Source organism: Neorhizobium sp. BT27B (assembly GCF_050455485.1).
Lineage (GTDB): Bacteria > Pseudomonadota > Alphaproteobacteria > Rhizobiales > Rhizobiaceae > Neorhizobium.
Genome location: NZ_JBCIYT010000006.1, coordinates 334,505 through 447,483 on the forward strand (window position 1 = coordinate 334,505; position 112,979 = coordinate 447,483).

Consider the following 112,979-nt stretch of genomic DNA (forward strand, 5'->3'; position numbering starts at 1 on the left):
GGCGGAAAAATTCTGCCACTCACACACGAGAGTGCAATACTGGCCGGCCAACTCCGCGCCCGCCGCGAAAACATTGGTCGTCCTCTCGGCGTGCAGGACGCCATGATTGCCGCCACCTGTCTTTCCCATGGCGCGACGCTTGCCACCCGCAATCGAAAAGATCTCGAGGGGCTTGATCTTCTTCTGGTAAACCCGTTTGAAGACCACTGAACAAAAACGGGCAGAACAGCATGTCGCTTCGCATCATCTTCATGGGGACTCCGGATTTTTCCGTGCCGACGCTTCGGGCGTTGAAGGACGCGGGCCATGAGATCGTCGCGGTCTACAGCCAGCCACCGCGGCCGGCAGGACGGCGTGGACTGGATTTGACCAAATCGCCGGTGCATCAGGCCGCCGAACTGCTCGGCATTCCGGTTCTGACGCCGCTGAATTTCAAGGCCGAGGAAGACCGCGAGACGTTTCGCGCGTTCGAGGCTGATGTCGCCGTTGTGGTGGCTTACGGCTTGCTGCTGCCGGTCGCCATTCTCGAAGGTACAAAGCTCGGCTGCTATAACGGCCACGCCTCACTTCTGCCGCGCTGGCGCGGTGCCGCCCCGATCCAGCGTGCCATCATGGCCGGCGACCAGAAAACCGGCATGATTGTCATGAAGATGGAAAAGGGCCTCGATACCGGCCCGATGGCGCTGACGAAAGAAGTCGAGATCGGCGCGGCGATGACGGCCGGTGAGCTGCACGACAAGCTGATGCTGGTCGGCGCCCGCGCCATGGTCGAGGCCATGGAAAAGCTGGAGGCAGACGACCTGCCGCTGACGACCCAGCCGGAAGAGGGCGTGCTTTATGCCGCCAAGATCGACAAGGGCGAGACGCGCATCGATTTTGCCAGACCGGCGCGTGATGTGCATAACCACATCCGCGGCCTGTCGCCGTTTCCGGGCGCGTGGTTCGAACTGGAGATCAACGGCAAGCCGGAACGCATCAAGGTTCTGGGGTCCGAATGTGGTGAAGCTCAGGGCAAGGCCGGGGAAGTTCTGGCCGATACTGCGTTGCTCGTGGGCTGCGGCGAGGGTGCCGTGCGGCTGACACGCCTGCAGAAGGCCGGCGGCAAGCCGCTCGATGCCGCCGATTTCCTGCGTGGCACGCCGATCGTCGCCGGCACCATTTTGCCCGTGCCCTCCGAGGTCGCCTGATGCCGCGCTTTCGCATGGTCGTCGAATATGACGGCACCGCCTATGTCGGTTGGCAGCGTCAGGATAACGGGCACTCCGTTCAGTCGGCCATCGAGAAAGCCATTCTCAAGCTGACCGGGGAGACGGTATCGATACGTGGCGCCGGCCGCACCGATTCCGGCGTGCATGCGCGTGGTCAGGTCATTCATGCGGATCTGTCGCGGCAATGGCTGCCCCACAAGCTGCGCAATGCCGTCAACGCCCATCTGATGATGGCGAATGAAGGCGTTTCGATCGTCGAGGTCATGGCGGTCGATGACACGTTCGATGCACGATTTTCGGCTCTGAAGCGGCATTATCTCTATCGCATTCTCAATCGCCCGGCGCCGCTGGCGCTGGAGAAGAACCGGGCATGGTGGGTGGCAAAAGAACTCGACCACGAGGCCATGCATGCCGCCGCGCAGACTCTGGTCGGCCATCATGACTTTACCACCTTCCGCTCCACGCATTGCCAGGCCAAAAGCCCGGTGCGCACGCTCGATCGGCTGGATGTGACGCGCGTCGGCGATCTGATCGAGATCCGCGCCAGCGCCCAGAGCTTTCTGCACAACCAGATCCGCTCCTTTGCCGGTACGCTGAAGATTGCGGGTGAAGGCAAGGTGACACCGGATGATGTGCGCAAGGCACTGGAAGCCCGTGACCGCAAGGAATGCGGACCGGTGGCGCCGCCGGAAGGGCTTTATTTCATGAAGGTGGACTATCCCGGCGATCTCTGACGCCGGGAGGAATGTCTATCAGGGCGAGACGCCCAGAAACGTCTGCAGCGCATCAGACAGCAGCAGCGACGGAATGATCAGCGTCATCGCCGTGGTGGCGACGATCAGCGGCTGAGGCCCCAAGATCATTCGCAGGATGCGCGACAGCGAAAACACCAGGCCCAGCAGCAGCGCCAGCCATAAAAGCGCAACAAAACCTTCGCTTCCCGGCAGCAGGAACGCGATGACGATCAGCAGCGCATAGCCGTAGGAAAACGGCACCGACAGCCAGTTCGAAATCACCACGATGGCCGGAAAACGCCCGCGCAAGCCAAGCACCATGCAGAGCACGGCGACCAGCACCAGCGGCACGATCCAGTTCATGCCGTCGATCAGCCCCAGTTTGGCGAAGAATGCCAGGCCCAGTCTTGTGCCCGGCGGACTGTCTTCCAGCACCGCAAGGCGCGCCCAGTTCCAGGAGATCAGCATCGGCGGCAGGCACCAGGCGATCGCCCAGAACGAGCGGTTCATGCCGCGGTCGGTCAAGTCAAGTCGGCGAAACCCTTGTGCGTCGCCCTTGATCAGCAGCCACAGGCCGGAGATGTAAAGTTGAATTTCAGCGAATGACGGCATCGGCAAACCACCGGGTGATGAAGTCGCCATATATGCGGGTCAGTGTTTCGAGATCGGCCACAGCCACACGCTCGTCCACCATATGCATGGTCTGGCCGACAAGGCCGAATTCCACCACCGGGCAATAATCCTTGACGAAACGGGCATCGGACGTGCCGCCGGTCGTAGACAGCTTCGGTTCTTTGCCGGTGATCTCCTTGACCGAGGCGGCGACCGATCCGATCAGCGCATCGTTGCGGGTGAGAAAGACATGGCTGGGGCGTTCAGCCCAGGTGATCTCGTAGCGGGTCGCATCACGGCCGGGGCGCAGCGGGTTTGTCGCCGCCGCAGCATCCAGACGGCGCAGGATTTCCACCTTCACCGTATCGGCCGTCCATGTGTCGTTGAAGCGGATGTTGAAGGCGAATGTCGCTTTGGCCGGCACCACGTTGGTTGCCGGATTGCCGACATCGATCGTCGTCACTTCGAGATTGGAAGCAGGGAATTCCGGTGTGCCGGCATCGAATGGCGGGTCCATCAGGGACGATGCCAATGCCAATGCGCCACGCACCGCATTATCTGCCAGATGCGGGTAGGCGGCATGGCCCTGCACCCCGTAGGCGACGACCTTGCCAGAAACGGAACCGCGACGGCCAATCTTGATCATGTCGCCGAGCACGTCCGGGTTGGTCGGCTCGCCGACAAGGCATGCATCCCAGCGCTCGCCTTTTTCGGCTGCCCATTTCAGCAGCTTGTCCGTGCCATTGACGGCCGGGCCTTCCTCGTCGCCGGTGATCAGGAAAGAGATCGAGCCTTCTGGCGCACCATGCTGTTCGATATGGCGGGCTACGGCGGCGATAAAGCAGGCAATCCCGCCCTTCATGTCCACCGCGCCGCGACCAAACAACTCGCCATCGGCGATCTCGGCGGCAAAGGGCGGATGGCTCCACGAAGCCTCGTCACCGGGCGGCACGACATCGGTGTGTCCGGCAAACATCAGGTGCGGGCCCTCAGTGCCGATACGGGCATAGAGGTTTTCGATGTCCGGCATGCCCTGTTCGCTTGCCACCATGCGCTCGACGGTAAAACCGAGCGGCTTGAGCATGGTTTCCAGTGCGGTCAATGCGCCGCCTTCCGCCGGGGTGACGGAAGGGCAACGGATAAGCGCCTGCAGGTTTGCGACCGGATCAACAACGGACATCGGATAGACCTTGGGATGATTGGGATCAGTCACGCAGCAGTTCGTTGATGCCGGTCTTGGAGCGCGTCTTTTCATCGACGGTCTTGACGATCACGGCGCAATAGAGGTGCGGCGCGGCAAGACCATTCGGCATGGTGGCATTGCCCGACGGCATCGAGCCGGCAACGACGACCGAATAAGGCGGTACTTCGCCGAAGGTGACTTCGCCGGTGGCGCGGTTGACGATTTTTGTCGACTTGCCGATGTAGACACCCATACCGAGAACCGAACCTTCGCGGATGATGCAGCCTTCGACGACTTCCGAGCGTGCGCCGATGAAGCAATTGTCCTCGATGATGGTCGGGCCGGCCTGCATAGGCTCCAGAACGCCGCCAATGCCGACGCCGCCGGACAGGTGCACATTCTTGCCGATCTGCGCGCAGGAGCCGACGGTGGCCCAGGTGTCGACCATCGTGCCTTCATCGACATATGCGCCGAGGTTCACGAAAGACGGCATCAGCACGACGTTCTTGGCGACATAGGCCGAGCGGCGCACGACGGCGTTCGGCACGGCGCGGAAACCGGCCGAGCGGAATTCGCTTTCGCCCCAGCCTTCGAACTTGGACGGGACCTTGTCCCACCAAGTCGAGTTGCCCGGACCGTTCTTGACAACTTCCATGTCGTTGAGACGGAAGGAGAGGAGAACGGCCTTCTTGAGCCACTGGTTGACGGTCCAGTTGCCGTCTTCGCCACGAACCGCGACGCGGGCCTGGCCGCTGTCGAGCAGGTTCAGCGAGGTCTCGACCGCATCGCGCACTTCACCTTTGGTCGAAACGTTGACGCTGTCGCGGTTGTCGAAGGCGGTCTCGATTGTCTTTTCGAGGGCGGCGAAGTCGAAGCTGCTCATGGGGAATCCTTAAACGTCACGCGATATCGTGAAGATGGAGATGGCCTTGCCGTCTGGCAAAAACATGGGCTTTGGTCTAAGCGACCACCGATCAGGCGTCAATGCGATTTGGTACTGAGGGAATGGAATGACAAAGACTGAAAACGAAGCCGCCCGGCGTGCGGACGGTTCATGGGATCCTCTGAAGGACAGCGGCACCGACAAGCGCAAGGCGCAGGCCGTTCCCAAAACTCCGCAGACGATGTCGCCCTCCTATCGCCTTGCCTATGCCGACGAGGACTTTTTGTGCAGCGAGGAACTGCGCCCGGTTCGCCTGCAACTGGAGCTTCTGAAGGTCGAACTGTCGCTCAAGGAAATGGGCATCAACTCGACCGTGGTACTATTCGGTGGCGCGCGTATTCCTGCTCCGGGTGTCGAACCATGGGCGGCGCGCAACGAGGTCCAGCGCAAGAACCTCACGGCTGCCTCCGTCTATTACGAGGAAGCCCGCAAGTTTGCCGGCCTCTGCGCCGAACAGTCGCGGCTTGACGATTTCAAGGAATATGTCGTGGTCACGGGCGGTGGTCCGGGCGTGATGGAGGCTGGCAACCGTGGTGCATCCGAAGTCGGCGCGCCGACCATCGGCCTCAATATCGTGTTGCCGCACGAACAGGCCCCGAACCGGTTTGTGACGCCCGAGCTCAGCTTCAACTTCCACTATTTCGCCATCCGCAAGATGCATTTCCTGACGCGGGCAAAGGCGGTCGTGGTGTTTCCCGGCGGTTTCGGCACGCTGGACGAGATGTTCGAGGCGCTGACGCTGATCCAGACCAAACGGATGGAGCCGATCCCCTTCATCCTGTTTTCCGAATCCTTCTGGCGCGGCATCATCGATTTCGATGCACTCGCCGATTTCGGCACGATCGCGCCGGAAGATCTTGCACTGATCAACTTTGTTGAGACGGCTGATGAGGCGTGGAAGGTCGTTTCGGACTTTTACGAGCTGTAAACCGGATCGATTGCGGCGCTCGAAAAATGCAACTAGGATAAACCGAGAGGTTTATCCCATGAGCCAGGACGTCATCGATCTGAATTTCATCGCCAAACTTCTGCAGCGCACGAATGAAGAGGTTCGTGCGTTACGCAAGGATGTTGCGGACATCCGCACGCTGACACTTCAGACCTATGATTTTTCCCGCCGGCTGGAGCGGAGAGAAGTTGAGCTCAAGGACGATCTGGAGGTCATGGTCAAGATGGAACTGACTGGTGCATTGGCGCATCTTCAATCGAAGCTCGAAGGCACGCTCGGTCGCATCGAGGACAAGCTGGATGGGGTGGTCGACAGGGTCGCCGATCTGGAAAGCCGGCCAAGCTGATCAGGGCGCAATCTCGAAAATATAGAACCCGCCCCTCGGGGGAAAGGGGCGGGTTCTGCAACGCTCTGCCGGAAATTAGAGGGGGCGGTTCGGCAGGTCGTCGATGCTGATGGCACCATCCTTGTTGGTGTCCATGAAGGCGAAGAATTTTTCCGTTGCAGCCGTTGCTTCTGCCTTGCTCACCTGACCGTTTTCGTCGGTGTCGGCGAAGCGGATGAAGCCCATTCCACCGCCGCCCTTGCCGTGGCGGCCGGGGCCGTTTGCGTGGTGGCGCTTGCCGTCCTTGCCTTCGGCGCGTTCTTCCGGCTTCTTGTCGCCGTCCTTCTTGGCTTCCTCACGCTCAGGGCGCGGGTTTTCCTTGCGGAAGGCTTCCATGGCGGCCTTGCGATAGGCGCGGAATTCGCCCGGCGTCAGTGAGCCGTCCTTGTCTGCGTCGATTTCGGCAAACTTCTTTTCCTCGAAGGCGGTCAGTTCGGCCTTCGTCACCTTGCCGTCCTTGTCGGTATCGGCGTTCTTCAGGAGGTAGATGAAAGCGCGGTCCTTCATCATCGGGCCGCCCATCTCGTGGCGCGGACCATGGCCCTTCGGGCCGCGATCGCCGGGAGCCGCAAAGCTTGCGGGGGCGGTGGCGCCGAACACGAAGGCGGCTCCAAGGGCAGCAAGTGCGATCTTCTTGGCGTTCATGATGTTTCCTTCCCTATTGCTTCTTACAGCCTCAAGGTAAGGGGCGGTGCCGCGCGGCACCACTTAAACATCTGTAAGGTGGATGAACTTTCGGTAAGGTAGGCGCAAACCCACCGGCCCTGTTACGCCCGAAGTGCCTGCAGGAAGCCGGTAAGGTCCTGCGTCAGGTAATCGATATGCACATCCTCGTCGCTGATCTTTTCCCAGCGTTCGATAACGATGTCTGCCGTCACTTCCGGTGCCAGAAGAACGGTGCGCATGCCCATCGCCTTCGGGGCGATCAGGTTGCGGGGCAGGTCCTCGAACATGGCCGCGTTCTTCGTGTCGACACGGTGCAGGATAGCGAACTTGTCATAGGTAGCGCTGGCCGGTTTGGGCAGGTAGTCGGCCGCGACGATGTCAAAAATGTCGTCGAACTGGTCGAGAATGCCCATAGCGCCGGCGGCCGCCTCCGCATGCGGCACGGTGCCGTTGGTCAGGATGAATTTTCGGCCAGGCAGCGCCTTGATTGCCTCGCCGAGATCCGGCTGCGGCTGCAGCAGCGAATAATCGATCGCATGCGCGCGTTCCAGAAAGGCGGCGGGATCGATTGCGTGATTGAGCATCAGGCCTTTCAGCGTCGTGCCATGCTCGTGGTAATATTTCTTCTGAAGCAGTTTTGCTTCCGCCGGCTCCATCTGCAGCAGTTCCGCCACGAAGGCGGTCATGTTGGTATCGATCTGCGCGAACAGATTGATGTGATGCGGATAGAGCGTATTGTCGAGATCGAACACCCATTCGGTGACATGGGCGAAATCGGCGGGGTCGGGCAAAGTCTTCAGGTGAGGCATGCCGGGGTTATGCACTGCCGCTGAAATAAAGGCCAGTGCGAAAAGGCGGGAGGGAGAGAGGAATGGAAGGGATCGGCCTGTCCGCGAAATGGTTCGAAACACCGATCGGCCCGATTCTCGCCGTCACCAGCGAGACGCATCTTGTTGCCGTCGAGTTTCATGACGAGAAGACAAGGGACAACGCGGTGTCGCAGCTTGAGCGCAAGCTGAAGACCAATGTCATTCCGGGCGGCAGCGATGCGCTCGAACAGTTTTCCGATGAGTTCGCAGCTTATCTGGCGGGCAAACAATTCGAGTTTCGCGTCCCGCTTCATTACGAGGGCACGGAGTTCGAACGTCGTGTCTGGCGGGCTCTGCTGGATGTACCGCTCGGGGAAACCTGTTCCTACGGCGATCTGGCGCGTGCGATCTGCGAACCGACGGCGTTTCGGGCGGTGGCTCAGGCCAACAATGCCAACCGCATCCCGATCGTCATTCCCTGCCACCGCTGCATCGGTTCGGATGGTTCGCTGACCGGGTTCGGCGGTGGTCTGTGGCGCAAGAAATGGCTCCTGCGCCACGAAGGCGATATGCGGCCGGTGGGCTTGTTCGCCCTCTCCTGACCGTGTCCGGGCTGATCAGGGAACGATCAGCGTGCCCGCACCGTGTTCGGTGAAGATCTCGAGCAGCACGGAATGGGCGGTCTTGCCGTTGAGGATGACGACACCCTGAACGCCTGACCGGATCGCATCGATGCAGGTCTCGACCTTGGGGATCATGCCGCCGGAAATCGTGCCGTCCTTGATCAAGGCCTGCGCCTGCGCAACGGTCAGTTCCTTGATCAGGTTCTTGTCGCGGTCCAGCACGCCCGGCACGTCGGTGAGGAAGAGCAGGCGGGTGGCATGCAGCGCACCGGCAATGGCGCCGGCAAACGTATCGGCGTTGATATTGTAGGTGGCGCCGTCACGGCCCGGAGCAACCGGCGCGATGACCGGGATCATTTCCGATTTTGCCAGAAGATCGAGCAGGGTGCGGTCGACTTCCACCACTTCGCCGACAAAACCGAGATCAAGCACGCGCTCGATATTGCTGTCGGGATCGATCACGGTCTTTTTGGCCTTTTCGGCAAACACCATGTTGCCGTCCTTGCCGCACAGGCCGATCGCCCATTCGCCGGTCTGGTTGATCAGCGCGACGATTTCCTTGTTGATCGAACCGGCGAGAACCATTTCGACGATCTCGACCGTCTTCTGGTCCGTGACACGAAGTCCGCCTTCGAACTTCGATTCGATGCCCATCTTGGTCAGCATGGCGCCGATCTGCGGGCCACCGCCATGAACGACGATCGGGTTGACGCCCGACTGTTTCAGTAAGGCGATGTCGGCCGCAAAGGCCTTGCCCAGCGCGGTGTCGCCCATGGCATGACCGCCGTATTTCACGACGATCGTCTTGTTTTCATATCGCTGCATGTAGGGCAAAGCCTGTGCAAGCAACTGGGCCTGGAGTTCGCTTTCGGAAGCCGTCATGGAAATATCCCTACATCTCGAGTGCGGGCCTTTTAACGCATGTTTTTGACGGTGAAAACAATTCCTGCGCAGATTTAGCAATCTGCCATATTGACATCGCGGCTCATTGGCCAACCTTTGCGGGATAGGGACATAAAGGGGATGCAAGCATGGCGGGTGAAGACCTCGCGGGGATGATTTCGCGCGTAAGCCTTGGCGACAGGGCCGCGTTTTCGGCGCTTTATAGTGCAACCTCGCCGAAACTTTTCTCCGTCTGCCTTCGTATTCTCAAGGACAGGACCGATGCCGAAGATGCCCTCCAGGAAATCTTCGTCAAGATCTGGCACCGTGCAGACCGTTTTGCTGCAAGTGGCATAAACCCGCTTGGCTGGCTGATGGCGATTGCCCGTAACCACTCGATCGACCTGTTGCGGGCGCGCCGACCGGTGGCCAGCAATATCGATGAAGAGGGATGGGACATCGCCGATAGCGGTGCCGATCCTGAACAGGCTGCCGTGCTGAAAGGCGAGGGCAAGCGCATTGACACGTGCATGGAAGAGTTGGAATCTGACCGCGCAGGCGCCGTTCGAAGCGCCTATGTGGAGGGTTTGAGTTATCAGGAACTGGCAGACCGCCACGCCGTGCCGCTCAACACGATGCGCACCTGGCTGCGGCGGAGCCTATTGAAGCTGAGAGAGTGCTTGGACAGATGACCACACCGGACCAGAGCGAAGGTGATAGAGCCCGCGACCAGGTGATTGCCGGGGAATATGTGCTCGGCGTGCTGTCGCTCGAAGAGCGCCGCAATGTCGAGGCCCGCATGGCGCGTGACATGGCCTTTGCCGCCATGGTCGGGCGCTGGTCGGAAAACCTGTCGAGCTTCAACGACGAATATGAGCTGACCACGCCGCGCGCCGGTGTCTATCCTCGGATCGAGGCACGGCTTTTCCCGGCGTCTGCAAAGTCAGGTTTTGCCGGTGTCTGGAGTTCGGTGACCTTGTGGCGTTCGCTGACGGCGCTTTCGATCATACTGCTCGCCGGCACGGTCATCTGGCAAAACCAGCCGTTCGGAAAGCCCGCACCCGGCCAGCCGCTGGTGGCGCAGATGTCGGGCGAGGGTAATGCCATCAGCCTCGTCGCCAGCTATCGGGCCGATAGCGGTCGCCTGTCGGTAACACCGGTCGCGGCCGGACCAAGCGACCAGAAATCGCTCGAACTGTGGATGATCTCCGGCAACGATCCGGCTGTGTCGCTCGGCGTTTTGCCGCAAAGCGGCGAGGGCGAGATCGAGATACCGGATGCCATGCGCAGCCGCATCGCTGCCGGCGTCACGCTTGCCGTCAGTCTCGAACCATATGGTGGTTCGCCGACCGGCACGGCAACCGGCCCGGTCATTGCGGCGGGCCAGACCCGCGCGCCATAAGGCCAACTTCTCGCATGAATGAACTTCGAAAAATCCGGCGCGCAATCGCCGGATTTTTTCTTTTATCTATCGCTCGGGTTGAAACTCTTTTCCGTCCACATCCGTCTCTTCTTATGTTCCGAGGATGAGGAACCAGCGCTCCGGCAGCCCGCCGAGACCGCCGGAACAATTGTGGAAGAGGACTCCTGAAATGTTGAAATCCGTTATTCGCGCGCTGGCGATCGTCGGCGTGGTGGCTGCTGCTGGCGTGGCGCAGGCCAAGAACCCGATGGTCGGCGGTGCCGCCATGTACGACAACAAGAACATCGTTGAAAACGCCGTGAACTCGAAGGATCACACCACATTGGTGGCAGCCGTGAAGGCGGCCGGTCTTGTCGATACCCTTTCAGGCAAGGGACCGTTCACGGTATTTGCGCCCACCAACGAAGCCTTCGCCAAGCTGCCGAAGGGCACGGTCGATACGCTGCTGAAGCCGGAAAACAAGGCACAGCTGACCAAGGTTCTGACCTGCCATGTGGTTGCCGCCAATGCCATGTCCACGGCCATCGAAAAGATGATCAAGGACGACAAGGGCACTCATGACGTCAAGACGGTCGGCGGCTGCGTGCTGAAGGCCAAGGAAACGATGGGCAAGATCACCCTGACCGATGAAAACGGCAATGTCGCAAATGTGACGATCGCCGACGTCAAGCAGTCGAACGGCGTCATTCACGTCATCGATGCGGTGCTTCTGCCGAAAATGTAAGTTCGGATGCGCATGGTCCGGCCGAAGATGAGTTCGATGTGAGCTCAGATGGCCGGGCCATCACTCTATGACGGCCGCTTCCGCCCCGAAGCCGGCCGTTCAGCCGGCCTGGCGGTGTCCCCCTGCCGTCCCCACAGCAATCCGTCAGGCCGGCTTCCCGACGGCAACACCGATGGCACGACGAAGATCGTCGATGCCCCCCGCCTTTTCCGATGAGGTCGCCAGCACTTCCGGGAAGGCCGCCGGCCGCTTGCGAATTTTTTCCGTCGTTTCCGCGAGCAGTTTAGCGACGCCGGGCGCCTTGATCTTGTCGGTCTTGGTCAGCACGACCTGATAGGACACAGCCGCCTTGTCGAGCAGGTCCAGCACTTCATCGTCGTTCTTCTTGATGCCGTGACGGCTGTCGATCAGCACGTAGACGCGCTTCAGCGTGGACCGGCCACGCAGATAATCGAAGACCAGCTTGGTCCAGTTGTCGACCAGTTCCTTCGGCGCCTGCGCATAACCGTAACCGGGCATGTCGACGATCGCCATCGGCGGCAGGTCGCCCGCCTGGCCGGAAAAACCATCGGGAACGAAATAGTTGAGTTCCTGCGTGCGGCCTGGCGTGTTCGATGTGCGCGCCAGTCCCTTCTTGGCCACCAGCGCATTGATCAGCGACGACTTGCCGACATTGGAGCGGCCGGCAAAGGCCACTTCCAGCGGGCCTTCCGGCGGCAGGAAATCCATCGAAGGCACGCCACGGATGAAGATCCAGGGGCGGCCGAACAGTGGCTTGGCGTCCATGTTTCCGTCAGTGGGCATTGGTGTTGGTGTCCTGTCTTTGATCCGAAGGCTCGGGCTTCGTGGTTTTGGGCCGCAATGTCAAGCTTTGCGGGTTAAGGGCAGCCGGCAACGCCCAAAGAAAAACCCCGCCGAAGCAGGGTTTCTCATGCTTATTTCTTGTCTTCGGCGGGCTTTTCCGCCGGTGGCTTTTTCTTGAACATGCTCGCCAGATTTCCGAACAGTTCGATCTTGGCGCCGTGGCGCTTCATGATGATCGCCTGCTGGGTGACCGAGAGCGTGTTGTTCCAGGCCCAGTAGATGACCAGACCGGCCGGGAAGCTTGCCAGCATGAAGGTGAAGACCAGCGGCATCCAGGTGAAGATCATCGCCTGGGTCGGATCCGGAGGCGTCGGGTTCATGCGCATCTGCACGAACATGGTGACACCCATGACCAGCGGCCATACACCGATCATCAGCGCATGCGGCACGTCGTAGGGCAAGAGGCCGAAGAGGTTGAACAGCGAGGTTGGGTCCGGCGCCGAAAGGTCCTGGATCCAGCCGAAGAACGGCGCATGGCGCATTTCGATGGTCACGTAGATGACCTTGTAGAGCGCGAAGAACACCGGGATCTGCAGAAGAACCGGCCAGCAACCCGCGATCGGGTTGATCTTTTCTTCCTTGTACAGCTCCATCATGCCCTTTTGCAGGGCCATGCGGTCGTCGCCATGCTTGGCCTTCAGCTCTTCCATCTTCGGCTGAACGCGCTTCATGTTGGCCATCGAAGCATACTGCTTGCTGGCCAGCGGGAAGAAGATCGCCTTGACGACGATAGTGGTGAGCAGGATGGCGACACCAAAGTTGCCGACGTGACGGAAGAAGAAGTCCATCAGCTGGAACATCGGCTTGGTGAAGAACCAGAACCAGCCCCAGTCGATCATGCGGTCGAACAGCGGGATCGAGAACTGGGTTTCATACTGCGAGATCAGCGGCACTTCCTTGGCGCCGGCGAAAAGCAGGTTCTTCAACTCGGTCGAGCCATTCGGCTGGATGGTGACATTGTCGGTCTTGAAGTCGGCCTGGTAACGCGGCTGACCATCGGTGAAGTGCGAATAACGCGACTCGTAGGCAACGGCCTGCGGCGGTACGAGAGCTGCTGCCCAGTACTTGTCGGTGATGCCGAGCCAGCCACCGGTCGCCTTCGGATGCGTGACGTTCTCTTTTTCGATGTTCGAATAGGTGTTTTCCGAAAGGCTGCCATCGGTGCCCGCGACGCCGAGGAAACCTTCATGGATAACCCAGACCGAAGGTGTTGCCGGCTTGTTGTAGCGGGTGACGCGGCCATAGGAGCCGATGTTGATGGCGGCAGCGGTCGGGTTGTCGATCTTGTCGTCAATCGTCAGCATGTAATGCTCGTCGACGGAGATCTTGCGGGTGAAAACCACGCCCTTGTCGTTGGTCCAGGTCAGGGTGACCGGGGTCTGCACAGTGACCTTTTCGCCGCTGGCGACGGTCCACTGGGTGCCGGGGCCCGGAACGCTGCCGGAATCGGCGCTACCGACAAAGCCGACTTCGCTGAAATAACCGTCCTTGGTGTCGGCCGGGGAGAACAGCGTGATGAGCGGGCTCGAGTCATCCACGGTCTCGTGGTACTCGCGCAGCTTCAAATCGTCGAAGCGCGCGCCGGTCAGGTTGATCGAGCCGGACAGTGCCGGTGTATCGATGACAACGCGCGGCGACTTGGCAAGCGATTCTTCACGTGTGGCCGTGGCCTGAGCCTGTGTTGCGCCCGGAAGGCCGGTGGTCGGCGAGGTCGCGCCCGGGCTTTCCGGGTTGATGGTCTGCTGCTGCGCCTGCTGGGCCTTGAGGGCCTCGTCGGCGCGCTGCTGGGCTTCCATGCGCGGGCCCATATAGAGGAACTGCCAGGCAAGGACGATCAGGACCGATAGTCCGATCGCGATGAAGTAATTACGGTTTTTTTCCATCATGCTTTCCTGGGGCGGAGTTCCTCGGATTGCCTTGTCTCGGGCGGCTCTCGATGCGCTGGGAAAGCGCGGCCTCCAAGTCGGCAAAATTCGCCGTCAGCACTTCGCGTCGGGCGACAATGACATAATCGTGTCCGTCTTTCATTGCAATTGCGGCACTGTGCCCGACGGCTGCCTTGAGCCGTCTGCGCATGCGGTTTCTCTCAACCGCGTTGCCATGCTTCTTGGTGACGGTGAACCCGACGCGGGCACCGGTATCCGGTTCCTGGCGGTCGAGAACTTCCAGAAGGAAGAATTTGCCCTTGCGGCGTTCTCCTTCCCGGACACGCAGAAACTGCGGACGGCTTTTCAGCCGCCCGACAGCGTTTTTCGGAGGTTTGTCGTCTTTGGTCGCCCGGTTTGTCATCGGGCAGCCGGCCTTAGGCCGAAAGACGCTTGCGGCCGCGTGCGCGGCGAGCAGCCAGAACCTTCTGGCCACCATTGGTTGCCATGCGCGAGCGGAAACCGTGACGACGCTTGCGAACAAGCTTGGACGGCTGGTAGGTACGCTTCATTTTTTTAATACCGCGGTGTGCGGCCCTTCTTGGGTTTGCTTCAAAGAGCAAGAGCGTTGCGAAAGAAACGTTCCGGCACAGGCCTGCGATGACGCGGGACCGGGTGGCCGGACGTTGGCGGGCTTATAAGGGCAGTAGCGCGCGAAAGTCAATCACCGAAGGCTTTAAAGCGCCATTGGGCGCCGCCGGATCGTTTGCTGCGATGCGGCGATTTTCAGCATTTGCGTTGTGCGCTGCAATAAATACTTCCGCTGGTTGAGTTTATGATCAAAGTATATCCTGGGATGTATTTGATTTAAAAGAATATATCTGTCCGAATTATTTATTGTCGAAAGTTTTTATTAAAATGCAAATGATAGTTCTGCCGGATCAGGTCCGGTTTTCCCAGTTTTGTTCTGCGTAGCGCCGTGTCCGTCGTACCTTGTGGGGGAGGTTTCATGAAAATCCGTGGCAGAATTAATTTACTCGTAGGCCTGATGAGCCTGGTCGCCTTTGCGATCGGCGGCCTGTCGTTGTTCACCATCCTTGAGTATCAGGAACGCGTCGATATCTCCGAGGCGGCTTCGGATCGTGTTTATAACGGCGAGCACCTGAACCGTATTGTTACGGCTGTCGTCATGGAGGCACGCGGTATCTACGCTGCAGACACCACCGCCAGCGCCGAGCCTTTTGCGAAAGGCGTTCTGGCCAACCTCGATGAAATGTCCAAGGTGATCGCAGACTGGCAGTTGCTTGTTCCTGCCGCACAGCGGGCTGATTTCGATGTGATCTCCGCCCAGTCTCGTGCCTTTATTCAGTTCCGTTCCGAAACCGTCCGGCTGGTGCGTGAACAGGGACCTGAAGCCGCTGCAATACAGGGAAATAACGAAGCCAATCGTGCAAATCGCAAGGCGTTTCAGGCCAGCATCGACAAGGTCGTCGCCGCGGATCAGGCGGAACTGGTGTCGATTGGCGAAGGGCTGCATGTCTTCAGCAAGACCGTTCTCCTGCTGGTATCTGCCGTCACCGTTTTCGGCGTCCTGATCGGTGCAGCATTCGGCCTGATCACCGGCCGTCGCCATCTCAGCAATCCGATCGTCGAGCTGACCGGCGCGATGACGCGTATCGCCGGTGGCGATTTCGGCACGCAGGTACCGTCGACCGGCCGCAAGGACGAGATCGGCGACATGGCAGCCGCTGTCGAAGTGTTCAAGCGCAATGGTCTCGAAGTGTCGCGCATGAATGCCAGCGAAGCCGATCTGCGCGGCAAGAACGAAGAATTCCGTCGCCGCATGGCCGAAGTGGTGACCGCCGCTGTCGGTGGTGATTTCACCCGCCGCATCAACCATTCCTTCGGCGAACCGGGCCTTGATACTTTTGGCCGCGATGTCGATCAGCTTGTCGGCAGTGTCGATACGGGCGTGTCCGAAGTCCGCCGTGTCGTCGCCAGCTTGGCGGAAGGTGATCTGACGCAATCCATGCGCGGCGAGTTCCGTGGTGCCTTTGCGGAACTGCAGCAGAATGTCGAAGGCGCCATGGGCAACCTGCGCACCACGATGAAGGACGTGCGCGGCGCAACCACCTCGATCAACGACAATTCCAACGAATTGCGTTCGGCAACCGACGACCTTTCCAAGCGCACCGAACAGCAGGCTGCGGCGCTTGAGGAAACCTCGGCGGCACTCGACCAGATCATGGCCGTGGTGCGTAATTCCGCCGATCGTGCCCAGGAAGCCAGCACGATGGTGACGGAAGCCAAGCACAGCGCTGCCCAGTCGGGCACGGTGGTGCGCAGTGCCGTCGATGCCATGGGCCGGATCGAACAGGCCTCGCGTGAAATCAGCCAGATCATCAATGTCATCGACGAGATCGCTTTCCAGACCAACCTTCTGGCACTGAATGCCGGAGTCGAGGCGGCACGCGCCGGTGAGGCGGGCAAGGGCTTTGCAGTCGTGGCGCAGGAAGTGCGCGAGCTTGCCCAGCGCTCCGCCAATGCCGCCAAAGACATCAAGGGGCTGATCACCAAGTCCGGTCAGGAAGTGTCGAGCGGTGTCACGCTGGTGCAGAAGACCGGTGAAGCGCTGACCGAGATCGAAAGTCGCGTTCACAGCATCAACGACCATATCCATTCGATTGCAACGGCTGCCCGCGAACAGGCCACCGGCCTTGCCGAGGTCAATACCGCCGTCAACCAGATGGATCAGGTGACGCAGAAGAACGCCGCCATGGTGGAGGAAACCTCGGCCGCCACGCACAAGCTGTCGTCGGAAGCCAACCATCTGTTCGGTCTGGTGTCCCGGTTTGACATCGGCGCGGGCGCCGGTTCAGGCAATGTCGCGGCACCACGTATTGCCGCCGCCGGCAATGTTCGCGCCGTTGCTGCGGATACCCGGCCGTCTGCGCATGTTTCTCCGGCCCGCCGCATGGTTGGCACGCTCGCCCGTGCCTTTGGTGGCGCAGGTGCCGCAGCAGCAGTCTCCGCCCCATCCGGCGATAGCTGGGAAGAGTTCTGATCGCCTGACAACGTCGACTTACCGATGCAACAAAACAACGGCGGCCGCCAAAACGGCCGCCGTCTTCGTTCTGCGCAGTCTCTCTTGGCAAAGGATTGGAAAAATCCCCATCTCCCGCTAATATGAAGTCTCGTCGGCGCAATGATTTTCGCCGGTATGCATGCCATGGAGAAACGCATGACAGACGATGCGGCGCTTATGCCTCGGGAAGCCGAGACGCGCCCAGCGGCCGATTTTCCGCTGGAGCCGATGCCGCGCGTTTTTGGTGGCCTGTCGGGGCGCCTTCTCTGGCTCACCGTGATTTTTGTCATGCTGGCCGAAATCCTGATCTTTGTGCCGACCGTTGCCAACATGCGCGATGGCTGGTTGCGGGATCGTCTGGATACGGCCGCTGCCGCCGGCATCGTCATCGATGGTCTCCAACCGGCAGAACTGCCGCGTGCCGTTCAGGATGATACGCTGCTTGCCACCGGCACCAAGGTCATCGCGCTGCGCAAGGATGGCACCTCGCGGCTTCTGGCCGCCATGGATATGCCGCCGCAGGTCGATGAACAGATCGATCTTGCCGCGCAGACGCCGCTGACGTCGATGCGTGATTCTCTCGAAACGCTGGTATTCGGCGGCAATCGCATCATGCGCGTTTACGGGCCGATCGGCGAAAGCGACATGATCATCGAGCTGGTGATGAGCGACAAAGCCCTGCACAAGGCCATGCTCAGCTTCTCCCGAGACATGTTCATCCTGTCCTTGATGATCTCGCTGATCACCGCCTTCATGATCTATGTCGCCATCAACCGCATGATGATCAAACCGATCCGCCGCTTGACGCGCGGCATGCAGATCTTTTCCGAGCACCCTGAAGATCCCGGCCGGCTGTTCAGTCCGGCCAAGGAAAAGGGTGAGCTGGCCGTCGCCGGCCGCCACCTGACGGCCATGCAGGTGGAGCTGCAGCGAACGCTGAAACAGCAGAAGAACCTTGCAGACCTCGGCCTTGCCGTCTCCAAGATCAACCACGACATGCGCAACATCCTCGCCTCCGCACAGCTGATGTCGGACAGGCTGGTGGATGTCGATGATCCGATGGTGCGCAGCTTTGCGCCAAAACTGTTGCGCACGATCGACCGCGCCGTCGAATATTCCACCGAGGTGCTGGCTTACGGGCAGGCCCGCGAGGCGGCACCAAAACGTCGGCGCATCCGTCTTGGTAGTCTCTGCCAGGAGGTGCGGGACATGCTGGCGCTCGATCCCGATGGCGAGATCGAATATCTGGACCAGATTCCCACAGACCTGGAAGTCGACGCCGATAGCGAGCAGCTGTTTCGCGTCATCCACAATCTGTGCCGCAACGCCGTGCAGGCGCTCGCACAGGCAGATGTCGTTGATCCGCTCGTCGGCCGTCGTGTCAGCGTCACGGCGCAGCGACTGGGCAGCGTCGTCGGCATCACCATCGATGACACCGGGCCGGGCATGCCGCGCAAGGCGCGCGAAAACCTTTTTTCCGCATTTCGTGGTTCGGCCCGCTCCGGTGGCACGGGCTTGGGTCTCGTCATTGCCCGCGAACTGGTTCTCGCCCATGGCGGCACGATCGGTCTGGTGGAAAAACCGGGACCGGGAACACAGTTCCGCATCGAGATTCCGGATCGTCCTGTTTCCTTCGAAGACTATCGGGCTCGGGCCTGATACGTTTTTCGCAATGAATTCAATGGTGCGTACGACTTATGTCGGTAAAATGACAAATCGGGCGGGAAAATCGCTTGCATTCGTTTCCGGGACGTTTTAGAGGATCGCCACGCCAGCGGAACACGCCGCTGACGAGGCGGGACACACCGCCGACAGACGCACCCGTAGCTCAGCTGGATAGAGCACCAGACTACGAATCTGGGGGTCAGGAGTTCGAATCTCTTCGGGTGCGCCATTTCTCTTTCCTTTGAAACAGCACAATAACACTGACAAAGCCGACCGCATTTATGCGTGGCATTGCAGGCTTGTTTCTCAAGTCTGCCGCCATATCTTGCCGGCGGCATAACCGAGCGCCAATGTCATCACTGCGACTGCTATGCCCGCGCTGATCACGCCCGCTGGCGTGATTCGGGCGCTGGCCTGCATGGTGATGTGTTTTCCGACCCGCATCTCGAAATCGGACCTGATCTCCTCGGGGTGAGGAAGAGGGGCGGGCAGAAGTGTTTCCTGAACCAATGACATTACGACGCTCCCGTTCGAATGTGGCGCGTTTCCGCGATAGCTGGCTGGATGGCCAAGCCTACATCATCGCAAGCGCTTTGGGGATGGCGGACGAGACTTGATCGAAGTCAAGGAATTGTCCGCAAGGCCGGCCTAATTTTCGGGCAAACAGGAGCCCTTCATGCACCCGGATCTCGTCGCCCGTTACGCTGCACCCGTCCCCCGCTACACCAGCTATCCGACCGCCCCGCATTTCCACGCCGGCGTCGGCCCGGACGATTATGTGGCATGGCTTGGTGAGCATGATGGTCCGCTCTCGCTTTACCTGCACGTGCCCTTCTGTGACCGCCTCTGTTGGTACTGTGGCTGCCACACCAAGCAGGTTAAGCGCTACGATCCGCTGGCAACCTATCTCGATGCCCTGCTGCTGGAAGTCGGCCTCGTCGCGGCTGCCTTGAGGAACCGCCGAAAGGTGATCGCCATCCATTTCGGTGGCGGCTCCCCCACCATGATCGCGCCGAAGGATCTGCTGCGGCTGCGGCAGGCGCTCGACAACCATTTCGATATCGCAGAAAACTGCGAGATCAGCGTCGAGATCGACCCCGGTTTCGTCGATGAGGAAAAGCTCACCGCCTGGCGCGATTTCGGCGTCACCCGTGCCAGCATCGGCGTGCAGGATTTCGATGAGGCCGTGCAGAAGGCCATCAACCGTCCGCAGAGTTTTGAGCAGACCGCCTTCGTGGTGCAAACGCTGCGCAAGCTCGGTATCAATGGCGTCAATCTCGATATCGTCTACGGCCTGCCGCATCAGACCATGGAAAGCGTGGCACGCACGATCGAGCTTTCGCTTGCCATGCAGCCGGATCGGTTTGCCATTTTTGGCTATGCGCATGTGCCGTGGATGAAAAAACACCAGACGCTGATCGATGAGCAGGCTCTGCCCGGCATTCAGGATCGGTTCGCCATGGCAGGCCTTGTGGCCGAACGGCTCGAGGCGGCGGGTTACCTCGCCATCGGTATCGACCACTTTGCCAGGCCCGGAGACAGCCTTGCCACAGCCCTTGAGGCAGGCGAGGTGCATCGCAATTTCCAGGGTTATACCACCGATGCCGCCCCCGGCCTTGTCGGCCTCGGCGCATCCTCCATCGGCAAGGTCGGCCGGGGTTATGTGCAGAACATCGTGGCGACCGGTGAATATATGCGCACCGTCAGGCAAGGCCGTCTGCCTGTTCTGCGCGGCAAGGAGCTGACGGATATCGATCGTGTCGTCGGCGCCGCCATCGAGGACCTGATGTGCAATTACGCGTTTTCCGTCAGCGATCTGGAACGGCGCTTCGGTTCGGCCGCGGCGGTGCTGCGGCCGGAAGCGGCGCAGATCCACCAGCAGGATGGTGACGGCATGACGGCATTCGATGGCGACGTGTTTTCCGTCACCCCGCAGGGCCGCACGTTTGTGCGCACCATTGCCTCACGCTTCGACCGCTACTTTGGTCAGGGCGCGGCCCGCCACTCGGTTGCAGTCTGAACGTCAGGCGGTCTCGGCCTTGCGGCCCCAGGCGATGAAGGAGGGGTTGGCAAAGTCGCTGTCATGGCTCTGGTTGCGTTTGCCGTAGAGGAGCGGTTTGCCATCCAGTCCAAGCGTCCTGCCGCCGGCGGCGCGTAAAATCGCGTCGCCGGCGGCGGTGTCCCATTCCATCGTGCGGGTGAAGCGCGGATAGACGTCGGCGCCGCCCTCGGCGAGCATGCAGAATTTCAGCGATGAGCCGATACTGCGACAGTCTTTCACCGCATGTTCGGCCACGAATGCATGCGTCTTTGCATCGCAATGCGAACGGCTGATCAGTCCCACCGGTGGTGTCACCACGGTGCGGCTGGCAATCGGCACGCGGATCGTCACCTTGCCCTCGTCGGATACCGCCATTTTCCACGCCGTGTCACCCTCTCCGGCATAGGCAACGCCGAGCGCCGGTGCATAAACGATGCCGGCCACCGGCACGCCATGGTCGATCAGGGCGATGTTGACGGTGAAATCACTGTTGCGGGCAATGAATTCCTTGGTGCCATCCAGCGGATCGACCAGAAAGAAACGGCTGTCTATATCCGGCACATGGCCGGCGGCGACAGCTTCCTCGGCAATCACCGGAATATCGGGAAATGCTTCGGTCAGCGCCGAGACGATGATCTCCTCGGCGATCTCGTCAGCCTGCGTTACCGGGCTCGCATCCGCCTTCAGCGACACGTCCATGCCGTTGCGGTAGACATCGAGAATAGCGGCACCCGCAGTCAGGGCGGCTTTTCCGAATATGGCGAGCATCCGACGCTTTTTCCTCGATTTGGTTGGGCGGCCCGGTCTAGAACTATCCGCACTACTGCACCCGATTTGCGATGCAGACAACGGCAAAATACACCTGCTCATATAAGGAAGACGTAAATGAGGTGGAAGCGCACGATCCAGTTGCTGGACGTCCACTGTGAAGGCGAGATCGGCCGCGTGGCGATCGGCGGCGTGCCAAAGATCCCGGGCGACACCACGGCCGCCAAGCTGGCATGGCTCAACAGCGATCCAAAAGGCCAGGAATTGCGCCGGTTTCTCTGCCTCGAGCCGCGCGGCATGCCACTCGGGTCCGTCAATCTTCTTCTGCCGCCGACCGATCCTGCCGCCGATGCCGCCTTCGTCATTCTGCAGCCGGATCAGGCGCATGCCAGCTCGGGTTCGAACTCGATCTGCGTGACGACGGCTCTTCTCGAATCCGGCATCGTCGAAATGCAGGAACCGGAAACCATCGTGACGCTGGAAACCGCAGCCGGCCTCGTGCGCGCCATCGCCACCTGCCGGGATGGACGCTGCGAAAAGGTCAAGCTGACCATGGTGCCGTCCTTCGTGCACGCGCTCGACCAGAAACTGTCGACGCCGGAATGGGGCGAGATCAGCCTCGATGTCTGTTATGGCGGCATTTTTTATGCGCTGGTGGATGTCGGCCAGATCGGGCTGACGATCGACAAGGGCAATGCCGCAGCACTGGTCAGCGCCGGCATGGTCATCAAGCAGCTTGCCAACGCGGAATTTTCCGTCGTGCATCCGGAAATCCCCGCCATTTCCGGCATTGCCTATGTGATGTTCAGGGACGTCGATGCGGATGGCGCGGTGCGCACCTGTACCACAATGTGGCCGGGCCGGGCGGATCGCTCACCCTGCGGCACCGGCAATTCCGCCAATCTCGCGGCCCTGCATGCACGCGGCAAGGTCAAGGTCGGGGATGTCTTCAAGTCGCGCTCGATCATCGGCTCGGAATTCGAGGTCGGCCTTGAGCGCGAAACCATGATTGCCGGCAGACCCGCCATCGTGCCGACCATCACCGGCAGGGGTTTTACCTTTGGTCTGCATCAGGTGGCGATCGATCCGTTCGATCCGTTTGCCAGCGGTTTCGCAATGACCGACGTCTGGGGACCGTCTGCCGGCGATATTCTGGACGCCTGAAACAAAGAAGCCCGGACCGGCTGGTGCCGATCCGGGCTCTTGAAAGCGCTTGGACCCGGGATGGAGCGGGCCGCGCCTCCCAGGGGTCTTTTCAGATATCCTTCGGCTTGGCACCAAACGGCTCGACATCGCCCTGCTTCAGCACCAGTGTGCTGACGCTTTCGGCCAGTTCGTCCTGCTGCGGGGCAGGCGGGGTCACGCCGTGATCTTCAAGCTGGGCAAGCTTGTAGGCGCCGAACACAACACCCTTGTCGGCAGCGGCACGAAACATCTCGGCGGCGCGTTCCGGGTTGGCGGCAATGCCTTCGCCGTTTTCGTACATCAGGCCAAGATTGATCATGGCATCGGTGCTGCCGCGCTGGGCTGCAAGATCATACCATGCAATCGCAGTCTGATTGTCTTCCGGAACCAGTGTGCCTTCATCATAGATGGCGCCGATGTTGAAGGCTGCCGTATCGTCACCGCCAACGGCAGCTTCTTCGAACCAGTGCAGCGCCTGCTGGCCATTGGCGTCTGTGCCAAGACCGTCGCGATAGGCCACGCCGAGGTTATACTGGGCGAGCACGTTGCCGCTCGCAGCGGCTTCGCTGTAGAGGTTGAACTCGGCCTTTACGTCGCCGAGGCGACCCATCAGCATACCAAAGTTGACCTTCGCGGCGGAATAGCCACCCTTTACGGCGGCCTCGTATGCCGACATCGCCTCATCCGGTTCCTGAACCTTGTTGAGCGCACGACCGAGCTGGAATGCGAAGCGCGGATTGCCGGTCGCCTCGAAGGCGGTGCGGCACACGCCGACAGCCTGCGCATCGATATTGTCGGCATCGACAGGAGCGAACGTGCCGTTGCGATCCTTGTCATAGGCGCTACCGGCCATACGATCGCAATCGCTCTGCAGGGCTGAGGTCTGTTCGATCTTGGCGCGCTGTTCGGCACTCAGGGAAACGGTCAGCATGCACAATGCGACAGCACTTCCTGTGGCCAGCAACATCATCCGATTGACTTTATTGGAACGGGAATTCATCCTCGCCTCCGGCTCATGATCACTTAAAGATTGATGAACGAACGCCGCAATTGGGTGTCGGTTCCGTATGGCTGCGCTGATTTCACTGGACTTGCCGGATGGAAACGGCGTGAAATTGGCCGAAAATGCCATCTAGTGATCTGAAATGGCTCCACTTTCCCGATAGTCGCGAATTTTAATCACGCTTTGGTGCGCAGTTGTTTTGACCGACCTTTCGATGGTAAGGCGAAAGCTCTCATCCACGAAAAAGGCCTGTTTCATGACCCGTATCAGCATCCGTCGCCCCGATGATTGGCACCTGCATCTGCGTGATGGCGACATGTTGAAGGGTGTGATCGGCGACTCGAGCCGGCATTTTGCCCGCGCCATCATCATGCCGAACCTGGTGCCGCCGGTGGTGACCACGAAGGATGCCGAGGCCTATCGCGACCGCATCGTGGCAGCTCTGCCGGAAGGCGATCGTTTCGAGCCGTTGATGACGCTCTACCTCACCGAACACACCGACGCCGATGACGTCGAGGCGGGCAAGGCAAGCGGCCTCATCCATGCAGTAAAACTGTACCCGGCCGGTGCCACCACCAATTCCCATGGCGGCGTGCGCGATATGGACAAGGCCATGCCTGTGCTGGAGCGCATGGCCAAGATCGGCCTGCCGCTGTGTGTGCATGGCGAAGTCACGACGCCCGAAGTCGACATTTTTGACCGCGAGGCGGTATTCATCGAAACCGTGCTCGATCCGCTGCGCAAGCGACTGCCGGAACTGAAGATCACCATGGAGCACGTCACCACGTCCAACGGTATCGACTACATCAAGTCGGCACCGGAAAACCTCGCGGGTTCGATCACCACGCATCATCTGATCATCAACCGCAACGCCATCCTGGTCGGCGGCATCCGCCCGCATTATTACTGCCTGCCGGTCGCCAAGCGCGAAAGCCATCGCCTTGCCCTGCGCGCCGCCGCGACCTCCGGCGACAGCCGGTTCTTCCTCGGCACGGACTCCGCACCGCATGTCGATCCGCTCAAGGAGTGCGGCTGTGGCTGCGCCGGCATCTACACTTCGATCAACACGATGAGCTGCCTTGCGCACGTGTTCGAGGACGATGCCGCGCTCGACAAGCTGGAAGCATTTGCGTCGCTCAATGGTCCGGCATGGTATGGCCTGGCGCCGAACGAAGACCGCATCACGCTGGAAAAGCAGGCCGAGCCGGTGACCTTCCCCGCCAAGATCGAAACCGGTGCGGGACCGGTCACCGTGTTCGACCCGATGTTCCCGCTACACTGGGCGGTTGTATAAATAGGGTAAAAATCCCCCCAGTAATGGTCGAAAAAGCACGGTATTTTAGCAATGCCGGTAATGTTTTGATCATGAATCAGGTCCTAGACTATTTCCCAACGTGAGGGCGGATCTTCGCCTTGGGGAATGGCGGGACATGATGCCCGTCGGGGACACGGCGAGGCATGATGCTCGATTACAATTCACTTCTTCTGGCGCTGGGATTCTCGGCGATCTGCCTGCTTGTGGCGCTGTTCGCCACCTGGGCATCGCGCCGCAGCGATAGCTTCATGCTCACCTGGGTGGTCAGCCTGGCGCTGATCATTGTCGGCATATTCAGCTACAGCGCCTATACGCTGCAGGCTGGGCTGGTCATCGGAGCCATCTCATATTTCTTCATCATGGCGGGGTTTTCCGTCATGTTTGCCGCCGGTTGCCAGTTCCGTACGGGCCGCTCGCCGCTGCGCGTTTCTATGGTTGCGGGATCCATCGTCATGGTGCTCGGGCTGCCGGCAATGCTGATGGGGTATGACGGCATTTCCATCATCATGATGAATGTTACGACGGCGATCCTGCTGACGGCGACCGCCCGCGAATACTGGCTTGTGCGCCACGAGGCGCCGGGCCCGCTGATCGGCATGGCGTCGCTCTATGCCACGGCAGGCGTATCGTTTGCGCTCTGTGCTTGCGTTCTCATTCGTGACCAGCAATGGGTGATCGGCCATGCGCCGCAGAACTGGGCGGAAAAACTCAATATCGCCATCTGCATTGCCAGCATGACCGGCGTCGGTGCCTTCTCGCTGGCACTGCACCAATGGCGTCTTGCCGCTTTCCATCGCCGTGAAGCGATGACCGACCCGTTGACCGGCCTTCTCAATCGACGTGCCGTGTTCGAAAAATTCGGTGCGGTCGATCTCGATCAGTCCACCGCCGTCATCGTCTTCGACATCGATCGCTTCAAGTCGATCAACGACCAGCACGGCCATGCCGCCGGCGATATCGTCATCCGCGCCTTCGCGCAGGAGATGAAGGTGAAGGCGGAAAAGGATTCCGTCGCCCGCCTTGGCGGTGAGGAATTCGTGGTCGTTATCAAGAACGTGCTGCCGGGACGCGCCGAACGCATTGCCGAACGTATCCGCCGCGGTTTCGCCGAACGGATGATCGATATCGGCGGAAAGACGGTCTCCTGCACCGCCAGCGCCGGCATCGCTTTCGGCACCAAGGAAGGCCGCAATTTCGATACGGTTCTCAATCTGGCTGATGGCGCGCTTTATGAAGCCAAGCGGGCAGGCCGCAATCGCATTGCGGTGGCCGGGTTCCTGCACGCCGTCGATCTCGACGAGGCGCGGACCACCGCCTGAAAACAGCAGTTTGTTTATAACCTAGGGCCGCGATCCACTGGATGCGCGGCCTTCTTGCTGCTATGCCGCCGCAACGGATCTAAAGGAGCAACAGACATGCACACCACATTTACCGATCGCACGGTCATGGCCGAACTCATGGCAAAGATGCTGTGGGAAATCGGGGCGGTGCATTTCAATGCGGACAAGCACTACAAGTTCGCATCCGGCATGATGAGCCCGGTCTATATCGACTGCCGCAAGCTGCTCTCCTATCCGCGCGTTCGCTCCACCATCATGGATTTTGCCGTCGCCACGCTGCTGCGCGATGCCGGTTTCGAAAAGTTCGATTGCATCGCCGGTGGTGAAACGGCTGGTATCCCGTTCGCAGCCCTTCTGGCCGATCGCCTCGGCCTGCCGATGATTTATGTCCGCAAGCAGCCGAAGGGCCATGGCCGCAATGCGCAGATCGAAGGCAACATGCCGGAAGGCTCTCGCGTCCTCGTCATCGAGGACCTGACGACGGCCGGTGGTTCGATGTTCAAGTTCATCGACGCTATCCGCGCGGCCGGCGGTGTTGTCGATCACGGCATGGCGCTGTTCTATTACGGCATCTTCGATGAAGGCGCGTTGCGTTTTGCCGATGGCAAGGTGCAGTTCCACCACATCGCCACCTGGCGCAATGTTCTGGCCGTCGCGCGTGACCAGAAACTGTTTGATGAAAAGACGCTGTCGGAAGTCGAGGCATTTCTCGATGCGCCGCTGGCATGGTCTGCCCGCAACGGCGGCATCAGCGAGTTGCCGCGCTAAACGCGCATAATCAAAGCGAGCTTTTGCTCTGGTCAATTGTCAAAAGCTCGCTTATTCCTGTGCCAAACAGGTTATTCCTCGGGAGGGAAATCCATGATCTTGTGCTGCGGCGAAGCCCTTATCGACATGCTTCCGCGTGAATCGACGCTCGGCGAACCGGCGTTTGCGCCCTATGCCGGCGGTGCGGTGTTCAATACCGCGATCGCGCTTGGCCGTCTGGGTGTCGATACCGGCTTTTTCACCGGTCTCGCCGATGACATGATGGGCGACATCCTGCGTGACACGCTGCGCAGGAGCAATGTCGATTTCAGCTATTGCGCACTCGCATCGCGTCCCTCGACCATCGCCTTCGTGAAGCTCGTCGATGGCCACGCCACTTATGCCTTTTACGATGAAGGCACGGCTGGCCGCATGATTACCGAAGCCGATCTGCCGACGCTCGACGACGCATGCGAGGCCCTGCATTTCGGCGCCATCAGCCTGATCCCCGAACCCTGCGGCTCCACCTACGAGGCGCTGATGAAGCGCGAGGCAGCCACCCGCGTCATCTCGCTTGATCCCAACATCCGTCCGGGCTTCATCAAGGATAAGGCGGCGCATCTGGCCCGCATCAACCGCATGGCGGCAATGTCCGATATCGTCAAATTCTCCGATGAGGATCTGGCGTGGTTCGGCCTGGAAGGCGACGAGGACACGCTTGCCCGCCACTGGCTGCATCACGGCGCAAAGCTCGTCGTCGTCACGCGCGGTGCCGAAGGTGCGGTTGGTTACACGGCGGCTCACAAGGTCACGGTACCAAGCGAACGCGTGACCGTTGTCGATACGGTCGGCGCCGGCGACACGTTCGATGCCGGTATTCTCGCTTCGCTGAAGATGCAGAACCTGCTGACCAAAACGCAGGTGGCAAGCCTGACGGAAGACCAGATCGCGAGCGCGCTGGCACTGGGTGCCAAGGCTGCGGCCGTCACGGTATCGCGGGCAGGAGCCAATCCGCCGTTTGCTGAAGAGATCGGGCTGTAAGCCTCAAAAATTGAGACAATAAAAAAGGCTCCACCGATTTTTATCGGCGGAGCCTTTTTTACAATTCGATTTGCGAGCTTACTTCTTCAGCCCCGCCAGCGTCTTCACCAATCCTTGCGTAGAGCTATCATGGCTCGCAGCGCTTTCCTTGCCTTCCACCACCGGCAGCAGGCCGGTCGCCAGTTCCTTGCCAAGCTCGACGCCCCACTGGTCGAACGAGTTGATGCGGAACAGCACGCCTTCCACGAACACGCGGTGCTCGTAAAGCGCCACCAGACGGCCAAAGGCAAACGGCGTCAGCTTGTCATAGACGAAGGTGATCGACGGGCGGTTGCCGGTGAAGACGCGATGCGGCGCGATGAAATCGGCCTTGTTGTCGTCCATGCCCTTGTCGGTCAGCTGCTTCTTGGCTTCCTCAAATGTACGGCCCTTCATCAGCGCTTCCGACTGCGCCAGCACGTTGGCGATCAGGAGATCATGCTGATGGCGCAGTTCCGGCTCAAAGCTGTTGGCGGCGATCATGAACTCGGCCGGGATGATGCTCGTGCCCTGGTGGATCAACTGGTAGAACGCGTGCTGGCCATTGGTGCCGGGTTCACCCCAGACGACCGGGCCGGATTCTCCCTCGACCGGCGTGCCGTCGATGGTGACGCCCTTGCCGTTGGATTCCATGTCCAGCTGCTGCAGATAGGCCGGGAAACGCGACAGGCGCTGGTCATAGGGCAGGATGGCGCGGGTCGGGTAACCCAGCGCGTTGCGGTGGTAATAACCGATCAGGCCGAGCAGCATCGGCAGGTTCTTTTCCGTCGGCGCGGTGCGGAAATGCGTGTCCATCGCATGCGCGCCGTCGAGGAAGTGGCCAAAGTTTTCCGGGCCGATGGCGAGCATCAGCGGCAGGCCGATGGCCGACCAGATGGAATAACGGCCGCCAACCCAGTCCCAGAAACCGAAGACGCGGTCCTGATCGATGCCGAAGGCGGCGACCTTGTCGAGCGCGGTGGAAACTGCGCAGAAATGGTGCTGCACGGCAGCGTCACCCAGCGCATCGGCCACGAACTTGCGCGCCGTCTGGGCATTGGTCATCGTTTCGATGGTGGTGAATGTCTTGGAGGCGACGATGAACAGCGTCGTTTCCGGCTGCACGAGCTTCAGCGTATCGGCGATATGGGCGCCATCGATATTGGAGACGAAATGCGCGCGCGGGCCGTCATGGAAGGGCGCAAGCGCAAGCGTCGCCATGACCGGGCCGAGGTCGGAACCGCCGATGCCGATATTGACCACATCGGTGATTGCCTTGCCGGTGGCGCCCTTCAGCGAACCGGAACGGATGCCCTCGGCAAATTTTCCCATAGCGGCCAGCACGGCGTTGACGTCAGGCATGACATCCTTGCCATCCACCAGAACCGGATTGTTGGAGCGGTTGCGAAGTGCGGTGTGAAGAACGGCGCGGTCCTCGGTAAAATTGATGGCGACGCCGGAGAACATCTCTTCGCGCTTCTCGGCCACGCCACCGGCCTCCGCCAGCTCGACCAGCAGCGCCAGGACTTCCGCATTCACCGCCGTCTTGGAGAAATCCATGGTGAGATCATCGGCGGAAACGCTGAATGTCTCGAAACGCTGCGGATCGGCCGCGAAGGCTGCACGAATATCGGTGGCCTTGGTGGTGGCAGCGGTGGATTTCAGTTTTTCGACGATCGCCTGCATGGCTTGCTCCTGACGGTGCGCACGGGGAGTGCGGAATGGGAGGTACGGATAGGTCGAACGGGAACCTATTCGCTTTCCTTGGCAAATCAAGCCTTGTTGCGCCCGCCATGTGACCTAAGCGGGCGCGTTTTTTGAGATGGGTAAGGGTATCGATCAGCGGCCGACGGCGGTCTCGACCGTGTTGCCGACGGAGCGGCCGAGACGATCGACCTGATCGCCGTAATTGCGGCGCGTGGCCGGATCGAAGATCGAGATCGGTGCATTGACGGCAACACTTGCCGCTCCGCCCACCGTCTGCGCCGTGCCCAGCGCCACCGCGCCGATACGGTCGCCAAGCCCGACATCGCTGTCGGTCACGGTCTGGCCGGCGATCAGGCGGTTGCCGAGCAGTTTCACCACTTCCGGGCTTTCGGCGAACTTGCCGTGGTTGAGGCGATCGCCGCCCTTCAAGGCCGTCAGGTCGAGCACGACGATGCCCTGTTTTTCGAATTCGGAACGATAGGGCTCGACGGTCGGGTCCACCTGACCCAGGCGATCGATATTGCCGGAAATCCGGCGCGACAGGCCGAGCGCGCGGTCGTCACGCGAAACGAACAGGGTGAAATGCGGGCCCTTCGGTCCGATTTCGGCGATCTGGCGACCGAACACATCGACGTCCAGATCGGGCGAAGCAAGGATGACGTTCTGGATTTTCGGCGACACTCTGCCGTCACGGATCGCCATCTGTCGCAGCGCTTCCACCGTCACCCACGAACCCATCGAGTGCGCCATCACAACCACTTCCCCCACTTCCGGGTTGCGGGAGATGGTGCGCAACATGTCTTCCAGCGCATCGCGCGAATAGTTGGTGCTTTCCTTGTCGTAATTATAGGCAAAGATGCTGCCGCGCGATGGCCATGTGAACAGGATCGGCGCCACGTCTGCACCACTGTCATGCACGATCTGCGCATAACGATAGATGGCGTCTTCATAACGGTTGTTGAAGCCGTGAACGAAGACCATCACCCGTTTGCTTTTGGGCAGGTGATCGTGCAGCCAGCGATGCGCCTGCGGTTTTTCCATCGGGGTCACCGAAAGCGTGGCGAACTCCTTGTCCGGGTTGGCCGGCAGTTTTTTCGGCCACTGGACCTGGCCGACTTCACGGGCGCTATCGGGCGGAATGGAAACGGCAATCTCGGTGATGGCCGGCTCGGCACCGCGCTCGCCGGAATAAAGCACGCCGGGTGTTTCCGAGGGGCGGCGGGTGGTGGCGACCAGAACATCGACCTTGGACGTGCCGGAAACAGATGCGGCAGCCGTCGGGATCAGCACGCCTTCGGGTCGGCCGGCGCAGCTCGAAAGAATGCCGAGCACTGCCGCCACGGCGACGAGACGATGATAAGGGGTGATACGCACGCACGCTCCACGTTGCCAGCCAAGGGCTACAGCTAGTTCACCTTGGCGCGCAGGTCCATTGTTTTGGGCAAGCGCTGGTCGGACTTGGCTGAGCGGTGTCGCAGCGATGCAACGCGTTTTCCGCTGATCCCAAGTCCTTCCGCTGTCACTCCCGCAACATCCGCCTCAAAATCTTGCCGACATTGGATTTCGGCAGTTCCGAACGAAACTCGATGAAGCGCGGGCGTTTGTAGTTGGTCAGGTTGGCCACGCAATGTGCCTTCAGATCCTCTTCCGTCAGGTTCGGATCCTTCTTGACCACAAAGATCTTCACCGCCTCGCCGGAGTGTTCACAGGGCACGCCAACCGCCGCGCATTCCAGCACGCCCGGATGCATGGCCACCACTTCCTCGACCTCGTTCGGATAAACGTTGAAACCGGAAACAAGGATCATGTCCTTCTTGCGGTCGACGATCTTCACGTAACCCTTGCCATCCATGAAGCCCACGTCACCGGAGCGGAAATAGCCGTCCGGCGTCATCACCCTGGCCGTCTCCGCCGGCTGCTGCCAGTAACCGGCCATCACCTGCGGTCCACGGATGCAGATTTCACCGACTTCGCCGTTCGGCAAAACGGTATCGTCGTCATCGCGGATGGTGATGTCGGTGGAGGGGATCGGCAGGCCGATCGTGCCGGTGAATTCCGTCGTGTCCAGCCGATTGGCGGTGGCGACGGGGGAGGTTTCGGAAAGGCCGTAACCTTCGGTCACCGGGCAGCCGGTCATCTGGAACCATCGCTCGGCCACCGGCCGCTGCACGGCCATGCCGCCGCCGAACACCAGGATCAGCGAGGAAAGATCGAGTTTCTGGAAATCGGCATTGTTCATCAGCGCGTTGAACAGGGTGTTGAGACCCGGAAATACATGGGGCTGGCTTTTGCCGAGTTCGGCGACGAAGGCGGGGATGTCGCGCGGATTGGGGATGAGGATGTTGTGGCTGCCGGTCGCCACCCCCATCAGCGAATTCACCGTCAGCGCAAAGATGTGGTAGAGCGGCAGCGCGCAGACGAAGTTCAAAACCTCCGGCTTCTGCTTGTTGATGAAGGCCGTTTCCAGCCAGTAGCCCATCTGCTCCTGATTGGAGAGAAGGTTGCCATGGGTCAGCACCGCGCCCTTGGAAACGCCGGTCGTGCCGCCGGTATATTGCAGGAAGGCGATATCGCTCAGCGACACCTCGACCGGTTTCAGTGTCTGGGCAGCACCCTTAGACAGCACGGACTTGAAGCTCAGTGCAGATGGTATCGACCATTCCGGCACCAGCTTCTTGACCCGGCGCACGACGAGATTGACGATATGGCCCTTGAGGCCAAGCATGTCGCCCATCGTGGTGACGACGACATGGCGCAGCGGCGTCTTGCCCAGAACCTGCTGCACGGTATTGGCAAAATTTTCGAGAACGAAGATCGCGGTCGCGCCGGAATCCTTGATCTGGTGTTCCAGTTCGCGCGGCGTGTAGAGCGGGTTGACGTTGACCACGATCATCCCGGCGCGCAAAATGCCGTAAACCGTCACCGGGTTCTGCAGGATGTTTGGCATCATCACCGCAACGCGGTCGCCCTTTTTCAGGCCTTGCGCCTGCAGGAAGGCGGCGATCTTGCGGCTTTCGCGTTCCATCGCCTCATAGGTGAGGCCCTTGCCCATGCTGGAAAAGGCGGTGCGGCCGGCAAAACGCTGGCAGCTTTCCTCGAACAACTCGCCCAGTGAGCTGTGGTGGAGCGGCGGCAATTCTGCCGGAACGTTCGGCGGATAGGATGCCAGCCAGATCTTTTCGACAGGCGTGCGGGCCGGTGCGGCTGCAAGGTCAGTCATTCATTCTCCCTCCCTTTTATCGGCGTTCCCGTTTCCGGCCACCTTGCGGGAACCGAAAGCCATACTGCCTCACTGTGACAAGTGCAAAGGTCCTCCACCTTTTCACTTGGCCGGCAGTATCGCACGGACGCGGCCTCATCGGCCAATCACGAGAAGATTAGATAACCTTGACGTAAACGTCAATTATGCCCGGTGCCGTCCACATCCGAAAGAAACTCGGGATTTTTCCGGAACCATGCCGGAGATGGCGAGTTTGATTCCTGTAATTCTGAAGTGCAATCAACAAGAGGAGGTGCATCATGTTGCATCAGGAACCCCGCGCCGGTCAGGAACCCCGCGCCGGTCAGGACCCTTACATCAAGGATAGCCACTCCCTGATTGCCAGCGACAAGGTCGAAGGCACCAAGGTTTACGGCGCCGATAACAAGCGTATTGGCTCTATCGAACGCATTCTTCTTGAAAAACGCGGCGGCCGCGTTGCCTACGCTGTCGTCAGCTTCGGCGGTTTCCTCGGTATCGGCGATGACTATTACCCGCTGCCGTGGGAAAAGCTGCGCTACGACGAACAGCTCGACGGTTACCGCATCGACCTGACCAAGGACCAGATTACCGGCGCTCCGCGCTACAAGGATCTGGATGACGACAGCTGGTACGGCAGCAACGACCGCAAGGTCTATGATTATTACGGCGTCCCGCCATACTGGATGTAATGTTCAGGTAATCCTGATCCGTTGATCTGGATAGTAATCTTGATTGGAGGCTCCGCTTGCGGGGCCTCTTTTCGTTGTTTAAGGCTCCATAAGCAAAACTGAACTGATCTTCGGACAAGATTGGCAATGGTACCGGCATGAGCGGACAAACGACCATCATACGCGATTTCGAACGCGGCGATATCGACGGCGTGGCACGTCTGTTTCAGCTCACGTTTCGAGGTGCCTCCAAGGGCAAGGTTTCTCCGTCCGTTTCGCTGAATGCCTGCCTCGAGCAATCGTTTTTTCAGCATCCATGGGCCGACCCCGGCATTTCCTCGAAAGTGGTGGTGGGCGAGGGAGGACATGTGTCCGGCTTCATCGGCGTCTTGCCGGCACGGCTGGAAATCGATGGCCGATCCATTACCGCGGCTTTTGCCGGTTCGATGATGGTGGAAAATCCCAAGGCCGATCCATTGGCGGGCGCCCGGCTTCTGCGTGCCTTTCTGGCCGGCCCACAGGATATCTCGCTGACGGAAACAGCCAATTCCACCGCACTCGGCATGTGGCAGAAACTCGGCCATCCGCTCGATCCGGGCTATAGCTTCAACTGGATGAAGGTGCTGCGGCCGGTTTCGACGGGCATGCAGTTGATGGAGCGGTCCTTGCCCGTCGCCCGCGTCTTGCGCCCGCTCGGCCGTATCGCCGATCGTGCCGTCTCGGTTATCCGCCCTCCGTCCTTCACCGGTGGTGAGGCGCGCCGGCTGGAGTTCCGTGATGTCACGATGCAGGAGTTCGGCAACGCGCTGCTGTCCTTGAAGGATGCCTATGCCATGCGACCGGCATGGGATGACGGCACGCTCGGCTGGTTTCTCGATCAGGCCGAGCAGAAACGCAATCTGGGTTATCCCGAATGGCGTGTCGCCCATGGTCCCGATGGACGGCCGGTCGCAGCCTATGCCTATTTCGCAAAGATGGGTGGCATTGGCTGGGTGTTGCAGGCCGTGTCATTGCCAGCCCGAGCGGCTGATCTCGTCGATGACCTTTTCGCCCATGCGCATGCTTATGGCTGCGCATCGGTGCGCGGTGCGGCGCATCCGTGGCTCATTCCATCTCTGATGCAGAAACGCGCCATCTTCATGGGCCGCGCCTTCTACGTCGCCCACGCCCGAGACAAATCGCTGCTTGAGCCGATCAAGGCCGGTCAGGCGTTGATCAGCGGGCTGGCCGGCGAAAGCTGGATGCGCCTGATCGGCGACCGGTTCGACGACTGACCAAAGGAACGGCCCGACAATCCGCTGAATTGCCGGGCCGGTATGTCTTGGAAATGTTGTGCCTTGGCTTATCAGTCGATCAGCTTTTTCGGGTCGGCATGCAGATATTCGGCGACCTTGCGCTTCGACGCGATATTGCGCCACACGGCATCCACCTGATCCGGCGTCAGGCCGGCAACCTCGCCGGTTTCCTCACGCGAAACGCCGTTGTCGAGCGCATAAAGGCAAAGGTCCATGCGGTCATAGGGCAGCGAGAAGTAATACTCGTCCTGACCCTGCGGCAGCGACCATGTGTCGGTGGTCGGCGGGCGGCGGCGGATTTCTTCCGGCACGCCAAGCGCTTCCGCCAACTGGTAGACCTGCGTCTTGTAGAGATGCGCGATCGGCTTGAAATCGGCAGCGCCATCGCCGTTCTTGACGAAAAAGCCCTGATCGTATTCCAGCCGGTTCGGCGTGCCTGCCACCGCATAGTTCAGCCGGTCGGCATGGTAATATTCTATCTGCTTGCGGGTCCGCTGCTTCATGTTGGCAGCAGCGATCATGCCGAGATAGACGTCGAGCGGCATGCGGTGGCGGCTCTGTTCGCCGGCCGGATTGGCAACCACCAGCCAGGAAATATTGTAACCGCGGCCGGTCAGTGCATCTTCCAGCACCACCTTGCAGCCCCAGCCTTCGGAAAATTCCGGCACGACCTGACGGATGAAACCGTCGCGGCGCGTATAGCAGCCGGCAGCGGCCAGCGCCGAGCCGATATCTTCCAGAACGGTCTCGACACCGGTCGCGGCGGCCAGCGCCTGTCCGAGACGCAGGCTGTCCGGATCACTGTCATGTTCGGGCATGAAAATGCCGGTCACCTTTTGCGGGCCGAAGGCGCGGGCGCAAAGCGCTGCCGTGACGCTGGAATCGATGCCGCCGGAAATACCCAGCACCGCACCGCGCTTGCGCAGATCCTTCGCCACCGTGTCGCGCAGCCAAACGCAGATGCGCTCGATCTCGGCCTCGGTATCGAGCTTCAGGCTGTCTGCGGAAAATTTCTTTGTTCCTGTCATCAAGCTATCCTGCCCTTTTCGTTGTCGCTGGCCTCTGGCGCCTTTGCGGCATTGAGGCGAATTTTGCCCGTTGCCGTCTTCGGCAGGGCATCGTGAAATTCCACCATTTTGGGAACCATGAAATCTTCGAGATGTGTGGCGCAGTGGCGCTGGACCAGCCGCTCGCTCAGGCCGGCCGCCGGGTCTGCCGCCACATGCGCCTTGATCACCTGCCCGAAAACCGCATCGTCTACACCTTCGACCGCGGCTTCCAGCACGCCGGGCAGGGCGTAGAGCACACGCTCCACTTCCTGCGGGCTGACCTTTTCGCCACGTGTCTTGATGATGTCGTCGCGGCGGGCGACGAAATAGAGAAAACCGTCTTCGTCGGCGCGAAACAGATCGCCGGTATGCAGGCGCAAGCCGTTGGAGCCGGGACGCAGGGCAGTTGTGGTCGCAGCGTCATCGCGCCAGTAACCGCGCATCACATGCGGGCCTTCGACCACAAGTTCACCGGTTTCGCCCGCTGCGACGGACAGACCGTTTTCATCGATAATGGAAACACTTGTGCCCGGAATGGCATTGCCGACCGAGATCGGTCGCGACGTCACCTCGTCCGGTGGCAGATAGGTGGTGCGCAGGCATTCCGTCTGGCCGTACATCAGATAGAGCGCCGCATGCGGCAGGGATTTTTGCAGGCGCTCGGTGGTGGTCGGCGGCAGGCCGGCGGCGGCATTGGTCATGTATCGCAGAGTGGGAAGCGTTTGCGCGCTCAGGTCCGGCATACCGGCAAACAGTGCTGCCATGGCCGGCACCAGCGGAAAGCCGGTCACCGCCTCGCTCTGCAGGCGCGACAGGATCACGCGCGGAAAGGCAAAGCTTTTCTCCAGAACAAGCGTGCCGCCCACCATCGCCATCGTCACCATCTGGGTGATGCCGTAACCATGCGACAGCGGCAGCACGCTCAGCACGATATCATCCGCGGAGTTCCGGAGGTAACCGGTGATCGAGGTGCAGGCGGCAGTGACATTGGCATGTGTCAGCATCACGCCTTTCGGCAGCCCGGTGGAGCCGGATGTGTGGATCAGCAGCGCCAGATCGTCTTCGCGCAGGCCTTGCGGCGGCTGGAAAACCGCGTCAACGCCGATCAGATCCTCGTAAGACAACGTATCGTCGATGGGGAAAGCCGCTTGCGCAACGATGATGACGGGCCTGTTGCCGAAAAGGTCGCAGGCAGCCTCGACGATTGGCATAAGCCGCGCATGAGCGATGATCGCCGCCGGTTCGATACTGCGAAAAATCTCCGCAAGCTTTTCTGCCTTGATCGATGGATGCAGCGGGCAGGCGACGCCGCCGACTTTCCAAGTGGCGAAAAACGAAACGACCGCTTCGCTGCCATTGTCGAGAAGGAAGACGAAGCGATCACCGGGCTTGAACCCCGTCGCTGCCAGACGTGCAGCGATACGGGAGGAGAAGCGATCGGTTTCGTCATAGCTCAGGCGAATGTCACCGGCGACGACGGCGGTCTTGCCCGGTCGCTGGATCGCATTCTGCGCGATGAAGGTTTCGATCCGCACGCCCGTTCTCCCGGCAGCGATGCGCCAAATCAGGCCGCAGCCTTTTTCGATGTCAGATAGGCGGTGACGCGCGAGATGCTGTCGAGATTGTCCGGTACGATCTCTTCATCCGCAACAGAAATGCCGTAGGTGCTTTCAAGATAGGCGATCAGCTCGAGAACGCCGGTCGAATCCATTACACCGCTGTCGAGCAGGGACTGATCATCGGCAATTTCGGCATCGGCACGAAACAGAAAGTTTTCGGCAATGAAGCTGCGCACGTTGTTTGCGTAATCGGACATAGGGTTGATACCTCTCATCAATTGAGCAGGGCAATAACGTCCCAGGTTGTCCTGACGTCCGGGGCCCCCACAGCACTAGCAGACCATATGCATCAACATCCCTGAATCTTTCGCTAATCAAGTTGCGGGCATTTGCCAGCGTCTTGCCATGCGTGCATGGGAGATGCTTCAGGATTCGGCGGATTTCGAAGTATCCGGTTTTTTCTGCAAGTTTTGGAACCGTTCGCGATCCGCGAGGTTACACTCTTTCTATCCATAAATATGGCAAAGGGAGACAGTGAATCATGCCTATGCGATTTGACAGCATTGTATCGCCCGACGAACATCTGCTGACGGTTCAGGAAGCTTTGGAGCCACTTTATCTCAAACTGGAGGTGGAGGCCGAGGCAAAGCTTCTCAAGGCCGCATTGCGTGCCGGATGGTCGGCAGATGAGGCATCACAGGCCATTGATCAGTTGCGGCGTCACGAACTTTCGTCCGCAGCCGGAACGCAGCACTGATTGATATTTTTGCTGCCTATGGTTAATATATTTTACATTAATCAACTATTGATTGCGGGTCTGGCCGCCGTCACTACACTCTCCGACATGCCGCTTTAACTTCATCGACAGGCAAGCCTGCCTGCGGTAGCGGTGTTTGGGGAGATGTAATGGGAAAGTTGCTTTCATCGAGCCGCCGTTCAATGGTTTATCTCAATAGTTTTGCCATCCTCGCTGGAGCGTTTGTCGGGGGAGGCGCTTTTCTTGGAAGCGGGCGGCAGGCCTTTGCCTGTGGTGACACGCCCTATCTTGGTGAAATATGCACGTTTGCTTTCGGTTATTGCCCGAGGGGATTTGCCCCCGCCGATGGCAGCCTTGTATCGGTCCAGCAGAACTCGGCGCTTTTCGCACTGCTGGGCACGGTCTATGGCGGCAATGGCACTCAGACGTTCGCACTGCCTGACCTGAAGGGGCGCGCCGCGGTCAATGTCGGCACGGGGGCCGGCTTGAGCGAGGTTGTCCTGGGCATGAAGTCTGGCGTGCAGCAAATCACGCTGACGCAGCAGCAGATGCCGCAACACACGCATGGTGCGGCTTTTACCGGCACGGGTGGCGGCAACCAGACGATCAATGTCGATGCCGTGCCGAGCACGCTTGCGGCGCAGCCGCATTTCGTCGCAAAGCAGGCGACTGGCGTCGCGGCGATTGCCGCCGGATCATATCTTGGGCAGAGCGGAACCGGCACGGGATCGGCGACAATCTACGTCCCGCAGAATTCAACCGCTGCCGACGTCGCTCTGTCAGGTGTCACTGTCGGCTTGACCGGCGATCCTGGGCGGCCCGCGTTCAACTTCACGGTGCAGTCGGGTTTTACAGCCGGCACAGTTACCGTGTCGCCCGCCGGTGGTTCTCAGCCGGTCGTCACCCAGTCGCCAACGCTCGGCCTGACCCAGTGCATTGCCACGGTAGGCGTGTTTCCTCCGCGCCCCTGAGAAGGGTTATGGGTCTGCGGCTCACGGAATATCACGCAGGGGCATCATTACATCGATTGAGTGATGCTGTCGATCAATGCACGCATATGTGGCATATTCGTCATATCGCATAAAAATATGATTAACACTCTTCTTTTCCTGTTGAGTTGTCTCAAAATGCAATAATAAGTTGCATTAGGATGATTTGATATGATGGTGAGGAGTGGTGTTGATGCAGGCTGATCGCTGGCAGGTGCTTCTAGGCGCGATTTTGCATCAATTCACCAATGTCTTCATTCCCTTTGTCGTGGTCATTCTGGCTCTGCTGTCATCCACGCAGCCGGCGCAGGCTCTTTCTACTGCCTGCATCGCCGTCAATAACGATTGGGGAGTACTTCAGACCTTCGGCCCCGTTTCTGGCGGTGACGCGCCGATGGAGCGCGAGTACGATCAGGGCTTTGCTGCCAATGAACGGCTATCGTTTTTCGCCAAGACAACAAACAGCACTCCGGAAGAAAAAACTACAGGCAGTCCGGAGAACAACGGCTCCGCCCAACTTGGTTTTTATGATTATTTGGTTTTGGATATGGCTTATCGCCCCGGTGGGGGTGAAGAGTTGCTGATCAACAGCACGTTGCAACCTGATACAAGCTCAACGCTAGGCATCACGGCAAGCGGCTCTACCAATGTCGGCTCAATGGGCACGATCGAGGTTCGCGTCAATTGTTATGGTGATACGCCGACAGTGACGGCACTGTCTCCTGCCTCGGGCAGTGTTCTCGGCGGAAACAGCATCACCCTCACAGGCACCGATTTCACCGGTGTGAGCGTTGTGTCCTTCGGCGGCACCAACACCACCTTCACGGTTCTCGATGATTCGCATATCAGTGCGACCGTGCCTGCCGGTGCCGCAGCTGGTCCGGTCAATGTCAGGGTCACCAGCGCCGGCGGTACCAGTGCCGTGGCCGCCGCCAACCAGTATACCTATCTGCCGCTGCCGGTGGTCACGTCTATCAGCCCAAATACCGGTCCGACGGCAGGCGGCAATCCCGTCGTTATCGATGGTACCGACCTCACCGGCGCTACGGTCACCTTTGATGGTAGTCCTGCAACCATCTTGGCTGCGAGCGCCACACAGATCACCGTCACGGCCCCGCTCCGGGCAACCGCCGGAACCGTCGATATCATCGTAACGACGCCAACCGGATCGAGCGGACCTGTTGCCGCGGCCAAGTACACCTATGTCGGACAGCCTGCCATCACCTCGCTCGCACCCGACCGCGGCCCGGTCACGGCGGGCAACACCGTCATCATCACGGGAAGCAATTTCATTGGTGTCACGGCGGTGAGCTTTGGCGCTAGCTCGGTCTCGTTCGTGGAAAATTCGCCAACCCAGATCACCGCGACCGCGCCTGCCGGGGTGGCCGAAAGCACGGTCGGGGTGACGGTGACCGGAACCGGCGGGACAAGCAGCGGTGGCGGCAACCAGTACACCTTCGCCGGCACTCCCAGCGTGTCCGGAATATTGCCGGCAAGCGGTCCGCTGGGCGGCAGTTCGGGCATCCTCATATCCGGCAGCAATCTCGCCTTTGCTACCGTTTTCTTCGATGGCGTTCCGGTCAGCGTCACGGCCAATACCGCAAGCCAGGTCACGGTCACGGCCCCGGCCCATGCCGCTGGCGATGTCGCGGTTCTGGTCAGCACCGCAGGTGGGAGCACGGTTGCCGGGAGCTTTACCTATCGGACCCTGCCGCTCGTTTCGACCGTGTCTCCCAATTCCGGACCATTGGCCGGCGGCAACAGTGTCACCATAACCGGTTCCGGGCTCGAAAACCCCGTGTCTGTGACGTTCGGTGGCATAGCCGGTGCGGTGACGGCCAGCAGCGATACGTCGATCACCGTCAACGTGCCGTCCCAGACGTCGGCGGTTGTCGTGGATGTCGTGGTCACCACTTCGGGCGGCATCAGCACCACCGGCACTGGCGCCTATACCTATCTTGCCGTGCCGGTCGTCGGCTCGATCTCACCGACATCGGGGCCATTGGCAGGCGGGACGACCGTGACGATTACCGGCACCGGTTTTACCGCCGATTCAACGGTCGTATTCGGCTCGGTGGCCGGCAACAATATTGTCTTTGGAAATTCGACAACGCTTACGGCGCAATCGCCGGGCGGGGCTGCCGGACCAGTCGGTGTCAGCGTAACGACACCGGGCGGCACAAGTGGCGCCGCCAGCCAGTTCACCTATCTTGCTGCGCCGGTTGCCACTAATTCCGTAGCCACCGTGGCGGCAAACAGCAGCGCTTCGCCGATAACGCTCAATGTCACCGGCACCGGCATTACCGGTGTGGCGGTAACGACCGCTGCGACGCATGGCAACGCTATAGCGTCCGGCACCACAATCAGCTACACGCCCACCGCCGGATATTCCGGCACGGACAGTTTTTCCTACACAGCGACAAATGCCGGCGGCACATCGGCACCGGCAACCGTCACCATCACGGTCACGCCACCGGTGCTGAGCCTGTTGCCGGCAGCGGGAGTGCTTCCCGCAGGCCAGACCGGGATCACCTATAGTCAGACCTTCACGGCAGCGGGCGGTACTCCCAATTATACCTATACGGTCCCTCCCGGTACTTTGCCGGCCGGCCTTTCACTGTCTCCGTCAGGAGTGCTCGGCGGAGTGCCCACAACCATCGGCACGTCGTCGTTTTCCGTCACGGCAATGGATGTCTATGGCGCGACCGGCACCGCCATCTACAATCTGACCATTACCGAACAGCCGCCGATCGCCAATTCCTTCACGGCGGTGGTGCCGATCAATTCCAGCGGCAATACCATCACGCCAAATCTCGCCGGTGGTAGCGCAGCCTCTCTCGACGTTTCATCGCAACCGGCCAACGGTTCGACTTCCGTCAACGGTTTGACGCTGAGCTACACGCCAAACCCCGGCTTTAGCGGCAATGACAGTTTTGATTATACGGCAACCAATGGCGGCGGCACGTCTGCACCTGCCACGGTCACTGTCACCGTCGTCAATCCTACCCTTACGCTTGCGCCCGCCACGGGCGCCTTGCCGGCAGCAATTGTCGGAACGGCCTATTCCCAGACGATCACCACATCGGGAGGGACCGGGACATATGCATATACCGTCACGGCAGGGGCACTTCCCGCGGGACTCAGTCTCTCTGCTTCAGGCGTGATCGCAGGCACACCAACGGCGGTCGCCAGTGCATCCTTTACCATCACCTCCACGGATACGGCCCCGGCCTTCGGTCTTGCCAGTTACACACTGACGGTCGGGCCTGCACTGCCGGTCGCATCCGATGTGTCGTTCAGCATCGCTGCCAATGCCGCGGCAACGCCTGTCCCGCTCGCCCTGTCGGGTGGTCCGGCAACTGCCGTGATGGTTTCTGCACCCCCCTCACACGGTGCTGCCACGGCTTCGGGTACCGGCATTTCCTACGCGCCGACGGCCGGTTATTCCGGTGCCGACAGCTTCACCTATATCGCCAGAAATGCCTCCGGAGACTCTGCTCCGGCAACCGTGACGGTCACGGTTGCCGCCCCGACCCTGACGTTTTCGCCCGTGGCCGGCGCGCTGCCGGACGGCATGGTGGGAGCGGCCTATAACGAGACCATCGTAGCTTCGGCCGGCACTTCGCCCTATTCCTATGGGCTCGGGGGCGGGGCTTTGCCAGTTGGCATCTCCCTTGATCCGTCCACCGGCGCACTCACGGGAGCGCCGACCACGGCCGGGTCCAGCAGCTTCACGATCACCGCAACAGATGCCTATGGTGCCACCGGAAGCAGCGCCTACACGATCAACGTTGCCGTGCAGCCTCCGATCGCCAATCCTGTCTCGGCGACGGTGGTGCGGGATGCGGTCAACACCCCGATCGCGCTGAGCATAACCGGCGGTCCGGCAAACTCGGTTAACGTCACCACGCCGCCATCGAACGGAACGACGTCCATTTCGGGCACCACGATAACGTACACGCCGACGGCCGGTTACGTCGGTGCCGACAGTCTTGCCTATACGGCCAGCAATGGGTCCGGCACGTCTACGCCAGCCACGGTCTCGATCACGATCACCAATCCCACGCTTGTGCTCGCGCCGGCGGCGGGACCGCTGCCGGATGGCACTGTCGACACTAGCTACAGCCAGATGCTGTCGGCATCGGGTGGAACCGCGCCTTACAGTTTTGCGGTCAGCGGTGGCAGCCTGCCGGCGGGTCTCGCGCTCGCGCCCGGCAGCGATCTGATTTCCGGCGTGCCCACGGCTACCGGCACCTACACCATTTCGATCACCGCGACCGATGCCGGCGGCGCAACGGGTGTCGTCGGCTACACGCTGCGTATTCTCCCTGCGGCACTAGTTCTGTCACCGCCGACCGGCAGCGGTCTGCCGCCGGCCACTATCGGAACTGCCTATTCCTACACCGGCATCAGCGCGAGTGGTGGTAGCGGGCCGGCAAGTTTTGCCGCAACGGGGCTGCCGCCGGGCCTCGCCATGGCCGCCAGCGGCGCCATCAACGGCACGCCCACGGCGGCTGGCAACTACTCGCTGAATGTCACCGCCACGGATACGGGCGGTGCGATTGCCACTGCCACCTATGAACTCACCGTCAATGCGGGTTCCGGCGCATTCGTCTTCTCTCCGCCAGGCGGCGCCTTGCCGCAAGCGATGGTGGGAGAAGCCTATAGTCAGGACATTTCCGCCACGGGCGGTGTCGCGCCGCTGATCTACAGCCTTGCCAGCGGCAGTCTGCCTCCCGGTCTCGTCCTCAATGTCTCCAATGGCGATCTCAATGGTCCGCTGACGGCCGATGCCGCGCCGGGCACCTACAGTTTCAGCATCGCAGTGCGCGACGCCGCCGGCGTGACCGGCTCCGCCAGTTTCACCCTGCAGGTTTCTGCGCGTGCCGTCACCGTTGCCAACAAGGAGGTCATCGTGCCGCCCGGTGGCACGCCGCCGAATGTCTATCTCAATGCCGGTGCGACCGGCGGGCCGTTCGTCGATGCGACGCTTGGCAGCGTTTCTCCACCTGCCGCCGGCACGGCAGAGATCATTCGCGGTGAACTGGCGCAGGCCGGGCCGGTTGCCCCAAGCGGTTTTTACCTGCGTTTCACGCCCAATCCCGGTTTCTCCGGAAGGGTTGTTGTCGGATACCAGTTGATCAGCGCCCTGGGTGCCTCCAATGTCGGCACTGTCGCCTATAGCCTCAATTTCAACCCCGCTGCCGTCGCCGAGGATATCGACGAACTCGTCCATGATTTCGTGCGCACCCGACAAAACCTCCTGTCATCGACCATCAGGGTGCCGGGGCTTCTGGAGCGGCGACGGATGGAAAACGCCCGCGATCCCGTCACCATCCGCATGTCGCCACAGGAAACCGGCATGCGTGCCGCGTTCTCGACCAGCCTGGCGCAGATGGAAGCGGCCCGTGATCGTGCCGACGGGCTGGATGCCGCCGGGCCGCGCCCGTTCAATATATGGATAGATGGGGCCATCCGCATTCACGGCGGTGGCGACAATGAAGACGATGAAGACGATCGCTGGGGCAGTTTTGCGCTTTTGTCGGTCGGCATGGATTACCTGCTCAGCGACCGTGCATTGATCGGCATCTCCGCGCATTTCGACAGGATGACCGATCCCGCCGATGAGGATGCGGAGCTGACAGGCAATGGCTGGTTCGCCGGTCCATACGTGTCGCTGGAAATCGCAAAGGGTGTGTTCTTCGATACCAGCCTGCTTTATGGCGGTTCATGGAATGATATCGATACGGCGTTCTTCGATGGCAAATTCGATACGACGCGCTGGATGTGGGATGGCTCCCTCAAGGGCGAGTGGTATCTCGACGAGGTCACGGTGGTCACGCCGAAATTGCGGGCCGTCTATCTGACCGAAACGGTCAAGGATTATGCCGTCAGCAACGATGCGGGTGACAAGCTGCTGCTCGAAGGGTTTTCCATGGAGCAGTTGCGCGCCAGCATCGGTGCGGAAATCGAGCGCCGGATCATGCTCAGCAACGGCATGGTGCTGACGCCGCGTCTGGGTGCCACGGTCGGCTTGGCAGGCCTTGATGGCGAAGGCACGTTTGCCACGGTCACCGCCGCTGCGTCGTTGCAGACTGAAACCGCCTGGATGTTCGATGTCGCACTTCTGTTCGATATCGAAGGCGAGGGGGATGTCAGCGTCGGCGCGCGGGCACGGATGTCCACGCGGTTCTGAACGGACAGTGGATTTCGTTGGTCGAGGCGGGCTGGCCGCCTCGAAAAACGCAATCAGACAATCATTGTCCCGGCAGGATGCGCATCGAAAACACGTAGATCGGCAGGCGACCGCCCAGCACATCGCTGTTGAGATAGATGCGGCCCGGCCGGTTCGGCGCAAGCGAGCGATCGAAATTCACCCGAAACAGTGCATCGGTCTTTTCCTGCGTGGCGCGGAAACGATGGCGCGAGCAACCGCCAAGGCTGCCGAAATCGCAACGCACGGCCACTTCGACCGAGCGGTCTGCAGCCGTCTGCAATGTCACGGCGACGGTCGATGTCTTGCCAGCCATTTCCCGCAGGATTTCCGGTGGCACTTCGATGGCGACCTCGCCATCCGGGCCGGGTGATTGTGAGGTGATGCGCACGGCCTGTCCACCTGAGGCGTTCACGGCTTCAACTGTCGCGCCGCCGGCCGGAACAACACCCTCCGTACCCTTTGGAATGAAAATCTCTGCCCATTCCTCGGAAAAGCCGCGGCCCGGCTCGAAGCCGGTCGGTGCCTGACTGTTGCCACCGCTGCCGTTGACCGGCGTGCTGGAAAGATCCGGCATGACGATAATGCCGTTCTGGGCGGCCCACCATACGCCCCATCCTGCGCCACCCAATACGATGAGTGGCAGAACCAGACCGGAAATCCAGCGCCGGCGCTTGCGCGGGCGTCCTTCTTTTCCAGCGGCGATATCCAGTCGCGCGGCGCGCGGCGTCTGCGGCTGTGCGGCCACCCGCGCCGGAGCCGCCTGTTTCTTGCTTTGCCACCAGCGGCGCGGGCGTGGCTGCTCGGTCTCGAGCTCCCGCCTTGGGCGCAGTTCCGCAGGTTGCTCGCGACCACCACGACGCGACACGCCGAGATCGCCAAGGCTTCCGGCATCGGATGGAACGGCGGCAGCATTGTCCCGTCGCGGACCTCCAACCAGAAGCGAAAGATCGTCCTGTGCATCCTGCGCAGTGGCGGAGCCGATGATCGGCGCATCATCGCGGTTTTCGGTCCGCTGCGGCGCATCGGCCGGCGGGCGGGCGGGCGGTGCCACGGTGTTGGCACTGGTGTTCGAATTCGGAGCCGGGCTGACCGGTTGAATGGCTGGCGTTTGGGCGCGTTCGATCGCCAGACGCTGGCGTTCTTCGAATTCGATTTCACGAATTTTGGCTTCCAGTCGCTGCCGCTGTGCATCCACGACATCAGGATTGGTCACGTCCTGCTTGCGCAGGCCTGCTTCCAGCGCCTGCCGGGCGGAATGGTAGATGCGCGCCCGGATATCTGCATTGTTTCGTTCGGATTGCGCGAGCGCGTTCCTGATGGCTTTTTCCAAACCGCTCACTGCCGGGCCCTGATATCGATACGTCCGCTCATATTAATCTTTCGGTAGACTTTTAGGGAATGAACTGCAAGTCGTGCATCCTGCAATGCGGTGAATAAGGCCCTGGGTGGGTGGCGAACGAACCACTGCCCTGCGGCAATTGCATGGCCGATTTGTGCGGTGATCCGGCCCTGTCTTGGGCTTTTGGCTGCGGCTGTGGATATCGCGTTGGCGGAAATGCACCGATCGATACAAATCCGTCTTGAAATCCTCTCTCTTTGCCTGTATCAGCCCCTTCACATCGCTGCCGGGTGCTTCCTGGCAAGCGAGGGCCGCTTTAGCTCAGTTGGTAGAGCACGTCATTCGTAATGACGGGGTCAGGTGTTCGAGTCACCTAAGCGGCACCATTTACCCTCCAATGAAAAACAGCTTTTGCACATGCTTTTTGATGTTCATGACAAATGTCATCGCATGCGCGTGCGATGTCTGGCGATAGGATCAAAGTTGAACGAGCGCTGGTTTGCCAACGCCGCATCGATGCCCCATATTCGCCTTCATCTCGCAACGAAGGCCGAGCGCCTGGAGACCCTATGACTGCCTCACATACTGCCGCCCCGGAGGCGACGTCGGAAACCCGCAAGTTCCTCGTCCTCCTGCTCGGGTGCATCGGCGTGGTCTACGGCGATATCGGCACCAGCCCTCTTTATGCCTTCCGCGAAGCGCTGCGACCTTTCGCCAAAAACGGCGCCGTGCACCATGCCGAAGTCATCGGCATGATCTCGCTGATGGTATGGACGCTGACCATCCTCGTCACGTTCAAATACGTGCTTTTCCTGCTGCGTGCCGATAACGACGGCGAAGGCGGCACGCTGTCGCTTCTGGCGCTGTTGATGAAAAAGACCGGCAGCTACACGCCGGTCCTGTTTTTCGCCGGTCTCATCGGTTCGGCGCTGTTCATCGGCGACGCCATGATCACCCCGGCACTGTCGGTCATGTCGGCGCTCGAAGGCCTGAAACTGGTGACGCCCGCTTTCGACGGTTATGTTCTGCCCATGGCTGCCGCCGTCATGGTCGGCGTTTTTGCGGTTCAGTCCAAGGGTACGGCTGCCGTCTCCAATTTTTTCGGGCCGATTACCGTCCTCTGGTTCCTCGTCATGGCCTGGGGCGGCATCATCCATATCGGCGATGACTGGACCATCCTTAAGGCGCTAAACCCGATCAACGCTTTGTGGTTCATCACCCATGCCGGCACGGTCGGTTTCATCATTCTCGGCGCCGTCTTCCTGACGGTCACCGGTGCCGAAGCGCTCTATGCCGACCTCGGCCACTTCGGCCGCAAGCCGATCCAGACCGCATGGTTCATCCTGGTTTTCCCGGCGCTGGCACTGAACTATCTGGGGCAGGGCGCGCTTGTGCTCACCGATCCGTCTGCCATCGCCAATCCGTTTTACCTGATGTACCCCGATTGGGCGCTGCTGCCGGTCGTCATCCTCGCCACAATGGCCACCATCATCGCCAGCCAGGCGGTCATCACCGGTGCGTTTTCGCTTGCCCGCCAGGCCGTCCATCTCGGTTTTCTGCCGCGTCTCGCCATCAAGTTCACGTCGGAAACGAATACCGGGCAGATCTATGTGCCGGCGGTCAATGGCATCCTGTTCATTGGCGTCATCATCCTGATCTTCTCGTTCGGCGATTCCGAATCGCTGGCCACCGCCTATGGCATCTCGGTCACGGGTGCCATGGTGGTGACGACACTGATGTCGTTCCAGTTCCTGCGCTCGGTGCGTGGATACAAGGCCATCACCGCAGCACTTCTGCTGTTGCCGCTCTTCATAATCGAAGCCGTCTTCCTTGCCGCCAACCTGCTGAAAATCCATGATGGTGGCTGGGTGCCGGTCGTGCTGGCGCTTGCCATCATGTTGATCATGTGGACCTGGACCAAGGGTTCGAAATACCTGAAGGAGAAAACGGCGCGAAACGACATCCCGCTCGAAACCTTCATCAAGTCGGTGGAAAGCTCGATCGATCGTGAATCCGATCACGCGCCGGTTACCGTGCCGGGCACCGCGGTTTTCCTCACCAGCGTACCGGATCGCACGCCGGGCGTGCTGCTGCACAACATCAAGCACAATCACGTCCTGCACGACCAGAACGTCATCCTCACAGTATGGACGCAGGACAAGCCCTATGTGCCTGATAGCGAGCGTGTGGAGATGCATCGCCTGTCGAAACGCTTCGTCCGCCTCGACATCACCTTCGGCTTCATGGATGAGCCCAATGTCACCAAGGCGCTGACGCTCTGCAAGAAAAAGGGTTTCAAGTTCGAGATCATGCAGACCTCGTTCTATCTCGGCCGCCGCAACCTTATCAGCACGCCGAATACCGGTTTGTCGGGCTGGCAGGAGCATCTTTATATCGGTCTTGCCGATTTCAGCATCGACCCGTCGGCCTATTTCAAGCTGCCGCCGAACCGCGTTGTCGAACTGGGAGAACAGGTGGCGATCTGACGCCACCTCATCCTGCCGGAATACCATTGGAACAAATCGGCCTTTCCGGGTGTTGCCTGCTCATCTGAAGCTCGTCCACCCGGGAGCCCTCGATGAGCACTTCCCCGTCCGCCCGAGATTCCGCCGCTTATCCCTATCAGGCGGTATTCATTCCCTTTCCCTTCGTCTGCTTCACGCTGACGCTGTTCACCGATCTCGCCTATTGGCAGACGGCCAATCTTATGTGGACGAATTTTTCCGCATGGCTGCTGTTTGCCGGCCTGATTTTCGGCGCGATCGGCCTGCTCGCCGGCTTGGCCGATCTGGTGCGGTCACGAACCCGGCCGCTGCGCCCCGGTTTTCTGGTCATTCTGCTGTATCTCGTCATCCTGGCGCTGGCGATCTTCAACAGCCTGCTGCATGCCGGCGATGGCTGGACGGCGATCGTGCCTTACGGCCTTGCCACTTCCGCCGTCACCTTCGTGCTGATGATTTTCACGGCAGCGCTGTCGTCCCGCAAATATGCCCGGCTGGCCTGGAGGATCTGACCCATGAACAAGCGTCTCGCTTATACCGTCGTCCTGTCCGCCTCGCTCGGTCTTGCCCTTTCCGCCTGCAGCGACAGCAATGACAATTTCGATACGGCCCAGCAGGTCGGCCCCGATCCCGTCCTGCCCGAGCCGATTTCGCTGCTGCTGCCGGATCTGAAGGTAGCCGAAGTGATCGGCTGGAAGGACAATGAAACCCCCGCCGTTGCCGACGGGCTGAAGGTCACGGCCTATGCCAAGGATCTCGTTAATCCGCGCACGGTGCACACCCTGCCGAATGGCGATGTGCTGGTGGTGCAGTCGCGCGGGCCGGAAGGCAAGCCGCTGTCGCGACCCAAGGACTATATCCGCGGTTTCATCATGTCGATGGCAAGCGGTGGCGGCGGTTCTCCGCCGCCCAGCAATCTCATCACCCTGCTGCGTGATACCAATCGCGATGGCACCGTCGATGAGCGCCACGATCTGCTGAAGGACCTGCATTCGCCCTTCGGGCTCGCCTGGATCGACAACACGCTGTATGTCGCCGCCGCCGATGCCATTGTCGCTTATCCTTACGAACTGGGGCAGACGGCGATTTCCGGTGACCCGCGCGTGCTGACGCCGCTGCCCGGCGGCCCGCTCAATCACCACTGGACCAAGGATCTGGCACTCAGCCCCGATGGCCGCATGCTGTATGTCTCGGTCGGTTCCAATTCCAACGCCGCCGAAAACGGGCTGGAAGCCGAAAAGGGCCGTGCCGCCATCTGGCAGGTGGATCGCCAGACGGGTGCCGCCCGCGTTTTCGCATCCGGTTTGCGCAATCCGAACGGCCTGACCTTCAATCCCGAGACGGGCGCGCTCTGGACCGTCGTCAACGAACGCGACGAACTCGGCCCCAATCTCGTGCCCGACTACATGACCTCCGTGAAGGAAGGTGCCTTTTACGGCTGGCCGTGGAGTTATTACGGCAATCATGTCGATGCCCGCGTCTATCCGCCACGGCCCGACATGGTCGAGCGCGCCATCAAACCGGACTATGCGTTGTCTAGCCACGTTGCCGCGCTCGGCCTGACATTCACGCAAGGGGCGGCCATGCCGGATGCCTATGCGGCGGGCGCCTTTGTCGGCCAGCGCGGCAGCTGGAACCGCCGCGCCTTCAACGGCTATAAGGTCGTCTACATACCGTTTGAAAACGGCATGCCGAACGGCAAGCCGCAGGATATCGTGACCGGTTTCCTGCAGAACGAACAGGCGCGTGGCCGCCCGGTCGGTCTCGGCATCGATGGAACCGGTGCGCTGCTGGTTGCGGACGATGCCGGCAACACGGTCTGGCGGGTCGCGGCCGCCGACGGCAAGGTGACACCGCAGCCGGTTGGCACCGATCAGGTTTCGCCTGTCCAGCAGACGGCGGCGCCAGCGCAAGCCAGCCCGCCGCCGGCATCGGGAACGGCCCCGTCGCCGACGGAAATCGCCCCCGCCACGCAGCCGTGAAAAGTATCGGTCCGGAAGTGGATAATTTTTATCCACATAAGTGATCCAATGGGCTATTGGGGGAGTGCGCAGGCATTCCCCCAACGCATGTTCGGTGTTATCTGCGAACCCAGCGGGTCTTCCTGGCCTGCAAAATGCAGATAAATGCAGGACCTGAACATGGCACATGTCCGACGCCCATCCGCGGATGAAACCGACCGTTTGCTGAACCCTTCGCGACGCCAATTGTTGACGGGGATAGCCACCGGTCTCTCGGCCCCGGCACTGCTCGGCACCGGGGTCCTGTCGATGACGGCATCTAAGGCGCGCGCGGCCGACGACAGTCTTCTGTTCAAGCATGTCTATGGCGACGTCACCCTGGAACAGCCGGCAAGCCGCGTTGTTTCGCTCGGTTTCACAACGCAGGATTCGCTGCTGGCGCTCGGCACGCCGCCGGTTGGCATTCGCGAATGGTTCGGCGCTCGCCCATACGCCGTCTGGCCCTGGGCGGAGAGCTATCTGGGCGATGCCAAGCCCACCGTCATCTCCGGCGAAGTCTCCATCGAGATCGTCGCCTCGCTGCAGCCGGACCTGATCATCGGTGTCGGCTCCGGCATCTCCAAGGCCGAATACGACGTGCTGTCGCAGGTGGCGCCGGTGCTGATGCAGCCCGTCGACAATCCGTCCTATGGCACCCGTTGGGATATCCAGACGGAAATGTTCGGCCGCGCGCTCGGCAAGGTCGAAAAGGCCAATGAGCTGATCGCCAGAAACAGGGCACTGTTTGCCGCCGTTCGTGAGCGTCATCTGGATTGGGCCGGCAAGACAGCCGTCTGCGCCTACAATTTCAGCGGCGAGACCGGTGCCTTCATCGGCTCCGACACACGCGCCACCTTCATGGCCGAGCTCGGCTTCAAGCCCACGGAAAAGCTGGTCGGCCTGAAGACTGCGCAGGGTTTTTACGCACCGCAATCGCCGGAGGATCTGTCGGCGCTTGATGCAGACCTGCTGGTCTGGATCTCGTCCTTCGATACCGTGCCGGATATTGTCGCTCTTCCCATGCGCAAGACCTTGAAGGCGCACAGGCAAGGTCGCGAAGTCTTGGCAGGCGCGCTGATTGCCGGCGCACTTTCCTTCGGCAGCGTGCTGTCCCTGCCTTTTGCGCTCGGTGAGCTGGAAGGGGATATCGCGCTGGCGCTCGACGGCGATCCGGCAACGACGGTGCCGTCCAGCGTCAAGGCGGGTCTGGCTCCGTGAGGGCTATGATCGTTGCAGTTCTGGCGCTTGTTTTCGCCGCGGCACTGACATTGACAGTCGGTGTTCGCGATGGCGGCTTTGCGCTGCTCTTTCAGGCACTGACCGCATTCGATCCCACCGATCCGGCCCATATCGCAATCCAGTCGATCCGCATGCCACGCCTGATCGCTGGCCTGATCGCCGGCGCCGCACTCGGCATGGCCGGCACGATCATGCAGGCCATCACCCGCAATCCGCTCGCCGATCCCGGCATTTTGGGTATCAATGCGGGTGCGGCCTTCGCCGTCGTCATCGGTTCGCTGATTGCAGGCCGCGCCGATAACGGCCTGATGGCGGCACTTGCCTTTCCCGGCGCTGCCGCCGCTGCCATTGCCGTCTTCGCATTGGGCGGCGGGTTGAAGGGAGACGCCGGCCCGGTGCGCCTGACGCTGGCCGGTGTCGCGCTCAGCGCCATGCTGCTCTCTTTTGTCTCGGCCATCATTCTTGCCCGCAACGAGGCGCTGGAAGTGTTTCGCTTCTGGGTCACCGGATCGCTGGCGCAGGCCGGCATGCGGCCGCTTGGTTATATGGCCATTGCCGCCGTGCTCGGCGCTGGCCTTGCCATCGCCATCGCGCCGCGCATCGAAGCCTTGTCGTTGGGGTCTGCGCTTGCCCGCGGGCTTGGCACCAATCCCGGCCGCATCCAGCTCGGCGCGCTTGTGGCGGTCACGGCGCTGACCGGCGCGGCCGTCGGCGTTGCCGGGCCGATCGCTTTCCTCGGGCTGCTCGTGCCGCGCCTTGCGCGCCGTGTCGGCGGCCATGTTCTGCGCCGCGAACTGATTGCTGCTGCCATTCTGGGTGCCACGATCCTGCTGTTTGCCGATACGATCGGCCGCATCCTCATCCCGCCGGCCGAAATCCGCGTCGGCACCATGACGGCGCTGATCGGTGCACCGATCTTCATCTGGATGGCGCGCCGTCTGCGCGCGGGGGCGGGCGCATGACCAGCGGCATGACAAGGGGTCTCAAGGGTGGTCTCATCCTGGCGGTCGCATTGCTGGTCGCCATCGTGCTGTCGCTGATGATCGGCCAGATCCGGCTGTCGGCGTTCGATCTCTGGAATGGCCTTCTGACCGGCAAGGGGCCGGGCGCGCTGACCCTGCGGGTGCTGCGGGGGCCGGGCATTGCCACCGCCATCGGTGCCGGTGCGGCGCTTGGCGCATCGGGGGCGATCTTCCAGATCCTGCTGCGCAATCCGCTGGCCGCGCCGGATATCATGGGTTTCACCTCGGGTGCCGGCCTTGCCGTTGTCTGTGGTGTTCTGGCCGGCACCACCCTGCCCATGCCGCTTCTGTCCGCCGCCGGTGGTCTGGCTGCGGCCTGCGCGGTTGCCATTATGGCAATCAAGCGTGATGGAACGCAGGTGCCGATCACCCTCATTCTCGTCGGTCTTGGCATCGGTTTTCTCACCACCGCGGCCCACAGTTTCATCGTCACTCGCCTGCCGCCCGAACAGGCGGCCGAAGCGCAGCGCTGGCTGACCGGATCGCTCGCCGCCCGCGACTGGGGCCATGCGGGCCAAGTGTTTGGCTGCGGCGCGGTGCTGGCCGTCATCCTTGCCATTCAGGTGCGCGCGCTCGGCCTTCTCGAACTCGGCGATGATCTCGCAACCGGTCTTGGCCTGAAAAGCAACCGGGCGCGTCTGAAACTCGCCGGTACCGGCGTGCTTCTGGCCGCAACCGGCGTGGCCGTCGCCGGCCCCATTCCCTTCATCGCGCTGATGGCCGGGCCGCTCGGCATGCGCATCACCGGCGCCACCCAGCCTGGCGGTCGCATCCTGTCGGCTGCCGTCACCGGCGCCATCATCACGGTTCTGGCGGATCTGGCGGCACGGTCCATCGTGCCGGGTCTGCAACTGCCCGCCGGCGTCATGACCGGCATTTTTGGGGCGCCTTATCTGCTGTGGCTTCTGTCGCGCGAAATGGACGCCGGAGATATCTGATGACACATTCGAACGACAACGCGCTGAAAGCGGAAAACCTCACGATCGGTTACGGTGAGAGAACCGTCATCGACAACCTGTCGCTGAATTTCCCGAGCGGCCGCATGACTGCCATTCTCGGCCCCAATGGTTGCGGAAAATCCACGCTGCTGCGCGCACTCGCCCGCCTGATCACACCGGCAAAGGGCAGCGTCAGGCTGGGTGGCGACGATATCTTTTCGATGGACACGCGCGCACTTGCCCGCCGCCTCGCAATCCTGCCGCAGGCCTCCAAGGCGCCGGAAGGCATCACTGTTGCCGATCTGGTCCGCCGTGGCCGAACACCCTGGCGCGGCCTGTTCTCGGCCTGGAGCGAAGCCGATGCGGCAGCCGTCGAGCGCGCGTTGAAGGAAGTCGGGCTGACGGACATGTCGGAGCGGCCGATCGACCAGCTGTCCGGCGGCCAGCGCCAGCGCGCCTGGATCGCGCTCGTTCTGGCGCAGGATACGCCCTGCCTGCTGCTGGATGAACCCACCACATGGCTCGATCTCACCCACCAGATCGAGGTCCTGTCACTGGTGCGCGAGCGTAATCGCAGTCAGGGTGTGACCGTTGTCACCGTGCTGCACGATCTCAATCTGGCAGCACGGTTTTACGATACGCTGGTTCTGCTCGGCCCGAACGGCATGGTCGCGGCCGGTTCGCCGCAGGATGTGTTGACGGAAGAAAATCTGACGACCGGTTTTGGCCTCTCGGCCATGGTCGTACCTGACCCGATCACCGGCACGCCGATGGTCGTGCCGCGCTAAGCGGTATTCAGCTCCAGTAGGAAACCGCGGTAAAATCGCGTTTGCCGAAACCGCGGGCCAGAAGGCAGGTGCGAGCGGCCTTGGCGGCATCGCAATGGCCGGCAAACCACACGTGGCAGGTGGAAGGCGTTTCGCAGCATTCCAGTGCTTCCACGAGGTTATCTACCGGCACGACACGGTCGTCGCTGGCAAGCTCGCAGAGATTTTCCTTCGAAACCTGCAGATAGGCTTTCACCTTGCCGGGCGCGACCGCCAGCATGCGGGAAATCGCCGGCATTGCCGTTTCATCGCCGAACAGCAGCAATTCCGAGGCTTCGGGGCATCCGCCGCCGCCCGGTCCCATTAGGCCGACCGTCTCGCCGACAGGGTTGCTTTCCGCCCAGTCCGAGGTCGGGCTGCCCTGATGGCGGAAAATATCAAATTCCAGCCAGTTATCCTCGGCTGCGATGGTCGTATAGACCGGCTTGTGCAGAGCGTCCTCGCCCTCCGGCCACACGGTGCGGCCGTTGGCGGCGGTGCGCGGCCAGATGGGCGCGCGGCCACGCGGGCCGATGAGAATGCGGAAATGCAGGCTGCCGGTCGCGAAACGAGCCGCGTCGGAACCTTCAAGGCGAACCCGCAGATAACCCGGCGAGCGGCGCGAAACCGACACCACTGTCATCAGCGACAGGCCCGGCGCCAACGCACCTTCGTCGACCTTGTCCCACTGGATCGACAGGCCGCTGCCCTCGAGCATCTCCGTCACGCTGTCCTGCAGCGTCCGCAAAAGCCGTTCTTCCGGTGAGGTCAGCTTGAAGGTGCCGCCTTCGCCTTCAAGGCAAAGGCTGGCTCTGGAATTCCACACGCAGAGCGATGTCGAAACGCCATCATCCTCGAGGGTCATGTCCCAGAGCGTGGCGCGTGCCTTCAGCGCTTCCAGTGCTGCCGCACCGTTTGTGACGATGCGGCCTTCGGTCTTGTATGTCGCTGCCATGGTCTCTGCCCGCAGTGTCCGTTGCAGGCTTCATGCACATTCATGACTGTAAATGTCAAGAATGCACCTGATCACATCGAACACAAGCGGATCAGAAAACGATCAACGCAGCATTTTGGGGCCACCCAAAATCTTGTCGTCGATCTCGCCGATCGCCTCGAGGTCACGGCCGACATAATCGATGGAGGTGAGGATATGCCGCAGCACGTTGATGCGTGCCCGCCGCTTGTCGTTGGAGAGAACGACGGTCCACGGGCTGTCGTCCTTGTGGGTCTTGTCCAGCATGACGTCGCGCTTGGCGGTATAGTCGTCCCATTTGGGCAGGCCGGCAATGTCCATCGGCGACAGTTTCCATGTCTTCAACGGATCATGGCGGCGATCGTGAAAGCGCTTCAGCTGCATCTCATGGCCGATATCCAGCCAGAACTTGAAGAAATGAATGCCGTCATCGACGATCATTTGCTCGATGTAAGGCACTGTTTTCATGAAGTCGCGATACTGCTCGATCGTGCAGAAGCCCATGACCGGCTCGACCACGGCGCGGTTATACCAGGAGCGGTCGAACAGGGTGATTTCGCCGGCACTCGGGAAATGCGTCACGTAACGTTGAAAATACCACTGTCCCGCCTCGCGTTCGGTCGGCTTGGCCAGCGCCACGATATGGGCGGAACGCGGGTTGAGATAGGAGTGCAGGTTGAAGATCGTACCACCCTTGCCGGCAGCGTCGCGTCCTTCGAACAGCGCCATCAGCCGCTTGCCGGTGGATTGCAGCGAATATTGCAGCTTGACCATCTCGACTTGCAGCGCATGCATCTGCTTGTCGTATTTTTCGCGGTTGAGCTTGTCCTCGTAAGGGAAGTCGCCGGAGGCGAGCGCCTTTTCCTCCACCCAGTCGGGCAGGTCGGGATCGTCGATGTTGAAGATCCGCTTCTTGCCCTTGATATCGAGTTCGACTGCGCGGCTCTGGTCAATGTCCATCTATGGCATCCTCCTGGCATATGGTCCGTAAAAACAAAGCTAGTGCAGTCGGCGGCGCAAAGCCAGTTGGCAAAGCACACAGGGCAATTCATCGTTCTGTTGCAAAGCTGTGCAAAAGCACTTGGCAGTCGTCGGTCGATGCATATCTGTCATGATAGCGCTATAAAACCGCGGGTTATCGTTTTGACTGTGGTGATTTGGAGCGCGCGTATGAGCGTGGTGGAAGCGGTGCAAAAAGACAGCAGGCAGACAGGCATGCGAATGGCTTCCCGGTTCCGGCGCGGCTGGCCGATTTTTGTAGTGGCGACGCTTCTGGCGATCATCGCCTGGTTTTCGCAGGCCGATGGCCTGATGGTCGCTGCCGGCTGGGCGTTGATCGTTCTGTCCATCTTCGCCATCCGCTTCGGGTCCTCGGCGGTCGCTAATGCACCGGCAAAAGAAGAGGTCGCCGAAGAAACGGATGCGCAGCCGCTTGCCGAAATCGTGACCGCCTACAACGCGCTCGATATCCCGATCCTCATTCTGTCCAGCGATGCAACGGTGCTTTTCCACAATCCGGCTGCCGAAAAGGCGCTGGGCGAGTTCGAGGTCGGATCGCATCTGTCGGCGCGCCTGCGTTCACCCGGCATTCTCGACATGGTGCGCGAAACGGTGGCGACCGGCGAGCCGAACCAGATGGAGCATTCCGAGCGGCTGCCATCCGAGCGGGTCTATATTCTGCGCATCGCACCGGTCATGGAAGAGGGGGCACCTGTCGGTGCCGCGCGTCTTTATGTTCTCTCCTTCCGTGACATTTCCGAACTGCGCCGCCTCGACCGCATGCGCTCCGACTTTGTCGCCAATGCCAGCCATGAGCTGCGAACGCCGCTCGCGTCCCTGCGCGGGTTTATCGAGACCATCCAGGGGCCGGCCAAGGGTGACGCCAAGGCGCAGGAAAAATTCCTCGGTATCATGCTCGATCAGGCAACGCGCATGAGCCGGCTTGTCGATGATCTGCTGTCACTGTCGCGGCTCGAGCTGAAATCCCATATCGCGCCGGATCAGCGTGTCGATCTGCTGCCGCTTGTCTGCCATGTGCGCGATGCGCTTCAGCCGCTGGCGACCGATCTCGGTGTCGATATCCGCATGCACATGCCGGAAGGCAAGGTCGAGGTGACCGGCGACCGGGACGAACTCGTGCAGGTCGTGGAAAATCTTATCGAGAACGCCTGCAAATACGGGCAGGAGGGTGAGATCGTCGATGTCTATCTCACCAAGCAGGAAGGTCAGCCGGTCGAATTCAGCGTTGTCGACCGCGGGCCGGGCATCCCGGCAGAGCATGTGCCGCGTCTCACCGAGCGTTTTTATCGCGTCAGTGTTGCCGATAGTCGGTCGAAAAAAGGCACCGGTTTGGGGCTCGCCATCGTCAAGCATATTCTCACGCGCCACCGTGCACGGCTGATCGTGAAGTCCGAAATCGGAAAGGGAACCACGTTTACCGTGCGTTTTTGACATAAAACCCGGATGTGAGATTCACACGGTAAAAATAACGAAATAAAATCAGGTAGATAAACTGTCACAATTGTTTCATCGAAGTGACATAAAAGCTGAGGCCAAGGGCAGCTAAGACGTGGCTGTCGAATGCCGGGAAGCGCGAAAATACCGGCTCCAAACGCTTTTACAAACCCATACCGGGAGAACATCGATGAACATGTTGAAACTTTCCGCAGCAGCCCTGGTGGCTTCTGTTGCCTTCGCTGGTGCAGCTGCTGCCCGCGATCAGGTTCAGATCGCCGGCTCCTCCACCGTTCTTCCTTACGCGAAGATCGTTGCCGAGACGTTTGCTGAAACCTTCCCGAACTTCAAGGCTCCGGTCGTTGAATCCGGCGGCACCGGCGGCGGTCTGAAGGCATTCTGCTCGGGCGTCGGTGAAGGCACGATCGACATTGCCAACGCTTCGCGCAAGATCAACAAGAGCGAAGCTGAAGCCTGCAAGGCTGCCGGCGTCAACGACGTTCAGGAGGTCCGCATCGGTTACGACGGCATCGTATTTGCCGCTGACTCGTCCAACGGCGACATGAAGATCGAGCCGAAGGACCTCTACAAGGCTCTGGCCGCTGAAGTCATCGTTGATGGCAAGCTGGTTGCCAACCCTTACAAGAACTGGTCGGACATCAACGCTACCCTGCCGAAGGGCCCGATCGCTGCCTACATCCCGGGTTCCAAGCACGGCACCCGCGAAGTCTTCGAAGAGAAGATCATGGCTGAAGGCTGCAAGGAAGCCGGCGCCACCGACGTCATCAAGGCTGCCATCACCGATGCCAAGCAGGCTGCCGCCAAGTGCGTAGCAGTTCGCAAGGACGGCGTTGCTGTCGACATCGACGGTGACTACACCGAGACGCTCGCTCGTATCGCTGCCAACAAGACCGGCCTCGGCGTCTTCGGTCTGGCCTTCTACGAAAACAACAAGGACAAGCTGAAGGTTGCGACCGTATCGGGCGTTTCTGCTTCGACCGACACGATCTCTTCCGGCAAGTATCCGGTTTCCCGCCCGCTGTACTTCTACGTGAAGAAGGCTCACCTGGGCGTTATCCCGGGCCTGAAGGAATACGTCGAGTTCTTCATCTCCGACGACATGGTTGGCCCGGACAGCCCGCTGGCTGAATACGGCCTGGTTGCTGCTCCGGACGATCAGCGCGAAGCAGTCCGCAAGGACTTCGCAGCCGGCAAGACCATGTAATCAATGACCCGGCGCCGCCCTTCAAAGGCGGCGCCGACTTTTTTCTTCTTCTTTTGGCCTTTCGGTCGCCCGGTCAGGGGCGGCCTGTAGCGGACCCGCAGTTGTGGCTGCGTTGAGTAACCGCGAATAAATCGGTTCCGATGATTGGGATTGTGCGGTAATGCGTGCCGCCGATGGCGGTAGGCCGGGGGATACTAATGAGCACACCATTGATTTTGTTGGCCTTGGCGATCATTGCCATTGCCTGTTATGTCGCCGGGACACGGCGCGCTCTGGCAATTGCCGGCGGCTTGTCCTCCAATCTGCATTCCCGTCAGGGTTATTACGGCAGTTTTGTCGCCATCTGTGCCACGGTGCCGGCGGCGATCGTTCTTGCCGTCTGGCTGATTGCCAGCCCTTTCTACATCAATTCGACGGTCATGAGCGGCTTCCCTGAAGAGGTGAAGACGCAGAGTGAAGCGCAGCAGGGCCTCAGCTTCGGCATGGTCGGCGGGCTTGCTCGCGGCATGGATGTGCTGACACTCGAGGAAATCGACGCTGTCAGCGCCAATCCGGCCGAACTTCGTAGCCTGCTCGGCACCAAGGGTGTCGCGCTTGCCGGTGATCCTGAGCCGTGGATGGTCGTGTCCGCCGGCGATCTCAACGCCATGCAGAAGATCAGCAGCCGCATCATGACGGCAGTCGTGCTGATCATCGCGCTTGCTGGTGCCGGTCTCTCCTATGTCCGCATCGCGCCGCGCTTTCGCGCCCGCAACCGGGTCGAAAAGGTCATTCTTTCCGCTCTGGTCCTCGCATCGTCGATCGCCATCGTCACCACGATCGGCATCGTCATGTCGATGCTGACCGAAGCCACGCACTTCTTCGGCCGCGTGTCGCCCTGGGAATTCTTCTTCGGCACCGTCTGGGATCCGCGCTTTGCTGCGGCCGGCGCAACCGCTTCGGAAGGCCAGTTCGGTCTTATCCCGCTTCTCGCCGGCACGCTTTATATCGGCTTCGTCGCCATGCTTGTCGCCGTCCCGGTCGGCCTGTTCTCCGCCATCTATATGTCGGAATACGCCTCTCCGAGAGTGCGCTCCATCGCCAAGCCGCTGCTCGAAGTCCTGGCCGGCATCCCGACCATCGTTTACGGCTTCTTCGCGCTCACCTCGGTCGGTCCGTTCCTGCGTGACATCTCGGCGCAGCTGAGCGGGCTTACCACCGGTGAATACGCCAACTTCATTCAGGCGCAGAGCGTTCTGACCGCCGGTTTCGTGATGGGCATCATGCTGATCCCTTACGTCTCCTCGCTGTCGGACGATATCATCACCGCGGTGCCGCGTGCCCTGCGTGACGGTTCGCTCGGTCTCGGCGCCACCAAGTCGGAAACCATCAAGAAGGTCGTCATGCCGGCAGCTCTGCCGGGTGTGGTCGGTGCTCTCCTGATGACCGCCTCGCGCGCCATCGGCGAAACCATGATTGTGGTGCTTGCCGCCGGTGTTGCCGCCCGCATGCAGCTCAATCCTTTCGAGCCGATGACCACCGTGACGGTCAAGATCGTCAGCCAGCTGACGGGCGACCTTGAATTCACCTCGCCGCAGACGCTGGTTGCCTTCGCACTTGGCATCACGCTGTTTGCGATCACGCTTTGCCTCAACATCTACGCGCTCTTCATTGTGCGCAAATACCGGGAGCAGTACGAATGACCGACGTGGTTTCTTCCCCCGCCGGCGTGCTTGCAAAGCCCGCCCGCCGCGATATCGGCATCAAGCGCCGCTACGCCGCCGAACGCCGCTTCCGCGCCTATGGCATCGCCGCCCTGTCCTTCGGGCTTCTGTTCCTGGCACTGCTTCTGTGGTCGGTCGTTTCCAAGGGTTACACCGCCTTCCAGCAGACGATGATCACCGTTCCGGTCGAATTCTCCGAACAGGTCATCGACAAGGATAACGAGCGCGCTACCGATCCGCAGAAGCTGATGACGGCAAACTATCCGATCATCGCCCGCAATGCGGTGGCCAAGGCACTCGGCGTTGCCGAAAGCAACACGGCCGATCTGCGTGCCGTCAACCAGATGATTTCGAACAGCGTCCGCAGCCAGCTGCGCGACATGGTCGTCGCCAACCCGCAAATCATCGGCACCACCCAGACGGTGTCGCTGCTTGCAGCCGGTGATATCGACAGCGCCTGGAAGGGCCAGATCAATCTCGACGTGTCGGAAGACAACCGCAAGGTTTCCGACAAGCAGGTTGGCTGGATGAACCAGCTGGCTGAAGCCGGCGCGCTCGCCAAGCACTTCAACGGCGGCATCTTCTTCAACGGCGCATCCAGCCGTCCGGAAGCAGCCGGCGTCGGCGTCGCCCTGATCGGCTCGTTCTACATGATGCTGATCGTGCTGGTCCTGTCGCTGCCGATCGGTGTTGCCGCCTCGATCTATCTTGAGGAATTCGCTCCGAAGAACAGGCTGACCGACCTGATCGAGGTGAACATCAACAACCTCGCGGCCGTTCCGTCGATCGTCTACGGTTTGCTCGGTCTGGCTGTGTTCGTCAACTTCATGGGCCTGCCGCGCTCGGCCTCGCTGGTCGGCGGTCTGGTTCTGACCCTGATGACGCTGCCGACCATCATCATCGCCACCCGCGCGGCATTGAAGGCGGTTCCGCCGTCGATCCGTGCGGCCGCACTCGGCCTCGGCGCTTCGAAGATGCAGACCATCTTCCACCACGTCCTGCCGCTTGCCATGCCGGGCATTCTGACCGGCACCATCATCGGCCTGGCGCACGCGCTTGGCGAAACCGCGCCGCTTCTTCTGATCGGCATGGTCGCCTTCGTCGCCAACTATCCGACCACTCCCATGGATCCGTCCACGGCCCTGCCGGTGCAGATCTACATGTGGGCCAACGAGGCGGAACGCGCCTTCGTCGAAAGAACCTCGGGAGCAATCATTATCCTGCTCCTGTTCCTCATTGTCATGAACGTCGGTGCGATCCTGTTGCGCCGCCGCTTCGAACGGCGCTGGTAGAAGGAGCTCTGTTATGAACATGATGTCTGAAGCAGCAGTGGAAAAGGCGCTAGACAAGAAGATGACTGACATGTCCTACAAGATGATCGGCAACGACGTATCCGTCTATTACGGCGAGAAACGCGCCCTGTTCGACGTCAACCTCAACGTTCGCGAAAACACCGTCACGGCGCTTATCGGCCCGTCCGGTTGCGGCAAGTCGACCTTCCTGCGCACGCTGAACCGCATGAACGACACGATCGAGGGTTGCCGCGTCACCGGCAAGATCACGCTCGACAACGACGATATCTACGACAAGGAAATCGACGTCGTGGAACTGCGTGCCCGCGTCGGCATGGTGTTCCAGAAGCCGAACCCGTTCCCGAAGTCGATTTATGAAAACATCGCCTACGGTCCGCGCATCCATGGTCTTGCCCGCAACAAGGCGGACATGGACCAGATCGTTGAAGCCAGCCTTCAGCGCGCGGGTCTCTGGACCGAAGTCAAGGATCGTCTGCATGAAGGCGGCACCGGCTTGTCCGGTGGTCAGCAGCAGCGTCTGTGCATCGCCCGCGCCGTCGCCGTTTCGCCGGAAGTCATCCTGATGGATGAACCCTGTTCGGCGCTCGATCCGATCGCAACCGCCAAGGTCGAGGAACTGATCCACGAACTGCGCGCCAATTACACGATCGTCATCGTCACGCACTCGATGCAGCAGGCGGCCCGCGTGTCGCAGCGCACCGCCATGTTCCACCTTGGCCAGCTGGTCGAGGAAAACGACACCGACAAGATGTTCACCAATCCCGATGACCAGCGCACGCAGGATTACATCATGGGCCGCTTCGGCTGATCCGGGTCTTTGACCCGAATTGCCTGAACCGCAGACATCAAGGATCAGAAAAATGGTTTCGACCCATATTCTTTCGGCCTACGACGAAGAGCTGAAATATTTGAACCGCCGCATTTCCGAAATGGGCGGCCTGGCTGAGCAGATGTGCGGCGATGCCGTGCGCGCGCTCGTCAATTCCGACACGGCGCTGGCCCAGAAGATCATTTCCGACGACGTCATCCTCGATCACGCCGAGCGCGAGATCCAGGACAAGGCGATCGTCACCATTGCCAAGCGTCAGCCGATGGCGGCCGACCTTCGCGAAATCATCGGCACGCTGCGCATCGCAGCAGACCTTGAGCGCGTCGGCGATCTTGGCAAGAACACTGCCAAGCGCGTCATCGCCGTGCAGGGCACCGGCGTTCCGCGCAAGCTGGCCCGTGGCCTGGAGCATCTCTCGGATCTCGCCCTCGTGCAGCTCAAGGACGTTCTCGACGTGTTTGCCAGCCGCTCGGCTGAAAAGGCGGAAATCATCCGTGCCCGCGACGAGGAAATCGACGCGATGTACACGTCGCTGTTCCGCGAACTCCTGACCTACATGATGGAAGATCCGCGCAACATCACCACCTGCACGCATCTCCTGTTCTGCGCCAAGAACATCGAGCGCATCGGCGACCACGCCACCAACATCGCCGAGACCATCTATTACATCAAGACCGGTGCCCAGCTTGAAGGCGAACGCCCGAAGGACGATACGGCAAACACGGTTGGTGCACTCGTCGAGTGACGGGTGAAACGGAGCAGATAAGACATGCTACCCAAGATCGCGGTCGTTGAAGACGAAGAAGCACTGAGCGTGCTTCTTCGCTACAATCTCGAAGCCGAAGGATATGAGGTCGAAACCGTTTTGCGCGGTGACGAGGCCGAAATCCGACTTCAGGAACGCGTTCCTGACCTTCTCATCCTCGACTGGATGCTGCCGGGCGTTTCCGGCATCGAACTGTGCCGGCGCCTGCGCATGCGGCCGGAGACCGAACGTCTGCCGATCATCATGCTGACGGCACGCGGCGAGGAAAGCGAACGTGTTCGCGGTCTGGCGACGGGCGCAGACGATTATGTCGTAAAACCGTTTTCCACGCCGGAACTGATGGCCCGCGTCAAGGCTATGCTGCGCCGAGCCAAGCCGGAAGTTCTCTCCAGCGTGCTGAAATGCGGTGATATCGAGCTTGATCGCGAGACACACCGTGTTCACCGCAAGAGCCGCGAAGTGCGCCTCGGCCCGACCGAGTTCCGCCTTCTGGAATTCCTTATGGTCTCGCCGGGCCGCGTGTTTTCGCGCTCGCAGCTGCTGGATGGCGTCTGGGGCCATGACATCTATGTGGATGAGCGTACCGTCGACGTGCATGTCGGACGCCTGCGCAAGGCCCTGAACTTTTCCAACATGCAGGATGTCATCCGCACCGTTCGCGGCGCGGGTTATTCGATGGAAGCCTGATCGGTTTCACCTGCTCACAATGAAAATGGCCCGGATGTGTCTCGCATCCGGGCCATTTTTTTATTCTGCTGGTGCCTGCGCCTCGCGCCATTCCGGCAGCGGAAAGATCCGGTCATATGCCATGTTGAAGAGGAAGGCGTAGACCAGGTAGAAGGTCGCGAACGAGATATCCATCACCAGCGCCTGCCAGAGCGTCACGCCCAGATACCAGGCGATGAACGGCAGGAGTGCGACCAGCAGGCCAAACTCGAACAGCACGGTATGGGCCACGCGCAGAGGCATGGTTTTCAGAGTGCTGCCGCGAAACTTCTGCATCAGGTGGTCGAAGCCGAGATTGTAGATGTAGTTCCAGGCCGTCGCGACAGTTGCCGAGACGATGCCGACGACACCGACATGTTCCACCGGAAGATGGAAAACGAAGGACGCGAGCGGAGTGAAAAGCGCAAGCCCGATGATTTCAAAGCTGAGTGCGTGGCGAATACGGTCGCGCGTCGTGCGCATGGTCAACCCCTTGGGTTTTGGCCGGGTCGTCCCGGTGTGTCAGCCCAGTTCGGGGGAGGTCGTCCTCGCGACCCGTAAATAGGTTTTCGGGAGACGATAGGCAAGCCGCCAGATGGCAAAGCTGCTATGCATATAGGCAATTGCCGGATCCGTAGGCGCAAAAAAGCGGGCCAGAAGCCCGCTTTCGATCTCGTCCTCGTGTGGTCTTGCCGGCTTTTACGAAGCGCGGGCAACAGCCTTGTTGCGGCGCTCGTTGACCGGCTGGTAGGCCATGCGGCCGTGGTACTTGCAGTAAGGCGAGTTGTCCGGGGATTCTGCGCCGCAGAAGTGGAAATCGTCCTTCAGCGGATCGCCCATCGGCCACTTGCAGGTGCGCTCTGTCAGTTCCGTCAGCGCCAGCTTACGGTTGATCGGAACGACGATGTTGCCGGCAGGCTTGTAGACGGCGACTTCCTGCGTCGCGTCCATTTCCATCTCTTCGCGCACTGCGTTGGCGCCGGCCGGGCGCTGAACGGTGCGGGTCTGCGGGCGTGCTGCAAAATTGCTCTGCGGGCGCGGTGCGGAAGCCGCGACGCGCTTTGCCGGACGCGCTGCAGCGCTGGTGCTGCCGCCGGCTTTCGCTCGGCCCGGCAGGTTCAGGCGGTGGACTTTGCCAATCACCGCGTTACGGCTTACGCCTCCAAGTTGAGCGGCAATCTGGCTGGCGCTCAAACCTTCGGCCCATAATTTCGTCAGGCGCTCGACGCGCTCGTCAGTCCAGTTCATGCTATCTCTCCGCCGTGAGTGCCGAACGTGGCTTGAATCGGTCACCGCTCCGGCAAATAAATTTGCCGGAAGACACTACATCTATACTTTTGGTGACTAAGTCCGCCGCATGCAGCCTAGTAATTGACGATTAACCTAGTGTGGGGCTGACTCCGTGGCAAGAGTCGGGCGAATCACCGCGAATCGATTTCCGTGTTTTCCCCAACTTGCTGTCCGGGAGAGTCATAATTGTCACAGCTTCCGGGCGAGTAACGGTCGCGCGCAATAAAGCTGTTTTCAGGGCATTGGAAGCTGTTTTGTTGACAGCACACAGCGAAATGCCGATAGTGCCGACGCCGCCTGTCAAGGCGGCATTTTCAATTTTGGCGACACCCGTCGCCACCTGATTTCGATCAGTTTAAAGGAGTGAATGTCGCCATGTCTGAAACCGCGCTTTTCGACACGTTTGCCCGGGCTCCGCTGCGTTTTGAACGCGGCGAAGGCGTTTGGCTTGTGACGGAACGCGGCGAGCGATATCTCGATTTTGGCGCCGGCGTTGCGGTCACCTCCTGCGGTCACGCAAATCCGCATCTGGTCGAGGCGCTGAAGGCTCAGGCGGAAAAGGTCTGGCACCTGTCCAACCTCTATGAAATTCCGGAGCAGGAGCGTCTCGCCCGCCGGTTGACAGAAGCGACTTTCGCGGACAAGGCATTCTTCACCAACTCAGGCGCGGAAGCGCTGGAATGCGCCATCAAGACGGCGCGCCGTTACCACTATTCCAAGGGCCATCCTGAGAAATTCCATATCATCACCTTCGAAGGTGCCTTCCACGGCCGCACGATCGCGACGATCGCTGCCGGTGGTCAGGAAAAATACATGGAAGGTTTTGGTCCCAAGGCTCAAGGGTTCGATCAGGTGCCGTTCGGCGATCTCGACGCGCTCAATGCCGCCATCAATGAAAATACCGGCGCTCTGCTGATCGAGCCGATCCAGGGTGAGGGCGGCGTGCGCCCGGTCACCAAGGAATTCATGCGCGAGCTGCGCCGGATCTGCGACGAAAAGGGCCTGCTGCTGATCCTCGACGAGGTTCAGACCGGCGTCGGCCGTACCGGCAAGCTGTTTGCCCATGAATGGGCGGGCATCACCCCCGACATCATGGCGATCGCAAAGGGCATTGGCGGCGGCTTTCCGTTCGGCGCCTGCCTTGCAACGGCAGAGGCCGCATCCGGCATGAAGCCCGGCATCCACGGCACCACCTATGGCGGCAATCCGCTGGCCATGGCCTGCGGTAATGCCGTGCTCGACATCGTGCTGGCCGAGGGTTTCCTTGAAAACGTCCGCGATGTCGCGCTCGTCTTCCGTCAGGGTCTTGCGGCTTTGAAGGATCGCTTCCCGGAAGTGATCGAGGATATTCGCGGCGAAGGGCTTCTGCTCGGCATCAAGGCCAAGGTTCCTGTCGGCGATCTCGTCGTCGGCATGCGCAACGAACACATGCTGGCTGTGCCGGCTGGCGACAACGTCGTCCGTCTGTTGCCGCCGCTTGTCGTCACCGCGGAGGAAGCCCGCGAAGGCCTGGCCCGCATCGAACGGGCCGCGGAAGCACTTACCGCTGAACAGTTGAAAAAATCCGCCTGAGGGGCAGGGAAGAGGGCGCCATTGAAGGTTCCCTCTTTATAGGGAATTTAAAATGGCATCTCCCAAGCATTTTCTCGACCTTTCCGAAGTTTCGGCAAAGGATCTGCGCTCCATTCTCGACGACGCCAAGGTCCGCAAGCAGGCCACCAAGGCCGGCACCGCGGACAAGCCGCTGGCCGGCAAGATGCTGGCGATGATTTTCGAAAAGCCGTCGACCCGCACCCGCGTTTCCTTCGATGTCGGCATGCGCCAGCTCGGCGGCGAGACACTGTTCCTGTCGGGCACGGAAATGCAGCTCGGCCGCGCCGAAACCATCGGCGATACGGCAAAGGTTCTGTCGCGTTACGTCGATGCGATCATGATCCGCACCACCGATCACAGGCGCCTCATCGAGCTTGCCGAACACGCCACCGTGCCGGTCATCAACGCGCTGACCGACGACACCCATCCCTGCCAGATCATGGCCGACCTGATGACCTTCGAGGAACATCGCGGCTCCGTCGAGGGCAAGACCTTTGCCTGGACGGGTGACGGCAACAACGTGCTGCATTCCTTCGTCGAAGGTGCTGCCCGTTTCGGTTACACGATGAACATGGCCGTGCCCATGGGCTCCGAGCCGCACGACAAGTTCATGAACTGGGCGCGCAACAATGGCGGCGAGGTGAAACTCTACCACGATGCCGAGCAGGCGGTTGCCGGCGTCGACATGGTCGTCACCGATACCTGGGTTTCCATGAACCAGGAGCACAAGGCGCGCGGCCACAACATCTTCCAGCCCTATCAGGTCAATGACGCGCTGATGAAGCGCGCCAAGGACGATGCGCTGTTCATGCATTGCCTGCCGGCCCACCGCGGTGAGGAAGTCACCGATGCCGTTATCGACGGTCCGCAGTCGGTCGTTTTCGACGAGGCGGAAAACCGCTTGCACGCGCAGAAATCGATCCTTGCATGGTGCTTTGGCGCCGTCTGAGGCGTCTCTTTCAAGGCGGGAAGCCATGGCTTGATTTTCGCCATGGCCGACACCACTTCTTGGACTTCAAACGGGCCGGGCGGCATGATCGCACCGGCCTTTCAACATATATCGGCGTCGTCTTTTGACCCAGTCAGCGGTTCCGCTCGGCGGGTGCATATGTCAGATTGATCCTAAAGATCGGCGCAGAAGGAGCGGAAAATGGCAGAAGCAACCGTTGAACTGAACGATCTCAGTCTTGCCGGCGATGATCATGTCGTGCCCTTCCAGGTCGAAGGTCTGGATGTGCGCGGCCGTGCCGTCCAGCTGGGGCCGCTGTTGAAGACCATTCTCGGTCGTCACGATTATCCGACACCGGTTGCCCGCCTGCTGGCCGAAGCCATCGTGCTCACCGCGCTGATCGGCACGTCGCTGAAGTTCGACGGCAAGTTCACCGTGCAGACCAAGGGTGATGGCCCGGTCGATCTTCTGGTCGCCGATTTTTCGACGCCAGATTCCTTGCGCGCCTATGCCCGTTATGACGAGGAAGCGCTTGCCGCGGCCGTCGAGGCGGGGCGTACTGCGCCGCAGGAACTGCTGGGCGAGGGCATTCTGGCCTTCACCATCGATCAGGGTCACGGCATGCAGCCCTATCAGGGCATCGTGCCGCTCGATGGCTCGACGCTCGAAGAGATCGCCAGCGTCTATTTCCGCCAGTCGGAACAGATCCCGACGCGGGTGCGCCTTGGCGTTGCCGAACTGTTCGACCGTGACGAGGACGGCAAGCCGCGCCACAACTGGCGTGCCGGTGGCATTGTCGTGCAGTTCCTGCCGCAGGCGCCCGAGCGCATGCGCCAGCCCGACCTGCATGGTGGCGATGGAGACGAGCGCGAAGAGGAGCATTCCTCCGACGATGCATGGGCGGAAGCCCGCATGCTGGTGGAGACGGTGCACACCGATGAACTGACCGATCCGCAGGTCGGCATCGAACGGCTACTCTATCGCCTGTTCCATGAGCGTGGCGTGCGCATCTACGAACAGCAGGCCGTATTCGATCGCTGCAGCTGCTCGCGCGACAAGATCAAGGGTGTGCTGTCGGGCTTTTCCGCGGAAGAGATCTCGGCGAGCCAGGAAAACGGCGAGATCGCCGTCACCTGCGAGTTCTGCTCGACCACCTATCGATACGACGTGGCCGAGTTCGCCTCCGCCTGATCGGTTCTGGCATCAAAACGCAAAAGGCCGGCAGCGATGCCGGCCTTTTGCGCATGTGCTGGAAAAACGCGTCAGTTCAGAATGCGCAACTGCCCCGGCGAATCCAGCGAAAACGCCGGGATGTCGACGATCATCGTTTCGCCGTCGTCAGTTTCCATCTGGTAATGGCCGAACATCATGCCGGACGGCGTGTCCAGCGGGCAGCCGGATGAATATTCATAACTGTCGCCGGGCTGCAGGTGTGGCTGTTCGCCAACCACGCCAAGTCCTTCGACTTCATCGACCAGTCCGTTTTCGTCGGTAATGTGCCAATAGCGCTGAACCAGTCGCACCGGCTTGGAAGAATGGTTCGAAATAACGATACGATATCCCCAGACATAGCGGCTCTCATCCGGATCGGATTGCTCCTCCAGATAATAGGGTTCCACTTCGACTTCGATATCTTTCGTTCGTGCACTATACATGCCCGATACACCTCACACTGATGCTATCGGTATTATATAGAGTGTGTCTCACGTCAAGAAATCCCGGCAGCAAAGGGCTTTTGCGACCGGGATTCTGCATATTAGGGATAACTACCATGGTAAATGGCAGTCTATCCCTTAAAATATGATATTTACGCGGAAATTCCCGCCAGGGCCTGCGCGAAATCTTCGAGCAGGTCGTTGGCATCCTCGATGCCGGCCGAGAACCGTACCGTGCCCGGCGAAATGCCGAGTTCGGCGCGCGCCTCGTCCGTCAGGTTCTTGTGCGTCGTCGTTGCCGGGTGGGTGATGATCGAGCGGGTATCGCCGAGATTGTTGGAAATCGTCACCACGTCCAGCGCGTTCTGCAGCTTGAAGGCCGCTTCCTTGCCGCCCTTCAGCTCGAAGCACACCAGCGTCGAGCCGCCGGTCATCTGCTTGGCGATGATATCGGCCTGCGGATGGTCCTTGCGGCCCGGATAGATGACCTTGGCGACCTTGTCGCTGTCCGCCAGAAAATCGGCGATACGGCCGGCATTTTCCGTCTGCGCCTTGACGCGGATCGGCAGTGTCTCGAGACCCTTGATCAGCGTCCAGGCGGTGAACGGCGACATGGCCGGACCGGTGTGACGATAATAATCCTGCAGATGCTCGGTCACCCATTCGCGGTCAGACAGGATGACGCCGGCAAGGCTGCGGCCCTGACCGTCGATATGCTTGGTGGCGGAATAGACGACCACATGCGCGCCGAGTTCCAGCGGCTTCTGGAAAAGCGGCGTCGCGAACACGTTGTCGACGACGACGCGGGCATTGACCTGGTTGGCAAGCTTGGCCACGCCGGCGATGTCGATGATCTCCAGCGTCGGGTTGGTCGGGCTTTCGAGGAAGAACACCTTGGTGTTCGGCTGGATGGCCTTTTCCCAGTTGGCAAGGTCACGGCCGTCGATCAGCGTGCATTCGATGCCGTAGCGCGGTGCCAGCGTCTCCACCACCCAGCGGCACGAACCGAACAGGGCGCGGGCGGCAACGATATGATCGCCGGCTTTCAGCTGGCAAAGCAGTGCTGCGGTGATGGCGGCCATGCCGGATGCCGTTGCGCGGGCTTCCTCGGCGCCTTCCAGTGCGCACATGCGCTTTTCAAACATGTCGTTGGTGGGGCTGCCGTAACGGGCATAGATGAAGCCGTCATCTTCACCCTTGAAGCGCGCTTCGGCGGCTTCTGAACTGTCGTAGGTGAAGCCCTGTGTCAGATAGATCGCTTCGGACATCTCGCCATATTGCGAGCGCAGCGTTCCGCCATGCACGAGTGTCGTTGCAGGGCGCCAATTCTTGTTCGGAGTTTTGCTCATGTACTGACCACCTTCGTGATACAAAAAAACCGGCCGCAAAAGCAGACCGGTTTTCAACCCGGTCTTTTTAGCCACTTGTTTAACGTGGCTGCAAGCCGACCGGCCAAATCACCACGGGATAAAACTGGCATAATCCCGCTGTGCGCTTGCGTCAATGGTCGTGATTTGGTTTTGTCCGCCATTCGACACAGGGACTTTTTGAGATGATCAGGACGACAGGAATTCTGGCCGACCGCGCGATTGCGGCGCTGTTCGAGACGGGGCGTCTTTCCTCCGAGCGGCCGCTTGACGATGATCAGATTCAGCCGGCCAGCCTGGACCTGCGTCTTGGCACCAAGGCTTTTCGCGTTCGCGCCTCCTTCATGCCGGGGCCAAACAGCCTCGTCTCCGACAAGCTCGACCGGCTGAAGCTGCATGTCGTTGATCTGTCCGAGGGGGCGGTGCTGGAAACCGGCTGTGTCTATATCGTGCCGCTGATGGAAAGCCTCGATCTTCCCGCCGATATGTCGGCCTCGGCCAACCCCAAAAGCTCGACCGGCCGCCTCGACATTTTCACCCGTGTCATCACCAATTATGCGCAGGAATTCGACAAGATCCCGGCCGGTTATTCCGGCCCGCTCTATCTCGAAATCTCGCCGCGCACCTTTCCGATCGTCGTGCGCCAGGGCTCGCGGCTGTCGCAGATCCGCTTCCGCATCGGCAATGCGCTGCTGGGTGAGCCGGAACTGGCAAAGCTGCATGAAGCCGAAACTCTGGTCGCCTCCGACCTGCCCAACGTCTCGGGCGGCGGTATCGCGCTGTCGATCGACCTTGCCGGCGACAAGGACGGCCTGATCGGTTACCGCGGCAAACACCACACCGCGGTCGTCGATGTCGACAAGAAAGCCCAGCACGACCTGTTCGATTTCTGGGAGCCGATCTACAGCCGCGGCCGTAACGAACTGATCCTCGATCCGGATGAATTCTACATTCTGGTGTCGCGTGAAGCCGTGCACGTTCCGCCGCTTTATGCTGCCGAGATGACACCGTTCGACCCGCTGGTCGGCGAATTCCGCGTGCATTATGCCGGTTTCTTCGATCCCGGTTTCGGCCATGAGGCGGCGGGCGGACGCGGCAGCCGCGCGGTTCTGGAAGTGCGCAGCCACGAAGTGCCGTTCATTCTCGAAGACGGCCAGATCGTCGGCCGCCTTGTTTATGAACACATGCTGGAAGCGCCGGAAGGCCTTTACGGCTCGGGCCTCGGATCGAATTATCAGGCGCAGGGGCTAAAGCTGTCGAAGCATTTTCGCAGCTGATTGTCGCAGCCGTCAGGCTGTGATCACGCTTGACAGCGCAGGTCTTCTGTTGGAAGGCTTTGAGCCAAGGTTGCGGGTGTAGCTCAATGGTAGAGCAGCAGCTTCCCAAGCTGAATACGAGGGTTCGATTCCCTTCACCCGCTCCACTTTTATTTGAAACTTATTATAAACACATTCGCTATATAGACATCTGTCATCGGCATTGCTGATGAGCGCTGAAATGAATTCGCCGCTCGCAATCGCCGCGTCGCTTTAAGACTTTTGACCACGGATGTACTGGCTGGGTTTGGTAAGCGATGATGAGGAAGGTCGGTGCGGTTTCGCCCCGGCCTTTTTTGTTGCCCGAAATTGCCCGCCCTTTTGATCAGGCGGGCCGGGGATTTGCCGCGCTTGCGCGGCTCAGAACACAGCCAGATAACGCAGCAGCGAGATGATGCCGATGATGATCACGATGATCTGTACGATCTGTCGCGCGCGGCCGTCGATCGGAAGGCGCTGGACCAGATAGAGCACGAGGAAGATGACGAGGAAGGTAATCAGAATACTGATGAGAACCGACATGAATTTTTCTCTCCATTTTAAAACCGCCTGTCCCAAGCGGCTGACGCAGGAGTTTTGAGTAGAAAGCCGGCCAACGACTGTTTTGCGTGGAGATGCAGGCAGGGTGTTGGGCAGGCTTCCTATTTCTTTGTCCCGATGGCCGCATCAACGGGGCGATGTGGCGTTTTGTTCCAGAAAAAAGGTTTTGTCCTCAATTCGTTGATCGCTTTCCAGGCCGCAGCCGATGTCAGCATCCAGTAGAGCGGCACTGCCGCCCAGCGCCAGCCCACAAGTCGCTTCTCGTGGTCGGTCATGACACGGAAGCCGAGAACCACGAACAGAAGATAACTTCCCAGAATATTGAGGAAGTCGATGAAGATCAGCGGATGGCTGAGCAGTGTCAGGGCCGAGGCGGGATCCTGCTGGATGGCATGGAGACTTGTCAGAACCAGAAGCAGGATCAGCGGGTGCAGAAGCGCCGACACCAGCATGCCGCCGATCATAAGCTGGAAGGCGAGGGCGCCGAACCAGCCCATCTCGGTAATATGGGCTCTGGGATGCCGCGTCGCCACCAGCCATGTCTGAACCCAGCCCTTGTACCAGCGCGTTCGTTGGCCAAACCATTCTCGCAGCGATATCGGCGCATCTTCCAGCGTCTGCCGGCGCAAGGTCGCGGCGCGATATCCGTGTCGGTAGAGCCGAACGCCAAGATCTGCGTCCTCCGTCACATTGAACGGATCCCAGCCACCGACTTCGAGCAATACCGATGTGCGAAAGTGGTTGGACGTGCCGCCGAGCGGCAATGGCAGGCGATAGTCGGACAGCATCGGTAAAAGGCCGCGAAACAATGCCGAATATTCGACCGCAAACAGCGCACTCAGAAAGGAATGGCTGGCATTGGTAATGACGAGTGGAGCCTGCAGACAGGCGATCTCGGCGGGGCTTTCGCGAAAGCGTTGAAATGCCTCGCGCAATTGTTGCGGGTGCGGCCGGTCCTCGGCATCGTATATGGCCAGAAACTCGCCGCGCGCCGCACAGAGCGTATATGTCAGGGCCTTCGGTTTGGTGCGCGGCTGGGAGGGCGGAACGGTGACGATTTCAAAATGCGGTTTGAGCGCAACAGCCTGCAAAGCCGCAATGGTGTCGATATCGTCGCCCTCGCAGACGAGTTTGATGTCGAGCAGTGAAGGTGGCCAGTCCAGTCTCTCAAGGCTGCGAACCAGCTGTGTCACGACGGCGGCTTCACGGTAAAGCGCCACCATGACCGTATAGACCGGCAGTTTTGCATCGGATGCCGCCGCGTTCGTCCTGCTGCGCCGTCTCGGCTGACGTTTGAGGTGGGACAGTGCGGCAATGCGCATTGTCAGCGAAGACAGGTAAAGCAGTGACAAAGTCAGATGCAGGGCGGGAAGCGTGGCCTGCGGCGCCAGCAACAGAGCCATGGCCAGAATGACGCTCGCGCCGCCGGCGGCAAAACCCTGGGCGCCGGAAAGAACGATACGGGCCGAGGAATAGGTGCGCTTTTCGAAAAGGTCGGTCACGGCGGATCGTGTCCGTCGTGAAGCGCCAGCCTCCCACACTGCCGCGCGGAGCTGTGACGGTGTGGTGATCACCAGCCCCTGACGCAGCGCCGGCAAGCGGTCGAGAAGGGCGGCGAGATCGGCAAGCCTTGCCGCTTCGGGAACGATCGCCACCTGTGGCGCTTTTTTCGCATGCTGCAGCCGTATCTGGTTCGGGCGCAGCAGTTGCACATCCAGCGTATGGCCGTCGACAATGTCGCAGGCATCTATCTCCGCGATGAAGGGCAGGCGCAGGAAGCGGGCCATGGCGGCAAAATAGGCATCTTCGCGGATAGAACCGTCGGCCAGCAGTTCCGCCTCTATGCTCGTGCCGTTTTTCTTCGCCAGCCCGGCAAATTTGCGGATCAGCGGTTTACCGATGCCAAGACCGGTAAGCGCCGCGATTTCGTCCAGTGTCGGATCGTCAGTCCGCGTGGCAGGTGCGGTATCGCCAACAATAATTTTACGGGCGCTCGGTGGCGCGCTATCAAAATATTCCCCGACACGCATGCTTCTGCTACACCCCACACAACAACAAGCCCCCGCATGTCTCGTTTCGGATCATACAGATGCACGCATTGGTTACATCCCCAAAAAGCCGGGGGCCGTTCAAAGGTCTGTTGTCGGGGCTCGCCGCCATGCTTGCCGTTGTGATCGGATCAGGATTTCCAGTCGCAGCACAGCAACCCGGCAATGCCGAGCTGCCGGTGATGTTCGACGCACGCGAGCGCCTGCCGCGGCCCGACCTTTCCAATGTGCTGCGCGTCCGGGCGCTTACGACGGTGGATTTTCCGCCCTTCAGTTTTCTCGATCAGACAGGCCGTCTGACCGGCTTTCACGTGGATTTCATTCGGGAAATCTGTGCTGAACTGAAAATCGAGGCAAAGTGCCAGATCCAGGCCGTGCCGTTTGCCGATCTTGAGCCGACGCTGGAAAAAGCGGGTGCCGAACTGGTTCTGGCGGGCGTGGCGGTGACGCCGGATCTGCGCCAGAAATTCTCCTTCTCACGCCCCTATCTGCTGTTGCCGGCGCGTTTTGCTGTCGGAAAGAAGATCGGACTGACGGGGCACGCATCGGTTGCGTTGTCGGGTCGTCCGGTCGGCGTCGTGGCCGGCACCGTACATGAGGCGATGTTGAAAGGGTTTTTCCCGAAAGTGCAGGCCCGCCCATTCGAAACGCCGGATGCGATGCTGGATGCGCTGAAACAGGGCAGCGTCGATGCGGTTTTTGCCGATGGCCTGCGATTGCCCTTCTGGGTGGCGAGCGAAGCATCGGGCGGCTGCTGCACGCTGTTTGATGGCCCTTACATGTCGCAACGTTATCTGGGCGAAGGCCTGTCGGCGATGTTCCGTCACAACGACACGGCACTGCCGGCTGCCTTCGATAGCGCCGTGGCAGCCCTGGCACGCAATGGCCGCCTGCAGGAAATCTATCTGCGCTATTTCCCGAACGGGCTTTATTGAAAAGCTGGAATTCTTACTGGCTCGCCCAGATGATGCGGGCGATCCATTCGATCTCGGTCATCTCGAATGTGCGGTTGGGATGGGCGGGATTGAGCGAGTTGAGCTCGATCGATTTGGCGCTCTGGCGCAACAGCACCTTGGCCATCACTTCACCGTCGCGGGTTTTCACAACCACGCGGTCGCCGCGCCGCACCTGCGCGCCGGGCTCGACGATCAGCCGGTCGCCGTCGCGGTAAAGCGGCAGCATGGAATCGCCCTGTATCTCCAGCGCATAAACGGCACCGCTTGTGGGAGCAGCCGGAAAATCCACCACATCCCAGCCCTGGCCGGCGGGAAATCCGCCATCGTCGAAAAAGCCGCCGGCGCCGGCCTGGGCGAATCCCAGCAGCGGAATGCCGGTCGATTGCGGCGGATAGGTCACCTCTGGCACTGCCACTGGAGCGTGGGCGGCCTGATCCGGACCGAGAAAGGCCAGAAACTGGTCGATGCTTGAGCCGGTCGCTTCCAACACCTTGGCGATCGATTCCGTCGAGGGCCAGCGCATGCGGCCATCCGGCCCCTGTCGTTTTGATTTGTTGAAGGATGTCGGGTCGAGGCCAGCCCGCCGGGCAAGGCCCGAAGGGGTCAGTTGGTGGCGTTCGGCCAGGGCGTCGAGCGCACTCCAGATCGTCTCGTGTGACAACATCGTTTTCAAATCCTGCCGTGCCAGGTCAGCGTTGCCGTCCGCCAAAAGGCTTTGGCAAGGCGATACGGCCTGTTTCGGGTTTCGCGCATCCGGCAGGCCCGGAAAAGCGCTAAATGCCTGGACCACGCAAGTACAGCCGGGCGGCTTTGAAACTAACCAAAGCCGGCGCCGGAGTAAAGATGGAGAGGAATAAAATCCTGTCGGTGTAATCGACAGACGCCGCGCTCATGCGACCATGGAAAGGTTTACCTGGCCGAGCTTGATCACCGCCTGTGTGCGGCTGTCGACATTGAGTTTTAACAGGATCGCCGAGACATGTGCCTTGATCGTCGCTTCGGACACACCGAGCGCATAGGCGATCTGCTTGTTCAAAAGCCCTTTGCCGAGCATGGAAAGCACCTTGCTCTGCTGTGGCGTCAGCGTTTTCATGCGCTCCATCAACTCGGTCATCGTCGGGTCGGCGGTGGAGCCGTTCTTCTGTTCGCTGCCCTGCATGCCGGTCCAGATGCCGCCATCGAGCACGGTATCGACTGCCCTGCGGATATCTTCCAGCCCGGCCGATTTGGAGATGAAGCCCGAGGCCCCGAGTTCGAGCGCGCGGTTGATCGTGGCGTGGTCGTCGCTGGCCGATACGACGATCACCGGCAAGCCGGGGAATTCGGAACGGATCGCCGTCAGCCCGGAAAAGCCGGAAACGCCCGGCATGTTGAGGTCGAGCAGCATCAGGTCGATCTCGGCATGGTCGCCGGCCGCCTTTCTGGCTGCCGCGAAGTCGCCGGCCTCGATAATGGTCTGCTGGTTGCCGATATCGTTTACCGCCTGCCGCAGCGCGCCGCGAAACAGAGGGTGGTCATCCGCAATGACAATGGTGAGTGTCTGCATGCCCACGCCGCCTCCCAACAGCATAGTCTGCCTCGTCTCCTCGCCATATTTCTAATACCGCCGGCCGTTCAGCACAAGGGCTTGTGGCCACAGACTTCACAACTGTCAGTTTCCATTCGTCTCAAACTTGAGACACATCAGGTGCGGTTCGGCACTGTCTGCTGCTGTTCTTCCTCGCGGAATTCCTGAACCAGGCCGAAGAAACGGCGCATGAACCGCTCCATGATCGACAATGTGGTTTCGATTTCCTGTTCGGAGGGAACGCCCGGTTTGGCTGCTGCCGTGCCGCCCTGCTTCTCCAGTGCGGTCACACGTTTTTCGAGAAGATCGAGTTCCTTCTCATAGGCCGCGCGCTCGTCCGCCGCCATCCGGCAGGTCAACTGTCCGCCTTCGTCGCGGCACAGCGTCAGCGCGCCGGTCTCTGTATCCAGCCGCACGAAACCGCTCTCGGTCTTTTCCAGGCTGAAGCGTTTCTGGCCGCCATCCTGCGCCAGCGTTGCAACGGGAGCAGAAACCACGGCCACCATGCCCGCGAGAGCGGCAACTGCTGTGCTACGTAAAAACATGTCTGTCTCCTGTTTTTCTAAAGGCCGTTTTCCCAAAGGATTGACCTTCGCCATGGACAAAGCGCCGCCTTTGCGGCAAAGCCTCGGCAAACAATCATAGCCGGGAACCAATGATGAGCGACGTTATCTACAAGATCGTGACGGAAGACCTGTGGCTTGATGCCAGAGGAAAGGGCGTTTTTGATGGCGCGTCGATCGATCTTGCCGATGGCTATATTCATCTGTCCACCGCAGGCCAGGCTCAAGGCACCGCCGACAAATATTTCGCCGGCCAGACGGGGCTGTTGCTGATCGCCGTCGATGTGGACCGGCTGGGCGACACGCTGCGCTGGGAACCCTCGCGCGGCGGCGAACTCTTCCCCCACCTCTATGCGCCTCTGACATTCGATGCCGTTTTGTGGGAAAAACCGTTGGTCATAGGCGCCGATGGCCGCCACCAGTTTCCGGAGATCTGAGACCATGATGAGCCTTCTGAAAAGCGTCACCCGCCGAGGTCTCTTCCTGCTCGATCCGGAAGCAGCGCATGGCATGTCCATCACCGCGCTGAAGACCGGCCTTGTGCCGTCCTGCGCAGCCCGACCCGATCCGCGCCTGCGCGTCAGCCTCGCCGGGCTCGATTTTCCCAATCCGGTCGGCCTTGCCGCCGGTTACGACAAGAATGCCGAAGTGCCGGAAGCGCTGCTGAGGCTCGGTTTCGGTCATGTCGAAGTCGGCACGCTCACCCCGAAGGCGCAGGCCGGCAATCCCAAGCCGCGGCTGTTCCGTCTGGTCGAGGACGAGGCCGTCATCAACCGTTTCGGTTTCAACAATGAAGGCCATGAAGCAGCTTTCGCGCGCCTGCAAAAAATCCGTCGTAATGGCATCATCGGCGTCAATATCGGTGCCAACAAGGACGCCACTGATCGCATCGCCGACTACGTCGCCGGCATCCGCCGCTTCAACTCGGTCGCCACCTATTTCACTGCTAACATTTCCTCACCCAACACACCCGGCCTGCGCGATCTGCAGGCGCGCGAAAGCCTGAACGCATTGCTGTCGGCTGTTATTGCTGCCCGCAATGAAGAAGCGCAAAAGTCCGGCCGCAAGGTTCCGGTTTTTTTGAAGATCGCGCCGGATCTCACCGAAGAGGGCATGGACGACATTGCCGCCGAAGTGCTGGCGCATCAGCTGGATGGCCTGATCGTCTCCAACACCACGCTGTCACGCGATGACCTGCTCGATCAGGCGCAGGCGGGCGAGGCCGGTGGCCTATCCGGCAAGCCGCTGTTCGCACGCTCCACGGCGGTTCTCGCAAAAATGCGCCAGAAGGTCGGCAAGGAACTGCCGATCATCGGTGTCGGCGGCGTGTCCTCGGCCGATACGGCGCTGGAAAAGATCAGGGCAGGGGCCGATCTGGTGCAGCTTTATTCCTGCATGGTTTATGAAGGTCCGGCTCTCGCCGGTCGCGTCGTCTCCGGCCTGTCAAAGCTTCTCGACCGTGAACAGGTTTCGTCCGTGCGTGACCTGCGCGACAGCCGCGTCGATCACTGGGCGGCAGCAAAACTCTGACGCGCCTTTGACGGCAGCATGGCGATAAGAAACAGGCCGCGCAGACCCAGAAACAGGTTGAGCGCGATCCAAAGGCCGTGATTGCCGAAGGCCGGCACCAGAAGGGCGACGGCCAGACAGAAACCGACGAGCGATGCCAGCATCATGTTGCGCATCGCCCGCGACCATGTGGCGCCGATGAACACGCCGTCGAGCTGGAAGGCGAGCGCGCCGGTCACGCCGGTCAGCGCCGCCCAGCCGAGATGGCGCATGGCTTCGCTACGCACCTCCGGCGAGGTGGTGAGAAGATCGATCATCGATGTGCCGAAAATCATGAAGAACAGCGCCAGCAGGCCGGCCATGGCAAAAGACCACAGCGCCGTCAGCTTCAGCGCGCGGTCGAAGGCCGGCCGGTACCGCGCGCCGACGGAACGCCCCGCCAATTGTTCGGCAGCACCTGCAAGCCCGTCGAGAAAAAACGAGCAGAGCATGAACACGTTCATGAGCACCGCATTGGCGGCCAGTGTCACCGCCCCAAAACTGGAGCCGACCCGCGTCATGATCGCATAGGCGCAGTTGAGCACCAGCGAGCGGATCAGAATATCGGCATTCAGCTGGAACAGCGCCTTCAGCCGGTCGCGATCGAGAATGTCGGTCCGGTTCGGCCGGCTGCCCGGCATTTTTATGAACTGCCGGAACACCAGAATGAGGCCCACAACGGCGCCGATCGTTTCCGCACAGGCCGTGCCCCATGCGACGCCATCGACGCCCCAGCCCAGATGCAGGCCGAGATAGGTCGACAGGATGATATTGCTGCCGTTGATGACGACCTGCAGAAACAGGCCGGTCGTGCCCTGTCCGCGCCCGAGCACATAGCCGAGAATGGCAAAGTTGATGAAGGTCATCGGGCTGCTGAGCACGCGGATGCCAAAATAGTGGCGGGTGACATCGGCAACCGCGGCATCGTCGGTCATCAGGCCGGGGGCGTAGGCTGATATCAGCGGCGTCGCCAGCAGCATCAGCAGGCCAAGGCCGATGGCGCTGATGAAGGCGCGCCAGAATACCGCCTGTTCCTCGCGCCTGTCGCCGCGGCCAAAGGCCTGCGCCGTCAATCCGGTGGTGGAGGTGCGGAAAAAGCTGAGGCTGCCGAAAATGAGGTCGAACAGGATTGCGCCGATCGCAAGACCGGCAAGGGCTGCCGGATCACCGAGCCGACCGACCACGCCGGTGGCGGTCAGGCCCAGAAGCGGCGTGGTGAGAAAGCCGAGCGTCATCGGCACGGCGATCGACAGCACGCCTTTATGCGTCACCTCGAAGGGCCGCACGGCCGCACCATCCTCAATATGATCGGCCGCCTGCTGCCCCATCGTATTTTGCGCCCCCGCGCCGCATTGCCGGTTAGCTGGAGAGGATCATCGACCAGTAGGGTCGTCCATCCGCGGCATATGCCACGGCCACACCGAGCCCGCTATAGGCGTCCAGCATGTTCTTCAGGTGTTTTGGGCTGTCGATCCATGCCTGAACTGCGCGTTCCACCTCGTTCTGGCCGCTGGCGATATTTTCCGCGGCGGGCAGCGGTACATCGCTGCCTTTCATGCGGTCGTAAAAACTGTCACCAAGCCCGATAAGATGCTGCATTTCCTTGGCTTTTGCCATGCGCACGGCTTGCACGGCTGCCGCCTTGCGGGCCGGATTGGCGCTGGAAAGGGCGGAAAGGCCGTTTTTCTTGCGAAGCTCGTTGACCAGCGGCAGTGCCGCCGCCGTCCGGTCGGTCGCCCCCGGCGTCGGCGAAAGAACACCGACGGTGGAACAGCCGGCCAGTACAAGGCCAACACCTGAAAGGGCGAGAAAGCCTCGGCGCGATGGTGTCATAAACTCCGTCATGTCAGCGCCGGAAACTCATCAGGCGCAGGATGATGAAGACCGGGATGACCACGATCGCACCGAGCAGCAGGTAATTGCCGACCGTGCCGAGCGCTTCGAAGCCGTTGTACCAGATATCGAGGAAATGATAGCGAATGCTGCCGACGATATTGTCGGGCGTATAGCCCAGCCATGCCAGAACGACGCCGACTATGAGGCAGACGACCACCAGCTTGACAAGCGTGCGGCCGGGAGAGTCACCGAGGAAACTGTTCACGGAAGAGGTCATCCTTGTTCATCTGCGGGGGTGCGAAAGACATAGTGGCCCCATTATCGCACTGCAAGCATGTTTGCATCATGTGTCTGCCTCCTCAGATAGAACTTGAGTTTTTTTATGACTTGCGCGAGATGGCGCAACTCCAGTGAAAGCCTTGCCGCCGATGAGCACGAACCAGTTTTCCTCCGGCGACGTGATTGCCGATCGTCGTGCCGATTACGCCCGCATGCTGGGTGAAAGCGAGGAGTTTGCCGCCGCTGCCGAACTGATGGAGCAGGCGCTGGAGCTTGCCCCCCAATGGGCCGCCGGCTGGTTTCGTCTCGGTGAATACCGCGAAAAAGCCGGCCTCGTTGAGCCGGCCGTCACCGCCTATCGCGAAACCCTGATGCTCGACCCGGAAGACGTGTTCGCCGCCACCCTGAAACTGGCGCTGCTGGGTGCGCAAGACGTGCCCGAGCAGCCACCGAGCCGGTATGTCGAAAGCCTGTTCGATGAGTATGCCGATCGTTTTGATACGGCGCTGGTGGAGAAGCTGGATTATTCGGTGCCCGGCAAGCTGGCGGCACTGGTACGCCCGCAGGCACCTTTTGCGACCACGGTCGATCTCGGCTGCGGTACCGGTCTTTTTGGCGCCGAAATCCGTGATGTGACGACCCGTCTCGAGGGGTTCGACATTTCCACCAACATGCTGGCCCGCGCCGAACGCAAGGAATTGTACGATCATCTCGGCCAGTCCGATCTGACGCTTCCGGCGGCACAGTCCGGCCTGTTCGAGTGGGAGGCAAGCCACCGCGCCGATCTCGTTTCCGCTGCCGATGTGCTGATGTATCTCGGCTCGCTGGAAACCGTCTTTCCACTGGTGACGGAGCTTCTCACATCCGATGGCCTGTTCGCCTTTTCGGTGGAGGATGCCGGAGAGGGCAACGGTTTCGTGCTGCGCGAGTCGATGCGCTATGCTCACGCCGAGGATTATATTCTCGGCCTTCTCGCCGCTCACGGCTTCGAACGGATCGCCAGCCAAAAAACCGTCATTCGCATGGATGGCGGCAATGCCATTCACGGCATTCTGTTTCTGTCGCGAAAGGCAGCCTGAGCGGCGCTTTCTTGCGTTTTGGCTGATGATGATCACGCCCTGTTGATGATGCTTGATGAAGCCGCTATCGCGGTGCACAATCACCAAAAAACAAGGGGACGATATTGGCCGAAGAACAGAGCGCGCAGAAGCGCCGGCTGGGCTTTTACAGCCTCGATCCGGCACGCCACACGAAGCTGGAAGATGCACAGGGTCTGTTCATCAGTTCCATGGTGGCAGCCCTCGGCCTTTATTTCCTCAGCCAGGCCGGGTTTCTGACCAGTGGCACGGCGGGCGTCGCCTTCCTGCTGCATTACGCTTTCGACATTCCGTTTGGCGTGTTGTTCTTCGTCGTCAACCTGCCCTTCTATTATCTCTCCTTCAAACGTCTGGGCGTCGGCTTTTCCTTCAAGACCTTCATTTCCATCCTGATGGTCTCCTTCATCACCGAACTTGAGCGCAAATTCATCGTCATCCAGCATCTCGATCCGTTCTGGGCAGCCCTTCTCGGCGGCATTCTGATCGGCTTCGGACTTCTGGGGCTTTATCGCCATCGCGCCTCGCTCGGCGGCATCGGCATTCTGGCCATCTATATTCAGGATCGTTTCAAGATCCCCGCCGGCCTCGTGCAGCTTGCTTTCGACCTCTGCGTCATGGCCGCCGCCTTTTTCGTGGTCAGCCCGATGACGGTGCTGTGGTCGCTGCTGAGCGCGGTTATCCTCAACCTGCTGCTCACCATCAACCACCGTTCTGATCGATACATCGCGGTGCGCTGACCATGGCAAACATATCAGACAAGAAGGGCCCGATCGGTTTTTGGGCATCCAGTTCCGAAAAACACTCGATCATCGAGGATGTGCAGGCCATCGTCGCCGGTTCCATGCTGGCGGCGCTCGGCGTCACCATGCTGCAGGCGGCACATCTGATGATCGGCGGCACGGCCGGTCTAGGTTTTCTGCTGCGTTATTCGGTCGATATCAGCTTCGGCGCCGCCTTTTTCGTCCTGAACCTGCCATTCTACTGGCTGGCCTATAAACGCCTCGGCCTCGTCTTCACCATCAAGACGTTTTCCGCAGTCGCGCTTACCTCTCTTCTGTCCGGCCTGCTGCCGAAACTGATCGGCTTTTCCGACATCGAACCCATCACCGCCGCTTTGTTCGGCGGCTTGCTGATCGGCTGCGGCATGCTGGTCCTGTTCCGCCACCGCGCCTCGCTGGGCGGTTTCGGCATTCTGGCGCTTTACCTGCAGGACCGTTTCGGCTGGCGCGCCGGTTTTGTTCAGCTCGGGCTGGATTGTGTCGTGCTGATCCTGTCCTTCTTCGTCGCCAGCCCGTTTGTCATTGCCTGCTCGGTTCTGGCCGCATTGGCCCTCAACCTGACGCTCGCCATCAATCACCGCACGGATCGTTATATCGTCCGGTAACTGCTCTTCATTTCCGCAAGTGAAAGCTTATCTTTCATGTCGTGGATCGCATCGAAGCAAAATCTCCCGGCAATCAGGCCGTCGCACTGCCCCGGCCATTCGTAAAATGGTTTTCGGAAAAGGGCTGGCAGCCGCGCGCCCATCAGCTCGAACTTCTGAGCCGCGCTCAAGCCGGCGAAAACATGCTGCTGATCGCGCCGACGGGTGCGGGCAAGACGCTGGCCGGTTTCCTGCCGTCGCTGACCGATCTCGTGGCGCGCGGAAAAATCCCGCCCGGCTCGGCCTTTACCGGCATCCACACGCTCTACATCTCGCCGTTAAAGGCACTGACGGTCGATATCGAGCGCAACCTGCTGAAGCCGGTCACCGAGATGGAGCTGGCGGTGACGGTGGAAAACCGCACCGGCGATACGCCGCAATCCAAACGCCAGCGCCAGAAACTCAATCCGCCGGATATCCTGCTGACCACGCCGGAACAGGTGGCGCTGCTGCTCGCCAACAAGGAAGCGACACGCTTTTTCAAAGACCTCAAATACGTCGTCCTCGACGAACTGCATTCGCTGGTCACCTCCAAACGCGGGCATCTCCTTTCGCTCGGTCTGGCGCGCCTTCGAAAACATGCGCCAGACATGCAGACGATTGGACTGTCCGCGACAGTCGCCGATCCGATGGACCTGCAGCGCTGGCTCGTTCCCCAAGGGGAAAACCCGTCACCGCCCGCCGGTCTCGTTCATGTGACGGGTGGGGCCGCCCCCGACATCTCCATTCTGGGCACCGATAGCCGCATTCCCTGGTCCGGCCACGTCTCCACCTATGCCATCCCGGAGGTCTATGAGGCGATCAGGCGCCACAAGACCACGCTGATCTTCGTCAACACCCGCTTTCAGGCCGAACTGCTGTTCCAGACTTTGTGGACCATCAACGAGGACAATCTGCCCATCGCCCTACATCACGGTTCGCTCGATGCCAGCCAACGCCGCAAGGTGGAGGCGGCCATGGCCGAAAACAGGCTGCGGGCCGTCGTCGCCACCTCGACGCTCGACATGGGCATCGATTGGGGTGACATCGATCTCGTCGTGCATGTCGGTGCACCCAAGGGGGCATCCCGCCTTGCCCAGCGTATCGGCCGCGCCAACCACCGCATGGACGAGCCGTCGAAAGCCATCCTCGTGCCCGCCAACCGGTTCGAAGTTATGGAATGCCAGGCAGCGCTGGATGCCAATTATATTGGCGCGCAGGACACGCCGCCGGTGGGCGAGGGCGCACTGGATGTGCTGGCCCAGCATGTGCTCGGCATGGCCTGCGCCGAACCGTTCGATCCCGTCGCCCTTTACGACGAGATCACCTCTGCCTCGCCCTATGCCGGCCTGACATGGGAAATGTTCGAGCGCATCGTCGATTTTGTCGCCACCGGCGGTTATGCGTTGCGCAGCTATGAGCGGTATGCCAAGATTCGAAAGATGGAGGATGGCCGCTGGCGCGTCTCCAATCCGCAGATCGCCCAGCAATACCGCATGAATTTGGGCACGATCGTCGAGGCCGCCGAACTCAATGTTCGCCTCGTCAAACGCAACGCCAAGGGAACCTTGGGCAGGGGCGGCATGACGCTTGGCAAGGTAGAAGAGTATTTTCTCGAACAGCTGGTGCAGGGCGACACCTTTCTGTTCGCCGGCAAAGTGCTGCGGTTCGAAGGCATCCGTGAAAACCAGTGTCTCGTCTCGAATGCCTTTTCGCTCGATCCAAAGATCCCGGCCTATGCCGGCGGCAGATTTCCGCTCACCACCTATCTGGCCGATCAGGTGCGCGCCATGCTGGCCGATTCCGATCGCCGGGTGAACCTGCCGGATCAGGTCCGCGACTGGCTGAGTATCCAGCTCGAACGTTCGATGTTGCCGAAACAGGACGAACTCCTGATCGAAACCTTTCCGCGCGGAAAACGCTTTTTCATGATCGCCTACTGTTTCGAGGGGCGCTTGGCGCATCAGACGCTCGGCATGCTGCTCACTCGCCGTCTGGAGCGCGCCGGCGCCCGCCCGCTCGGCTTCGTCGCCACCGATTATTCGCTGGCCATCTGGGGCCTCAACGATATCGGCGCAATGATCGGCGACGGTGCCTTGAGCCTGTCGGACCTGTTCGACGAGGACATGCTGGGCGACGATCTCGAATCCTGGCTGGATGAAAGCTACATGCTGAAACGCACGTTTCGCAATTGTGCGGTCATTTCCGGCTTGATCGAGCGCCGCCATCCCGGCAAGGAAAAGACCGGAAGGCAGGTCACGGTGTCGACCGACCTGATCTACGACGTGCTGCGTTCCCACGAGCCGGATCACGTGCTGCTGGAGGCAACCCGGCGCGATGCGGCGACGGGACTTTTGGATATCGGCCGTTTGGGCGATATGCTGGCACGAATCAAGGGGCACATCACCCACCGTGACCTCGATCGCGTGTCGCCCTTGGCGGTGCCGATCATGCTGGAGATCGGCAAGGAAAGTGTTCCGGGTGAAGCGCAGGATGCGGTGTTGGCCGAGGCTGCGGAGGAGCTGATTGCGGAGGCGATGTCTTGAGGGCTTGTGCCTGGGTCCTCGGGTCAAGCCCGAGGATGACCAAGGAGAGGTGATACCAAGACGACAGATAGTGACCAAACGCCAAGGTGCCACATCGACGCGTTCTGGCAAACCGCAGCAGTTCTTTGGGTTCACTGCTTCCCTCTCCGTCGTCATCCTCGGGCTTGACCCGCGGACCCAACCCCAAGCAAACCAACGCACAAAGAAGAACCGCCGACCGAAACAGAAAGACGAACCGACCTTGATGCACCGACTGGGCATATCCGCCCGCACCACGATCACCACAGCCCCCGCCACCGAGGACATCCTCATCCACGGTGTCGCCGCCGTCTGCGATCCGCTCGGCGGTCTCTACCTGCCGGAAACCGGCATGCTCGTGGTTTCCGACCTGCATCTGGAAAAGGGCGCCGCCTTTGCCCGCCGCGGCATGATGCTGCCGCCCTATGATACGATCGCCACGCTCAATATCCTCGCCGCCGTCATCGCCCGCTATGATCCAAAGATCGTCGTCTCGCTCGGCGACAATTTTCACGATCGCCGCGGCTCCGAGTTTTTGCCCGCCGACCTGCGGGGCATGATCGCCGAGATGGCGCGCGGTCGCGACTGGATCTGGATCAACGGCAACCACGATCCCGACGGCACCACCGACCTCCCGGGCATCAGTACCGACGAACTCGTCTATGGCGGTCTCGTTTTCCGCCACGAACCAAGCCTGATTTCCGGCCCAGGGGGAATAAAGGGCGAGGTGGCCGGCCATCTGCATCCGTCAGCCACCGTGCGCCGCCGCGAAAAATACGTGCGCCGTCCCTGTTTCGCCACCGATGGCCACCGCCTGCTGATGCCGGCTTTCGGCGTGCTGGCCGGCGGACTGGACCTCAATCACAAGGCCATGCAGGGCATTTTTGACCGGAAAACGCTGGTCGCGCACCTGCTCGGCCGCGATCGCATCTATTCGGTGCGTTATGGCAATCTCATGGGGTGAGAGCTATGGCTCTCAATTCAAGCACCGTCTGTGTGGCGCGTTCCTCTGCGTCCGGCAATTCGCCAAGCGCCATATGTTCGCTTTCAATATCCATCAATATGGCGACCACATCCTGAATCTGGCTGCCTGCCTGCAGCATAGCGAACGCCTCGATAAGGTAGCTGTCATATTCATCTATGGCCTCATCCGGTGGACCGTCCGGCCCGTTAAGGCCGATCGGATCCCAGAGGCGCCAGCCGATGTCGCGAAGTGTTTGCAGGTTATCAGTCATGATGGATTTTTGCTGAACACGCCTCTTCAATCAAGTGCCGTCACCGATAAACCAGCACCGGCGTTTTCGTCAGCGCCAACACTTTCAGCGTCACGCTCCCCAGCATGAAGGCCGAAATGCCCGAACGCCCGCGCGAGCCGATGGCGATCAGGTCGCATTCGTGCTTGGCCGACACATCGACGATCACCTGTGCCGGGTTGGTGCTGGTGATCTTCTCCAGATCGACATCCACACCACGCTTTTCCGCAGCGGCCTTCGCATCGGCCAGAATGCCCTTGGCGGCCTCTTCCACCTGCCGGTCATATTCGGCATAGGCGATTTCCAGCCCCGACGGATTGAGCGTGATCGCCTGCAGCGGCTCCACGACGACCAGAACGGTCGCCTTGGCGCTCATCTCCACGGCAAGGTCGAGCGCCTTTTCCAGCGCTTCGGTTGCCAGCTCCGAACCGTCTGTGGGGATAAGGATGTGTTTGTACATGGCGTGTCTCTCCTGTCGTTTTTCGACAGAAGCATGGGCGCATGCGGTGGCGCTGCCTTGACCTGCGTCAAGTGCGCAGCGGTGGTTTCACCACGTTGACCCTGCTGCCTCAGCGCGCCAGCTTGGCAAAGCCCTTGGCAAGGATCGGCCCGGTCGGCCGCCCGGTGGGGGAGCCGCCGGCCTGTTCCAGCGTGATCTCGTAGAGCTGGGTATCCTGCGGTCGCGGCAGGGCCGAACCGCTCAAGGTTGCCGAATGCGCATCCTGCAGAAGCCCAAGCGACATCGGTCCCATTTCGCGTGACGGCAAGGTCCATACCTGCATGGTCTTGTCCGCCGGCACGGCAAAATCGGTCAGCAGTTTCACACTGGCCGTGTCATTGCCAAAGTCCTCGACCACGGCCTGCACCTCGCCCGCCTCGTTCAGCAGTACCGCCACCACCAGCGGATCGGCCGTGCGGGTCACGCTCCAGATCAGCCCGCCCGCCAGCATCAGCGAGGCAGCCATCGCCGAGATCGCGGCGGCCCGCCAGCCGGAGCGGGCATTGTCATTGCCGGCGGCAGGTCGCGGTGGCGAAGCCGAGGGGATGGAGGAGGGCGCTTGCGCATCCGCCAGCCGCGTCTCGATGGCGTTCCACAAGGAAGGCGTCACGCGCGCCGGCTCGATGCCGGTATCGAGCGGCAGAAAACGCTCGCGCGCCTGCGCCACGGCATCCGCCAAGGCTGTGTCATGTTCAAGCTGCGCGTCCAGCCTGGTGGCATCCGCTTCGTCGAGCAGACCCAGCACGTATTCGTCGGCATAAGTTGCAAAATCTTTTGGTGCGACCGTCATGCCATGCACTCCCGCAGCGACAGAAGCCCGCGCCGTATCCAGGATTTTGCCGTGCCGAGCGGAAGTTTCAGCCGTCCGGCAATCTCGCCATGGGTATAACCGCCGACATAGGCCATCAGAATGCCGCGCCGCCGCATCTCTTCCAGCGCGCCCAGGCATTCTTTGAGGCGGCTGTCACGATCCAGCCTGTGCCAGGCCGACATGATCTCATCCATCTGTTCGGCATCCTGCAGCGTTTCCAGTCGCTCGTCGGAAACGAGATCCTCGCGTCGGCCGTCGCGCAGCATGTTGAGTGCCCGGTTGCGCACCACGGCATAGATCCAGCCGCGCGCCGAACCGCGTCCCGGTGCAAACTGATGGGCATGCGTCCAGATGCGGATAAACGCCTCCTGCACCACCTCTTCCGCCAGTTCGCGCCGTCGAAGAATCCGCTGCGCCACCGCCACCAGCCTCCCGCCTTCGAGATCGAAGATCAGCCGCAAGCCGTTGCGATCACCCCTGGCACAGGCCAGAAGCGCCGTTTCGAGATCCGTCGATTGGTCTGTTGCCAAGGCCAAGCCGCTCTCTCCCCATGAGCTTTCGCGTGTTCGCGAATATTCCGTCTCTGCTGTTGCCACGGCTGACATGGGCGCGTCCAGTCATCAAGGTTTCACACAGCCGTTATGTGGCCGCATATGGAAGACACCCGACGACAGGAAATGGATGCGGGGCAAAATATATTTTTAGACCCTGCATCCAGACGCACTCTCCCATGTGTCTCCCTTTCGAGAGACGTGAAAAGGCCGTGTGCCAAAAGCGCTCTCGACGAGATCGAAACGTAACGGGAGAACGTCATGACCATCGCTCGCACCTCGCTTATCGCATCCACCATGCTGATCGCATCGTTTGCCACCGCATCCGCCGCCCCAGTGCTCGGCCTCACCGGCGACAAGACGCTCGTCATGTTCGACACGGCAAAACCGGCCGTCACCAAGACCATGGACGTCACCGGCGTGACCAAGCTGGTCGGCATCGATTTCCGCCCCGGCACCAAAACGGTGATCGGCGTCACACCGGAACACACGATCGTCTCCATCAACCTCGAAACCGGCGCTGCCACCGAAGTCGCCAAGATGGACAAGATGCTGACCATCACGGAAGCGCCGGTCGTGGTCGATTTCAACCCGATGGCCGACCGCCTGCGCTTCATGAGCGGCACCACCAACCATCGCGTCCACCCCGATACCGGTGCCGTCACCGTCGATGGCGTTTTGGCCTATGAGGATGGCGACATGCACAAGGGCGAGACCCCGAACATCGTTGCCGCCGCCTATACCAACTCGATCGGCAAGCCGGAAAAGACGGCGATGTACAATATCGACGCCACGATCGGCGCGCTGATCCAGCAGACCAAGCCGAATGACGGCACGCTGAAGGCAATCGGCAAGCTCGGCATCAAGGACAAGCCCGCCACCTACGCCTTCGATATCCAGGGTGAAGAGGGTGGCAAGAACACCGCTTATCTGGCGGCCGGAAAATCGCTCTACACGGTCAATCTGGAAACCGGTGCGGCCACCGAAGTCGGCGCCATCACCGGCACGGACAAGGAAGTCCGCGACATCGCCATCCTGCCGGCCATGTGATTTTTGGCTGATATGCCCATCCGCAGCGGCGACGTTGCGGATGGGGGGCGCTTACGGCGTATTCTGTAGATTGTTGTGAGGATGTCAGATCGTCTTCAGCAACTTTGCCAGTCATTCCATCTTGAACGAAGCGCCTCCAACCTTTCGCGAAATGAGCCTCGACGGTCCTGATACTGTGGGAATGTCTCCAGCCCCCATTCCGTCTGCTCAACAAAATGGGTGACGGCATCCTGCTGGCTGAACCCAAAGCGAGCCTCAAGCTCAGCAATCTCCGTCTCATCGGTTGCCTTAACCAATGCGGTCGCTTGCTTTGTAGTCAGTTCCCAATGTTCGATATAAGAGGTAACCACTCCCGTGATCGCCGGTTGATCGCCCGATCGAATTGCCATTTTTCCTCGCCTCATTGATCAAACAGAACGATAGCCGGGTATGCGCGGAGAGCACTCGCTCGCAAAAACCAAACGCCGACTTTTTCAACGGAAACGGCCGATTGCGGGCGTGCGGCTATTCCTCTCCACGATCTACAATCATCAAAGTAGGCTGACCTATAGAGCCATAGATGAAACACTCGGGATTGGTCGAGGTTGGGATACGGCTTACCCGTATCTCACCCTCATTGAAGAGGATCGTGAACCACTCGCCGGACCATACCACATCTCTAACTATGACCGGGTCATCGCCAAAAGATATGCTGACCTTGACATCGGTCCAAGCCGTTATGCTGCCATCTTCGAAAATGATCATCGTATCATATTTTGCTTTGTGCTGAATTTCCCTCAGCTCTTTTCCGATAAGCTTCTCGGCTATTAGATCCATCTATTACCCCTGCTGTCTGACCAATAGCATAGGCTGCTAGGTATTGGTCGACGCCCGTCCGTGGCAGCAAAAGCAGCCACCCACCACCACTCACTTCTTCCGGAACATCAAACTAGCCCCCCAGCCCGTCACCAGCGCAATCAGCACGCACAAAATGCCATAGGCAATCGGCTGGTTATGCGCCGCATCGGTGATCTGCTGTTCTATGCCGGTCTTGTTGACGCGGAGCGGCAGTTCGCGCTCGGCCAGAAGCGTGCCGCTCTTGAACAGGTAGGCGCGCACCATATGCACACCATCCGGCACATTGGCCGGCAGGCGCAGGCTGGCGCGAAACAGGCTGGACGAGACGAAACGCACGCCGCCAAAGTCGTGCTGGTAAAGACCTCCCGCCAGTTTCAGACGGCGATAGGCCTCGCGGAATTCGGTGAGGTTTCCGGCATTGCCCACATAACCGGTCGGCGACAGGCGCATATGCTCCGTGCCGATCGGCAGGCCGCCTTCGCTCGAAAGAATGTCGTCGATCTGCCGCGTCGCCGCCACCGAGTAGGAGGCCGGCACCTGTTCGAAGGTCATGGATTCGGTATTGACCCAGATACCCAGAACGCGGCTTTTCTTGCGCACCGTTGCATAGTCGAGCGGCCCTTCCAGCGTCACCACCACATCATACTGGCCGATGGCGAGCAGCAGTTCGTCGGCATTGGTCAGCGCGCCGAAAATGGTGAGGTCCGCCCCGCGAAAATCCGAGGCGATGGCGATTTCGCTGGTCGAGGTGCCGATCTCCAGCCCTTCCTTGGCGGTCGTCGCTTCGCCGAACGGCACCTGTGCGGCAGCGGGCTGACCGACAAAAACAAGGGCTGCAAGAAAAGCGAGACGGCGAAGGGTCGCAGGGAGCGGCATCAAAAACTCCCGATGGTGACGGAATAGAGATCGGCCGGCGTTACCACCAGCGTCACCGCAAGGCGCAGCGCCACGGCCAGAACCAGCAGCGCCAAAAGCGCGCGCAGCTGTTCGCCGCGCAGTTTTTGGCCGACGCGCACCCCGTATTGCGCACCGATCACGCCCGCCACCATCAGGATGGTGGCCAGCACGATATCGACGGAATAGTTGGTCGCTGCCTGCACCATGGTCGTATAGGCGGTTACAAAAATGATCTGGAACAGCGAGGTTCCGACGACCACGTTGGTGGGAATGCGCAAGAGATAGATCATCGCCGGCACCATGATGAAACCGCCGCCGACACCCATGACGGAGGTCAGGACGCCGATACAGAAACCCAGTGCCACGATCGGAATGGCCGACAGATAGATTTTTGATTTCTTGAATCGCATCTTGAACGGCAGCCGGTGCACCCATGTGTGGTGGCCGGGCCGTTTCAGTGTCGTCGGTTCGTTTCTGGAGGCGCGGCGCAGTGCCCGCACGCTTTCGTTCAGCATCAGCGTGCCGACCGTGCCGAGCAGAAGCACGTAGAGAATGGCGATGAAGAGGTCGAGCTGGCCTATGCTGCGCAGCCAGGAAAACACCCAGATACCCGCCGTCGCCCCCAAAAGACCGCCGACCAACAGCACCGTCCCCAGCTTTATATCCAGCGTGCCGCGCCGGAAATGGGTGATGGCGCCCGAGATCGACGAGGCGACCACCTGGTTTGCGCCGGTGGCAACGGCCACGACGGGAGGGATGTTGTAGAAAATCAGCAGAGGCGTGATCAGAAAACCGCCGCCGACGCCGAACATGCCGGACAGAAAGCCGACCGCCGCACCCATGCCGAGGATGATGAAAATGTTCACCGAAAGCTCTGCAATCGGCAGATAGACAGTCACGGTCAACCTCGAACGGCTTCGCCGTCGCGGGCGGTGATCGCGTGGGTAACCGCCCGTTGCGGCGATGAAAAAACAATGCCGGCCAACGTCGGGGTGACGGGGCCGGGCTCGATTGTCATGCGCCCGCCCATTAGACAGGTCAATCCATAAGCTTGGATTAATGCGGCGAATTTCCGATCACCAATTCACGCCTACGCCGTGCTCATAATACAGAAAAGCGCGCAAACCTTTCGGTCGCGCGCCGTCCGATGTCGTTTTCCGATCAGCCCTGGTTGGTGGCCAGAAGCTTGCGCACCAGTGCCTCGTTCACCTTGCCGTCCGGCTCCATGCCATTGGCCTTCTGGAACGAGCGGATGGCGGTGACGGTTTTGGCGCCCATCTTGCCGTCCGGTGCGCCCGCATCGAAACCATTCTTGTTGAGAATGGCCTGGATGTTGCGGATCGCCTTTTCCATGTCGACCGAAGCGGTCTTTTCACCCCTGCCGACCCATTCGTCCGGCAGGTTGACGCTGTTGGCGTTGGGATCGACCGGCTTGACCTGCCAGCCATCGGCCTGCGCCTTCGCGGCATTCAGCTGTTCCGGACGCATGGCGCTGCCCACTTCGTCGCGCTTCTGGGCGGCATCCTGATCACTGCCGCGGGCTGCAACCGCAAACCACTTGTAGGAGGCGTCGAGGTTCTGGGGCACGCCATTGCCGCGGGCATAAAGGATTGCAAGGTTGAACTGGCTGTCGGAGACACCGAGATCGGCTGCCTTTTCGAACCAGCTCACAGCCTTGGCGTAATCCGGCGTACCGGCCGCACCCGATGCGTAAAGCACCGCGAGATTGTGCATGGCGCTGGCATTGCCGGCATTGGCCGCCTGCTCGTAATAGCTCATCGCCTTGGTGAAATCGCGTTCGACGCCGGTGCCTTTCTCGTAAAGGTTGGCAACGCGATATTGCGCCGGTGCAAGGCCACGCGCGGCTGACATCTCATACCAGCGCGCGGCTTCCGGAAGGTTCGCGGCAACGCCACGGCCATCCTGATAACGGGCACCGATTTCGAACAGCGCCTGCGCATCACCGGCGGCGGCTGCGTCTGCCAGCGATTTCGGTCCCATTGTCGCTGGCACTTCGATCGCAGCCTGAGGGGCGGCAGATGCCGGTGCCTCGACCTGCGCTTCGGACCGGGCAATTGCCTCGCCGACGGATTGTTCAGGCGCGGCACCGGTTGGCGGCAACGTCGATTGGGCCACTTCCGGCACCGGGGCCGAGGCTTCTGCGCCATCGGCGGACGGAGCCGCCATCGGTGCTGCATCTGCGGAATTCTGCGCGGGTTCTATGGTTTCGTTGGCGGGCAGGCCGGTTTCCGCTGCGGGTTCGGTCTGTTCAAGCATGCCCACTTCCGGCGGCGGTGCGTCATCACCACGCGTCAAAGTGTTGATCAGCGGCATTGCCATCAGCGCCAGAAGCACAGCACCGACAGCCAGCAGGATCGGCTTGCGATGTTTGGCAAATGCGCCGGAAAGGCCGCCACCGCTGCTGCCCTGCGCTTTCAACGCGACAGTGCGGTCTGTCTTGACGGGTTTGCTCTTGCCGGCCTTGGCCTTGCCGCGATTGCCGGCGGAAATGCCGAGCGTCGGATCGGTTTCCAGCGCCGCAGCCTTGGCCGCGCGTCGCGCAGCCGCAATGTAATCGACGCTCTCGTCGGACGATGCCGGGTTGGCGCTGATGCCGGCCTGGCTGGCCCGCACGCGCTCGAGAATCTTCTTCACGTCGGGCATGCCCGAGCCCGGCTCCAGCGGCACGTTCTGCTGTTCGGGTAGCAACATGTCGACAGGGTCGATCGAAGGCGTCGGCTCCACCACGGTGCGATCGGTCGCCTTCGGTTCGGCTTCCCTGTGACCGGATAGAAAGCGCTTCATGCCGCCAAGAAGGCTGCTGGGGGATTTCTTGGCCGCAGCGATCGCGCGGCTTTCCTTGTCGGCGGTGCGCTGCGCATTTTCGTGGTCGTCGGCAGCCTCGCCGTTCTCCAGCAGACCGCTTTCCAGATCGTCGGCAAACAGCGCGCGTTCGTCCAGGCGCTCGTCTGCCGGCATGGCAACCGAGCTGTGCAGGTCTTCACCACCGGCAAACATCGGCACCGTCGCCTTCGGCATGACGGGTGCGGCCTGCATGGCAGGTGCAGCCTGCATGGAGGTTCTGGTCGGTGCAGGCGAAGGGGCCGGAGCAGGGCGGGACGGCTCAAAACTCCCCTGCCGGGAAAGGCTGCCTTCCATCGTGTCCAGCCGGTCTGCAATGCTGACCAGCGTCCGGTGCAGCATTTCGAATGTCTGGTGCGTGCGTTCTTCCGAACCGCGCGTCAGGTCTTCCAGATGGCGCAGGTCTTCGGCAAGCGCCGTTAGCGCGCCCATGTCCGGTGCAGCGCCACCTGTCGCCGTACCGTTGCGGGCATAGGCTTCGACCACGGCCTCGGCTGCCTGACGGGCTGCCTCGATCACGTATTCGTCGCTGGTCGCCATATACCCTTCGATGGCCGACATGCGCTCTTCGAAAGCCGCAGGCAGTTCGAATTCGCCGGCCGTCTTCGGTTCGCTGATCAGGCGCGAAAGGTTGGCGATCTGGTCTTCGAGATTGCGCAGCGCATCATTGTCGCCGGCAGGAGCCGCGGCGGCATCGTCCAGGCGCGCAGCGATATCGCTCAGGCGCCCTTCAAGGCGGCCGAACATGGCGTTATCGAGCGGCGCTGCCGGCTGCGTGATCTCGATTTCTTCGATGCGTCGCGAAATATGGTCCAGTCGCTCGGCCAGCGCGTCGTTGACGGAACCCTGTTCCAGCGCATCGATCTTGCGGGAAATGTCGGAAAGATAGCCAGTCAGCTCGGCGGGTTGCGCCGGCTGCTGCACGCGTTCCATCAGGATGGCGAGATCTTCCAGACGTTCGTCCAGACGCATCGCACCCTGTTCGCGGGAAAAATCGTCGATCTTGCGGGCCAGCGCGTCGATGCGCACGCCCATTTCGTCATCAAGGGCGTTTGCGGCGGGCAGTGCCGATTGCAGCGTGTCGCGATGCATGGCGTCAATCTGGTCGGAAAGGCCTTCCAGCCGGCTTTCCAGCCGCCCGATCATGCCATGTTCCAGCGCGGCATCGGCAGAGGCGCGGCTGCTTGCCGCCAGCGCCCGGCTGATCTCGTCCAGACGCTTGTCGAGCACCGAAAACTGCTCGACGATCATCGGATCGTTATGCGGCACCATGCGGTTGCCAAGCTGTTCCACGGCAGCGGCCAGCGTCAGCAGCTTGTCTTCCAGTGCCAGAATGGCGCCATTGTCACCAAAGGCACCCAGCTGTCCCTTGATGTCGTCGATCCGGTAGGCAAGCGACACCAGTTCCTCGCGCAGCGCGCCGGGGTCGGCATCGAGCACGCGCTCTTCCAGCCCCTGAAACTGGGTTTCCATGCGCTGCATGGAGTCCTCGCGGGCAAGCCCCTGCATGACGGTGCGCAGGCCTTCGAATTCCAGCCGCAGGTCTTCCGTTTCCGGTGCGCCGCGATGGCCAAGATTTCCGATACTGTCGGCCAGCCGCGCAAGGTCGTTGCGCATGTCGTCGGCAAAATGGCGATCCTCGGCAATCGCCCGGATCGAGCGGATTTCCGAGCGCAGGCCGTCCATCTCGCGGGCAACGCCCTGCGAAATGTCCTGCTTCAGATCCTGCCGCAGCGTGACCAGCGCTTCGGCGATATCGTTCATGATCGCATCCGGCAGACCAGCCGGCGTGCCGGCGGGTGCGGCAATGCGGGCACTGGCCGGCAGCGCCGGGCGGGCCGAAGCCAGAGGCGGCAGCGCCCGGCTTTCGGCGCGTGGCGGCCGGTTGTCTGCAATCGGTGCTGCCGGTGGCGCGATAGGGCGGCGGGGTGTGATCGGTGCACGCAGCGCCGGCTCGGCATAGGCTTCCGGCGGGCGGATGTCGCGCTGTGGGTGGCGGGCGGCATCGAGCGCGCGCTGGCGGCGACGGATTTCTTCAAGCGGATTGACGGCGGAAGCGGCTGCCTGTTGCGGCGCTGCTCTCTGCGTTGTCGGCTGCTGGACCTGCTGCTCCGCATAACGGTTCTGTTCGCGGCCGTCGCCGGGCTGACGTTCAGTGGTCTGACGTTCACTGGTCTGACGCTCGCGGGCAGATGAATGCATCAGCCCTTCGATCCGTGCTTCCAGCCCCTCGATCGTACGGTTGAGCGCGTCCAGGGAGGACGTCTCGCCGCGACGGGATGGCGTGGGTCGTGATCCGTTCATGGTCTCGCTCGCTTCGACAGCGCGGATCGGGTGACGATCCGCTGATTGGTATTCTCCGACGACACCCCTTGCGGAGAAATCACCGGACACCACCCCATGAGAATGCCGGACAGGACTTTCCTCAACCTTGAGTGGTTGCGGCTCCTCATAAGACAACGCGAGACAAAAGAATGAGGTGCGCCACGACTAGTTCAGAGCGCACAATCCACCAAACGTGGTAAACGCCCGGTTAACCGGGGTAAGGTTTTTTAACTTTTGCTGTTGGAAGCGGCTGGATCTGACATGCAGGCGAAAGCTTTTGCGAGCTCTGCTCTTTTGTTTTCGCCGCGCAATCACTCACGGAGCGCATTCGCTTGCACCTGCTGCTCCGTCCTGCGTGCCACTGCAGCTGTCGTTCAAATCTCCAAAAACTGCTTCAAAACGCCATTGACGTTTACGCAAACGTCAATATTTTAGCGGTGGAGTTTGCCGGTGTTGCAGCCGGCGCGCAGAGGAGGAGTTTGCGCATGCCCGTCTACAAGGCCCCCGTTGAAGATACGCTGTTCGTGCTGAACGACGTGCTCGGTCTCGAACGTTTCGGCAATCTGCCCGGCTTTGCCGATGCAACGCCCGACATGATCGAGGCGATTCTGGGCGAGGCGGCCAAGGTGGCGGAGGAGGCTCTGTTCCCGCTCAATCTTTCCGGCGATCAGGAAGGCTGCACCCGTAAGGATGATGGCTCGGTCACAGTGCCGAAAGGTTTTAAAGGAGCTTACGACCAGTATTGTCAGGGCGGCTGGATCGGTCTGGCCGTGCCGGAAGAGTTTGGCGGGCAGGGGCTGCCCTACACGCTGCACGCCGCCGTCGGCGAATACATGTCGTCGGCCAACATGTCGCTGATGATGTATCCGGGCCTCACACAGGGCGCCATCGCCGCCATTCTCGTCCATGGTTCGGACGAACAGAAAGCCACCTATCTGCCCCATATGGTCGGCGGCACATGGTCCGGCACCATGAACCTGACGGAACCCCATTGCGGCACCGATCTCGGCCTGTTGCGCACCAAGGCCGTGCCGCAGGGCGACGGTTCCTACAAGATTTCCGGCCAGAAAATCTTCATCTCCGCCGGCGAACACGGCATGACCGACAACATCATCCACCTTGTTCTTGCCCGCATCGAAGGCGCGCCCGAAGGTACAAAAGGCATTTCGCTGTTCATCGTGCCGAAATTCATGGTGAAGGACGACAGTTCGCTCGGTGATAGAAACGGCGTTTCTTGCGGTGCGCTCGAAGAAAAGATGGGCATCCACGGCAATTCCACCTGCGTCATGAACTATGACGAGGCGACCGGTTATCTCATCGGCGCGGAAAACAAGGGCCTGTCGGCCATGTTCGTGATGATGAACGAGGCCCGCCTCGGCGTCGGCCTGCAGGGGCTGTCGATCGCCGAGACCGCCTATCAGAACGCCGTCGCCTATGCAAATGAACGCATCCAAGGCCGCTCGCTCTCGGGCGCCAAGGCACCGGACAAAAAGGCCGATCCGATCATCGTCCATCCGGATATTCGCCGTTCACTGATGACCATCAAGGCCTTCAACGAAGCCGGCCGCGCCTTCCTCCTTTGGACCGCGCTGAAATCCGACATCGCCCACCGCTCGCCGGATGAAAAGGAACGCCAGAACGCCGACGACCTGCTCGGCCTCGCCACGCCGATCCTCAAAGGCGTGTTGACCGACAAGGGGTTTGATCACGCTGTAATGGCCCAGCAGGTGTTTGGCGGTCACGGCTATATCGAGGAACATGGCATGAGCCAGTATGTCCGCGATGCCCGTATCGCCATGATCTATGAAGGTGCCAACGGCATTCAGGCGCTGGATCTTGTGGGACGAAAACTGGCGCTCAACGGCGGCCGCGCGGTGATGGCGATGTTCAAGGAAATCGGCGATTTCTGCGAGGAAAACCGTGCTGATGAAAATCTGGCCTTCTACACGAAACACCTCAAGAAGGGTCTGAACGACGTACAGGCCTCAACCATGTGGTTCATGCAGAACGCCATGGCAAAACCCGACAATGCCGGTGCCGGCTCGACCGATTACATGCACCTCTTCGGCCTCGTCACGCTCGGCTACATGTGGGCAAAGATCGCCAAGGCCGCGCAGGAAAAGCTTGCAGCGGGCGATGCGCGCGAAGACTATCTGAAGAACAAGCTGGTCACGGCGCGTTTCTACATGGAAAAGATCATGCCCGAAACCGCGCTGCGCAAGGTGCGCATAGAGGCGGGGGCCGATAGCGTGATGGAACTGGCGGCAGAGGCGTTTTGATTGAGAATTCTCTTCTCCCCTCGGGGAGAAGATGTCCGAAGGACAGATGAGGGGGGCGACGAAGGGAACACGGCGGAAACGTCGAACCTGCCGTACCCCTCATCCGACCCTTCGGGCCACCTTCTCCCCGAGGGGAGAAGATATAAAAGAGATTCCAAGGCAACCGAGTTGCCACTCAGGGAGATGACACCATGACCGAAGTCTTCATTTACGACCACGTGCGCACGCCGCGCGGTCGCGGCAAGAAGGATGGATCACTGCACGAGGTTCCCTCCGTCCGCCTCGCGGCAAAGACGCTGGAAGCCATCCGCGACCGCAACGGCCTCAACACCGAAACCGTCGATGACATCATCATGGGCTGCGTCGATCCGGTGATGGACTCAGGCGCCGTCATCCCCAAGGCGGCTGCCTTCGAGGCCGGTTATTCGACCAAAGCTCCGGGCATGCAGATCTCCCGCTTCTGCGCCTCCGGCCTCGATGCCATCAACTTTGGCGCCGGAAAAATCGCAGCAGGCTCGGATGACATCGTCATCGCCGGCGGCGTCGAAAGCATGTCGCGTGTCGGCATGGGCATGTCCGGCGGTGCCTGGTACATGGACCCCTCGGTCAATTTCCCGTCCTATTTCATGCCGCAGGGCGTGTCTGCCGATCTGATCGCCACGAAATACGGTTTTTCGCGCGATGACGTCGATGCCTATGCCGTCGAAAGCCAGAAGCGCGCCGGCAAGGCCTGGGACGCCGGTTACTTCAAGAACTCTGTCATCCCGGTTAAGGACCAGAACGGCCTGATCATCCTCGACCGTGACGAGCACATGCGTCCGACCACGGACATGCAGGCACTGGCCTCGCTCAACGCTTCGTTCCAGATGCCGGGTGAAATGGGTGGTTTCGAAGCCGTCGGCATTCAGGCGCATCCGGAGATCGAAAAGATCAACTACGTCCACCACGCCGGCAATTCGTCCGGCATCGTCGATGGTGCTGCCGCCGTGCTGATCGGCTCCAAGGCGGGTGGCCAGTCTCTGGGCATCAAACCGCGTGCCCGCATCCGCGCCTTCGCCAATATCGGTTCGGACCCGGCGCTGATGCTGACCGGCCCGGTCGATGTCACGGAAAAACTCTTGGCCCGCACCGGTATGTCGATTGCAGATATCGACCTGTTCGAACTCAACGAAGCTTTTGCCGCCGTCGTGCTGCGTTATATGCAGGCTTTCGACATTTCCCACGACATCATGAACGTCAACGGCGGTGCCATCGCCATGGGCCACCCGCTCGGCGCCACCGGCGCTATGATTCTCGGCACCGTTCTGGATGAACTGGAACGCCGCGATCTGAACACCGCACTGGTTACGCTCTGCATCGGCGCCGGCATGGGCACGGCGACGGTCATCGAGCGGGTTTGAGGGAAGCCCCCTCATCCGCCCTTCGGGCACCTTCTCCCCGTTGGGGAGAAGATAAGGGAGCGGGCCGCGAGGTTGCCATTCCTCCTCTCCCCTCGGGGAGAGGTCGCCGAGCGAAGCGGAGGCGGGTGAGGGGGGAGGCCCCACGCGAAGACAGAAGATTTCAGGGAAGAGGAAATCCCACGATGAGCACCTACACCAACTTCACCATCGAAACCGACGCAGACGGCATCGCGGTCATCACCTGGGACATGCCCGGCAAGAGCATGAACGTCTTCACCGTCGAGGTGATGGACGAACTCGATGCCCTCCTGAAACAGACGGTGGAAGACGCCGCCATCAAGGGCGTGGTTTTCACCAGCGGCAAATCCTCCTTCTCCGGCGGGGCCGATCTCACCATGATCCGCGGCATGTTCTCCATGCTGCAGGAGGCCACGGCAAAAGATCCGGCCACCGCCAAACAAAAGCTGTTCGAAGTTGCCGGCCGCATGACCTGGCTGTTTCGCGCCATCGAGACCAACGGCAAGCCTTGGGTGTCGGCCATCAACGGTACCTGCATGGGCGGCGCGTTCGAACTGTCGCTCGCCTGCCACGGCCGCGTTGCCGCCAATGGCAAGTCGGTCAAGCTGGCGCTTCCCGAGGTCAAAGTCGGCATCTTTCCGGGTGCCGGCGGCACCCAGCGTGTGTCGCGCCTCACCGATGCCCAGTCCGCCCTGCAGATGATGACCACCGGCCAGTCGCTCACCCCGCAGCGCGCAAAGGCCATGGGCCTTGTGCATCAGGTGGTCGAACCGGAGCAACTGGTCACGGCGGCCAAACAGATGATCAAGGACGGCCTCAAACCCATCGCCCCCTGGGATGAAAAAGGTTTCAAGGCCCCCGGCGGCGGTGTGTGGACGCCTCAAGCCGCCCAGCTCTGGCCGGCCGCCCCGGCCATCCTGCGCCGTGAGACGGCCGGCAATTATCCGGGCGCGCTCGCCATTTTGAAATGCGTCTATGAAGGCCTGCAGCTCCCGTTCGATACGGCGCTGAAGGTCGAACAGCGCTATTTCACGCAGGTTCTCGGCACCACCGAAGCCTTCTCGATGATCCGCTCGCTGTTCATCTCCATGCAGGAACTGGGAAAAGGCGCGCGCCGTCCGGCTGGCGTTCCGAAAAGCGAGTTCAAGAAAATCGGCGTCGTCGGCGCCGGCTTCATGGGCGCCTCGATCGCTTACGTCACGGCCGCCGCCGGCATCCCCGTCGTGCTGATCGACCGGGATCAGGAAGCAGCCGACAAGGGCAAGGCCGTTTCGGAAAAGCTGGTGGCGGAAAGCGTGTCCAAGGGCCGCCTCACCAAGGAAGAGGGCGAAAAGCTGCTCTCGCTCGTCACCTCGACGCCGGATTATTCCACGCTCTCGGATGCCGACCTGGTCATCGAAGCGGTGTTCGAGGATCGCGCCGTGAAGAAGGCGGTGATCGAACAGGTCGAGGCCGTTATCCCGGCCACCACGATCTTTGCCTCCAACACCTCCACCCTGCCGATCTCGGGGCTTGCGCAAAACTCGAAACGCCCAGACCAGTTCGTCGGCGTGCATTTCTTCTCGCCGGTCGAAAAGATGATGCTCACCGAAGTCATCCTGGGAGAGAAGACCGGCGACAAGGCACTGGCCACGGCGCTGGATTTCGTCGCAAAAATCAAGAAGACGCCGATTGTCGTCAACGATACGCGCGGTTTCTTCGTCAACCGCTGCGTCTTCCGCTATATCAACGAGGCCTATGACATGCTGGCCGAGGGCGTGCCGGCAGCGATGATCGAAAACGCGGCAAAAATGGCCGGCATGCCGGTCGGCCCGCTCTCCTTGAACGACGAAGTCGCCGTCGATCTCAGCCAGAAGATCATGAAGGCCTCGATTGCCGATCTGGGCGAAAGCTCGGTCAAGCCGGGCCACATGGCGCTGATCGACAAGCTGGTGAACGATCTCGACCGTCGCGGCCGCAAGAATGGCCAGGGTTTTTACGATTACCCGCCAAAACCGGCCAAGAAATCGCTCTGGCCCGGCCTGAAAGATCTTTATCCGCAGAAGCCGGCCAGCGAAGTGGATGTCAACCTTCTGAAGCAGCGTCTCCTCGTGACGATCGCACTGGAAGCGGCCCGCACGGTGGAAGAAGGCATTGTCACCGATCCCCGCGAAGCCGATGTCGGCTCCATCCTCGGTTTCGGTTTCGCGCCTTATACGGGCGGCACGCTGAGCTATATCGACGGCATGGGCGTCAAGACGTTCGTGGCACTGGCGGAAAAACTGGCAGCTCAGTACGGCGACCACTTTGCCCCGACGCCGCTCTTGAAGGACATGGCAGCGAAGGGCGAGACGTTTTACGGACGCTTCGATCCCTATGGGAAAGTGGGGGAGGCGGCGTAAAGCTGCCCCGGTTGAGGACAAAACAAAGCGGAAGCTGGCTACGGCCGGCTTCCGAATATAGTGTGCCGGGATGTTGAAACGTCCTGCGCCCATGGCTTGCCGGGGAGATGGTCTTCGGGAGCAACGTCATGTGGATAAAGAATTTTCTGAGGCCAAGCCGGCCGCGCAACGCCTACCTGCAGCAAGCTGCATTCATCCTGCTGGGTATCGCGAGCGCTTGTTGTATCCTGGTTTATGTCGCGCAGTATGACGGTGATGCGCTGTGGCTTCTGGCGGCGCTGCTTGCATTGCTTGTTCCATGCGGGCGCAACATGATGTTTGCCTATGAGGCATCCAACGCAACCATTCTGTCGATGGAAAACCCTCTCATCATCGTTGTCGGTTTCATTCTGCTTTTGCTCGTGCTGCCGCTTCTGGTGTTTGTCCTCCTTGTCGCGACACTGATACAGGCCGCAAGAGCGCCCTCGGTCCTTCGGTAGGCCAACCCTCAAGCCGCGCTCACCCTCACCAGCGCCGTGATATCCGCGCCGCTCATCGGCCGGCCCAGCAAAAATCCCTGCAGCTGGTCGCAGCCCGAAAGTTTCAGCGCGGTTGCCTGTTCCTGTGTTTCCACGCCTTCTGCCGTCACCGGAATGTTGAGCGCATGCGCCAGCGAAATCGTCGCGGTCAGCACTTCCGATCCCTCGCGGTTGTCCAGCCCGCTCACCAGCGAGCGGTCGATCTTCATCCGGTCGAAACCAAACGTGCGCAGGGCGCCGATGCTGGCATATCCGCAGCCGAAATCGTCCAGCGCGAATTTCACGCCGACATTGCGCAGCATCTCGATGGCGCGGCGCGCCTGGTCGGGATTGGACATCAGCACGCCTTCGGTGATTTCCAGCGTCAGCCGGTGCGGGTCGAACCCCGTCGCCTCCAGCAGGCGGATGACATCGGCCGGAAAATTCGGGTTGCGCAGCTGGATCGGCGACACATTTACCGAAAGTGCCAGCGTTTTCCATTGGCGCGCCTGGTCGATCGCGGCTTTGAGAACCTGCATGCCCAGCTGGTCGATCAGCCCCGAGCGCTCGGCGATCGGGATGAACACTTCCGGGCTGACGCGGCCGGTCATCGGCATCCATTGCGCCAGCGCCTCCACACCCACCACCCGGCCGGCCTTGGCATCGAACAGCGGCTGGTAGGAAACTTGCACCTCGCCCCGCTCCAGCGCCTTGCGCAGCCTGTCTTCCAGTTCGGCGGCCATATGCCGGTCATTGTCGAGCGCGGCGGTAAAGGTCACCGCCTTGCCGCGGCCGCTCTCCTTGGCGGTATAAAGCGCCATGTCGGCGCGCCTGAGCAGTTCCAGCGCATCAGGCACATCGTTCTCGGAAATCACCGTGCCGATGCTGGCGCCGATCTCGATCGTGCGCCCGCCGATCATGAAAGGCTCGGCCACACATTCGACGATTGTCTGGGCAAGATCCGGTGTTGTGTCGAGCGGCGTCGCCACGGCAAATTCGTCGCCGCCGAGGCGCGCGAACAGCGCGTTGGCGGGAAGATAGGATTGCACCCGTGCCGCCACCAGCTTGATCAGCTCGTCGCCAACGGCATGGCCCCAGGCATCGTTGACGCCCTTGAACCCGTCGAGGTCGATCAGGTGCAGCGTCAGGCCAGCCTTGTCGGTGGCGATCGCCTTGTCCAGCTGTTCGAGAATGCCGGCACGGTTCAAAAGCCCGCTCAGCACATCATGGGTGGCACGGTGGCGGGCGCGGTCGGTGGAGCGTTGCAGCATGCGTACCGAGAGGATGCCGGTGACCAGAACCGCGACGAGAAAGGCGACAAGAACCAGCGCCGCTGCGAGAAGATAACCGGAGACGCGGTTATAGATCATCGCGCCGGGATCGCGGCTTTCCCATTGCAGATAGGTCAGTGTGTTGCCGTCGGCGTCGTTCAGCGGAACCGACAGCATGTGCGGCTCGGGTGTAACGCTGACGCTCAGATCGTCGAGGTCAAAGGTGTGCTCGATCTCGTCGAGCGTGTCCGTCGACAGTAACCGGACCAGCACGAGCGTATGAAAGGATGTGCCGGAGGCGACCGTCTGGTCATAGGGCTGTATCGCACCTGCCGCCATGAGCGCCAATCCGTCGACGCTTCGGGCGAAACTGACGACCGGCACACGGCCGGAGGTTTTCGCATGGCTGATGAGATCGGCCAGCGAAGAACCAAAGAAGTCGGTGGGGTCGAATTCCTCGCCCTTCTTGTAGCTGCTCAGAATGGTCTGCTCCGGTGTCACGACGATCGACGCATCGAACAGCGGATTATCCTTGGTGCTCCTGCCCCAGGTCGTATCGGAAAACTCCTTTGCTTCGGGCGATGTTATGTGTTCGTAACCATCGTCCCACACGGTGTTGTCGCGTGCGGTGGCGCTCAGGTGTTCCTGCAATGCGGATATGGCTGCCGTCGCCGCATGTCTTGCGCGTGCATCATCGATAGAGGTCGCCGTATTCGTCATGTCGCGTACCGAAATGGCGATCAGCACTGCCAGTATGGCGGCCACAGCCATGAAGAATGCGGTCGCCGCAATGACGATACGGATACGAAGCGGCAGTTTTGGAAAAAGCGATTTCGACATAACACACCGATGCGAGGGTTTTGGGTCTCAGCTGTGCCCATCGCATTTGTATATTATGATCATCTAAATAAGATGTTTATTGCGGATCTCAAATTGTCCGGTCGCCTGCCGGAAGTCCTCCGCATCCAGACAACAAAAAAAGGCCGGTCGCCCGGCCTTTCTGGTCATCGTGAAATCGAAGGATCAACCGCGCTTGTCGGATTTCCCGAACTTGCCGCCGGCGCCGCCCTTCGGTCCAGCCTTGGCAAACGGCTTGGCTCCCGCAGGTTTTGCGAAGTCCGGTTTGCCCTTCTTGGCAAAGGGTTTTGCTTCACCGGCAGGCGCGTCGTTGGATTTTTTCTTCCAGGGCTTGTCGTCGCCGGGGCGGTCGGATTTCACCTTGTCGCCCTTGTAACCTTCGGACTTGTAGCCCTCGGAACGCGGAGCGTCATTGCCGGCACCCTTGGGCTTCCAGTCCTTGCGCGGGCCGTCGCCGTCTCTGGCCGGCTTGTCGCCGTAAGGCTTGGCCTTGAAAGGCTTGTCGCCACGCGGGCCGTCATTGAACTTCTTTTCTTTCCACGGCTTGTCCATGCGCGGGCCATCACGCTGGGTAAAGCCTTCGTCGTCGGTGCCGCGCGAAAACTTGGAAAAGTCGGGTGCGCCGTCCAGCTTGGTCACGCGGATGCCGCGCTCCATCAGGCGGTCCTTGCCCAGCTTGGCGAGGAACCTTTCGGCGTGGTCGGCGGAGATTTCGACAAAAGTCTCGTCGGCCTGCATCTTGATGGCGCCGATCTGGTTCTTGGTCAGATCACCGCTCTTGCAGATGGTCGGGATCAGCCAGCGCGGTTCGGCGCGTTGCTTGCGGCCGACGGAGAGCGAGAACCAGACGGCCGGGCCAAAGTCGCCACGCGGCGTCAGCGGACGGGAAGCGGCGTCGCCGGTCTGGCCTTCACGCGGCTTGCGCGCGCCATCCAGCGATACTTCAAAAATTTCTTCCGGCGCGGAATTTTTGCCGCGATACATCGAGACGAAGGCGGCTGCCAGCTTTTCGGCGTCGAAACGCTCGGTCAGCTTGGCGATCAGCGCCAGTTCGTCCTCGTCCTTCGTCACTTCGGTGAAGATCGGATTGGCGAACAGCCGCTCCTCGTCACGTTCGATAACGGCGTCGGCAGACGGCGGGTTGGCCCAGGTCGGCTCGATCTTGGCACCGAACAGAAGGCGTTCGGCCTTGCGGCGCTGGTTTACCGGAATGATCAGCGCGCTGATGCCCTTGGAACCGGCACGACCCGTGCGGCCCGAACGATGCAGAAGCGTTTCCGAATTGGTCGGCAGGTCGGCATGGATAACCAGCTCAAGGCCGGGAAGGTCGATACCGCGGGCTGCAACGTCGGTGGCCACGCAAACGCGGGCACGGCCGTCACGCATGGCCTGCAGCGCATGGGTGCGCTCGTTCTGCGTCAGTTCGCCGGAAAGCGCCACGACGGAGAAATTGCGGTTGGAAAGGCGTGCGGTCAGATGGTTGACGGCAGCGCGGGTCGAGCAGAACACGATCGCATTCGGCGCTTCGTAGTAGCGCAGCACGTTGACGATGGCGTTTTCGCGGTCCTGCGCGGAAACGAGAAGCGCGCGCTGCTCGATGTCCACATGCTGCTTCTGCTCGGCGGCCGTGGCAATGCGCACGGCATTGCGCTGGTAGCTCTTGGCAAGCTTGGCAATGGCGGCCGGCACGGTGGCTGAGAACATCAGGGTGCGGCGATCATCCGGGGCCTGCTCGAGAATATATTCGAGATCCTCACGGAAACCGAGGTCGAGCATTTCGTCGGCCTCGTCCAGCACGGCGACGCGCAGTTCCGACATGTCGAGCGCGTTGCGGCGGATATGGTCGCATATACGGCCCGGCGTGCCGACGACGATATGGGCGCCACGTTCCAGCGCCCGGCGCTCGGAGCGGATGTCCATGCCACCGACGCAGGAGGTGATGACGGCGCCGGCTTCGGCGTACAGCCAGTCCAGCTCGCGCTTCACCTGCAGGGCCAGTTCGCGGGTCGGCGCGATCACCAGTGCCAGCGGCACGCCGGCGCGGCCGAACTGCTCGGCGTCACCGAGAAGCGTCGGCGCCATGGCGATGCCGAAGGCAACCGTCTTGCCGGAACCGGTCTGCGCCGAAACCAGCGCGTCGGACGTGATGAGGGCCGGATCGAGCATCGCCAGCTGAACCGGGGTAAGCGTCGAGTAGCCACGTTTTTCCAACGCCTTGGCGATCGGCGGGATCGCGCCGTCAATTGCGGTCATGAATTACTGTCTTTCGGATTTAATGCGCCCACGTTTCCGGGGCGCCCTGGCTGCAAGGCTCGCAGCCGAACATGGGCGCGTCTCTACTGTTTTCAACGGCAAATGTCAAAGTGTTGCCATGCAGGGCTGCCCGGCGCGCCGGGCACGCCTCGTCCAGGCCCCGGTTCAACTCTGGTCGAGAGCGACTGTCAGGTCGGCGATCAGGTCGTCGGGATGTTCGATGCCGATCGAAAGCCGGATCGTGCTCTCCAGAACGCCGATCCTCTGGCGCACCTCCACTGGCACGCCGGAATGCGTCATCGTGGCCGGATGGCTGGCAAGCGATTCCGTGCCACCAAGGCTGACCGCCAGCTTGAAGATCGACAACGCATTGAGGAAGCGGAAGGAGGCCGGCTGCCCGCCTTTGATATCGAAGGAAAAGGTCGAACCCGCACCGCTGCACTGGCGGGCAAACACCTTTCCGGTCGGCGATTGCGGGTCGTGATAGGGCAGGTAATGAATACTCTCGACGGCGGGGTGGCTTTTCAGAAAGTCGGCGACCGCCTTGGCATTGGTATTGGCCTTTTCCATGCGGATCGACAGTGTTTCCAGGGACCGCCCCAGCATCCAGCAGGAATGTGGATCGAGCTGCGTGCCGATCGCGCCGCGCAGAGCCTTCACCGGTTTCATCACCGCTTTCGATCCGAGTGCTGCACCGGCAATCAGATCCGAATGGCCGCCGACATACTTTGTCAGCGAATAGACGGAAATGTCCGCACCATGCTCGATCGGCCGCTGGAAGACAGGGCCGAGCAGCGTGTTGTCGCAGACGACGATCGGCGTGTGGCCTTGCGCCTTGCCGATTTCGTCGGCGACGTGCCGCATCAGGCCTATGTCCACCAAGCTGTTGGTCGGGTTGGCCGGCGTCTCGATCAGGATCACCGATACGCGGCCTTTTGACATCGCCGCTTGGGCGGCGGCGTTGACGGAGGCTTCGTCGACACCATCGGAAAAGCCCACGGCGGCAACATCCAGCTCGGCAAATTTTTTCGCCAGCAGCGTTTCGGTGCCGCCATAAAGCGGCTGCGAATGCAAAATGCTGTCGCCCGGTTTGACGAAGGCCAGCAGCACCGTGGCAATCGCCGACATGCCGGAGGAAAACAGCACACCGCTTTCCGCGCGCTCGTAAACCGCCAACCGGTCCTCGACGATCTCGCTATTGGGATGATTGAAGCGCGAATAGACAAGGCCCGCGCCGGTGCCTTCCGGCGGCTCCTTGCGGCCGGACACATAATCGAAGAAGTCACGGCCTTCTTCCGCCGATTTGAACACGAAGGTGGAGGTAAGGAAGACTGGCGGTTTTACCGCGCCCTCGGACAATTCGGGGTCGTAACCGTAGTTCAGCATTTGCGTTTCGGGGTGAAGCGCGTGATTGCCGATATGCGTCTTGGAAGGGTGCGGTTTGGTCATGGACCTGCTCCTGGCTTCGCGATGAAACCGTAGATAACGCCGCAAGCACCGTCGCCAAGTGGCGGGCGCGCCGCTTCAGTGCATCAGAAGCGACGTGGCCAGCGGCACCACCACCGAGGTCGCCACCGCATTGAGCGCCATGGCGATGCCGGCAAACAGTCCGGCCGTGGCATTCACCTCATAAGCGCGGGCGGTGCCGATGCCGTGCGAGGTGAGGCCCGCCGCAAAACCACGCGCGGCGTAGTCTTGAATGCGCATCAGGTTCATGAACGGTGTGACGATCACCGCGCCGATAATGCCGGTGAGGATCACCAGAACCGCCGTCAGCGAGGCGTTGCCGCCCATCTCGGACGAAATCGCCATGGCAACGCCGGCGGTGGCGGATTTCGGCAGGAAGGAGATCATTACCTCTTGCGACAGCCCGAAAGCCTGTCCGAGCACGACGACCGAAGCCACCGCCGCCAGCGAGCCGACGACAAGGGCGGCGGCGATCGGCAGAAGCAGCTTTTTCACATTCTCCCAGTTCCGGTACAGCGGCACGGCAATCGCCACCGTCGCCGGGCCGAGCAGGAAATGCACGAACTGCGCGCCGGCAAAGAAGGTCTCGAAAGGAATGCCGAACGCCGTCATCACCAGCGATAGGAAGATGACCGAGATCAGCACCGGATTGGCCAACGGGTTCCGCCGCAGCCTCTGCGAAATTTCGGTGGCGGCAATCCATGTGCACACAGTCAGCGTCAGCCAGATCAGCGGCGAGGTCGACAGGTAGACCCAGAGTTCGATCGGGCTTCTCATCGTTTTTCTCCGGCTCGGGCCATCAGTCGTCGCACACCGATGAAGGTCCACACGGTAATGGCCAGCGTGAAGACCGCCGACAGGACCAGAACCGCGATGATCGCCGCCGCCTGGCTCTCGACCAGCCCCCACAAGGCCACCACGCCAACGCCGGCCGGCACGAACATCAGGCCGAGATTGGCAAGCATGCTATCGGCGACCGCTTCGATGCGCGGATATCCGCTATGGCCGAAGCGTCGGCCGGCCTGCAGCGCGGCAAACAGCAGCACGATGCCGACCACCGGGCCGGGAACGGGCAGTCGGGTCAGGAAAACAAGGCTTTCGCCAAGAAGCTGGAAAAGAAGAAGGGCTGCGATGCCGCGTAACATGAAAACTCCGGTCGCGGGGAAGAGAGATGATCAACCTCTATCGCAAGCACCCGCCTTCGTCACCCGGTGGGGAAACGAGAAAGGGCGGCTTGTTGCCAAGCCGCCCTTGCAGTTTCGAAATCGTGCCGGTCAGGCGGTGCGCGGACGGGTTACCGGCACGCTGGCCTTGGGGCCGGCCTTCACGCTGGCCGTGGCAGGTGCGGCGACCTGGCCATTGGGGCCACGCGGCGCCGGTACATTGTCTTCGGCTGTGCCAAAGAACTTGTCGCGTTCGCGCCACAGCGCAGGGATCGCCAGAAGGGCCACGCCGACCACGGCGATCATCGCCTTGGTGAACTGCGACAGTTCCGGCGAACGACCGTCGAAATAATAGACGGCGTAA

Annotated in this window: 102 protein-coding genes, 3 tRNA genes and 1 riboswitch (2 of these 106 running past the window's edge); of the genes, 56 read left to right on the forward strand and 49 right to left on the reverse strand. The window is 60.8% G+C overall.

Annotated features, from left to right (window positions below):
- The 3 genes in view from AAIH70_RS18375 to truA are tightly spaced (at most 20 nt apart) and all read left to right on the forward strand, a layout consistent with a single transcriptional unit that may run on beyond the window.
- Window positions 1-210, forward strand: the end of a protein-coding gene (locus tag AAIH70_RS18375; protein WP_132276534.1) for a PIN domain-containing protein. Its footprint begins 210 nt before the window's first position; 210 of the gene's 420 nt are visible here — the last part of the coding sequence; its start codon lies beyond the left edge, outside the window; the stop codon is at window positions 208-210.
- Between the two features lie 20 nt (window positions 211-230).
- Window positions 231-1,187 (forward strand): methionyl-tRNA formyltransferase, encoded by a 957-nt coding sequence (fmt, locus tag AAIH70_RS18380; RefSeq protein WP_132276536.1) that lies wholly within the window; start codon window positions 231-233, stop codon window positions 1,185-1,187.
- The gene (gene truA / locus AAIH70_RS18385) at window positions 1,187-1,942 is read left to right on the forward strand and encodes a tRNA pseudouridine(38-40) synthase TruA (protein WP_132276538.1); all 756 of its coding nucleotides are present in this window, start codon (window positions 1,187-1,189) and stop codon (window positions 1,940-1,942) included. Before fmt ends, truA begins: the two co-directional genes overlap by 1 nt.
- Before the next feature lie 18 nt (window positions 1,943-1,960).
- On the opposite strand, the gene AAIH70_RS18390 is transcribed toward truA, so the two are convergent.
- From AAIH70_RS18390 to dapD, 3 genes are read right to left on the reverse strand one after another with little or no spacing between them, the layout of a single operon-like run.
- The gene (locus AAIH70_RS18390; protein ID WP_132276540.1) at window positions 1,961-2,554 is read right to left on the reverse strand and encodes a hypothetical protein; all 594 of its coding nucleotides are present in this window, start codon (window positions 2,552-2,554) and stop codon (window positions 1,961-1,963) included.
- The gene (gene dapE, locus AAIH70_RS18395) at window positions 2,538-3,734 is read right to left on the reverse strand and encodes a succinyl-diaminopimelate desuccinylase (protein ID WP_430035138.1); all 1,197 of its coding nucleotides are present in this window, start codon (window positions 3,732-3,734) and stop codon (window positions 2,538-2,540) included. The genes AAIH70_RS18390 and dapE overlap by 17 nt, the downstream gene beginning before the upstream one ends.
- Window positions 3,735-3,759: 25 nt before the next feature.
- Entirely contained in the window at window positions 3,760-4,620 is an 861-nt protein-coding gene (dapD, locus tag AAIH70_RS18400; RefSeq protein WP_132276542.1) for a 2,3,4,5-tetrahydropyridine-2,6-dicarboxylate N-succinyltransferase, read from the reverse strand.
- A gap of 127 nt (window positions 4,621-4,747) precedes the next feature.
- Here dapD and AAIH70_RS18405 point away from each other — a divergent pair, with 127 nt between their 5' ends.
- Both AAIH70_RS18405 and AAIH70_RS18410 read left to right on the forward strand, forming a co-directional pair.
- Window positions 4,748-5,608 carry an LOG family protein gene (locus tag AAIH70_RS18405; protein WP_132276544.1) on the forward strand — a complete coding sequence of 287 codons (861 nt, stop codon included), beginning with the start codon at window positions 4,748-4,750 and terminating at the stop codon, window positions 5,606-5,608.
- 58 nt (window positions 5,609-5,666) lie between these two features.
- The gene (locus tag AAIH70_RS18410) at window positions 5,667-5,975 is read left to right on the forward strand and encodes a hypothetical protein (protein WP_132276546.1); all 309 of its coding nucleotides are present in this window, start codon (window positions 5,667-5,669) and stop codon (window positions 5,973-5,975) included.
- 75 nt (window positions 5,976-6,050) lie between these two features.
- Here AAIH70_RS18410 and AAIH70_RS18415 read toward each other — a convergent pair whose 3' ends face one another.
- Both AAIH70_RS18415 and AAIH70_RS18420 read right to left on the reverse strand, forming a co-directional pair.
- The gene (locus AAIH70_RS18415) at window positions 6,051-6,659 is read right to left on the reverse strand and encodes a hypothetical protein (protein WP_132276548.1); all 609 of its coding nucleotides are present in this window, start codon (window positions 6,657-6,659) and stop codon (window positions 6,051-6,053) included.
- A gap of 122 nt (window positions 6,660-6,781) precedes the next feature.
- Window positions 6,782-7,489 (reverse strand): pyrimidine 5'-nucleotidase, encoded by a 708-nt coding sequence (locus AAIH70_RS18420; protein WP_132276550.1) that lies wholly within the window; start codon window positions 7,487-7,489, stop codon window positions 6,782-6,784.
- Between the two features lie 62 nt (window positions 7,490-7,551).
- Between AAIH70_RS18420 and AAIH70_RS18425 the strand changes: the two genes are divergently transcribed.
- A complete protein-coding gene (locus tag AAIH70_RS18425; protein ID WP_430035080.1) occupies window positions 7,552-8,091 on the forward strand; it encodes a methylated-DNA--[protein]-cysteine S-methyltransferase in 540 nt (179 codons plus the stop codon).
- A gap of 15 nt (window positions 8,092-8,106) precedes the next feature.
- Here the strand turns inward: AAIH70_RS18425 and argB are convergent, their stop codons facing one another.
- Window positions 8,107-8,994, reverse strand: coding sequence for an acetylglutamate kinase (gene argB, locus AAIH70_RS18430; protein WP_132276554.1), 888 nt, complete (start codon window positions 8,992-8,994; stop codon window positions 8,107-8,109).
- A gap of 149 nt (window positions 8,995-9,143) precedes the next feature.
- Between argB and AAIH70_RS18435 the strand changes: the two genes are divergently transcribed.
- The 3 genes from AAIH70_RS18435 (at window position 9,144) to AAIH70_RS18445 (ending at window position 11,141) form a co-directional block, all read left to right on the forward strand.
- Entirely contained in the window at window positions 9,144-9,686 is a 543-nt protein-coding gene (locus AAIH70_RS18435; RefSeq protein ID WP_132276556.1) for a sigma-70 family RNA polymerase sigma factor, read from the forward strand.
- Window positions 9,683-10,396 (forward strand): anti-sigma factor, encoded by a 714-nt coding sequence (locus tag AAIH70_RS18440; RefSeq protein ID WP_132276558.1) that lies wholly within the window; start codon window positions 9,683-9,685, stop codon window positions 10,394-10,396. Before AAIH70_RS18435 ends, AAIH70_RS18440 begins: the two co-directional genes overlap by 4 nt.
- 190 nt (window positions 10,397-10,586) lie before the next feature.
- Window positions 10,587-11,141, forward strand: a complete 555-nt coding sequence (locus AAIH70_RS18445; RefSeq protein ID WP_132276560.1) for a fasciclin domain-containing protein — start codon at window positions 10,587-10,589, stop codon at window positions 11,139-11,141.
- A gap of 144 nt (window positions 11,142-11,285) precedes the next feature.
- Here AAIH70_RS18445 and yihA read toward each other — a convergent pair whose 3' ends face one another.
- From yihA to rpmH, 4 genes are all read right to left on the reverse strand, one after another.
- Complete coding sequence (gene yihA / locus AAIH70_RS18450; RefSeq protein WP_132276562.1) at window positions 11,286-11,945, reverse strand: ribosome biogenesis GTP-binding protein YihA/YsxC; 660 nt, start codon at window positions 11,943-11,945, stop codon at window positions 11,286-11,288.
- Between the two features lie 131 nt (window positions 11,946-12,076).
- Window positions 12,077-13,888, reverse strand: a complete 1,812-nt coding sequence (gene yidC / locus AAIH70_RS18455; protein WP_132276564.1) for a membrane protein insertase YidC — start codon at window positions 13,886-13,888, stop codon at window positions 12,077-12,079.
- On the reverse strand, window positions 13,872-14,294 hold the full coding sequence (gene rnpA / locus AAIH70_RS18460) for a ribonuclease P protein component (RefSeq protein ID WP_132276566.1): 423 nt from the start codon (window positions 14,292-14,294) through the stop codon (window positions 13,872-13,874). Before rnpA ends, yidC begins: the two co-directional genes overlap by 17 nt.
- A 13-nt stretch (window positions 14,295-14,307) precedes the next feature.
- Window positions 14,308-14,442: a 50S ribosomal protein L34 gene (gene rpmH, locus AAIH70_RS18465; RefSeq protein WP_132276568.1), complete on the reverse strand. Its 135-nt coding sequence runs from the start codon at window positions 14,440-14,442 to the stop codon at window positions 14,308-14,310.
- Between the two features lie 437 nt (window positions 14,443-14,879).
- On the opposite strand from rpmH, the gene AAIH70_RS18470 reads away from it, so the two are divergent.
- The 3 genes from AAIH70_RS18470 to AAIH70_RS18480 all read left to right on the forward strand — a co-directional run bounded on the left by AAIH70_RS18470 (window position 14,880) and on the right by AAIH70_RS18480 (window position 18,849).
- Entirely contained in the window at window positions 14,880-16,934 is a 2,055-nt protein-coding gene (locus AAIH70_RS18470; protein ID WP_132276570.1) for a HAMP domain-containing methyl-accepting chemotaxis protein, read from the forward strand.
- Between the two features lie 177 nt (window positions 16,935-17,111).
- A complete protein-coding gene (locus tag AAIH70_RS18475) occupies window positions 17,112-18,614 on the forward strand; it encodes a sensor histidine kinase (RefSeq protein WP_430035084.1) in 1,503 nt (500 codons plus the stop codon).
- 158 nt (window positions 18,615-18,772) lie between these two features.
- Window positions 18,773-18,849, forward strand: a tRNA-Arg gene (locus AAIH70_RS18480).
- Window positions 18,850-18,926: 77 nt separating this feature from the next.
- Here AAIH70_RS18480 and AAIH70_RS18485 read toward each other — a convergent pair.
- On the reverse strand, window positions 18,927-19,136 hold the full coding sequence (locus AAIH70_RS18485) for a hypothetical protein (RefSeq protein WP_132276572.1): 210 nt from the start codon (window positions 19,134-19,136) through the stop codon (window positions 18,927-18,929).
- A 160-nt stretch (window positions 19,137-19,296) separates the two neighbouring features.
- On the opposite strand from AAIH70_RS18485, the gene hemN reads away from it, so the two are divergent.
- The gene (gene hemN / locus AAIH70_RS18490; protein WP_132276574.1) at window positions 19,297-20,640 is read left to right on the forward strand and encodes an oxygen-independent coproporphyrinogen III oxidase; all 1,344 of its coding nucleotides are present in this window, start codon (window positions 19,297-19,299) and stop codon (window positions 20,638-20,640) included.
- 3 nt (window positions 20,641-20,643) lie between these two features.
- Here hemN and cysQ read toward each other — a convergent pair whose 3' ends face one another.
- Window positions 20,644-21,429 carry a 3'(2'),5'-bisphosphate nucleotidase CysQ gene (cysQ, locus tag AAIH70_RS18495; RefSeq protein ID WP_132276576.1) on the reverse strand — a complete coding sequence of 262 codons (786 nt, stop codon included), beginning with the start codon at window positions 21,427-21,429 and terminating at the stop codon, window positions 20,644-20,646.
- 117 nt (window positions 21,430-21,546) lie between these two features.
- Here cysQ and AAIH70_RS18500 point away from each other — a divergent pair, with 117 nt between their 5' ends.
- Window positions 21,547-22,593: a proline racemase family protein gene (locus AAIH70_RS18500; RefSeq protein ID WP_132276578.1), complete on the forward strand. Its 1,047-nt coding sequence runs from the start codon at window positions 21,547-21,549 to the stop codon at window positions 22,591-22,593.
- 91 nt (window positions 22,594-22,684) lie between these two features.
- Here the strand turns inward: AAIH70_RS18500 and AAIH70_RS18505 are convergent, their stop codons facing one another.
- Window positions 22,685-23,545, reverse strand: coding sequence for a tetratricopeptide repeat protein (locus tag AAIH70_RS18505; RefSeq protein WP_430035087.1), 861 nt, complete (start codon window positions 23,543-23,545; stop codon window positions 22,685-22,687).
- A gap of 328 nt (window positions 23,546-23,873) precedes the next feature.
- Between AAIH70_RS18505 and pyrC the strand changes: the two genes are divergently transcribed.
- From pyrC to AAIH70_RS18525, 4 genes are all read left to right on the forward strand, one after another.
- Window positions 23,874-24,911: a dihydroorotase gene (pyrC, locus tag AAIH70_RS18510; RefSeq protein WP_132276582.1), complete on the forward strand. Its 1,038-nt coding sequence runs from the start codon at window positions 23,874-23,876 to the stop codon at window positions 24,909-24,911.
- 164 nt (window positions 24,912-25,075) lie between these two features.
- On the forward strand, window positions 25,076-26,251 hold the full coding sequence (locus tag AAIH70_RS18515) for a GGDEF domain-containing protein (RefSeq protein WP_132276584.1): 1,176 nt from the start codon (window positions 25,076-25,078) through the stop codon (window positions 26,249-26,251).
- 96 nt (window positions 26,252-26,347) lie between these two features.
- Window positions 26,348-27,040, forward strand: coding sequence for an orotate phosphoribosyltransferase (locus AAIH70_RS18520; RefSeq protein WP_132276586.1), 693 nt, complete (start codon window positions 26,348-26,350; stop codon window positions 27,038-27,040).
- Window positions 27,041-27,133: 93 nt separating this feature from the next.
- Entirely contained in the window at window positions 27,134-28,060 is a 927-nt protein-coding gene (locus AAIH70_RS18525; protein WP_132276588.1) for a carbohydrate kinase family protein, read from the forward strand.
- Window positions 28,061-28,138: 78 nt separating this feature from the next.
- Here the strand turns inward: AAIH70_RS18525 and pgi are convergent, their stop codons facing one another.
- From pgi to AAIH70_RS18540, 3 genes are all read right to left on the reverse strand, one after another.
- Window positions 28,139-29,764, reverse strand: a complete 1,626-nt coding sequence (gene pgi / locus AAIH70_RS18530) for a glucose-6-phosphate isomerase (RefSeq protein WP_132276590.1) — start codon at window positions 29,762-29,764, stop codon at window positions 28,139-28,141.
- A gap of 153 nt (window positions 29,765-29,917) precedes the next feature.
- Window positions 29,918-31,159 (reverse strand): alpha/beta hydrolase, encoded by a 1,242-nt coding sequence (locus AAIH70_RS18535; RefSeq protein WP_132276592.1) that lies wholly within the window; start codon window positions 31,157-31,159, stop codon window positions 29,918-29,920.
- 145 nt (window positions 31,160-31,304) lie between these two features.
- Window positions 31,305-33,005: a long-chain-fatty-acid--CoA ligase gene (locus tag AAIH70_RS18540; protein WP_132276594.1), complete on the reverse strand. Its 1,701-nt coding sequence runs from the start codon at window positions 33,003-33,005 to the stop codon at window positions 31,305-31,307.
- Window positions 33,006-33,304: 299 nt separating this feature from the next.
- Between AAIH70_RS18540 and AAIH70_RS18545 the strand changes: the two genes are divergently transcribed.
- Window positions 33,305-33,715 carry a PRC-barrel domain-containing protein gene (locus AAIH70_RS18545; RefSeq protein ID WP_132276596.1) on the forward strand — a complete coding sequence of 137 codons (411 nt, stop codon included), beginning with the start codon at window positions 33,305-33,307 and terminating at the stop codon, window positions 33,713-33,715.
- A 137-nt stretch (window positions 33,716-33,852) separates the two neighbouring features.
- Window positions 33,853-34,968 carry a hypothetical protein gene (locus tag AAIH70_RS18550; protein ID WP_132276598.1) on the forward strand — a complete coding sequence of 372 codons (1,116 nt, stop codon included), beginning with the start codon at window positions 33,853-33,855 and terminating at the stop codon, window positions 34,966-34,968.
- Between the two features lie 71 nt (window positions 34,969-35,039).
- On the opposite strand, the gene nadE is transcribed toward AAIH70_RS18550, so the two are convergent.
- From nadE to AAIH70_RS18565, 3 genes are read right to left on the reverse strand one after another with little or no spacing between them, the layout of a single operon-like run.
- Window positions 35,040-36,017 (reverse strand): NAD(+) synthase, encoded by a 978-nt coding sequence (gene nadE / locus AAIH70_RS18555; RefSeq protein WP_132276600.1) that lies wholly within the window; start codon window positions 36,015-36,017, stop codon window positions 35,040-35,042.
- Window positions 36,017-37,573, reverse strand: a complete 1,557-nt coding sequence (locus AAIH70_RS18560; protein WP_430035092.1) for a class I adenylate-forming enzyme family protein — start codon at window positions 37,571-37,573, stop codon at window positions 36,017-36,019. Before AAIH70_RS18560 ends, nadE begins: the two co-directional genes overlap by 1 nt.
- Before the next feature lie 29 nt (window positions 37,574-37,602).
- Window positions 37,603-37,854, reverse strand: a complete 252-nt coding sequence (locus AAIH70_RS18565) for an acyl carrier protein (RefSeq protein ID WP_132276604.1) — start codon at window positions 37,852-37,854, stop codon at window positions 37,603-37,605.
- Between the two features lie 284 nt (window positions 37,855-38,138).
- Between AAIH70_RS18565 and AAIH70_RS18570 the strand changes: the two genes are divergently transcribed.
- From AAIH70_RS18570 to AAIH70_RS18580, 3 genes are all read left to right on the forward strand, one after another.
- On the forward strand, window positions 38,139-38,354 hold the full coding sequence (locus AAIH70_RS18570) for a hypothetical protein (protein ID WP_132276606.1): 216 nt from the start codon (window positions 38,139-38,141) through the stop codon (window positions 38,352-38,354).
- A 149-nt stretch (window positions 38,355-38,503) separates the two neighbouring features.
- Window positions 38,504-39,325, forward strand: a complete 822-nt coding sequence (locus AAIH70_RS18575; RefSeq protein WP_132276608.1) for a phage tail protein — start codon at window positions 38,504-38,506, stop codon at window positions 39,323-39,325.
- A 211-nt stretch (window positions 39,326-39,536) separates the two neighbouring features.
- A complete protein-coding gene (locus tag AAIH70_RS18580; protein WP_430035095.1) occupies window positions 39,537-45,539 on the forward strand; it encodes an IPT/TIG domain-containing protein in 6,003 nt (2,000 codons plus the stop codon).
- Window positions 45,540-45,600: 61 nt separating this feature from the next.
- On the opposite strand, the gene AAIH70_RS18585 is transcribed toward AAIH70_RS18580, so the two are convergent.
- On the reverse strand, window positions 45,601-46,899 hold the full coding sequence (locus AAIH70_RS18585; RefSeq protein ID WP_132276612.1) for a hypothetical protein: 1,299 nt from the start codon (window positions 46,897-46,899) through the stop codon (window positions 45,601-45,603).
- Between the two features lie 310 nt (window positions 46,900-47,209).
- Between AAIH70_RS18585 and AAIH70_RS18590 the strand changes: the two genes are divergently transcribed.
- From AAIH70_RS18590 to AAIH70_RS18625, 8 genes are all read left to right on the forward strand, one after another.
- Window positions 47,210-47,285: transfer RNA gene (locus AAIH70_RS18590), tRNA-Thr, on the forward strand.
- Window positions 47,286-47,468: 183 nt separating this feature from the next.
- On the forward strand, window positions 47,469-49,385 hold the full coding sequence (locus tag AAIH70_RS18595) for a potassium transporter Kup (protein ID WP_132276614.1): 1,917 nt from the start codon (window positions 47,469-47,471) through the stop codon (window positions 49,383-49,385).
- Between the two features lie 92 nt (window positions 49,386-49,477).
- Complete coding sequence (locus tag AAIH70_RS18600) at window positions 49,478-49,912, forward strand: DUF2231 domain-containing protein (RefSeq protein WP_132276616.1); 435 nt, start codon at window positions 49,478-49,480, stop codon at window positions 49,910-49,912.
- A gap of 3 nt (window positions 49,913-49,915) precedes the next feature.
- On the forward strand, window positions 49,916-51,382 hold the full coding sequence (locus AAIH70_RS18605; protein WP_132276618.1) for a PQQ-dependent sugar dehydrogenase: 1,467 nt from the start codon (window positions 49,916-49,918) through the stop codon (window positions 51,380-51,382).
- Window positions 51,383-51,541: 159 nt separating this feature from the next.
- On the forward strand, window positions 51,542-52,618 hold the full coding sequence (locus AAIH70_RS18610) for an ABC transporter substrate-binding protein (RefSeq protein ID WP_132276620.1): 1,077 nt from the start codon (window positions 51,542-51,544) through the stop codon (window positions 52,616-52,618).
- 5 nt (window positions 52,619-52,623) lie between these two features.
- Window positions 52,624-53,601 carry a FecCD family ABC transporter permease gene (locus AAIH70_RS18615; RefSeq protein ID WP_132276623.1) on the forward strand — a complete coding sequence of 326 codons (978 nt, stop codon included), beginning with the start codon at window positions 52,624-52,626 and terminating at the stop codon, window positions 53,599-53,601.
- Complete coding sequence (locus tag AAIH70_RS18620) at window positions 53,598-54,599, forward strand: FecCD family ABC transporter permease (protein WP_132276625.1); 1,002 nt, start codon at window positions 53,598-53,600, stop codon at window positions 54,597-54,599. Before AAIH70_RS18615 ends, AAIH70_RS18620 begins: the two co-directional genes overlap by 4 nt.
- Window positions 54,599-55,387, forward strand: coding sequence for an ABC transporter ATP-binding protein (locus AAIH70_RS18625; RefSeq protein ID WP_132276627.1), 789 nt, complete (start codon window positions 54,599-54,601; stop codon window positions 55,385-55,387). The genes AAIH70_RS18620 and AAIH70_RS18625 overlap by 1 nt, the downstream gene beginning before the upstream one ends.
- A gap of 7 nt (window positions 55,388-55,394) precedes the next feature.
- Here the strand turns inward: AAIH70_RS18625 and AAIH70_RS18630 are convergent, their stop codons facing one another.
- Both AAIH70_RS18630 and ppk2 read right to left on the reverse strand, forming a co-directional pair.
- Window positions 55,395-56,360, reverse strand: a complete 966-nt coding sequence (locus AAIH70_RS18630; RefSeq protein ID WP_132276629.1) for a siderophore-interacting protein — start codon at window positions 56,358-56,360, stop codon at window positions 55,395-55,397.
- A 102-nt stretch (window positions 56,361-56,462) separates the two neighbouring features.
- Window positions 56,463-57,338: a polyphosphate kinase 2 gene (ppk2, locus tag AAIH70_RS18635; protein WP_132276631.1), complete on the reverse strand. Its 876-nt coding sequence runs from the start codon at window positions 57,336-57,338 to the stop codon at window positions 56,463-56,465.
- Window positions 57,339-57,593: 255 nt separating this feature from the next.
- On the opposite strand from ppk2, the gene phoR reads away from it, so the two are divergent.
- The 7 genes from phoR (at window position 57,594) to phoB (ending at window position 65,355) form a co-directional block, all read left to right on the forward strand.
- Complete coding sequence (phoR, locus tag AAIH70_RS18640; protein ID WP_430035100.1) at window positions 57,594-58,829, forward strand: phosphate regulon sensor histidine kinase PhoR; 1,236 nt, start codon at window positions 57,594-57,596, stop codon at window positions 58,827-58,829.
- A 193-nt stretch (window positions 58,830-59,022) separates the two neighbouring features.
- Complete coding sequence (locus AAIH70_RS18645; protein ID WP_132276633.1) at window positions 59,023-60,057, forward strand: substrate-binding domain-containing protein; 1,035 nt, start codon at window positions 59,023-59,025, stop codon at window positions 60,055-60,057.
- Between the two features lie 197 nt (window positions 60,058-60,254).
- Window positions 60,255-61,739, forward strand: coding sequence for a phosphate ABC transporter permease subunit PstC (gene pstC, locus AAIH70_RS18650; protein ID WP_132276635.1), 1,485 nt, complete (start codon window positions 60,255-60,257; stop codon window positions 61,737-61,739).
- On the forward strand, window positions 61,736-63,052 hold the full coding sequence (gene pstA, locus AAIH70_RS18655; protein ID WP_132276637.1) for a phosphate ABC transporter permease PstA: 1,317 nt from the start codon (window positions 61,736-61,738) through the stop codon (window positions 63,050-63,052). Before pstC ends, pstA begins: the two co-directional genes overlap by 4 nt.
- Before the next feature lie 13 nt (window positions 63,053-63,065).
- On the forward strand, window positions 63,066-63,881 hold the full coding sequence (pstB, locus tag AAIH70_RS18660; protein WP_132276638.1) for a phosphate ABC transporter ATP-binding protein PstB: 816 nt from the start codon (window positions 63,066-63,068) through the stop codon (window positions 63,879-63,881).
- Between the two features lie 52 nt (window positions 63,882-63,933).
- Entirely contained in the window at window positions 63,934-64,647 is a 714-nt protein-coding gene (phoU, locus tag AAIH70_RS18665; protein WP_132276639.1) for a phosphate signaling complex protein PhoU, read from the forward strand.
- A gap of 24 nt (window positions 64,648-64,671) precedes the next feature.
- Complete coding sequence (gene phoB, locus AAIH70_RS18670; RefSeq protein ID WP_132276640.1) at window positions 64,672-65,355, forward strand: phosphate regulon transcriptional regulator PhoB; 684 nt, start codon at window positions 64,672-64,674, stop codon at window positions 65,353-65,355.
- A gap of 60 nt (window positions 65,356-65,415) precedes the next feature.
- Here phoB and AAIH70_RS18675 read toward each other — a convergent pair whose 3' ends face one another.
- Together AAIH70_RS18675 and AAIH70_RS18680 are read right to left on the reverse strand one after the other, a co-directional pair.
- Window positions 65,416-65,856, reverse strand: coding sequence for a PACE efflux transporter (locus tag AAIH70_RS18675; RefSeq protein ID WP_132276641.1), 441 nt, complete (start codon window positions 65,854-65,856; stop codon window positions 65,416-65,418).
- Between the two features lie 216 nt (window positions 65,857-66,072).
- On the reverse strand, window positions 66,073-66,621 hold the full coding sequence (locus AAIH70_RS18680) for a GcrA family cell cycle regulator (RefSeq protein WP_132276642.1): 549 nt from the start codon (window positions 66,619-66,621) through the stop codon (window positions 66,073-66,075).
- 417 nt (window positions 66,622-67,038) lie between these two features.
- Here AAIH70_RS18680 and AAIH70_RS18685 point away from each other — a divergent pair, with 417 nt between their 5' ends.
- From AAIH70_RS18685 to AAIH70_RS18695, 3 genes are all read left to right on the forward strand, one after another.
- On the forward strand, window positions 67,039-68,235 hold the full coding sequence (locus AAIH70_RS18685) for an aspartate aminotransferase family protein (protein WP_132276644.1): 1,197 nt from the start codon (window positions 67,039-67,041) through the stop codon (window positions 68,233-68,235).
- 52 nt (window positions 68,236-68,287) lie between these two features.
- Complete coding sequence (gene argF, locus AAIH70_RS18690; protein WP_132276646.1) at window positions 68,288-69,205, forward strand: ornithine carbamoyltransferase; 918 nt, start codon at window positions 68,288-68,290, stop codon at window positions 69,203-69,205.
- 201 nt (window positions 69,206-69,406) lie between these two features.
- Complete coding sequence (locus AAIH70_RS18695) at window positions 69,407-70,396, forward strand: Hsp33 family molecular chaperone (RefSeq protein ID WP_132276648.1); 990 nt, start codon at window positions 69,407-69,409, stop codon at window positions 70,394-70,396.
- A gap of 71 nt (window positions 70,397-70,467) precedes the next feature.
- Here AAIH70_RS18695 and apaG read toward each other — a convergent pair whose 3' ends face one another.
- Together apaG and AAIH70_RS18705 are read right to left on the reverse strand one after the other, a co-directional pair.
- A complete protein-coding gene (gene apaG, locus AAIH70_RS18700; RefSeq protein ID WP_132276650.1) occupies window positions 70,468-70,860 on the reverse strand; it encodes a Co2+/Mg2+ efflux protein ApaG in 393 nt (130 codons plus the stop codon).
- 152 nt (window positions 70,861-71,012) lie between these two features.
- Window positions 71,013-72,209, reverse strand: a complete 1,197-nt coding sequence (locus tag AAIH70_RS18705) for an O-succinylhomoserine sulfhydrylase (RefSeq protein ID WP_132276652.1) — start codon at window positions 72,207-72,209, stop codon at window positions 71,013-71,015.
- 46 nt (window positions 72,210-72,255) lie between these two features.
- Window positions 72,256-72,334: riboswitch (SAM riboswitch) on the reverse strand.
- A gap of 78 nt (window positions 72,335-72,412) precedes the next feature.
- On the opposite strand from AAIH70_RS18705, the gene AAIH70_RS18710 reads away from it, so the two are divergent.
- Both AAIH70_RS18710 and AAIH70_RS18715 read left to right on the forward strand, forming a co-directional pair.
- Entirely contained in the window at window positions 72,413-73,504 is a 1,092-nt protein-coding gene (locus AAIH70_RS18710) for a 2'-deoxycytidine 5'-triphosphate deaminase (RefSeq protein WP_132276654.1), read from the forward strand.
- A 72-nt stretch (window positions 73,505-73,576) separates the two neighbouring features.
- Window positions 73,577-73,650, forward strand: a tRNA-Gly gene (locus tag AAIH70_RS18715).
- A gap of 253 nt (window positions 73,651-73,903) precedes the next feature.
- On the opposite strand, the gene AAIH70_RS18720 is transcribed toward AAIH70_RS18715, so the two are convergent.
- Together AAIH70_RS18720 and AAIH70_RS18725 are read right to left on the reverse strand one after the other, a co-directional pair.
- On the reverse strand, window positions 73,904-74,065 hold the full coding sequence (locus AAIH70_RS18720) for a Thivi_2564 family membrane protein (RefSeq protein ID WP_132276656.1): 162 nt from the start codon (window positions 74,063-74,065) through the stop codon (window positions 73,904-73,906).
- 119 nt (window positions 74,066-74,184) lie between these two features.
- Complete coding sequence (locus AAIH70_RS18725; RefSeq protein ID WP_132276658.1) at window positions 74,185-76,113, reverse strand: glycosyltransferase; 1,929 nt, start codon at window positions 76,111-76,113, stop codon at window positions 74,185-74,187.
- Window positions 76,114-76,241: 128 nt separating this feature from the next.
- On the opposite strand from AAIH70_RS18725, the gene AAIH70_RS18730 reads away from it, so the two are divergent.
- Entirely contained in the window at window positions 76,242-77,066 is an 825-nt protein-coding gene (locus AAIH70_RS18730) for a transporter substrate-binding domain-containing protein (RefSeq protein WP_132276853.1), read from the forward strand.
- 13 nt (window positions 77,067-77,079) lie between these two features.
- Here AAIH70_RS18730 and AAIH70_RS18735 read toward each other — a convergent pair whose 3' ends face one another.
- From AAIH70_RS18735 to AAIH70_RS18745, 3 genes are all read right to left on the reverse strand, one after another.
- The gene (locus AAIH70_RS18735; protein WP_132276660.1) at window positions 77,080-77,751 is read right to left on the reverse strand and encodes a LexA family transcriptional regulator; all 672 of its coding nucleotides are present in this window, start codon (window positions 77,749-77,751) and stop codon (window positions 77,080-77,082) included.
- A 225-nt stretch (window positions 77,752-77,976) separates the two neighbouring features.
- A complete protein-coding gene (locus tag AAIH70_RS18740) occupies window positions 77,977-78,633 on the reverse strand; it encodes a response regulator transcription factor (protein WP_132276662.1) in 657 nt (218 codons plus the stop codon).
- Window positions 78,634-78,770: 137 nt separating this feature from the next.
- A complete protein-coding gene (locus AAIH70_RS18745; RefSeq protein WP_165932064.1) occupies window positions 78,771-79,199 on the reverse strand; it encodes a hypothetical protein in 429 nt (142 codons plus the stop codon).
- A 113-nt stretch (window positions 79,200-79,312) separates the two neighbouring features.
- Between AAIH70_RS18745 and AAIH70_RS18750 the strand changes: the two genes are divergently transcribed.
- Both AAIH70_RS18750 and AAIH70_RS18755 read left to right on the forward strand, forming a co-directional pair.
- A complete protein-coding gene (locus AAIH70_RS18750) occupies window positions 79,313-79,654 on the forward strand; it encodes a DUF952 domain-containing protein (RefSeq protein ID WP_348639726.1) in 342 nt (113 codons plus the stop codon).
- A gap of 4 nt (window positions 79,655-79,658) precedes the next feature.
- Entirely contained in the window at window positions 79,659-80,747 is a 1,089-nt protein-coding gene (locus AAIH70_RS18755) for a quinone-dependent dihydroorotate dehydrogenase (RefSeq protein ID WP_132276666.1), read from the forward strand.
- Here AAIH70_RS18755 and AAIH70_RS18760 read toward each other — a convergent pair.
- From AAIH70_RS18760 to AAIH70_RS18770, 3 genes are read right to left on the reverse strand one after another with little or no spacing between them, the layout of a single operon-like run.
- The gene (locus tag AAIH70_RS18760) at window positions 80,723-82,093 is read right to left on the reverse strand and encodes an MATE family efflux transporter (protein WP_132276668.1); all 1,371 of its coding nucleotides are present in this window, start codon (window positions 82,091-82,093) and stop codon (window positions 80,723-80,725) included. The two genes, AAIH70_RS18755 and AAIH70_RS18760, sit on opposite strands and share 25 nt — an antisense overlap.
- Window positions 82,094-82,124: 31 nt before the next feature.
- A complete protein-coding gene (locus AAIH70_RS18765; protein WP_132276670.1) occupies window positions 82,125-82,610 on the reverse strand; it encodes a CAP domain-containing protein in 486 nt (161 codons plus the stop codon).
- 1 nt (window position 82,611) lies between these two features.
- Window positions 82,612-82,878 (reverse strand): DUF6460 domain-containing protein, encoded by a 267-nt coding sequence (locus tag AAIH70_RS18770; RefSeq protein ID WP_132276672.1) that lies wholly within the window; start codon window positions 82,876-82,878, stop codon window positions 82,612-82,614.
- A 151-nt stretch (window positions 82,879-83,029) separates the two neighbouring features.
- On the opposite strand from AAIH70_RS18770, the gene AAIH70_RS18775 reads away from it, so the two are divergent.
- The 5 genes from AAIH70_RS18775 to pdeM all read left to right on the forward strand — a co-directional run bounded on the left by AAIH70_RS18775 (window position 83,030) and on the right by pdeM (window position 88,907).
- On the forward strand, window positions 83,030-83,959 hold the full coding sequence (locus tag AAIH70_RS18775; RefSeq protein ID WP_132276673.1) for a class I SAM-dependent DNA methyltransferase: 930 nt from the start codon (window positions 83,030-83,032) through the stop codon (window positions 83,957-83,959).
- 104 nt (window positions 83,960-84,063) lie between these two features.
- Window positions 84,064-84,714, forward strand: coding sequence for a YitT family protein (locus AAIH70_RS18780; protein ID WP_245519231.1), 651 nt, complete (start codon window positions 84,064-84,066; stop codon window positions 84,712-84,714).
- 2 nt (window positions 84,715-84,716) lie between these two features.
- On the forward strand, window positions 84,717-85,361 hold the full coding sequence (locus AAIH70_RS18785; protein ID WP_132276675.1) for a YitT family protein: 645 nt from the start codon (window positions 84,717-84,719) through the stop codon (window positions 85,359-85,361).
- Window positions 85,362-85,402: 41 nt separating this feature from the next.
- A complete protein-coding gene (locus AAIH70_RS18790) occupies window positions 85,403-87,925 on the forward strand; it encodes a ligase-associated DNA damage response DEXH box helicase (RefSeq protein WP_132276677.1) in 2,523 nt (840 codons plus the stop codon).
- 244 nt (window positions 87,926-88,169) lie between these two features.
- Window positions 88,170-88,907 (forward strand): ligase-associated DNA damage response endonuclease PdeM, encoded by a 738-nt coding sequence (pdeM, locus tag AAIH70_RS18795; protein ID WP_132276859.1) that lies wholly within the window; start codon window positions 88,170-88,172, stop codon window positions 88,905-88,907.
- Here the strand turns inward: pdeM and AAIH70_RS18800 are convergent.
- From AAIH70_RS18800 to AAIH70_RS18815, 4 genes are all read right to left on the reverse strand, one after another.
- Window positions 88,897-89,178, reverse strand: a complete 282-nt coding sequence (locus tag AAIH70_RS18800; RefSeq protein WP_132276679.1) for a hypothetical protein — start codon at window positions 89,176-89,178, stop codon at window positions 88,897-88,899. The two genes, pdeM and AAIH70_RS18800, sit on opposite strands and share 11 nt — an antisense overlap.
- Before the next feature lie 40 nt (window positions 89,179-89,218).
- Complete coding sequence (locus AAIH70_RS18805; RefSeq protein ID WP_132276681.1) at window positions 89,219-89,656, reverse strand: universal stress protein; 438 nt, start codon at window positions 89,654-89,656, stop codon at window positions 89,219-89,221.
- Window positions 89,657-89,765: 109 nt separating this feature from the next.
- Entirely contained in the window at window positions 89,766-90,485 is a 720-nt protein-coding gene (locus AAIH70_RS18810; protein WP_132276683.1) for an anti-sigma factor, read from the reverse strand.
- Window positions 90,482-91,036: a sigma-70 family RNA polymerase sigma factor gene (locus tag AAIH70_RS18815; RefSeq protein ID WP_245519247.1), complete on the reverse strand. Its 555-nt coding sequence runs from the start codon at window positions 91,034-91,036 to the stop codon at window positions 90,482-90,484. The genes AAIH70_RS18810 and AAIH70_RS18815 overlap by 4 nt, the downstream gene beginning before the upstream one ends.
- 282 nt (window positions 91,037-91,318) lie before the next feature.
- Here AAIH70_RS18815 and AAIH70_RS18820 point away from each other — a divergent pair, with 282 nt between their 5' ends.
- Window positions 91,319-92,107, forward strand: coding sequence for a DUF4394 domain-containing protein (locus AAIH70_RS18820; RefSeq protein ID WP_132276687.1), 789 nt, complete (start codon window positions 91,319-91,321; stop codon window positions 92,105-92,107).
- A 95-nt stretch (window positions 92,108-92,202) separates the two neighbouring features.
- Here the strand turns inward: AAIH70_RS18820 and AAIH70_RS18825 are convergent, their stop codons facing one another.
- The 5 genes from AAIH70_RS18825 to AAIH70_RS18845 form a co-directional block, all read right to left on the reverse strand.
- Window positions 92,203-92,496 carry a hypothetical protein gene (locus AAIH70_RS18825; RefSeq protein WP_132276689.1) on the reverse strand — a complete coding sequence of 98 codons (294 nt, stop codon included), beginning with the start codon at window positions 92,494-92,496 and terminating at the stop codon, window positions 92,203-92,205.
- A 115-nt stretch (window positions 92,497-92,611) separates the two neighbouring features.
- Window positions 92,612-92,923, reverse strand: a complete 312-nt coding sequence (locus AAIH70_RS18830; RefSeq protein ID WP_132276691.1) for a hypothetical protein — start codon at window positions 92,921-92,923, stop codon at window positions 92,612-92,614.
- Window positions 92,924-93,013: 90 nt separating this feature from the next.
- Window positions 93,014-93,820, reverse strand: a complete 807-nt coding sequence (locus AAIH70_RS18835) for a TIGR02186 family protein (protein ID WP_132276693.1) — start codon at window positions 93,818-93,820, stop codon at window positions 93,014-93,016.
- On the reverse strand, window positions 93,820-94,740 hold the full coding sequence (locus AAIH70_RS18840) for a sulfite exporter TauE/SafE family protein (RefSeq protein WP_132276695.1): 921 nt from the start codon (window positions 94,738-94,740) through the stop codon (window positions 93,820-93,822). The genes AAIH70_RS18835 and AAIH70_RS18840 overlap by 1 nt, the downstream gene beginning before the upstream one ends.
- Before the next feature lie 262 nt (window positions 94,741-95,002).
- Window positions 95,003-99,007: a peptidoglycan-binding protein gene (locus AAIH70_RS18845; RefSeq protein ID WP_430035113.1), complete on the reverse strand. Its 4,005-nt coding sequence runs from the start codon at window positions 99,005-99,007 to the stop codon at window positions 95,003-95,005.
- A gap of 506 nt (window positions 99,008-99,513) precedes the next feature.
- On the opposite strand from AAIH70_RS18845, the gene AAIH70_RS18850 reads away from it, so the two are divergent.
- The 4 genes from AAIH70_RS18850 to AAIH70_RS18865 all read left to right on the forward strand — a co-directional run bounded on the left by AAIH70_RS18850 (window position 99,514) and on the right by AAIH70_RS18865 (window position 105,585).
- The gene (locus tag AAIH70_RS18850) at window positions 99,514-101,307 is read left to right on the forward strand and encodes an acyl-CoA dehydrogenase C-terminal domain-containing protein (RefSeq protein ID WP_132276699.1); all 1,794 of its coding nucleotides are present in this window, start codon (window positions 99,514-99,516) and stop codon (window positions 101,305-101,307) included.
- Between the two features lie 191 nt (window positions 101,308-101,498).
- Window positions 101,499-102,707, forward strand: a complete 1,209-nt coding sequence (locus AAIH70_RS18855) for an acetyl-CoA C-acetyltransferase (RefSeq protein WP_132276701.1) — start codon at window positions 101,499-101,501, stop codon at window positions 102,705-102,707.
- Between the two features lie 182 nt (window positions 102,708-102,889).
- Complete coding sequence (locus AAIH70_RS18860; protein WP_430035115.1) at window positions 102,890-105,106, forward strand: 3-hydroxyacyl-CoA dehydrogenase NAD-binding domain-containing protein; 2,217 nt, start codon at window positions 102,890-102,892, stop codon at window positions 105,104-105,106.
- Between the two features lie 128 nt (window positions 105,107-105,234).
- Window positions 105,235-105,585, forward strand: coding sequence for a hypothetical protein (locus AAIH70_RS18865; RefSeq protein WP_132276705.1), 351 nt, complete (start codon window positions 105,235-105,237; stop codon window positions 105,583-105,585).
- 8 nt (window positions 105,586-105,593) lie between these two features.
- Here the strand turns inward: AAIH70_RS18865 and AAIH70_RS18870 are convergent, their stop codons facing one another.
- The 6 genes from AAIH70_RS18870 to AAIH70_RS18895 all read right to left on the reverse strand — a co-directional run.
- The gene (locus tag AAIH70_RS18870) at window positions 105,594-107,714 is read right to left on the reverse strand and encodes a bifunctional diguanylate cyclase/phosphodiesterase (RefSeq protein ID WP_430035117.1); all 2,121 of its coding nucleotides are present in this window, start codon (window positions 107,712-107,714) and stop codon (window positions 105,594-105,596) included.
- 183 nt (window positions 107,715-107,897) lie between these two features.
- Complete coding sequence (locus tag AAIH70_RS18875) at window positions 107,898-109,985, reverse strand: DEAD/DEAH box helicase (RefSeq protein ID WP_132276709.1); 2,088 nt, start codon at window positions 109,983-109,985, stop codon at window positions 107,898-107,900.
- 165 nt (window positions 109,986-110,150) lie between these two features.
- Window positions 110,151-111,434 (reverse strand): cystathionine gamma-synthase family protein, encoded by a 1,284-nt coding sequence (locus AAIH70_RS18880; protein WP_132276711.1) that lies wholly within the window; start codon window positions 111,432-111,434, stop codon window positions 110,151-110,153.
- Window positions 111,435-111,509: 75 nt separating this feature from the next.
- Window positions 111,510-112,229, reverse strand: a complete 720-nt coding sequence (locus AAIH70_RS18885; RefSeq protein ID WP_132276713.1) for an LrgB family protein — start codon at window positions 112,227-112,229, stop codon at window positions 111,510-111,512.
- Window positions 112,226-112,597, reverse strand: coding sequence for a CidA/LrgA family protein (locus AAIH70_RS18890; protein WP_132276715.1), 372 nt, complete (start codon window positions 112,595-112,597; stop codon window positions 112,226-112,228). The genes AAIH70_RS18885 and AAIH70_RS18890 overlap by 4 nt, the downstream gene beginning before the upstream one ends.
- A 129-nt stretch (window positions 112,598-112,726) precedes the next feature.
- Window positions 112,727-112,979, reverse strand: the final stretch of a protein-coding gene (locus tag AAIH70_RS18895) for an OpgC family protein (RefSeq protein WP_430035121.1). The gene runs 1,031 nt beyond the window's last position; the window shows 253 of its 1,284 coding nt (coding positions 1,032-1,284); its start codon lies off the right edge, out of view; the stop codon is at window positions 112,727-112,729.

Excerpts from the sequence above, each read along its gene's own strand:
- fmt (WP_132276536.1), top strand. The coding sequence starts at position 231 with ATGTCGCTTCGCATCATCTTCATGGGGACTCCGGATTTTTCCGTGCCG.
- truA (WP_132276538.1), top strand. The coding sequence starts at position 1,187 with ATGCCGCGCTTTCGCATGGTCGTCGAATATGACGGCACCGCCTATGTC.
- AAIH70_RS18390 (WP_132276540.1), bottom strand. The coding sequence starts at position 2,554 with ATGCCGTCATTCGCTGAAATTCAACTTTACATCTCCGGCCTGTGGCTG.
- dapE (WP_430035138.1), bottom strand. The coding sequence starts at position 3,734 with ATGTCCGTTGTTGATCCGGTCGCAAACCTGCAGGCGCTTATCCGTTGC.
- dapD (WP_132276542.1), bottom strand. The coding sequence starts at position 4,620 with ATGAGCAGCTTCGACTTCGCCGCCCTCGAAAAGACAATCGAGACCGCC.
- AAIH70_RS18405 (WP_132276544.1), top strand. The coding sequence starts at position 4,748 with ATGACAAAGACTGAAAACGAAGCCGCCCGGCGTGCGGACGGTTCATGG.
- AAIH70_RS18410 (WP_132276546.1), top strand. The coding sequence starts at position 5,667 with ATGAGCCAGGACGTCATCGATCTGAATTTCATCGCCAAACTTCTGCAG.
- AAIH70_RS18415 (WP_132276548.1), bottom strand. The coding sequence starts at position 6,659 with ATGAACGCCAAGAAGATCGCACTTGCTGCCCTTGGAGCCGCCTTCGTG.
- AAIH70_RS18420 (WP_132276550.1), bottom strand. The coding sequence starts at position 7,489 with ATGCCTCACCTGAAGACTTTGCCCGACCCCGCCGATTTCGCCCATGTC.
- AAIH70_RS18425 (WP_430035080.1), top strand. The coding sequence starts at position 7,552 with ATGGAAGGGATCGGCCTGTCCGCGAAATGGTTCGAAACACCGATCGGC.
- argB (WP_132276554.1), bottom strand. The coding sequence starts at position 8,994 with ATGACGGCTTCCGAAAGCGAACTCCAGGCCCAGTTGCTTGCACAGGCT.
- AAIH70_RS18435 (WP_132276556.1), top strand. The coding sequence starts at position 9,144 with ATGGCGGGTGAAGACCTCGCGGGGATGATTTCGCGCGTAAGCCTTGGC.
- AAIH70_RS18440 (WP_132276558.1), top strand. The coding sequence starts at position 9,683 with ATGACCACACCGGACCAGAGCGAAGGTGATAGAGCCCGCGACCAGGTG.
- AAIH70_RS18445 (WP_132276560.1), top strand. The coding sequence starts at position 10,587 with ATGTTGAAATCCGTTATTCGCGCGCTGGCGATCGTCGGCGTGGTGGCT.
- yihA (WP_132276562.1), bottom strand. The coding sequence starts at position 11,945 with ATGCCCACTGACGGAAACATGGACGCCAAGCCACTGTTCGGCCGCCCC.
- yidC (WP_132276564.1), bottom strand. The coding sequence starts at position 13,888 with ATGGAAAAAAACCGTAATTACTTCATCGCGATCGGACTATCGGTCCTG.
- rnpA (WP_132276566.1), bottom strand. The coding sequence starts at position 14,294 with ATGACAAACCGGGCGACCAAAGACGACAAACCTCCGAAAAACGCTGTC.
- rpmH (WP_132276568.1), bottom strand. The coding sequence starts at position 14,442 with ATGAAGCGTACCTACCAGCCGTCCAAGCTTGTTCGCAAGCGTCGTCAC.
- AAIH70_RS18470 (WP_132276570.1), top strand. The coding sequence starts at position 14,880 with ATGAAAATCCGTGGCAGAATTAATTTACTCGTAGGCCTGATGAGCCTG.
- AAIH70_RS18475 (WP_430035084.1), top strand. The coding sequence starts at position 17,112 with ATGACAGACGATGCGGCGCTTATGCCTCGGGAAGCCGAGACGCGCCCA.
- AAIH70_RS18485 (WP_132276572.1), bottom strand. The coding sequence starts at position 19,136 with ATGTCATTGGTTCAGGAAACACTTCTGCCCGCCCCTCTTCCTCACCCC.
- hemN (WP_132276574.1), top strand. The coding sequence starts at position 19,297 with ATGCACCCGGATCTCGTCGCCCGTTACGCTGCACCCGTCCCCCGCTAC.
- cysQ (WP_132276576.1), bottom strand. The coding sequence starts at position 21,429 with ATGCTCGCCATATTCGGAAAAGCCGCCCTGACTGCGGGTGCCGCTATT.
- AAIH70_RS18500 (WP_132276578.1), top strand. The coding sequence starts at position 21,547 with ATGAGGTGGAAGCGCACGATCCAGTTGCTGGACGTCCACTGTGAAGGC.
- AAIH70_RS18505 (WP_430035087.1), bottom strand. The coding sequence starts at position 23,545 with ATGCTGACCGTTTCCCTGAGTGCCGAACAGCGCGCCAAGATCGAACAG.
- pyrC (WP_132276582.1), top strand. The coding sequence starts at position 23,874 with ATGACCCGTATCAGCATCCGTCGCCCCGATGATTGGCACCTGCATCTG.
- AAIH70_RS18515 (WP_132276584.1), top strand. The coding sequence starts at position 25,076 with ATGATGCTCGATTACAATTCACTTCTTCTGGCGCTGGGATTCTCGGCG.
- AAIH70_RS18520 (WP_132276586.1), top strand. The coding sequence starts at position 26,348 with ATGCACACCACATTTACCGATCGCACGGTCATGGCCGAACTCATGGCA.
- AAIH70_RS18525 (WP_132276588.1), top strand. The coding sequence starts at position 27,134 with ATGATCTTGTGCTGCGGCGAAGCCCTTATCGACATGCTTCCGCGTGAA.
- pgi (WP_132276590.1), bottom strand. The coding sequence starts at position 29,764 with ATGCAGGCGATCGTCGAAAAACTGAAATCCACCGCTGCCACCACCAAG.
- AAIH70_RS18540 (WP_132276594.1), bottom strand. The coding sequence starts at position 33,005 with ATGACTGACCTTGCAGCCGCACCGGCCCGCACGCCTGTCGAAAAGATC.
- AAIH70_RS18545 (WP_132276596.1), top strand. The coding sequence starts at position 33,305 with ATGTTGCATCAGGAACCCCGCGCCGGTCAGGAACCCCGCGCCGGTCAG.
- AAIH70_RS18550 (WP_132276598.1), top strand. The coding sequence starts at position 33,853 with ATGAGCGGACAAACGACCATCATACGCGATTTCGAACGCGGCGATATC.
- nadE (WP_132276600.1), bottom strand. The coding sequence starts at position 36,017 with ATGACAGGAACAAAGAAATTTTCCGCAGACAGCCTGAAGCTCGATACC.
- AAIH70_RS18565 (WP_132276604.1), bottom strand. The coding sequence starts at position 37,854 with ATGTCCGATTACGCAAACAACGTGCGCAGCTTCATTGCCGAAAACTTT.
- AAIH70_RS18570 (WP_132276606.1), top strand. The coding sequence starts at position 38,139 with ATGCCTATGCGATTTGACAGCATTGTATCGCCCGACGAACATCTGCTG.
- AAIH70_RS18575 (WP_132276608.1), top strand. The coding sequence starts at position 38,504 with ATGGGAAAGTTGCTTTCATCGAGCCGCCGTTCAATGGTTTATCTCAAT.
- AAIH70_RS18580 (WP_430035095.1), top strand. The coding sequence starts at position 39,537 with ATGCAGGCTGATCGCTGGCAGGTGCTTCTAGGCGCGATTTTGCATCAA.
- AAIH70_RS18595 (WP_132276614.1), top strand. The coding sequence starts at position 47,469 with ATGACTGCCTCACATACTGCCGCCCCGGAGGCGACGTCGGAAACCCGC.
- AAIH70_RS18600 (WP_132276616.1), top strand. The coding sequence starts at position 49,478 with ATGAGCACTTCCCCGTCCGCCCGAGATTCCGCCGCTTATCCCTATCAG.
- AAIH70_RS18605 (WP_132276618.1), top strand. The coding sequence starts at position 49,916 with ATGAACAAGCGTCTCGCTTATACCGTCGTCCTGTCCGCCTCGCTCGGT.
- AAIH70_RS18610 (WP_132276620.1), top strand. The coding sequence starts at position 51,542 with ATGGCACATGTCCGACGCCCATCCGCGGATGAAACCGACCGTTTGCTG.
- AAIH70_RS18615 (WP_132276623.1), top strand. The coding sequence starts at position 52,624 with ATGATCGTTGCAGTTCTGGCGCTTGTTTTCGCCGCGGCACTGACATTG.
- AAIH70_RS18620 (WP_132276625.1), top strand. The coding sequence starts at position 53,598 with ATGACCAGCGGCATGACAAGGGGTCTCAAGGGTGGTCTCATCCTGGCG.
- AAIH70_RS18625 (WP_132276627.1), top strand. The coding sequence starts at position 54,599 with ATGACACATTCGAACGACAACGCGCTGAAAGCGGAAAACCTCACGATC.
- AAIH70_RS18630 (WP_132276629.1), bottom strand. The coding sequence starts at position 56,360 with ATGGCAGCGACATACAAGACCGAAGGCCGCATCGTCACAAACGGTGCG.
- ppk2 (WP_132276631.1), bottom strand. The coding sequence starts at position 57,338 with ATGGACATTGACCAGAGCCGCGCAGTCGAACTCGATATCAAGGGCAAG.
- phoR (WP_430035100.1), top strand. The coding sequence starts at position 57,594 with ATGCGAATGGCTTCCCGGTTCCGGCGCGGCTGGCCGATTTTTGTAGTG.
- AAIH70_RS18645 (WP_132276633.1), top strand. The coding sequence starts at position 59,023 with ATGAACATGTTGAAACTTTCCGCAGCAGCCCTGGTGGCTTCTGTTGCC.
- pstC (WP_132276635.1), top strand. The coding sequence starts at position 60,255 with ATGAGCACACCATTGATTTTGTTGGCCTTGGCGATCATTGCCATTGCC.
- pstA (WP_132276637.1), top strand. The coding sequence starts at position 61,736 with ATGACCGACGTGGTTTCTTCCCCCGCCGGCGTGCTTGCAAAGCCCGCC.
- pstB (WP_132276638.1), top strand. The coding sequence starts at position 63,066 with ATGAACATGATGTCTGAAGCAGCAGTGGAAAAGGCGCTAGACAAGAAG.
- phoU (WP_132276639.1), top strand. The coding sequence starts at position 63,934 with ATGGTTTCGACCCATATTCTTTCGGCCTACGACGAAGAGCTGAAATAT.
- phoB (WP_132276640.1), top strand. The coding sequence starts at position 64,672 with ATGCTACCCAAGATCGCGGTCGTTGAAGACGAAGAAGCACTGAGCGTG.
- AAIH70_RS18675 (WP_132276641.1), bottom strand. The coding sequence starts at position 65,856 with ATGCGCACGACGCGCGACCGTATTCGCCACGCACTCAGCTTTGAAATC.
- AAIH70_RS18680 (WP_132276642.1), bottom strand. The coding sequence starts at position 66,621 with ATGAACTGGACTGACGAGCGCGTCGAGCGCCTGACGAAATTATGGGCC.
- AAIH70_RS18685 (WP_132276644.1), top strand. The coding sequence starts at position 67,039 with ATGTCTGAAACCGCGCTTTTCGACACGTTTGCCCGGGCTCCGCTGCGT.
- argF (WP_132276646.1), top strand. The coding sequence starts at position 68,288 with ATGGCATCTCCCAAGCATTTTCTCGACCTTTCCGAAGTTTCGGCAAAG.
- AAIH70_RS18695 (WP_132276648.1), top strand. The coding sequence starts at position 69,407 with ATGGCAGAAGCAACCGTTGAACTGAACGATCTCAGTCTTGCCGGCGAT.
- apaG (WP_132276650.1), bottom strand. The coding sequence starts at position 70,860 with ATGTATAGTGCACGAACGAAAGATATCGAAGTCGAAGTGGAACCCTAT.
- AAIH70_RS18705 (WP_132276652.1), bottom strand. The coding sequence starts at position 72,209 with ATGAGCAAAACTCCGAACAAGAATTGGCGCCCTGCAACGACACTCGTG.
- AAIH70_RS18710 (WP_132276654.1), top strand. The coding sequence starts at position 72,413 with ATGATCAGGACGACAGGAATTCTGGCCGACCGCGCGATTGCGGCGCTG.
- AAIH70_RS18720 (WP_132276656.1), bottom strand. The coding sequence starts at position 74,065 with ATGTCGGTTCTCATCAGTATTCTGATTACCTTCCTCGTCATCTTCCTC.
- AAIH70_RS18725 (WP_132276658.1), bottom strand. The coding sequence starts at position 76,113 with ATGCGTGTCGGGGAATATTTTGATAGCGCGCCACCGAGCGCCCGTAAA.
- AAIH70_RS18730 (WP_132276853.1), top strand. The coding sequence starts at position 76,242 with ATGCTTGCCGTTGTGATCGGATCAGGATTTCCAGTCGCAGCACAGCAA.
- AAIH70_RS18735 (WP_132276660.1), bottom strand. The coding sequence starts at position 77,751 with ATGTTGTCACACGAGACGATCTGGAGTGCGCTCGACGCCCTGGCCGAA.
- AAIH70_RS18740 (WP_132276662.1), bottom strand. The coding sequence starts at position 78,633 with ATGCAGACACTCACCATTGTCATTGCGGATGACCACCCTCTGTTTCGC.
- AAIH70_RS18745 (WP_165932064.1), bottom strand. The coding sequence starts at position 79,199 with ATGTTTTTACGTAGCACAGCAGTTGCCGCTCTCGCGGGCATGGTGGCC.
- AAIH70_RS18750 (WP_348639726.1), top strand. The coding sequence starts at position 79,313 with ATGAGCGACGTTATCTACAAGATCGTGACGGAAGACCTGTGGCTTGAT.
- AAIH70_RS18755 (WP_132276666.1), top strand. The coding sequence starts at position 79,659 with ATGATGAGCCTTCTGAAAAGCGTCACCCGCCGAGGTCTCTTCCTGCTC.
- AAIH70_RS18760 (WP_132276668.1), bottom strand. The coding sequence starts at position 82,093 with ATGGGGCAGCAGGCGGCCGATCATATTGAGGATGGTGCGGCCGTGCGG.
- AAIH70_RS18765 (WP_132276670.1), bottom strand. The coding sequence starts at position 82,610 with ATGACGGAGTTTATGACACCATCGCGCCGAGGCTTTCTCGCCCTTTCA.
- AAIH70_RS18770 (WP_132276672.1), bottom strand. The coding sequence starts at position 82,878 with ATGACCTCTTCCGTGAACAGTTTCCTCGGTGACTCTCCCGGCCGCACG.
- AAIH70_RS18775 (WP_132276673.1), top strand. The coding sequence starts at position 83,030 with ATGAGCACGAACCAGTTTTCCTCCGGCGACGTGATTGCCGATCGTCGT.
- AAIH70_RS18785 (WP_132276675.1), top strand. The coding sequence starts at position 84,717 with ATGGCAAACATATCAGACAAGAAGGGCCCGATCGGTTTTTGGGCATCC.
- pdeM (WP_132276859.1), top strand. The coding sequence starts at position 88,170 with ATGCACCGACTGGGCATATCCGCCCGCACCACGATCACCACAGCCCCC.
- AAIH70_RS18800 (WP_132276679.1), bottom strand. The coding sequence starts at position 89,178 with ATGACTGATAACCTGCAAACACTTCGCGACATCGGCTGGCGCCTCTGG.
- AAIH70_RS18805 (WP_132276681.1), bottom strand. The coding sequence starts at position 89,656 with ATGTACAAACACATCCTTATCCCCACAGACGGTTCGGAGCTGGCAACC.
- AAIH70_RS18810 (WP_132276683.1), bottom strand. The coding sequence starts at position 90,485 with ATGACGGTCGCACCAAAAGATTTTGCAACTTATGCCGACGAATACGTG.
- AAIH70_RS18820 (WP_132276687.1), top strand. The coding sequence starts at position 91,319 with ATGACCATCGCTCGCACCTCGCTTATCGCATCCACCATGCTGATCGCA.
- AAIH70_RS18825 (WP_132276689.1), bottom strand. The coding sequence starts at position 92,496 with ATGGCAATTCGATCGGGCGATCAACCGGCGATCACGGGAGTGGTTACC.
- AAIH70_RS18830 (WP_132276691.1), bottom strand. The coding sequence starts at position 92,923 with ATGGATCTAATAGCCGAGAAGCTTATCGGAAAAGAGCTGAGGGAAATT.
- AAIH70_RS18835 (WP_132276693.1), bottom strand. The coding sequence starts at position 93,820 with ATGCCGCTCCCTGCGACCCTTCGCCGTCTCGCTTTTCTTGCAGCCCTT.
- AAIH70_RS18845 (WP_430035113.1), bottom strand. The coding sequence starts at position 99,007 with ATGAACGGATCACGACCCACGCCATCCCGTCGCGGCGAGACGTCCTCC.
- AAIH70_RS18850 (WP_132276699.1), top strand. The coding sequence starts at position 99,514 with ATGCCCGTCTACAAGGCCCCCGTTGAAGATACGCTGTTCGTGCTGAAC.
- AAIH70_RS18855 (WP_132276701.1), top strand. The coding sequence starts at position 101,499 with ATGACCGAAGTCTTCATTTACGACCACGTGCGCACGCCGCGCGGTCGC.
- AAIH70_RS18860 (WP_430035115.1), top strand. The coding sequence starts at position 102,890 with ATGAGCACCTACACCAACTTCACCATCGAAACCGACGCAGACGGCATC.
- AAIH70_RS18865 (WP_132276705.1), top strand. The coding sequence starts at position 105,235 with ATGTGGATAAAGAATTTTCTGAGGCCAAGCCGGCCGCGCAACGCCTAC.
- AAIH70_RS18870 (WP_430035117.1), bottom strand. The coding sequence starts at position 107,714 with ATGTCGAAATCGCTTTTTCCAAAACTGCCGCTTCGTATCCGTATCGTC.
- AAIH70_RS18875 (WP_132276709.1), bottom strand. The coding sequence starts at position 109,985 with ATGACCGCAATTGACGGCGCGATCCCGCCGATCGCCAAGGCGTTGGAA.
- AAIH70_RS18880 (WP_132276711.1), bottom strand. The coding sequence starts at position 111,434 with ATGACCAAACCGCACCCTTCCAAGACGCATATCGGCAATCACGCGCTT.
- AAIH70_RS18885 (WP_132276713.1), bottom strand. The coding sequence starts at position 112,229 with ATGAGAAGCCCGATCGAACTCTGGGTCTACCTGTCGACCTCGCCGCTG.
- AAIH70_RS18890 (WP_132276715.1), bottom strand. The coding sequence starts at position 112,597 with ATGTTACGCGGCATCGCAGCCCTTCTTCTTTTCCAGCTTCTTGGCGAA.